This is a genomic window from Agrobacterium sp. NPDC089420 (genome assembly GCF_044900305.1).
Classification (GTDB): Bacteria; Pseudomonadota; Alphaproteobacteria; order Rhizobiales; family Rhizobiaceae; genus Agrobacterium.
This window is the reverse complement of sequence record NZ_JBJDMY010000018.1, coordinates 1-90,548: the sequence shown is the minus strand read 5'-3', so window position 1 is coordinate 90,548 and position 90,548 is coordinate 1. Positions and strand designations below refer to the sequence as shown.

General features: G+C 60.7%; 87 protein-coding genes and 1 riboswitch. Of the genes, 32 read left to right on the top strand and 55 right to left on the bottom strand.

The genetic code is table 11. From position 1 onward, the window contains the following. Positions 1 to 206 precede the first annotated feature (206 nt). Both ACI2KA_RS22870 and ACI2KA_RS22865 read right to left on the bottom strand, forming a co-directional pair. Entirely contained in the window at positions 207 to 947 is a 741-nt protein-coding gene (locus tag ACI2KA_RS22870; protein ID WP_404504751.1) for an SDR family oxidoreductase, read from the bottom strand. Next, entirely contained in the window at positions 940 to 1,689 is a 750-nt protein-coding gene (locus tag ACI2KA_RS22865; protein ID WP_404504750.1) for an SDR family NAD(P)-dependent oxidoreductase, read from the bottom strand. The genes ACI2KA_RS22870 and ACI2KA_RS22865 overlap by 8 nt, the downstream gene beginning before the upstream one ends. Positions 1,690 to 1,786: 97 nt before the next feature. Here ACI2KA_RS22865 and ACI2KA_RS22860 point away from each other — a divergent pair, with 97 nt between their 5' ends. Both ACI2KA_RS22860 and ACI2KA_RS22855 read left to right on the top strand, forming a co-directional pair. After that, entirely contained in the window at positions 1,787 to 4,843 is a 3,057-nt protein-coding gene (locus tag ACI2KA_RS22860) for an FAD-binding and (Fe-S)-binding domain-containing protein (protein WP_404504749.1), read from the top strand. Positions 4,844 to 4,891: 48 nt separating this feature from the next. After that, positions 4,892 to 5,623, top strand: a complete 732-nt coding sequence (locus ACI2KA_RS22855; protein ID WP_404504748.1) for a FadR/GntR family transcriptional regulator — start codon at positions 4,892 to 4,894, stop codon at positions 5,621 to 5,623. A 181-nt stretch (positions 5,624 to 5,804) separates the two neighbouring features. Here ACI2KA_RS22855 and ACI2KA_RS22850 read toward each other — a convergent pair whose 3' ends face one another. From ACI2KA_RS22850 to ACI2KA_RS22825, 6 genes are read right to left on the bottom strand one after another with little or no spacing between them, the layout of a single operon-like run. Next, positions 5,805 to 7,490, bottom strand: coding sequence for a thiamine pyrophosphate-binding protein (locus ACI2KA_RS22850; RefSeq protein ID WP_404504747.1), 1,686 nt, complete (start codon positions 7,488 to 7,490; stop codon positions 5,805 to 5,807). Between the two features lie 15 nt (positions 7,491 to 7,505). Further along, on the bottom strand, positions 7,506 to 8,699 hold the full coding sequence (locus ACI2KA_RS22845; protein WP_404504745.1) for an NAD(P)/FAD-dependent oxidoreductase: 1,194 nt from the start codon (positions 8,697 to 8,699) through the stop codon (positions 7,506 to 7,508). A 7-nt stretch (positions 8,700 to 8,706) separates the two neighbouring features. Next, the gene (locus ACI2KA_RS22840) at positions 8,707 to 9,519 is read right to left on the bottom strand and encodes an NAD-dependent epimerase/dehydratase family protein (protein WP_404504744.1); all 813 of its coding nucleotides are present in this window, start codon (positions 9,517 to 9,519) and stop codon (positions 8,707 to 8,709) included. 13 nt (positions 9,520 to 9,532) lie between these two features. Further along, positions 9,533 to 10,741, bottom strand: a complete 1,209-nt coding sequence (locus ACI2KA_RS22835) for a pyridoxal phosphate-dependent aminotransferase (protein WP_404504743.1) — start codon at positions 10,739 to 10,741, stop codon at positions 9,533 to 9,535. Then, a complete protein-coding gene (locus tag ACI2KA_RS22830; RefSeq protein ID WP_404504742.1) occupies positions 10,738 to 12,393 on the bottom strand; it encodes a hydantoinase B/oxoprolinase family protein in 1,656 nt (551 codons plus the stop codon). Before ACI2KA_RS22830 ends, ACI2KA_RS22835 begins: the two co-directional genes overlap by 4 nt. 11 nt (positions 12,394 to 12,404) lie before the next feature. Then, positions 12,405 to 14,501, bottom strand: coding sequence for a hydantoinase/oxoprolinase family protein (locus ACI2KA_RS22825; protein ID WP_404504741.1), 2,097 nt, complete (start codon positions 14,499 to 14,501; stop codon positions 12,405 to 12,407). Between the two features lie 303 nt (positions 14,502 to 14,804). Here ACI2KA_RS22825 and ACI2KA_RS22820 point away from each other — a divergent pair, with 303 nt between their 5' ends. From ACI2KA_RS22820 to ACI2KA_RS22775, 10 genes are all read left to right on the top strand, one after another. Next, positions 14,805 to 15,926 carry a branched-chain amino acid ABC transporter substrate-binding protein gene (locus ACI2KA_RS22820; RefSeq protein ID WP_404504740.1) on the top strand — a complete coding sequence of 374 codons (1,122 nt, stop codon included), beginning with the start codon at positions 14,805 to 14,807 and terminating at the stop codon, positions 15,924 to 15,926. A gap of 70 nt (positions 15,927 to 15,996) precedes the next feature. Then, entirely contained in the window at positions 15,997 to 16,914 is a 918-nt protein-coding gene (locus ACI2KA_RS22815; protein WP_404504739.1) for a branched-chain amino acid ABC transporter permease LivH, read from the top strand. Between the two features lie 10 nt (positions 16,915 to 16,924). Further along, entirely contained in the window at positions 16,925 to 18,241 is a 1,317-nt protein-coding gene (gene livM / locus ACI2KA_RS22810) for a high-affinity branched-chain amino acid ABC transporter permease LivM (protein ID WP_404504738.1), read from the top strand. Beyond that, positions 18,238 to 19,056 carry an ABC transporter ATP-binding protein gene (locus ACI2KA_RS22805; protein WP_404504737.1) on the top strand — a complete coding sequence of 273 codons (819 nt, stop codon included), beginning with the start codon at positions 18,238 to 18,240 and terminating at the stop codon, positions 19,054 to 19,056. The genes livM and ACI2KA_RS22805 overlap by 4 nt, the downstream gene beginning before the upstream one ends. Then, positions 19,053 to 19,787: an ABC transporter ATP-binding protein gene (locus tag ACI2KA_RS22800; protein WP_404504736.1), complete on the top strand. Its 735-nt coding sequence runs from the start codon at positions 19,053 to 19,055 to the stop codon at positions 19,785 to 19,787. The genes ACI2KA_RS22805 and ACI2KA_RS22800 overlap by 4 nt, the downstream gene beginning before the upstream one ends. Positions 19,788 to 19,798: 11 nt before the next feature. Further along, positions 19,799 to 21,229, top strand: coding sequence for an aldehyde dehydrogenase family protein (locus ACI2KA_RS22795; protein WP_404504735.1), 1,431 nt, complete (start codon positions 19,799 to 19,801; stop codon positions 21,227 to 21,229). Positions 21,230 to 21,241: 12 nt separating this feature from the next. After that, positions 21,242 to 21,988 (top strand): electron transfer flavoprotein subunit beta/FixA family protein, encoded by a 747-nt coding sequence (locus ACI2KA_RS22790; RefSeq protein WP_080853806.1) that lies wholly within the window; start codon positions 21,242 to 21,244, stop codon positions 21,986 to 21,988. Between the two features lie 25 nt (positions 21,989 to 22,013). Continuing rightward, positions 22,014 to 22,955 carry an electron transfer flavoprotein subunit alpha/FixB family protein gene (locus tag ACI2KA_RS22785; protein WP_404504734.1) on the top strand — a complete coding sequence of 314 codons (942 nt, stop codon included), beginning with the start codon at positions 22,014 to 22,016 and terminating at the stop codon, positions 22,953 to 22,955. A gap of 334 nt (positions 22,956 to 23,289) precedes the next feature. Beyond that, complete coding sequence (locus ACI2KA_RS22780; protein ID WP_404504733.1) at positions 23,290 to 24,060, top strand: DUF1062 domain-containing protein; 771 nt, start codon at positions 23,290 to 23,292, stop codon at positions 24,058 to 24,060. Positions 24,061 to 24,181: 121 nt separating this feature from the next. Further along, positions 24,182 to 24,706, top strand: coding sequence for an AAA family ATPase (locus tag ACI2KA_RS22775; protein WP_404504732.1), 525 nt, complete (start codon positions 24,182 to 24,184; stop codon positions 24,704 to 24,706). A gap of 22 nt (positions 24,707 to 24,728) precedes the next feature. Here the strand turns inward: ACI2KA_RS22775 and ACI2KA_RS22770 are convergent, their stop codons facing one another. The 12 genes from ACI2KA_RS22770 to ACI2KA_RS22715 form a co-directional block, all read right to left on the bottom strand. Beyond that, a complete protein-coding gene (locus ACI2KA_RS22770; protein WP_404504731.1) occupies positions 24,729 to 25,361 on the bottom strand; it encodes a LysE family translocator in 633 nt (210 codons plus the stop codon). 136 nt (positions 25,362 to 25,497) lie between these two features. Next, complete coding sequence (locus tag ACI2KA_RS22765) at positions 25,498 to 26,196, bottom strand: HpcH/HpaI aldolase/citrate lyase family protein (protein ID WP_404504730.1); 699 nt, start codon at positions 26,194 to 26,196, stop codon at positions 25,498 to 25,500. Between the two features lie 11 nt (positions 26,197 to 26,207). Continuing rightward, the gene (locus ACI2KA_RS22760; RefSeq protein WP_404504729.1) at positions 26,208 to 27,014 is read right to left on the bottom strand and encodes an SDR family NAD(P)-dependent oxidoreductase; all 807 of its coding nucleotides are present in this window, start codon (positions 27,012 to 27,014) and stop codon (positions 26,208 to 26,210) included. 12 nt (positions 27,015 to 27,026) lie between these two features. Then, positions 27,027 to 28,703: a hydantoinase B/oxoprolinase family protein gene (locus ACI2KA_RS22755; protein WP_404504728.1), complete on the bottom strand. Its 1,677-nt coding sequence runs from the start codon at positions 28,701 to 28,703 to the stop codon at positions 27,027 to 27,029. A gap of 11 nt (positions 28,704 to 28,714) precedes the next feature. Then, positions 28,715 to 30,778: a hydantoinase/oxoprolinase family protein gene (locus tag ACI2KA_RS22750; RefSeq protein ID WP_404504727.1), complete on the bottom strand. Its 2,064-nt coding sequence runs from the start codon at positions 30,776 to 30,778 to the stop codon at positions 28,715 to 28,717. A gap of 146 nt (positions 30,779 to 30,924) precedes the next feature. Next, positions 30,925 to 31,863 (bottom strand): nitrogen assimilation transcriptional regulator NAC, encoded by a 939-nt coding sequence (gene nac, locus ACI2KA_RS22745; RefSeq protein ID WP_404504726.1) that lies wholly within the window; start codon positions 31,861 to 31,863, stop codon positions 30,925 to 30,927. A gap of 321 nt (positions 31,864 to 32,184) precedes the next feature. Continuing rightward, positions 32,185 to 33,393, bottom strand: coding sequence for an aspartate transaminase (locus ACI2KA_RS22740; RefSeq protein ID WP_404504725.1), 1,209 nt, complete (start codon positions 33,391 to 33,393; stop codon positions 32,185 to 32,187). 37 nt (positions 33,394 to 33,430) lie between these two features. Beyond that, positions 33,431 to 34,174 (bottom strand): ABC transporter ATP-binding protein, encoded by a 744-nt coding sequence (locus ACI2KA_RS22735; RefSeq protein ID WP_400155408.1) that lies wholly within the window; start codon positions 34,172 to 34,174, stop codon positions 33,431 to 33,433. After that, on the bottom strand, positions 34,164 to 34,937 hold the full coding sequence (locus ACI2KA_RS22730) for an ABC transporter ATP-binding protein (RefSeq protein ID WP_404504724.1): 774 nt from the start codon (positions 34,935 to 34,937) through the stop codon (positions 34,164 to 34,166). The genes ACI2KA_RS22735 and ACI2KA_RS22730 overlap by 11 nt, the downstream gene beginning before the upstream one ends. Then, on the bottom strand, positions 34,934 to 35,920 hold the full coding sequence (locus tag ACI2KA_RS22725) for a branched-chain amino acid ABC transporter permease (RefSeq protein ID WP_404504723.1): 987 nt from the start codon (positions 35,918 to 35,920) through the stop codon (positions 34,934 to 34,936). The genes ACI2KA_RS22730 and ACI2KA_RS22725 overlap by 4 nt, the downstream gene beginning before the upstream one ends. 144 nt (positions 35,921 to 36,064) lie before the next feature. Next, a complete protein-coding gene (locus tag ACI2KA_RS22720) occupies positions 36,065 to 36,937 on the bottom strand; it encodes a branched-chain amino acid ABC transporter permease (protein WP_404504722.1) in 873 nt (290 codons plus the stop codon). A 21-nt stretch (positions 36,938 to 36,958) separates the two neighbouring features. Next, positions 36,959 to 38,149, bottom strand: coding sequence for an ABC transporter substrate-binding protein (locus ACI2KA_RS22715; RefSeq protein WP_404504721.1), 1,191 nt, complete (start codon positions 38,147 to 38,149; stop codon positions 36,959 to 36,961). A gap of 299 nt (positions 38,150 to 38,448) precedes the next feature. Between ACI2KA_RS22715 and ACI2KA_RS22710 the strand changes: the two genes are divergently transcribed. Next, a complete protein-coding gene (locus ACI2KA_RS22710; RefSeq protein ID WP_404504720.1) occupies positions 38,449 to 38,589 on the top strand; it encodes a DUF1127 domain-containing protein in 141 nt (46 codons plus the stop codon). 124 nt (positions 38,590 to 38,713) lie between these two features. Here ACI2KA_RS22710 and ACI2KA_RS22705 read toward each other — a convergent pair whose 3' ends face one another. Next, on the bottom strand, positions 38,714 to 39,364 hold the full coding sequence (locus ACI2KA_RS22705; RefSeq protein ID WP_404504719.1) for a glutathione S-transferase family protein: 651 nt from the start codon (positions 39,362 to 39,364) through the stop codon (positions 38,714 to 38,716). 302 nt (positions 39,365 to 39,666) lie between these two features. Here ACI2KA_RS22705 and ACI2KA_RS22700 point away from each other — a divergent pair, with 302 nt between their 5' ends. Continuing rightward, positions 39,667 to 40,323, top strand: a complete 657-nt coding sequence (locus ACI2KA_RS22700; protein WP_404504718.1) for a peroxiredoxin — start codon at positions 39,667 to 39,669, stop codon at positions 40,321 to 40,323. 63 nt (positions 40,324 to 40,386) lie between these two features. Here ACI2KA_RS22700 and ACI2KA_RS22695 read toward each other — a convergent pair whose 3' ends face one another. Next, the gene (locus tag ACI2KA_RS22695) at positions 40,387 to 41,190 is read right to left on the bottom strand and encodes a hypothetical protein (RefSeq protein ID WP_404504717.1); all 804 of its coding nucleotides are present in this window, start codon (positions 41,188 to 41,190) and stop codon (positions 40,387 to 40,389) included. 31 nt (positions 41,191 to 41,221) lie between these two features. Further along, the gene (locus tag ACI2KA_RS22690; protein WP_404504716.1) at positions 41,222 to 41,674 is read right to left on the bottom strand and encodes a DUF5680 domain-containing protein; all 453 of its coding nucleotides are present in this window, start codon (positions 41,672 to 41,674) and stop codon (positions 41,222 to 41,224) included. A gap of 166 nt (positions 41,675 to 41,840) precedes the next feature. On the opposite strand from ACI2KA_RS22690, the gene ACI2KA_RS22685 reads away from it, so the two are divergent. The 3 genes from ACI2KA_RS22685 to fghA are packed head-to-tail and all read left to right on the top strand — an operon-like array spanning position 41,841 to position 43,899. Next, positions 41,841 to 42,296 (top strand): YaiI/YqxD family protein, encoded by a 456-nt coding sequence (locus ACI2KA_RS22685; RefSeq protein ID WP_404504715.1) that lies wholly within the window; start codon positions 41,841 to 41,843, stop codon positions 42,294 to 42,296. Between the two features lie 25 nt (positions 42,297 to 42,321). Beyond that, positions 42,322 to 43,035, top strand: a complete 714-nt coding sequence (locus ACI2KA_RS22680; protein ID WP_404504714.1) for a DUF1345 domain-containing protein — start codon at positions 42,322 to 42,324, stop codon at positions 43,033 to 43,035. A gap of 30 nt (positions 43,036 to 43,065) precedes the next feature. Further along, positions 43,066 to 43,899: an S-formylglutathione hydrolase gene (fghA, locus tag ACI2KA_RS22675; protein ID WP_404504713.1), complete on the top strand. Its 834-nt coding sequence runs from the start codon at positions 43,066 to 43,068 to the stop codon at positions 43,897 to 43,899. A gap of 59 nt (positions 43,900 to 43,958) precedes the next feature. Here fghA and ACI2KA_RS22670 read toward each other — a convergent pair whose 3' ends face one another. From ACI2KA_RS22670 to crcB, 6 genes are all read right to left on the bottom strand, one after another. Continuing rightward, complete coding sequence (locus tag ACI2KA_RS22670; protein ID WP_404504712.1) at positions 43,959 to 44,348, bottom strand: RidA family protein; 390 nt, start codon at positions 44,346 to 44,348, stop codon at positions 43,959 to 43,961. A 226-nt stretch (positions 44,349 to 44,574) separates the two neighbouring features. Further along, a complete protein-coding gene (locus ACI2KA_RS22665; protein ID WP_404504711.1) occupies positions 44,575 to 45,063 on the bottom strand; it encodes a hypothetical protein in 489 nt (162 codons plus the stop codon). A 60-nt stretch (positions 45,064 to 45,123) separates the two neighbouring features. Further along, entirely contained in the window at positions 45,124 to 45,918 is a 795-nt protein-coding gene (locus ACI2KA_RS22660; RefSeq protein ID WP_404504710.1) for an ATP12 family chaperone protein, read from the bottom strand. 30 nt (positions 45,919 to 45,948) lie between these two features. After that, a complete protein-coding gene (locus tag ACI2KA_RS22655; RefSeq protein WP_404504709.1) occupies positions 45,949 to 46,617 on the bottom strand; it encodes an HAD family hydrolase in 669 nt (222 codons plus the stop codon). Positions 46,618 to 46,622: 5 nt separating this feature from the next. After that, the gene (locus tag ACI2KA_RS22650; protein ID WP_404504708.1) at positions 46,623 to 47,612 is read right to left on the bottom strand and encodes an RluA family pseudouridine synthase; all 990 of its coding nucleotides are present in this window, start codon (positions 47,610 to 47,612) and stop codon (positions 46,623 to 46,625) included. Between the two features lie 66 nt (positions 47,613 to 47,678). Further along, positions 47,679 to 48,056 (bottom strand): fluoride efflux transporter CrcB, encoded by a 378-nt coding sequence (gene crcB, locus ACI2KA_RS22645; RefSeq protein ID WP_404504707.1) that lies wholly within the window; start codon positions 48,054 to 48,056, stop codon positions 47,679 to 47,681. A 203-nt stretch (positions 48,057 to 48,259) separates the two neighbouring features. On the opposite strand from crcB, the gene ACI2KA_RS22640 reads away from it, so the two are divergent. Both ACI2KA_RS22640 and ACI2KA_RS22635 read left to right on the top strand, forming a co-directional pair. Beyond that, the gene (locus tag ACI2KA_RS22640; protein WP_404504706.1) at positions 48,260 to 48,550 is read left to right on the top strand and encodes a hypothetical protein; all 291 of its coding nucleotides are present in this window, start codon (positions 48,260 to 48,262) and stop codon (positions 48,548 to 48,550) included. Between the two features lie 119 nt (positions 48,551 to 48,669). Beyond that, the gene (locus ACI2KA_RS22635) at positions 48,670 to 49,098 is read left to right on the top strand and encodes a plastocyanin/azurin family copper-binding protein (protein WP_404504705.1); all 429 of its coding nucleotides are present in this window, start codon (positions 48,670 to 48,672) and stop codon (positions 49,096 to 49,098) included. 61 nt (positions 49,099 to 49,159) lie between these two features. Here the strand turns inward: ACI2KA_RS22635 and ACI2KA_RS22630 are convergent, their stop codons facing one another. Both ACI2KA_RS22630 and ACI2KA_RS22625 read right to left on the bottom strand, forming a co-directional pair. Further along, positions 49,160 to 50,140, bottom strand: a complete 981-nt coding sequence (locus ACI2KA_RS22630; protein ID WP_404504704.1) for a copper chaperone PCu(A)C — start codon at positions 50,138 to 50,140, stop codon at positions 49,160 to 49,162. Between the two features lie 87 nt (positions 50,141 to 50,227). Beyond that, on the bottom strand, positions 50,228 to 50,617 hold the full coding sequence (locus ACI2KA_RS22625) for a hypothetical protein (RefSeq protein ID WP_404504703.1): 390 nt from the start codon (positions 50,615 to 50,617) through the stop codon (positions 50,228 to 50,230). Positions 50,618 to 50,783: 166 nt separating this feature from the next. Here ACI2KA_RS22625 and ACI2KA_RS22620 point away from each other — a divergent pair, with 166 nt between their 5' ends. From ACI2KA_RS22620 to ACI2KA_RS22600, 5 genes are all read left to right on the top strand, one after another. Then, positions 50,784 to 50,969 carry a DUF3008 family protein gene (locus tag ACI2KA_RS22620; protein WP_404504702.1) on the top strand — a complete coding sequence of 62 codons (186 nt, stop codon included), beginning with the start codon at positions 50,784 to 50,786 and terminating at the stop codon, positions 50,967 to 50,969. Positions 50,970 to 51,230: 261 nt separating this feature from the next. Beyond that, positions 51,231 to 51,318: riboswitch (glycine riboswitch) on the top strand. 154 nt (positions 51,319 to 51,472) lie between these two features. Next, positions 51,473 to 52,612: a glycine cleavage system aminomethyltransferase GcvT gene (gene gcvT, locus ACI2KA_RS22615; RefSeq protein ID WP_404504701.1), complete on the top strand. Its 1,140-nt coding sequence runs from the start codon at positions 51,473 to 51,475 to the stop codon at positions 52,610 to 52,612. 28 nt (positions 52,613 to 52,640) lie between these two features. Then, positions 52,641 to 53,003 carry a glycine cleavage system protein GcvH gene (gene gcvH, locus ACI2KA_RS22610; RefSeq protein WP_142855703.1) on the top strand — a complete coding sequence of 121 codons (363 nt, stop codon included), beginning with the start codon at positions 52,641 to 52,643 and terminating at the stop codon, positions 53,001 to 53,003. Further along, positions 53,003 to 55,867 carry an aminomethyl-transferring glycine dehydrogenase gene (gene gcvP, locus ACI2KA_RS22605; protein WP_404504700.1) on the top strand — a complete coding sequence of 955 codons (2,865 nt, stop codon included), beginning with the start codon at positions 53,003 to 53,005 and terminating at the stop codon, positions 55,865 to 55,867. The genes gcvH and gcvP overlap by 1 nt, the downstream gene beginning before the upstream one ends. A gap of 153 nt (positions 55,868 to 56,020) precedes the next feature. Beyond that, positions 56,021 to 56,824: an endonuclease/exonuclease/phosphatase family protein gene (locus ACI2KA_RS22600; protein ID WP_404504699.1), complete on the top strand. Its 804-nt coding sequence runs from the start codon at positions 56,021 to 56,023 to the stop codon at positions 56,822 to 56,824. Positions 56,825 to 56,866: 42 nt separating this feature from the next. Here the strand turns inward: ACI2KA_RS22600 and ACI2KA_RS22595 are convergent, their stop codons facing one another. Beyond that, positions 56,867 to 57,370, bottom strand: coding sequence for a hypothetical protein (locus ACI2KA_RS22595; protein WP_404504698.1), 504 nt, complete (start codon positions 57,368 to 57,370; stop codon positions 56,867 to 56,869). A gap of 194 nt (positions 57,371 to 57,564) precedes the next feature. Here ACI2KA_RS22595 and ACI2KA_RS22590 point away from each other — a divergent pair, with 194 nt between their 5' ends. Then, entirely contained in the window at positions 57,565 to 58,845 is a 1,281-nt protein-coding gene (locus ACI2KA_RS22590; protein ID WP_404504697.1) for an MFS transporter, read from the top strand. A gap of 71 nt (positions 58,846 to 58,916) precedes the next feature. Here ACI2KA_RS22590 and ACI2KA_RS22585 read toward each other — a convergent pair whose 3' ends face one another. The 5 genes from ACI2KA_RS22585 to cysG form a co-directional block, all read right to left on the bottom strand. Beyond that, positions 58,917 to 59,729 (bottom strand): ferredoxin--NADP reductase, encoded by an 813-nt coding sequence (locus ACI2KA_RS22585; protein WP_404504696.1) that lies wholly within the window; start codon positions 59,727 to 59,729, stop codon positions 58,917 to 58,919. Positions 59,730 to 59,877: 148 nt separating this feature from the next. Then, positions 59,878 to 60,384, bottom strand: a complete 507-nt coding sequence (locus ACI2KA_RS22580) for a DUF934 domain-containing protein (RefSeq protein WP_404504695.1) — start codon at positions 60,382 to 60,384, stop codon at positions 59,878 to 59,880. Between the two features lie 10 nt (positions 60,385 to 60,394). Next, the gene (locus tag ACI2KA_RS22575) at positions 60,395 to 62,065 is read right to left on the bottom strand and encodes a nitrite/sulfite reductase (RefSeq protein WP_404504694.1); all 1,671 of its coding nucleotides are present in this window, start codon (positions 62,063 to 62,065) and stop codon (positions 60,395 to 60,397) included. An 8-nt stretch (positions 62,066 to 62,073) separates the two neighbouring features. Further along, entirely contained in the window at positions 62,074 to 62,388 is a 315-nt protein-coding gene (locus ACI2KA_RS22570; protein WP_404504693.1) for a DUF2849 domain-containing protein, read from the bottom strand. Next, the gene (gene cysG, locus ACI2KA_RS22565) at positions 62,381 to 63,844 is read right to left on the bottom strand and encodes a siroheme synthase CysG (protein ID WP_404504692.1); all 1,464 of its coding nucleotides are present in this window, start codon (positions 63,842 to 63,844) and stop codon (positions 62,381 to 62,383) included. Before cysG ends, ACI2KA_RS22570 begins: the two co-directional genes overlap by 8 nt. A 261-nt stretch (positions 63,845 to 64,105) precedes the next feature. Here cysG and ACI2KA_RS22560 point away from each other — a divergent pair, with 261 nt between their 5' ends. Continuing rightward, complete coding sequence (locus ACI2KA_RS22560) at positions 64,106 to 64,693, top strand: deaminase (RefSeq protein WP_404504691.1); 588 nt, start codon at positions 64,106 to 64,108, stop codon at positions 64,691 to 64,693. A 75-nt stretch (positions 64,694 to 64,768) separates the two neighbouring features. Beyond that, entirely contained in the window at positions 64,769 to 65,608 is an 840-nt protein-coding gene (gene mazG, locus ACI2KA_RS22555; RefSeq protein ID WP_404504690.1) for a nucleoside triphosphate pyrophosphohydrolase, read from the top strand. A 230-nt stretch (positions 65,609 to 65,838) separates the two neighbouring features. Here the strand turns inward: mazG and hflX are convergent, their stop codons facing one another. From hflX to dusB, 8 genes are all read right to left on the bottom strand, one after another. Next, positions 65,839 to 67,263, bottom strand: a complete 1,425-nt coding sequence (hflX, locus tag ACI2KA_RS22550) for a GTPase HflX (protein ID WP_404504689.1) — start codon at positions 67,261 to 67,263, stop codon at positions 65,839 to 65,841. 108 nt (positions 67,264 to 67,371) lie between these two features. Beyond that, on the bottom strand, positions 67,372 to 67,614 hold the full coding sequence (gene hfq / locus ACI2KA_RS22545; RefSeq protein ID WP_003496145.1) for an RNA chaperone Hfq: 243 nt from the start codon (positions 67,612 to 67,614) through the stop codon (positions 67,372 to 67,374). A gap of 184 nt (positions 67,615 to 67,798) precedes the next feature. After that, a complete protein-coding gene (gene trkA / locus ACI2KA_RS22540; RefSeq protein ID WP_404504752.1) occupies positions 67,799 to 69,196 on the bottom strand; it encodes a Trk system potassium transporter TrkA in 1,398 nt (465 codons plus the stop codon). A gap of 28 nt (positions 69,197 to 69,224) precedes the next feature. Then, positions 69,225 to 70,589, bottom strand: coding sequence for a sigma-54 dependent transcriptional regulator (locus tag ACI2KA_RS22535; protein WP_065115545.1), 1,365 nt, complete (start codon positions 70,587 to 70,589; stop codon positions 69,225 to 69,227). Continuing rightward, the gene (locus ACI2KA_RS22530) at positions 70,579 to 72,840 is read right to left on the bottom strand and encodes an ATP-binding protein (RefSeq protein ID WP_404504688.1); all 2,262 of its coding nucleotides are present in this window, start codon (positions 72,838 to 72,840) and stop codon (positions 70,579 to 70,581) included. Before ACI2KA_RS22530 ends, ACI2KA_RS22535 begins: the two co-directional genes overlap by 11 nt. A gap of 150 nt (positions 72,841 to 72,990) precedes the next feature. Continuing rightward, a complete protein-coding gene (gene ntrC, locus ACI2KA_RS22525; protein ID WP_404504687.1) occupies positions 72,991 to 74,442 on the bottom strand; it encodes a nitrogen regulation protein NR(I) in 1,452 nt (483 codons plus the stop codon). Next, entirely contained in the window at positions 74,439 to 75,587 is a 1,149-nt protein-coding gene (locus ACI2KA_RS22520) for a nitrogen regulation protein NR(II) (RefSeq protein WP_404504686.1), read from the bottom strand. The genes ntrC and ACI2KA_RS22520 overlap by 4 nt, the downstream gene beginning before the upstream one ends. Further along, positions 75,584 to 76,600 (bottom strand): tRNA dihydrouridine synthase DusB, encoded by a 1,017-nt coding sequence (dusB, locus tag ACI2KA_RS22515; RefSeq protein ID WP_404504685.1) that lies wholly within the window; start codon positions 76,598 to 76,600, stop codon positions 75,584 to 75,586. Before dusB ends, ACI2KA_RS22520 begins: the two co-directional genes overlap by 4 nt. Before the next feature lie 275 nt (positions 76,601 to 76,875). Here dusB and ACI2KA_RS22510 point away from each other — a divergent pair, with 275 nt between their 5' ends. Both ACI2KA_RS22510 and ACI2KA_RS22505 read left to right on the top strand, forming a co-directional pair. After that, the gene (locus ACI2KA_RS22510) at positions 76,876 to 78,063 is read left to right on the top strand and encodes a bifunctional 2-C-methyl-D-erythritol 4-phosphate cytidylyltransferase/2-C-methyl-D-erythritol 2,4-cyclodiphosphate synthase (RefSeq protein ID WP_404504683.1); all 1,188 of its coding nucleotides are present in this window, start codon (positions 76,876 to 76,878) and stop codon (positions 78,061 to 78,063) included. Then, the gene (locus ACI2KA_RS22505) at positions 78,060 to 78,569 is read left to right on the top strand and encodes a CinA family protein (RefSeq protein ID WP_404504682.1); all 510 of its coding nucleotides are present in this window, start codon (positions 78,060 to 78,062) and stop codon (positions 78,567 to 78,569) included. Before ACI2KA_RS22510 ends, ACI2KA_RS22505 begins: the two co-directional genes overlap by 4 nt. Here ACI2KA_RS22505 and ACI2KA_RS22500 read toward each other — a convergent pair. After that, positions 78,551 to 79,006 (bottom strand): type II toxin-antitoxin system RatA family toxin, encoded by a 456-nt coding sequence (locus ACI2KA_RS22500; RefSeq protein ID WP_404504681.1) that lies wholly within the window; start codon positions 79,004 to 79,006, stop codon positions 78,551 to 78,553. The genes ACI2KA_RS22505 and ACI2KA_RS22500 overlap by 19 nt on opposite strands. A gap of 9 nt (positions 79,007 to 79,015) precedes the next feature. Next, a complete protein-coding gene (locus ACI2KA_RS22495; protein WP_404504679.1) occupies positions 79,016 to 79,585 on the bottom strand; it encodes an AAA family ATPase in 570 nt (189 codons plus the stop codon). 241 nt (positions 79,586 to 79,826) lie between these two features. On the opposite strand from ACI2KA_RS22495, the gene ACI2KA_RS22490 reads away from it, so the two are divergent. From ACI2KA_RS22490 to ACI2KA_RS22480, 3 genes are all read left to right on the top strand, one after another. Continuing rightward, the gene (locus ACI2KA_RS22490; protein ID WP_003496171.1) at positions 79,827 to 80,003 is read left to right on the top strand and encodes a hypothetical protein; all 177 of its coding nucleotides are present in this window, start codon (positions 79,827 to 79,829) and stop codon (positions 80,001 to 80,003) included. A gap of 126 nt (positions 80,004 to 80,129) precedes the next feature. Beyond that, on the top strand, positions 80,130 to 80,864 hold the full coding sequence (locus ACI2KA_RS22485) for an AraC family transcriptional regulator (RefSeq protein ID WP_404504678.1): 735 nt from the start codon (positions 80,130 to 80,132) through the stop codon (positions 80,862 to 80,864). Positions 80,865 to 81,226: 362 nt separating this feature from the next. Next, on the top strand, positions 81,227 to 82,159 hold the full coding sequence (locus tag ACI2KA_RS22480; protein ID WP_404504677.1) for a DMT family transporter: 933 nt from the start codon (positions 81,227 to 81,229) through the stop codon (positions 82,157 to 82,159). Positions 82,160 to 82,337: 178 nt separating this feature from the next. On the opposite strand, the gene lipA is transcribed toward ACI2KA_RS22480, so the two are convergent. The 8 genes from lipA to ACI2KA_RS22440 all read right to left on the bottom strand — a co-directional run bounded on the left by lipA (position 82,338) and on the right by ACI2KA_RS22440 (position 90,248). Next, positions 82,338 to 83,309, bottom strand: coding sequence for a lipoyl synthase (gene lipA, locus ACI2KA_RS22475; RefSeq protein WP_003521361.1), 972 nt, complete (start codon positions 83,307 to 83,309; stop codon positions 82,338 to 82,340). Between the two features lie 102 nt (positions 83,310 to 83,411). Beyond that, a complete protein-coding gene (locus ACI2KA_RS22470; RefSeq protein ID WP_020012453.1) occupies positions 83,412 to 83,660 on the bottom strand; it encodes a GlsB/YeaQ/YmgE family stress response membrane protein in 249 nt (82 codons plus the stop codon). A gap of 98 nt (positions 83,661 to 83,758) precedes the next feature. Further along, positions 83,759 to 85,204 carry a dihydrolipoyl dehydrogenase gene (gene lpdA / locus ACI2KA_RS22465; protein WP_404504676.1) on the bottom strand — a complete coding sequence of 482 codons (1,446 nt, stop codon included), beginning with the start codon at positions 85,202 to 85,204 and terminating at the stop codon, positions 83,759 to 83,761. Positions 85,205 to 85,264: 60 nt separating this feature from the next. Then, positions 85,265 to 85,909, bottom strand: coding sequence for an SGNH/GDSL hydrolase family protein (locus ACI2KA_RS22460; RefSeq protein ID WP_404504675.1), 645 nt, complete (start codon positions 85,907 to 85,909; stop codon positions 85,265 to 85,267). A 12-nt stretch (positions 85,910 to 85,921) separates the two neighbouring features. Continuing rightward, positions 85,922 to 87,280 (bottom strand): pyruvate dehydrogenase complex dihydrolipoamide acetyltransferase, encoded by a 1,359-nt coding sequence (locus ACI2KA_RS22455; protein ID WP_404504674.1) that lies wholly within the window; start codon positions 87,278 to 87,280, stop codon positions 85,922 to 85,924. Positions 87,281 to 87,294: 14 nt separating this feature from the next. Further along, the gene (locus ACI2KA_RS22450; protein ID WP_404504673.1) at positions 87,295 to 88,716 is read right to left on the bottom strand and encodes a pyruvate dehydrogenase complex E1 component subunit beta; all 1,422 of its coding nucleotides are present in this window, start codon (positions 88,714 to 88,716) and stop codon (positions 87,295 to 87,297) included. Positions 88,717 to 88,733: 17 nt separating this feature from the next. Beyond that, the gene (gene pdhA / locus ACI2KA_RS22445; RefSeq protein ID WP_404504672.1) at positions 88,734 to 89,777 is read right to left on the bottom strand and encodes a pyruvate dehydrogenase (acetyl-transferring) E1 component subunit alpha; all 1,044 of its coding nucleotides are present in this window, start codon (positions 89,775 to 89,777) and stop codon (positions 88,734 to 88,736) included. Positions 89,778 to 89,930: 153 nt separating this feature from the next. Further along, positions 89,931 to 90,248 (bottom strand): septum formation initiator family protein, encoded by a 318-nt coding sequence (locus ACI2KA_RS22440; RefSeq protein WP_404504671.1) that lies wholly within the window; start codon positions 90,246 to 90,248, stop codon positions 89,931 to 89,933. Positions 90,249 to 90,548: the final 300 nt, after the last annotated feature.

The following is a 90,548-nucleotide window of genomic DNA, read 5'->3' as shown; positions in this document are numbered from 1 at the left end:
CGCGGTGTCAGTGTCGCATGTCTAAATGGCCGGGACACCCAAATTGGACATTTCTACTTTGCACATCGGCGGACGTTTCAACTCCCCCGCCACATTGTCTGCCCATCATCGCCGGATGAACGCGACGTCCAGGCCTCTCGTCAACGGCCTCATAACAGGCCGCCGGCTTTTCACCCATATGCATTGTTCTGCAGCCTTGCGGTTGGCTAGTCTTCGAACTTGACCATCGTCCCGCCGCCGGTGGCCTGGTCGGTGGGGAAAACTTCTATTCGGGAGACGTCGACGAAAACGGGAAGCTCGACCGCATTCACGATGATGGACGCGATATTGTCCGGCTGGATCGGGCGATAGCCGTCGTAAAGCAGCGTTTGCGCCGCCTTCCCCGCGAGCGCGTTGCGGTATAGATCGGTCTGTACGCGCCCGGGAACGATCTCCGTCACTCTGATGGATGTTCCAAGAAGATCGCACCGAAGATTATCGCAGAACAGGCTGAGACCCGCTTTCGATGGGCCGTAGGCTGCCATGTTCGGATAAGGCGCCTGCCCGCCGCTCGACCCGATGAAGAGAAGATGTCCACGCCTGCGTGCGACCATGCCCGGAAGCAGCGTGCGCGTCAGATGCATCGGCGCCTTCAGGTTGATGTCGATCATCGCGTCGATCTCGGCCGGATCGATCTCGTGAAAGAGCGCGCGTGTCGAAAGGATTCCCGCATTATTGACCAGTATGTCCACCTCGACGCCGTCAAGCGCCGCTGATATCCGGTCCGTGTCGCGGACGTCCGCCCGGATGGCGATCACCCCCTCGGTCGCTGCCAGTTCGCCGAGCTGTTCCTCGTTGCGGCCAACAGCGTAAACGGTCAGCCCGCGTTGACGCAAAGCGAGTACCGTGGACCGGCCTATTCCGCTGGTGGCGCCGGTGACGACGGCGTTTCGATAGGTGTCAAACATAGATATAGCCGCCGCTGATCACGACGTTTTCGCCGGTGGCATAGGTGTTGCGGGCCGATGCCATCATGACGATCCATTCCGCCATTTCGACGGGCTCCGCCGCCCTGCCGAGCGCGCTTGCCCTGGCAAGCTCGGGAAGGAAGCCGAGTTCCTTGGCGCGGTCGGTGGCAAATCCCGCGGGAGCGACGGAGTTTACCAGGATCTGTTCCTTCGCCACCTCGGCCGCGAATGACTTCGTCAGGCTGACGACCGCCGCCTTGGTCGCGGCATAATGGGCGTTCTGAGGATGCGCCTTGAAGGCATCCACCGACGTGACGTTGACGATGCGTCCCGTCACCTCCGGTGCGTTTACATATTGCCGCATGTGCAGGACAGCCGCCACCATCATGTGGTACGTCCCCTTCACGTTGATCGCATTTTCAAGATCCCACTCCTCGTCGGTGATTTCGAGGATGGGTCGGCGGGGATAGATGGCGGCGCTGTTGACGAGGGAATGCACCCTGCCCAGCCGGCTGACGATCTCATTGAAACCGCCATGCGCCGTGTCCGACTTCGAGATATCGGCAACCGCGGTCGCGACCTCGATCCCGAGGGAGCGCAGCGTTTCGGAAGCGGAAGCGAGCAGTTCGGCATTCCTGTCGATGAGGCCGATCTTCGCCACACCGTGGGCAGCCATCAGCTTTGCCGTTGTCAGTCCGAGGCCCGATGCCCCACCCACGATTACCGCCGTCTGATCCTTCAATTCCGCCTCCTGTTTTGATTTGCACCCGCCAATTTGTATGTTATCACTTATATGCCAAGTTAAACAAAGCTCAAGATATTTTTTGCGACGAAGTCAGATGATCCCCAAGTTGCGCGCTGCCGAGACGGCCCCACTTCCCGCCCCCGATTTCAGGGAGCGCCTTCTCGCAGCCGGTTTTACGGGCGACATTTCAACGAGCGCGGCGACGCGGACCGTCTTTTCGACCGACAATTCGATATATCAGGTGCTCCCTCAGGCAATCGTCTTCCCCAGGGGCGTCGCCGATATCAAGATCCTCATGACGGTTCTTTCGGAAGCGCCGTTTCGCAACCTCAGTCTCGCCCCCCGCGGCGGCGGCACGGGAACCAACGGACAGTCGCTGACGTCGGGACTGGTCGTCGACTGCTCGCGCCATATGACCAGGATTTTGAAAATCGATCCGGAGCGCCGTACCGCCCTCGTTGAGGCCGGCGTCGTCAAGGACCAGCTCAATAGGGCGCTTCGGCCCTATGGGCTCTTTTTCGCCCCTGAACTGTCGACCTCCAACCGGGCGACGATCGGCGGAATGGTTTCCACCGACGCCTGCGGGCAAGGCTCCTGCCTTTACGGCAAGACGAGCAATCATGTCATCGGAACGAAAATCGTCCTGACCGACGGTACGGAATGGTGGTGCCGCCCACTAGCGGAACAGGCGCTCGCGCTGATAAAGTCACGGGATGACCGTATCGGCGAGATCCACCGGGTGATCGACAGGATCACCACCAACGACAGCGAAAGGATTTCGCAGGTCTTCCCTCGCCTCAATCGTTACATGACCGGCTATGATCTTGCGCATGTGCGTCGTGACGACGGCCGTTTCGACCTCAACGCCGTCCTTTGCGGCTCGGAAGGCACGCTGGCCACGATCGCCGAGATCGAGCTGAACCTGCTGCCGATCCCGAAATATTCGGCGCTCGTCAACATCCGTTATGACGACTTCAATACCGCGCTGGAGGATGCCCGTTCGCTGACCGCACTCAACGTCGCCTCGGTCGAGACCATCGACGAGAAGGTGCTGGGCCTTGCGAAGGGCGACATCGTCTGGAACGGCATCTCGCAGTTCTTCCCGGACGATGGCGGCCGCGCCGCAAACGGCATCAACATCGCCGAGGTGCTGGCCGATGATGCGGACGAGCTCGAGCGGAAAATCGCCGATGTGACGGCAGCCCTGAGCCGGCCGGACACGGCCCGGAGCAAGGGTTATTCGATCGCTCGCGACCATGCCGATATTGAAGCGATCTGGACGATGCGCAAGCGTGCGGTCGGCCTGCTCGGCAATGTCGAAGGGCCAGTCCGTCCCGTCGCCTTCGTCGAGGACACCGCGGTGCCGCCCGATAATCTTGCCGCCTATATTCGCGAGTTTCGCGCACTTCTGGATGAGGCCGGCGTCTCTTATGGCATGTTCGGTCATGTCGATGCCGGGGTCCTGCATGTCCGGCCGGCGCTCGACCTGACGCGGGACGATCACGTTCCGCTGATAAGGGAGATCTCGGACGCTGTCGTCGCCCTCACCCGCAAGCATGGTGGCGTCCTGTGGGGAGAACATGGAAAGGGCGTGCGGTCAGAATATGTTCCGGAATTCTTCGGCGACCTCTATCCCCGGCTGCAGGAGATCAAGCGGGCCTTCGACCCCGAGAACCGCCTCAACCCTGGAAAGATCGCGACTGCCGACGCCAGCCCGCTTCTCAGGATCGATGAGGTGCCGCTGCGGGGCGCGACGGATCGCGTGATCGGCAACGATATCCGGGCGGCATTCGACAATGCGGCCTATTGCAACGGGAACGGCGCCTGTTTCGACTTCGACGCAGCCAGCCCGATGTGTCCGTCCTACAAGGCAACGGGCAACCGCAGCTATTCGCCGAAGGGGCGCGCCATGCTCATGCGCGAGTGGCTGCGGCTTCTCGTCGAAAGCGGCGTCGAACCGCGACACGAGGCGGTTTCTCTGTCCCGGGAGAACAGGGCGGTAAGCCTGTTACGCAGGGCGGTCAACACGCTCAATCCCTTAAACCGCAACGACTTTTCCCACGAAGTCCGCGAGGCGATGGATACCTGTCTTGCCTGCAAGGCCTGTGCGGGACAATGTCCGGTCAAGGTCAGCGTGCCCGCTTTCCGTGCGAAGTTTCTGAACCTCTATTATGGCAGATATCTCCGGCCGCTAAAGGATCCGCTGGTGGCGGGCATAGAGGCGATATTGCCTTTGATGGCGAGGTTCCGTTCCGTCTATAATCTCCTTGCCGGCAGCTCTCCTGGCCGGGCTGCCATGCGTGTCCTGGGGCTGACCGCGCTGCCCAGGCTGGCCGGAAGGCCCCTCGCCCGGCTTGCGAAGGATCTCCAGGTTCCGGTCGCCGATCCGGATATCATCGCATCGATGCCGCCTGACGATCGCGCCCGTGTGGTCGTTTTCGTGGCGGATGCGTTCACGGCCTATTTCGACCCGCAGGTCGGGGTTGCCGCCATCGCGCTCGCCCGGCACCTCGGGCTTGACCCGTTCCTCGCGCCACCCCTGACCAATGGCAAAGCCCTCCATGTCCATGGTTATATGCAGCGTTTCGAGCGCGTTGCAGGCCGGACGGCGGCTTTTCTGAGACAAATAGCCGCCACGGGCGTTCCGCTTGTCGGCCTGGATCCTTCGATGGCGCTTGCCTTCCGAAGCGAATACGGCGTTGCGGGAGCGGCCGATAACAGGGTTCCGGTCCTGCTTCCGCAGGAGTGGCTTGCCGGAGCCGCTGCATTCCTGCAACCTTTCGAACCGGAAACGAACGGCCGGCGCTTCAGGCTCCTTCCCCACTGCACCGAGCGCACCAACGCACCTGCCGCGACGTCACAATGGTCCGCGGTCTTCAAGGCTTTCGGCATCGCCCTTGAAGTCGGCGGCGCGGGATGCTGCGGCATGGCGGGAACATTCGGTCACGAGGCTCGAAACAGAATGTTATCGGAAAAGATTTATGGGTTGAGCTGGTCGGAAGAAATTGCCCGCAATACGGATGAGGTCGTCCTCATGGCGACCGGCTATTCTTGCCGGTCGCAGGTGAAGGAAATAGATCGCAGAAGGATACCGCACCCGCTGGAGACGCTGTCGGAGCTGCTGCAAACAAGACGTCGCCAAGTGGAATGATATGTGATATGTGCTAGATTACCAATGAAACAAAATAGAGGCGCTGACTTGTCAATCATCACGCAACGCGGAAATCTGGCGGAAATCGTTGTTGCCAAGCTCAGCGAGCGCATCGATTCAGGACTATACCCTCCGGGTGAAAAAATTCCATCCAGTGCGCAGCTTTGTGAAGAATTCGGCGTATCGCGCACGGTTATCCGCGAAGCGCTCACATCACTTAAAGTGGGCGGCCGCGTCACCGCCCGGCAGGGCGCCGGCGTATACGTGTCCGACAAGGATGCGAAGACGTTGAGCTTCGAGATCAGCCGCATCGAGGATATCCGGTCGGCGATGCAGATTCTCGAACTGCGCCTGGGCGTCGAGATGCAAGCGGCAGGACTGGCCGCCACACGCCGCACGCCGGAGGCGCTTGCCGAGATCGCCCGCGCCTACGACCATCTCGATTCCCTTGAAACGGATGATGCCGAAGTTGAAGCGCGTGCGGATTACGAATTCCATGTGGCGATCGCGCGGGCGACCCGCAACCCGCATTTTCCGAGTTTCCTCGAAGCGGTGATGGACAGTATCAATTTCGAACTCGTCCTCAAGCACCGTCAGTCTTCGCACGCATATCGCAACTATCTCAAGAAGATCAATAAAGAGCATGCCGCAATCCTCTCGGCCATCACCCAGGGCGATGCCAAGGCGGCAAAGAGCGCCATCGCTGCGCATCTCGAGGAAAGCCTGAACCGATACCGGGCGTTGCTGGACGAACCTGCAAGCAGCGAGGCAGCGGACTGATCCGCATTCTCCGCAAGGCGGTTCGGGGATTGCCGCCTGCTGCGCCTTGAGATTACGGCCCCATTTCCGCCGGGTCTGATGCAAACAGGCAAACCCTTCGAACTCTCGTCCAAAGGGCTGCGGGCAAGACAAGCCCCTTTGCGGTCGCGCTCGTCGCTGCCCCCGAAAAGCGGTCGGTTCACTACAGACCCTTTGCGATCGCCTGTTCACGGATTTGCGAAAGCGTCTGTTTTACGGTCAGTGCTTCCGGATCGATGCGGACCTCGATCAGCGCCGGCTTGCCCGACGCTTCGCAGCGTTCGAAGGCGGCGGCGAAGGCTTCGGTCTTTTCCACGGTCTCGCCATGCAGCCCGTAGGACCGCGCCAGCGATGCAAAATCCGGGTTTGTCAGGCGCGTGCCTGATACGCGACCGGGATAGTGCCGCTCTTGGTGCATTCGGATCGTGCCATACATGCCGTTGTTGATGACGAGGAAGATCACGCGGGCGTCGTATTGCATCGCGGTGGCAAGTTCCTGGCCGTTCATCAGGAAACATCCGTCGCCGGCGAATGCGACGACGGTCCGCTGGGGTGCCGTAATCTTTGCGGCAACCGCCGCCGGCACGCCATATCCCATCGAACCGTTTGTCGGCCCGAGCTGGGAGCGGAACGTCCTGTACTGGTAGAAACGATGCGCCCAGGCGGTGTAGTTGCCTGCCCCCATCGTCAAGACCGCGTCGGCCTTCAGGTGCCCGCGCAGCCATTCCATCACATCGCCCATCTGGACGTCGCCCGGCGTTTGCGGATGCTTGAGATTTTCGAGGTAGTCGGCATTGGCGGCTCGCGTCCAGTCCTGCCAGGCGGGCGCTGCGGATGGCTTCAGCCTGGCTGCCTGTGACAGGAAGCCGACCGGCGTGGCGTTGATTGCAAGCGTGGCGTGATAGACGCGGCCAAGTTCCTCAGCGCCGGAATGGACATGCACCAGCGTCTGCTTTGGCACGGGAATGTCGATCAGGGTGTACGCCCCGGTCGTCATTTCACCGAGACGCGCGCCGATCGAGATGAGCAGATCGCAATCCCTCAGGCGCTGCACCAGCTTCGGACCGGCGGAAAGGCCAAGTTCTCCGGCGTAATTCCCATGGGTATTGTCGAACATGTCCTGGCAGCGGAACGAGGCGGCAACTGGAAGGTCGAATGCCTCCGCGAAGGACCGCATGTCATCCACCGCCTGCTGGCTCCAGCCGCCGCCGCCGACAACGACAAGCGGTCGCTTGGCCGTGGAGAGGAGTGACTGAAGCTCGTTAAGCTGCGGTTCGCCGGGATAGATCTCGATGCGCTTGTATGCGGGCGCGTCGGCGACTTCGACGATGTCGGTGAGCATGTCTTCAGGCAGCGCGATCACCACCGGACCTGGACGGCCGTTCACGGCGCGGTGAAAAGCCTGGCTGATCAATTCCGGAATGCGCGCCGCGTCCTCGATCTCGACAATCCATTTTGCCATCTGGCCATACATGCGGCGGTAGTCGATCTCCTGAAACGCTTCACGTTCCATCTGGTCGCGGGCTACCTGGCCGATAAACAGAAGCATCGGCGTGGAATCCTGGAAGGCGGTGTGAACGCCGACGGAGGCGTTCGTGGCGCCGGGGCCGCGGGTCACGAAGCAGATGCCTGGCTTGCCGGTAAGCTTGCCATAGGCCTCGGCCATATAGGCCGCGCCGCCCTCCTGGCGGCAGATGACGAACTCAATGTCCTTCTCGACATCGTGGAAGGCATCCAGTGCGGCCAGATAGCTCTCGCCGGGAACGCCGAAGACACGGTCGACGCCATGGATCCGCAGCGCGTCGACCAGAACCTGGCCGCCGCTGCGCTTGGTGATTGGAGTGCTCATGATGGTCCCTGTTGTTTAGATCACGGCGTCTTCAAGGAAAGGCTGGTTCGCGACCACGCGCTCATAACCGAACGGCGACAGGTCAAGCGTCCTGAAGCCGCCATAGGTGATAAGTTCGCTCAGGCCGCGCCCCATCGCCGGGGACTGCTGCAGCCCGTGCCCGGAAAAGCCGTTGGCGAAGAGGAAATTCTTCACCTCGGTATGCGGTCCAAGCACGACGTTGTGGTCGAGCGTACAGTAGTCATAATGCCCTGCCCAGGAATTGACGACCTTGATCGCTTCGAATGCCGGCACACGATGTGCGAGGATCGGCCAGATCTCGTCGTCGAACTCGTCATGCATGACGTCGAAGTCGTTCGGGTCGACCTCCGGATCATGCTTGGGATAGGTCCCCATCAGGTAGAACTTGCCTTCCGGACGGAAGAAAACACCCGACGGATCGATCGTCAGACCGACCTTTCCTTCCAGCGGGGTGCGGCAATCGACGACAAATAGTGAACGGCGCCGCGGCTCGACCGGGACATCAAGTCCGGCCATCCGCGCCGTCTTCTTGCCATTAGTGCCCGACGTATTGACCAGCGTGCCGCAGGAAACCGTCTGGCCGCCCCTGGTGGTCACGGAAAGAATGCGGTCACCTTCCCGGTTGATCTCCACGACTTCGTCCTCGATATATTCGACGCCGAGCGAGCGGGCCTTCTTGCGGAAGCCCTGAAGCAGGCCGACGCTATCGAACCAGCCCTCGCCGCGCTCGCCGGTGCTGCCGAGAACGAGACCCTCAAGGTTCAGCCACGGGAAGCGCCTGCCCAGCCCTTCGGGATCGAGAAGTGAGACTTCCGCGCCGCAGGAGACCTGGGTATCGTGGTTGCGCCGGAGAACCTGTTCTCCGCGCGCGTCATCGGCGAGGAACAGATATCCCGCTTCGTGAAAGCCGATTTCTGGCGTATCATCATCGACCTGGATGTTTTTCTTAAAGTTTCGGATGAATTCAGTTCCGAACTGCGAAACCTTGACGTTAATCGCATTCGAGAACTGGTGCCGGATCGAGCTTGACGACAGGGCTGTCGCCGAACGCTGATATGTCCAGTCCTTTTCGATGACGAGAATCGATCCATCGAAATCCGGATTGGTGGCGAGGAAGTAGGCGGTCGCGCTGCCGACGACGGCGCCGCCAACGATCACCACGTCGTAATGTGTCTTGGTGTCCTGCATCATGCGCTCACTTGTTCTCGTCTTCGAAATGGCCGGCGGCGCAGAAGCTGCCGCCCTGGAAGCGTATGGCCGGGTCGTTCGGGTCCCCTTGCGGGGTTTTCGCAAAGATATTTTCGCGATAGTCGTCGGCGCTGTCCTCGGGTTTGTAGCCGAGCACGGCCGCCGCGCGGTTGTCCCAGAAACGCTGGGAGTTGTCGGACATGCCATAGGCGACCATGAAACCGACGCGCGGCGCAGACAACGCTTTTTCAACGAGCTGGCGGCAGTCGCGATAGGACAGCCACGTGATCAGGTGGCGGCGGTCCGTCGGCTCGGGAAAGCAGGAGCCGATACGGATCGACACGGTTTCGATACCGAATTTGTCCCAGTAATAACGGGCGAGGTTTTCCACGAACGTCTTTGATACGCCGTACAGGCTGTCGGGTCGGGTCGGCACGTTGCCGTCGATCGTTTCCGTCCGGTCATAATAACCGATGGCATGAACCGAACTAGCATAGACGATACGCTTTACCCCGTGACGCCGTGCGGCCTCATAGATGTTGTAGCCGCCGGAAATGTTGGAATCGAGAACGGTCTTCCAGGCCGCCTCTATGGCCTGGCCGCCCATGTGGACGATTGCATCGCAGCCTTCGACCGCCTTCGATACGGCGTCGAAATCGGCGAGATCGAGGGGGAAGTCCTCTTCATGGGCGGCGAGGTCGATTATCGGCTTACGGTCGGAGAGACGCACCGTCTTGCCGAGCGCGGTGCCGGATTTGCGCAACTGCGTGCCGACGCCGCCAGCCGCGCCCGTCAACAGGACCTTGTTGTAATCGGACATTTCGAATCCTTTTCTAGCGGAGTTTGCCGAGGGCTTCAGCGACACGATCAATCGCGAGCGCAAGATTGTCGCGCGACGTTGCAAAGGACAGCCGGATGTATGGTTCCACGCCAAACGCCGCGCCTGGAACCGTCGCGACCTTCCCCTCATTGAGAAGATAGGCGGCAAGGTCAGTATCGTTCGATATCCGCGTTCCGTCGGGGGCGGTGCGGCCGATATAGGGCTCGCATTTCGGGAAAAGATAAAAGGCGCCCTCCGGTGCCCTCACTTCAAGACCCGGAATGGCGGCAAATCCCTTCGCCACGAGTTCACCCCTCGCCTTGAATTCGGCGACGGCGGTGCGCACGAAATCCTGCGGCCCGTTGAGGGCGACGGCCGCCGCATATTGGGTTATCGAGGACGGGCATGTCGTGCTCTGCGATTGCAGCTTGTTCAAAACCTTCGTCAGGTTTTTTGGACCAACCGCGTAGCCCAGACGCCAGCCGGTCATCGCATAGGCCTTGGATACGCCGTTGATGAGCAGGGTTCGATCCCGGAGATCGGGGCAGGCCACAGCGAAGGACGTGAATGGCACGTCGCCGCAAATGATGTGTTCGTAGATCTCGTCGGACATGATCGCGACCTGCGGATGGCGGGCAAGAACCTCGCCGAGCGCCCGCAGTTCATGCGCCGTGTAGATTGCGCCGGTGGGGTTCGAGGGAGAGTTGAACAGGAACCAGCGGCTTTTCGGCGTAATCGCCGCCTCAAGCTGCTCGGGCGTGATCTTGAAGTCCTGCTCGACGCCGCAGGGCACGATCCGCGCGATGCCGCCGTGAAGGATGACGATGTCGGTATAGGATACCCAATAGGGCGCCGGAACGATGACTTCGTCGCCGGGCTCCAGCGTTCCGAGGAAAGCGTTGAACAGGATTTGCTTGGCGCCGTTGCCGATGGACACCTCGTCAAGAGCGTAATCCAGACCGTTTTCACGCTTGAACTTGGCGACAATCGCCTCACGCAGTTCAAGCAGGCCGTCCGGCTGGGTGTAGCGGGTGACACCCCGGCGCATGGCTTCGTCGGCCGCGGCAACGACGTGATCCGGCGTATCGAAATCGGGTTCGCCGAGAGACAGATCGACGACAGGCACGCCGTTCGCCCTCATGGCCTTGGCCGCCGTGGCAACGGCCATGGAGGGTGACGACTTGATACCCGCCACCCGTTTGCTTTCAAAATGGATCGTCATGCCTCTCCTCCCGCCTTGCCGTACAAGGCTGCCTGTTCTTCGGTAATGTAGCCGTGCCGCACGTCATGGGAGACCGCCTCGGCAGACCGCCCGGCCGGATCGCCGTAACCGCCGCCGCCCGGCAGCGAGAGAACGAGACGGCGGCCTTCCGGCACAAATTGAAGCCCCTTGCCCTTCAGCGTGGTGCCGTCATCAAGCGCGACGCCGCCGGGGGCGCCTTCAAGTCCACCGTCCCGGCCGCGGGCGGGATGGTCAATGCGGTCGAACATGGCGGAGAAGCGGAAGCTGAAACCTTCGGCAGCCTCGATCTCGATCATCTGGCCGAGACCGCCGCGCTGCGCGCCCGCGCCGCCGGATCCGTCGCGCAATTCCTTGCGCCAGACGATGACTGGACCGACATTTTCCGTCGCCTCGATCGGCATGGTGTGCACGCCGCTCGGGAAGGCGGTGGCGTTGAGACCGTCAAGGGCCGTGCGCGCGCCGGAGCCGCCGGAGTTGAACATGAGGATTTCCGCTCCCTTCGCGTCATTGCCCGGCAGGGGTCGGACGCTCATATGGAGATTCCAGAGTGCGCTGGCGCCTTCGGCCGGCACCTGGCCGGGAAGCGCCTGATGCAGTGCGCCAAGAACCAGATCGGGAACGAAATGGCCGAGAACGTGGCGGACGGCTACCGGCGCCGGACGCTTGGCGTTGAGGATGCAGCCCTCCGGCGCTACGACGTCGAAGGGGGCGAGCGACGCGGCATTGTTCGGAATATCCGGGGCCACCACGCACTTGATGCCGTAACACGCATAGGCCTTGGCATAGACCAGCGGCACGTTGATGCCGAACCTGCTCATGCCGGAGGTGCCATCGAAATCGACCACGACGCCGTCCCCGCCGATGCTGAGCCTTGCGGCCAGATGGACGGGCTCGTCATAACCGTCGAGATCGAGGCTGTAGCTCCAGGAGCCATGCGGCAGGTTACGCAGTCGTTCAAGCGTGGCTTCGCGGCTGTGTTTCAGGATGAACCCGCCAATCATGGAGAGGTCGTCCAGATTGAATTCCGTCAGCATGTCGACGAGGCGGCGGTGCCCCGTCTCGTTGCAGGCCGCAAGCGCGTGGAAGTCACCGACGACCTTGTCGCTCTCGCGGACATTGTTCTTCACGATGTTGATCAGCGTCCGGTCGAGCTGACCGCGGTCGAAGAACTTCATGATCGGTATGAAGAGGCCTTCTTCATAGACTTCGCGCGCGTCCGGGCCGAAACCACGGCCACCGACATCCACCACATGGGCGGTGGAGGCGAAATAACCGACGAGCTTGCCGTGGTGGAAGGAAGGCGTGACGACCGTGATGTCGTGAAGGTGGCCGGTGCCCTTCCAGGGGTCGTTGGTGATGTAGACATCGCCTTCGAAAATATTCTCCGGCCCGATGTCGCGGATAAAATGCGCAACCGACTCGGCCATCGCATTGACGTGTCCCGGCGTGCCTGTGACGGCCTGCGCAAGCATGCGGCCCTCAAGGTCGAAGACACCTGCGGACAGATCGCCGGCCTCGCGCACGGAGGTGGAAAAGGCGGTGCGGATCAGCGTCTGGGCCTGCTCCTCGACCACCGAAATCAGGCGGTTCCACATGACCTGCATGTGGATATCGATCATGGACTGGTTCATCGCGGAACTCCTTACTGCCGGGTTACGAGGAGGCAGCCGTCGTTCTGGACGATGGCCTTGAACGAGGATGTCAGCACCGAAGAGGTCTCGCGCTCGACGATGACGGCCGGACCGGCAACGACATCGCCGGGCTTGAGGGTCTCGCGTTCATGAATGCCTGCGTCGAGATACGCGCCCTGCGAGGCCTCGAAAAGGCGCCGCCGCTCGCGTGGCGCAACCGTGTCGCCTTCCGCGGTGGAGGCGACGCGCTCGACCGGCGGAAGCGGCGAAGACGCCTTCACCGACCAGCTCACAACCTCGATGTCGAGGCCTTCGATGGCCCTGCCAAAGAAGCGCTCATATTCGGTCTGGAAGATGGACGAGATTGTCGCCGCACTCGATGCGTCGAACCTCTCGCTCTCAAGGGGAACCGGAATGTCCCATCCCTGCCCCGCGTAACGCATGAACAGCGTGCGTTCGATGATCGGCACGCCGGCATCGAGACCGCCTTCGACGAAGCCGATCGCTTCAGCCTTCATGGAATCGAGAAGACGGTTCGCTTCCGCATGATTGAAATGGGAAAGATTGAAGACGGAACTGCGCACGGCCTCGTAACCGAAAGGCGCCCTGAGAAAGCCGATGGCGGAACCGACGCCCGCACCCGGCGGAACGAGGAAGGTGGAAATCCCCATTTTTTCGCAGAGACGCGCTGCGTGCAGCGGCCCTGCTCCACCGAAAGTGATCATCGTGAAATCGGCGATGTTCTTGCCGTTCTCGACGGTGTGGACGCGGCCGGCATTGGCCATGTTCTCGTCGACCATCTCACAGGTGCCGTATGCGGCTGCCTCCGGATCGAGGCCGATCACCGAACCGATGTCGTCCTGCATCGCGGCACGGCTTGCTTCCACGGAGAGCGGGATCGCGCCGCCGGCGAAATTGTCCGGATCGAGCTTGCCGAGAATAAGATCGGCGTCCGTGACGGTCGGGTTCCTGCCCCCACGGCCATAACAGGCAGGGCCGGGCTCAGATGCCGCCGAATGCGGTCCGACACGGATCTGGCGCATGCCATCGACGGAGGCGATGGAGCCGCCGCCTGCGCCGATTTCCACCATTTCGACGACGGGGATCGAGATCGGCATGCCCGACCCCTTGCGGAACCGGTAGGTGCGCGCGACCTCGAATGTCTTGGCCGTCTTGGGAACCTGGTTCTCAATCAGGCAGATCTTGGCGGTGGTGCCGCCCATGTCGAAGGAAAGAACCGTATCCAATCCGTGACGGCGGGCAATGTCCGCTGCAAAGATCGCGCCGCCGGCCGGGCCGGATTCGACGAGACGCACGGGGAATTCCGAGGCGCTTTCAACCGAGACAATACCGCCGCCCGAATGGATCATGAAAACCGGGCATCCAACGCCGATTTCCTTAAGCGAGACGACAAGACGGTCGAGATAGGACTTGATCGCCGGCTTCACATAGGCGTTGGCGCAGACAGTGTTGAACCGCTCGAACTCGCGCATCTGCGGCGAGACTTCGGATGAGATCGAGACGGACACATTCGGCAGGCGCTTGAGGATGGCATCACGGACGGCGGCTTCGTGCGCGCCGTTTACATAGGCATGGATGAACCCGATCGCGACGCTTTCGTAGCCGCCCGCAGCAATCTGTTCGACAACGGCATCAACCGAAGCCCGGTCCAGGTCAAGCAGCACCCTGCCCGCGGCATCGATGCGCTCCCGCACGACCAGGCGGTCGGCACGGGCGATCAATGCGGGCGGCAGAGAAATATTCAGGTCGTACTGCTCGAAGCGGTTTTCCGTGCGCATCTCCAGGACGTCGCGAAACCCCTCCGTCGTCACGAATGCGGTCTTGGCGCCGCGCCGCTCGATCAGGGCATTGGTGGCGAGCGTTGTGCCGTGAATCAGAATGTCAATTTCGGAAAGCGAGATACCCGCCATTTCGGCGACGGCGCCGACGCCCTTGAGGATGGCTCTTTCCGGCGCCGTATAGTCCGTCAGAACCTTCGTCGAATGAAGAGCGCCGTCCAGATCGAGCGCAATATCCGTAAAAGTGCCGCCGATGTCGACGCCGACCCGGCAGTTGCGTGGCGTGTTGCTCACCTTGTTGTTCCCCATTTCCAGTTCTGGTGCTGAGTGCACCTCAGAGTTCGGTGCGATCGCGTCGCGGATCCAGTTTCAACCTTCTCCATGCCCGACGTCAACATTTTGCCTTGACGATCTTCGTATATGTCACTTATCATATAACTGTCAACTGGGACGAGGGCCGAAATCGGTATTGCAAACCCTCGTATTTTTTTTGAGAACGGGAAGAATATCCTATTAAAAACAGGAGCTTCGCCGAACCAATAACGCATGAGCGGGGACCAACCCACGCCACAGACGCTTGAAGTCAAAGCATTTCCAACAGAGGGAAAACGAATGAAATCCATCGCAAAATTCTTTGCCGCGACCGCTTTCGTATCCGTTTTGACGGTGACGAATGCCTACTCCGCCGATTCCATCAAGATCGGCGTTGCGGGACCTTATACGGGTGCGAACGCCACATTCGGCGAACAGGTCTGGTCCGGCGTGTCCGCCTATATCGACGATGTGAACGCCGCGGGCGGTATCGCCGGCAGGAAAGTCGAGCTGGTAAAGGGTGACGATGCCTGCGAGCCGAAGCAGGCGGTCGCGGTCGCCAACCGGTTCGTCGACCAAGACAAGGTCCAGGCGGTCGTCGGCCACTTCTGCTCATCGAGCACAATCCCGGCCTCCGAAATCTATTCGGATAACGGCATCCTTACCGTGACGCCGTCCTCCACCAACCCGATCGTCACCGATCGCGGTTTCACCACCATATTCCGCACCTGCGGCCGTGACGACCAGCAGGCCGTGGTTGCCGGCAGTTTCATCCTCGACACCCTGAAACTGGACAAGATCGCCCTCATTCACGACAAGGATACCTATGGCCAGGGTCTTGTCGACGCATTCAAGAAAACCATCGAGGAGCGCGGCGTCAAGCCGGTTCTCTACGAGGGCCTGACCCGCGGTGAGCGCGACTTCAATGCGCTGGTGACGAAAATCAAGAGTTCCGGCGCGACGGCCGTCTATTTCGGCGGGCTCATTCCCGAAGCCGGTCCCCTCATCCGCCAGATTCACGAACAGGGCCTCAACGTGGCCTTTGTCAGCGGCGACGCCCTCGCCCAGGCGGAAATCGTCACCGCTTCCGGTGGCCCGCAGAATCTGAAGGGCGTCTATTATTCTTCCGCAGCGGATCCGAAACAGGATCCGGCCGCGGCCGATGCATTGGCGGATTTGAAGGCGAAAAACATCGCCCCAGATAACTATACGCTCTTCGGATATGCGAGTGCGCAGACCATCGTGGCGGCGCTTCAGGGCACCAAGGCAGGTTCGATAGAAGACCAGATCGCCTGGCTCCAGGCCAATGCCGTCAAGACGGCGGTGGGCAACCTCGCCTGGAATGACAAGGGCGACGTCAAGGACTTCAAGTTCGTCTTCTACTCCTTTGACGACAAGGGCGCACCGGTCCGTACGAACTGACCGCACCTGTCGCGACCGGTCTTGCTGGGCCGGTCGCATCATGCCCAACGACAAAAAGAGGGAACCTGCCATGGATTTCTACATCCTGGTCCAACAGCTATTCAACGGCATTACGCTCGGAACGATCTACGGTCTCATCGCCGTCGGCTACACCATGGTTTACGGCGTCATCCGCATGATCAACTTCGCCCATGGCGACGTTTATATGGTGTCCGCCTATATCGCCGCGATCACGCTTGCCGTCCTGGCATTCTTCGGCGTTCAGTCCGTGCCTTTCGCTCTGGTTTCCGTACTGGTGATCACCTGCGCGATCACCGCCGTCTACGGCTGGACAATCGAACGCGTCGCCTACCGACCTTTACGCGGATCGACCAAGCTCGCCCCGCTGATCTCCGCGATCGGCATCTCCCTGATGCTGCAAAGCTATGTGCAGATCGCCCAGGGCGCACGCGACCAGGGCGTTCCGATCCTGATTCAGGGCGCCTTCCGCTTCGGCGACGGGGTCCATTTCGCGCAGATCACCTACATGCAGACCGTCATCCTGCTGGCCTCCCTCATCGCGATGGGAATACTGACCTATATCATCAACTACACCCGCATCGGTCGCGAGTGCCGTGCCACGCAGCAGAACCTGCGCATTTCCGCAGTTCTTGGCGTGAATACCGACAGGATCATCTCCACAGTCTTCGTGATTGGCGCGGCCACCGCAGCCGTCGGCGGAACGCTGGTGACCTTCAATTACGGCTCGTTCAATTTCTTCATCGGTTTCGTCATGGGGATCAAAGCCTTTACCGCCGCCGTGCTCGGCGGGATCGGCTCGCTTCCGGGCGCTGTCCTCGGCGGCATTCTTCTGGGCCTGACGGAAGCCCTGTTCGCCGGATATGTCAGCACCGACTACAAGGACGTCTTTGCCTTCGCCCTGCTCATCCTGCTGCTTTTCTTCCGCCCCTACGGTCTGCTGGGTCGGCCGGAAATTCAGAAAGTGTGAGGGTCATATCATGGAAACGAAGCACCTCCCCGGCCTGCTGAAGCAGGCGCTCCTTACCTTTACCGTTTCTCTCATCCTGTTCGGACCGATCTCCGGCCTCGTGCTCGACGGCTTTTCGTTCCGCAACGAACTGATGCGTGCCGTGACGCTTGCCGCGGTCGTCACCGCCGGCCGGGTTCTGATCTCCCTCTTCCAGATGTCACCTGCCGGTGCGCGCCTGACGAAGATGGTCGCGAGCAACGGAACGGGCGTCACCGTCATGACGGGAAAGGAAAAATCTCCGCTCCTGCTTCTCGCATTCTTGTTCGTCGCCGGCCTCTGCCTCCCGCTTTTTGCCGACAAGTATTTTCTCGGCATTGCGATACTCGCGCTGATCTACTGCCTTCTCGGCCTGGGTCTCAACATCGTCGTCGGGCTTGCCGGCCTTCTCGATCTCGGCTTTGTCGCCTTTTACGCGGTCGGCGCCTATCTTCTGGCTCTCGGATCGCAATATCTTGGCCTCGGATTCTGGGGCGCGCTCTTGATTGCACCCTTCCTGGCAGCCTTGTTCGGCATGGTTCTCGCCTTCCCCGTTCTCAAGATGCATGGCGACTATCTGGCGATCGTCACGCTCGGTTTCGGGGAGATCATTCGTCTCGTTTTGAACAACTGGCTCGATTTCACCGGGGGTCCCAACGGGTCACCCGTTCCAGCCCCTACCTTCCTCGGCCTGGAATTCGGCCGCACCGCCAAGCAGGGCGGCACGCCGTTCCACGAATATTTCGGCATTCCCTATAGTTCCGACTACAAATTCTGGTTCATCTACCTCGTGCTGTTCCTCGTTGTCTGCCTGGCAATCTACGTCGTGCAGCGCCTGCGCGTCATCCCGCTCGGCCGGATGTGGGAGGCGTTGCGCGAGGACGAGATCGCGTGTCGTTCGCTCGGCGTGAACCATGTCTTCACCAAGCTGACCGCCTTCATGCTCGGTGCGTCGACGGGCGGCATCGCCGGTGTATTTTTTGCCGTTCACCAGGGTTTCGTGAATCCGACCTCCTTCACCTTTTTCGAATCCGCACTCATCCTGGCGATCGTCGTATTGGGCGGTCTCGGATCGACCGTCGGGGTCATTCTGGCGGCGCTCGTGCTGACGATCCTGCCTGAAATGTTGCGCGAATTCGCCGAATACCGCGTCTTCGTCTTTGGCGTCATGATGGTGGTCATGATGATCTGGAAACCGCGCGGCCTTGTGCGCGTCAAACGCCCCGCCTTCTTCCCCAGTCGCCCGGAGAAAGCCGACGGTAAGGCACACCCCTTCATTGCCCAATCCGGAGTGGAGGCCAGCCGATGAAGACGTCGATACTCGAGGTTCAGGACGTCACCATGCGCTTCGGCGGGATCGTCGCAAACCGGAAGGTCAGCTTCTCGGTGGAAAAAGGCTCTATCACGGCCTTGATCGGCCCCAACGGCGCGGGAAAAACCACGATGTTCAACTGCATCACGGGTTTTTACCGGGCGAGCGAAGGGCGGATTCTCCTCAACGACGGCGAGAGTTTTCAGGACATTGGCGAACTCGTGACCAAGCCAATGATCGGAGGCTCCCACCTCGTCACCCGTGCCGGCATTGCCCGGACGTTTCAGAATATCCGCCTTTTCAAAGAGATGTCCGTGATCGAGAACCTGCTGATCGCACAACATCGTTCCACCCGGAATGGCATATTGAGCGGTGTTCTCGGCACTCCGTCCTTCCGCAAGGCGGAGCGTGATGCGGTTGACCGCGCTTATTACTGGCTCGGCGAGATGGCCTTGACCGAAGACGCGAACCGTCTCGCGGGCGAACTCCCGTATGGTCGCCAGCGTCGCCTGGAGATCGCGCGCGCCATGTGCACCAGCCCCCGACTGATCTGCCTCGACGAACCTGCGGCGGGCCTCAATCCCTCCGAAACGCGCGAGCTTGCAGAGATGATCCAGAAGCTTTGCGCCGAGCACGGCCAGACCGTACTCGTCATCGAACACGACATGGGGCTCGTGATGCAGATATCCAATCACATCGTGGTCCTCGATCATGGCGAGGTCATTTCGGACGGAACACCCGAACACGTGGCCAATGACCCGGCGGTGGTCGCGGCCTATCTCGGCGTCAGCGAAGATGAGGTGAAAGCATGAGCCAGCCCGAAACCGGCGCCCCGCCGCTTCTGGAATTTGCCGGGGTGCACGCGCATTACGGCGCGGTGGAAGCGCTCCGATCCGTCAACGTCACGGTCTGCAAAGGCGAGATCGTCAGTCTCATCGGCGCGAACGGCGCCGGCAAGACCACCCTGCTCTCTTCGATCTTCGGAGCGCCCAGAGCCTCATCGGGACGAATCCTCCATCGCGGGGAAGACATCTCGCGGACGCCGACCAACCAGATTTCCCGTCGTGGTATCGCGCTGGTTCCCGAAGGCCGTCAGATCTATCAGGACATGACGGTTGAGGAGAACATGATGATGGGTACGACCCCCATCGGCATGCATTTTTTCGAGGCCGACCGGACTCAGATGTTCGATCTTTTTCCGAGGCTGAAGGAGCGTCGCAACCAGACGGCGGGAACCATGTCGGGCGGCGAACAGCAGATGCTCGCCATTGCCCGTGCGATGATGGCGCGTCCCGAACTCATCCTGTTCGACGAACCCTCGCTGGGACTGGCTCCGCTTGTCGTCAAGAGGGTCTTCGAGGTGCTGAGCGAAATCGCGACCCTGGGCAAGACCATTTTCCTCGTCGAACAAAACGCCAATCACGCGTTGAAGCTGTCGCAGCGCGCCTATGTGATGGTCAATGGACGCATCCACCTTTCGGGCGACAGCGCCGATCTCCTCGACAATGAAGAGGTCCGCAAGGCCTATCTCGGACTTCACTGAAGGAAGCATCGATGCTGCACAGAAATCTCATTGCCGGGGAATGGGTCGGCGGCGACGGCGCCACGAACGTCAATCCGTCCAACACCAACGATATCGTCGGTGAATATGCCCGCGCAAGCTGCGACCAGGCACGCGCCGCGATAGCCGCTGCCAAGGCCGCTTTCCCGGCATGGTCGTTATCGCCGATCCTCGAGCGACATGCCCTTCTCAAGAAGGCCGCGGACGAAATCATCGCCCGCAAGGAAGAACTCGGCCGTCTCCTTGCCCGGGAAGAGGGCAAGACATTGCCGGAAGCGATCGGCGAAGTGACGCGCGCCGGGCAGATTTTCGACTTCTTTGCGGGCGAAGTGCTCCGCCTGTCCGGTGAGGTTCTGCCGTCGGTGCGTCCAGGCGTCGGGGTTGAGATCACGCGCGATCCGATTGGCGTCGTCGGCGTGATCACGCCATGGAATTTCCCGATCGCCATTCCCGCCTGGAAGATCGCGCCGGCCCTCGCCTATGGAAACACCGTCGTCCTCAAGCCAGCCGATCTTGTTCCGGGATGTGCGTGGGCACTCGTGGACATCCTGCATCGCGCCGGCGCCCCGGCCGGGGTGGTCAATCTTGTCATGGGCCGGGGAAGCGTCGTCGGCCAGACCATGCTCGACAGCCCGGAACTGGATGCAATCACCTTCACCGGATCGACCGGAACCGGCAGGCGTGTGGCGCTGGCATCCATCGACCATAATCGCAAATACCAGCTCGAAATGGGCGGCAAGAACCCGTTTGTCATCCTCGATGACGCCGATCTTTCCGTCGCGGTCGAAGCGGCTGCGAATTCCTCGTTCTTTTCGACCGGACAGCGCTGCACCGCGTCGTCCCGGCTGATCGTGACGGATGGGATACACGACCGTTTTGTTGCGGCCCTGACCGAACGTCTCCGGAGCCTCGTCGTCGATGACGCCCTGAAGCCCGGCACCCATATCGGCCCGGTGGTTGATGCGGGCCAATTGAGACAGGACGAGGACTATATCGACATCGGGAAGAAGGAAGGCGCGCACCTCGCCTTTGGCGGCGACCGTCTCGAGCGCGACAATCCGGGTTTCTTCCTGCAGCCTGCCCTGTTCACGCAAGCCAGCAACCGGATGCGTATCGCCCGCGAGGAGATATTCGGGCCGGTCGCTGCCGTCATTCGCGTCAAGGACTATGATGAGGCGCTGGCCACGGCGAATGATACGAGCTTCGGCTTGTCGTCAGGCATAGCCACCACCAGCCTCAAACACGCTACCCATTTCAAGCGACATTCGGAGGCCGGAATGGTCATGGTCAATCTGCCCACCGCCGGGGTCGACTTCCACGTTCCCTTCGGTGGACGCAAGGGATCATCCTACGGCCCGCGCGAACAGGGCCGCTATGCCGCCGAATTTTATACCACCGTCAAAACTGCCTACACATCTGCCTGAGGAAAGCCGCCGATGAAGATCCTTGTCCCCGTCAAGCGCGTTGTCGATTACAATGTGAAGATCCGTGTGAAATCGGATGGTTCTGGTGTCGAGCTTGCCAATGTGAAGATGTCGATGAACCCGTTCGACGAAATCTCGGTGGAAGAGGCGCTGCGCCTGAAGGAAGCGGGCAAGGCCGACGAGGTTGTGGTCGTGTCGATCGGCCCGGCCAAGGCGGAAGAAACACTGCGCACCGCGCTCGCCATGGGTGCGGACCGCGCCATCCTGATCGAGACCGACGAAACCGTCGAGCCGCTCGCCGTCGCCAAGCTCCTGAAGGGCGTGGCGGAGGCCGAACAACCCGGCCTCGTCATCGTCGGCAAACAGGCGATCGATGACGATTCGAACCAGACCGGCCAGATGCTGGCAGCATTGCTCGGCTGGGGCCAGGGCACCTTTGCCTCCAAGGTCGAGCCTTCCGATGGCAAGGTTGCAGTGACGCGTGAAGTCGATGGCGGCCTGCAGACGGTGGAGCTGAAGCTTCCCGCCGTCGTCACCACCGATCTTCGCCTGAACGAGCCGCGTTACGCCTCGCTGCCGAACATCATGAAGGCCAAGAAGAAGCCGCTCGACAAGAAGTCGCCGGCCGATTTCGGCGTCGACGTGTCGCCGCGCCTGAAGGTGCTGAAGACCGAGGAGCCGGCGGGCCGCAAGGCCGGCATCAAGGTCGGCTCGGTTGCCGAGCTGGTCGAAAAGCTCAAGGCCGACGGCGTCCTCTAAGATTTCGGAAAAGGGAGATATTCTCATGGCCATTCTTCTTCTGGCAGAACACGACAACGCAACCCTTTCCGACCTGACGGCAAAGACGCTGACGGCGGCAACCCAGATTGCCAGGGGGACGGGAAGCGACGTGCATGTGCTGGTCGCCGGCTCCGGCGCAAAGGGTGCGGCTGACGCAGCCGCGAAACTCTCCGGCGTCTCCAAGGTGCTGCTTGCCGACGACGCCTCCTATGCCAATGCGCTGGCAGAGCCGCTGGCGGCGCTGATCGTCTCGCTTAGCCCCTCCTATGATGTCATCATTGCGCCGGCCACCGCATCCGCCAAGAACGTCACGCCGCGCGTTGCGGCGCTTCTGGATGTGGCGCAGGTTTCGGAAATCATCGAGGTCGTGTCGCCTGACACCTTCAAGCGGCCGATCTATGCCGGCAACGCCATCCAGACGGTGCAGGCGAGCGATGCGAAGAAAGTGATCACCGTGCGCCCGACCGCCTTTGCGGCAGCAAGCGAGGGCGGTTCGGCAGCGGTCGAAACCATCGGTGCTGCCGAAAACCCCGGCCTGTCCAGCTTCGTTTCCGATGCGCTGGCCTCGTCCGACCGTCCGGAGCTGACGTCTGCGAAGATCATCATCTCGGGTGGCCGCGCGCTTGGCTCTTCGGAGAAGTTCAAGGAAGTCATCCTGCCGGTTGCCGACAAGCTGGGTGCCGCCGTCGGTGCAAGCCGCGCGGCCGTCGATGCCGGTTATGCGCCGAACGACTGGCAGGTGGGCCAGACCGGCAAGGTGGTTGCGCCGCAGCTTTACATCGCGGCGGGCATCTCGGGCGCCATCCAGCATCTGGCCGGCATGAAGGACTCGAAGGTCATCGTCGCCATCAACAAGGATGAAGAAGCGCCGATCTTCCAGGTCGCCGATTACGGTCTCGTCGCAGACCTGTTCGAGGCTTTGCCGGGCATCGAAAAAGCGCTCTGATACATGTTCGAACGAATGGCGGGCCGGAGAGGCGCAGCCGGCCGTCTGTGGCCAATGTCTCGGTTCATCGGCAATCGCGGCACCATTCTGATGGCGTTGCATAAAAACCGCAACGCCATCGGTTTCTGTCGCGAACTCTATCGGGGGCCTCCTTTTCGGGGCGATTATTTGTTACTGCTGCCGTCGAAGAGCATTGGCGCATTGAGGTAGACTTTGCCTAAGTAAATACCGGTCTCAATCCAGTTTCACCCGCATTGCCGGACAGCATCATGCTGCCGGTCTGTGATCATGTTCACCGGGTGGTGGCAAGAGACCGGTTTGGCATCGTTAAAATGTGCCCTGTGCAGCGCCGCTGTCCCAGCTCTTCAGTCACCCAGAACATCGCCACACCGTTCCCGCTCGGGTTTTCTCCTGCACCATCTTGGTGGACTTCCAAATGGAAGACCAAGACGATATGTGCGACACATTCCGGGTCCGTTGGACCATTATTGCCCGAACTGCCCCAAAGCCCTGGATTGCCTGCAGCGGCTGCGGCGGGCTGAGAGCCTTTCAATGCAGCGGTAAAATCCGCCTGAACGCCAATGGCCGCAGGCTTGACGCCTGGCTTATCTACAAATGCATCATCTGCGACAAGACCTGGAACCGGCCGATCTTCGAGCGGCAGGCCGTGCGCGATATAAGCCCCGCCGCCCTAGCGGCGTTGCAGTCGAATGATCCGCAATGGATAAGGGCGCAGATGTTCAATATGGAGGCCCTCAGGCGCAAATCGCAACATGTCGAGGAGTTTCCCGCGATAGACATCGAAAAGGCGATCATGGGCGATCCTCCCGACAAACCGAGGCCCGACTGGAGAAAAGCCGAAATCGAACTGGTCGTTCCGCTGACGACCAGCATACGCCTCGACCGCCTGCTGGCGTCGGAACTGGGACTTTCCCGTTCGCGGTTGCACGCGTTGCACGACGGCGGCATGGTGCGGACGGAATTCGGCGGCTCAAACATCCTGCGACGGCGTGTCATAACCGGCAGCCGGATCGAGATCGATGTCTGTGCCGGATTTGATCCCGAACGGCTATGGCAGCCCGCAATGACGGCCCGCACGCCCTGACGCCATCGCGAGGGCCTCAAGCCTGAGGCCCTCGCCCGCCGCGTTGAAAATCTGTCACGATCCTGCGTCATAAACCGACGCGTCATGAGTCTCTCAAACGCCCCGGGTTTATCGGAGAAAAATGGGCATTCGCAACTATCTGATCGAAGGTGTTTCCTGCGCCGGCAAAACATCGGTCGCGACAGAACTTCAGCGGCGCGGTTACCACGTCATTCACGGCGACCGGGAACTCGCCTATCAGGGCGATCCGCAGACGGGTGAACCGTTGAAGGCGTCCGCACAGCTGCAGGAGGGCGGCCATGATGTGGTCTTCAGACATTCCCACCACATCTGGAATGTCGACAGGGTGAAATCCCTCTTGGCCGACCACGGTCAACACCTCTCCTTCTTCTGCGGCGGTTCGCGGAATTTCGATCGTTTTATCGATCTCTTCGATGGCGTCTTCGTTCTCGATATCGATCAGGAAACACTGACGAAACGCCTTGCCGACCGGCCTTGCGACGAATTTGGCGCCAGGCCCGACGAACGCGCGCTGATTTTGCGGTTGCACGCAACGAAAGAGGACGTGCCTGCCGATGCGACGATCATCGACGCGACGGCGCCGCTTGCCCGCGTCGTCGACGATATTCTTTGCCAATGCCGATGATGCGGCGGAGCGCCGGGAAATCCTAACGACGCGCTTCCGTCGCCATGCGGATGGCGAGCCCGGCCAGCACCGTGCCCATCAGCCAGCGCTGCACCGCCAGCCATGTCGGACGGCTGGCAAGGAAAAGCGCGATGGAACCGGCGGCGATGGCGATCACCGAATTGACGCTGACGCTGATGGCGATCTGGGTACAGCCGAGGATCAGCGATTGGGTCAGGACGCTGCCGTGATCCGGGCTGATGAATTGCGGCAGCAGGGACAGATACATGACGGCGATCTTGGGATTGAGCAGATTGGTCAGAAACCCCATCATGAACAGCTTGCGCGGGCCATCCTTGGGCAGGTTCCGCACCTGAAACGGCGATCTTCCGCCCGGCCGCACGGCCTGCCACGCCAGATAGAGCAGATAAAGCGCCCCGGCGAGCCGCAAGGCATCATAGGCATAAGGAACGGCCATGACGATCGCGGTGATCCCGAACGCGGCGCACATCATGTAAAAAACGAAACCGAGGGCGACACCGCCGAGGGAGACAAGCCCTGCCGCCGGCCCCTGGCAGATGGATCGCGAAATCAGATAGACCATGTTCGGTCCGGGCGTGAGCACCATGCCGAGCGCGATCAAGGCAAAAGCAAACAGGCTTGCTGTCTCCGGCATCTTGTAAGTCCCCTCTTACTGCCCATTTCGCGGGAATGGAATCTCCCGCGAATGTCCGTGACGTTAGGGGTATCCGGCCGGCAATTGCAACCACCCTGTGCAGCGAAATATCGATCCGATGGATTTCGGTTCCGGTTCAGGCCAGCGCTTTCTTCACCGCAGCAAGGCCGCGGCGCAAAAACGGCTCGGAATGCACGTAAAAGAACTGCACCCCGAGGGCGCGCCAGTGCGGAATTTCGTCCAGCGTCCCGAGCGTTCCCGCGACCTTTCCGGCTGCCCGGATCTTTTTGACGGCGACGGCGACCTTGTCGATCACCACATCCGGACGCGGCTCGCCGAAGGGCGGCGCTGGAGGATATCCCATATCCTGCGAAAGATCGCCGGGACCGATGAAAAAGACGTCGATCCCTTCCACCGTCAGCATGTCTTCGAGCGCATCGACCGCGTCGACGGTCTCGATCATGGCGATCACCAGCCGCTTGTCATGGTCGGACGGCAAGGCGTAACGCACGGCGTCGACGATCGCGCGGGCCTCGTCGGCGGTGCCGACCATTGGCACCATGATGCCGTCCGCGCCGGCGTTGAGATAACGGATGATGATCGGCCGTTCATGCGAATGCGGGCGCACGATGGCGGCGCCGCCGACCGAGCGCACCACCTGCCCGGTTGCACGCACGTCCTCGAAGCTCCACGTGCCGTGTTCGCAATCGACGAAGACCGCATCGGCGCCAAGTTCCACCAGCCGGGCGGAAAGGCCGGACGACGTGTGGTGCGGCGTGAACATGCTGATGGCGTCACCCGCCGCAAGACGGGCGCGCAGCTTTGCTCCATTCATGGGAATCCTCCTCAGTTGGTCTTCGGCCTGTCCGGCGTGTCGTCCGGCGCGCCCACCCAGCGGGCAACCTCGATATCCTTCGAGGTGTCGCGCATATGGGTCGGGCAGATGTGCAGTTCGGGAATGACCGCAGTTTTGCCCACACTGGCGCAAAGCAGGATCGCGCGGGCAACGTCATGCGGGTCCATCATCACGGCGCGCTCTTCCTTCAAAGGCGGACGCGCGCGGTTGTTCATGATCGGTGTATCCGTCTCGCCCGGCAGGATGGTGGTCGCGCGGATGCCCTGGTTGCGATAGGTATTGTGCAGGAAGGTCATGAAATTCTTCACGCCCGCCTTGGCCGCACCATAGGCCACGCCGCCGAGCAGGTTGGGATTGAGTGCAGCGAGCGAGGAGACGGTGATGATCGTGCCTTCGCCCTTTGCGATCATGTCCGGCAGCACGGCCTGGGTCAGGTTGAACACCGCCGTCAGATTGACGTTGAGCGTGGCGTTCCACTCCTCTTCGCCGATGAAGCGGGCGTTCAGCACCTTGCTGGCGGAACCGGCATTGTTGACGAGAATATCGATGGGGCCGACGGCTTCGCTGATCGATTTGACCGTGTCGACGATCGCTTCGCGCGAGGCAATGTCGAGCGTGCGGGCAATTGCCTTGCCCTTCTTCTTCTCGATCAGGTCCGCAACTTCGCGCAGCGGATCGAGGCGGCGACCGGTCAGAACCACCGTCGCCCCTTCCTTCGCAAGCAGGATCGCGGTTTCCCGACCGATACCCGAGCCGGCGCCGGTCACCAGTGCAATCTTTCCGTTCAGCAGTCCCATTCTCATCGTCTCCTATTCGGCTGCGGCCGCAATGGCGCCAGAATAGCCGAAGATTTCCTTCGCGGCCTTCGCGGTTACCAGACCTTCGGAAATATCCTGCTCGATCAGTTCGCGCGCGCGTTCGCTTGCCCTGCCCCAGCCGCCGCCGCCGGGTGTCTGGACCTCCAGACTTTCGCCGGTATGGAGAACCACCTTGCCCTTTGGAAAATGCGGCTCGCCCTGCTTCATGACCTTGCCGGCCGATCCGCTCTGGCCTTCCACGACGCCGAAGCAGGGGTGGCGCACGCGTTCCGACGCCAGATAGATGTTCATCGGATTTTTGCCGAGATTACGCAGGATGACGCGCTGGCCAAGGCCGCCGCGATATCTGCCGGCTCCGCCGGAATCGGCGATCAACTCCTTGCATTCGGTCAGCACCGGCACGGCGACCTCGAACATTTCGACGGCCGTGACCTTGCAGTTGGAGGGAAAGCTCAGCGTATCCAGCCCGTCGAACTCGGCACGCGCGCCCTGCCCGCCATGGAAATTCTGCACGGAGGCGTATTGGCTTCCGTCATTGCGCTGGCCAACGCAGTTGGCGGCCCAGATCGGCGCGCCGCCGCTGTCTCCCAGCACCTTTTCCGGCACGATGCCTTCCAGCGCCTTGAAGATCAGCGAGGGAATGACGTGGCCGATCAGGTTGCGCGAATTGCCGGCCGTCCATTCCTGCGGATTGAGGATGCAGCCGAGCGGCGCCTCATCGGTTATGGGAACGATGCAGCCCTCATTGTTCGGCGTTTCGGAATCGAGCAGGCATTTCAATGCGTAGACCGAATGCGCATAGCGATAATTCGTACGGCAGTTGATGGAGTGCAGGACCTGATCCGAGGTTCCGGCGTAGTCCACGTGGATGGAATCGTCGCGGACGATGACGGAGGCTTTCAGCTTGACGTCGACATCGTAACCATCGAGCAGGACCTCGGCGGAATAGGTGCCGTTCGGCCATTCGCGGATCGCCTTGCGCGTCTGCGCCTCCGAGCGGGTGTGGATGGCGTCGGCCAGCCCATCGACATCGTCCAGCCCGTATTCATCGAGGAATTTGACGAGTTCGCGGCCCATGACATTGTTGGCGGCGATCATCGATTCCAGGTCGCCGCGGACTTCGGTCGGAAGACGGACGGAGGCTGCGATAATATCGAAGACATCCTCGTTCGGAATGCCGGCCTTCAGCAGCTTGACGATGGGGAACCGGATGCCTTCCGCAAAAATGTCGCTGGCTTCCGAATGCAGCGGCGCGCCGCCAATATCGGGAAGGTGGGCGATCGATCCCGCATAGGCGACGACCTTGCCGTTCTTGAAGATCGGCGTGATCATCGTCACGTCCGGCAGGTGGCCGGTTCCGATCTCGGGATCGTTGGTGGCAAGAACATCGCCTTCCTCCAGCGCTTCCGCCGGAAATTTCGGCAGGAAATATTTCTGTGCTGCCGCCGGCAGCGAGGTGATGAAGACCGGGATCGACCAGGTGCATTGCGCCAGCGCCCTGCCCTTGCTGTCGAGAAGTACCGTAACGTAATCGTGGTTCTCGCGCACGATCGGCGAAAACGCCGTTTTGCCGAGCACGTTATCGGCCTGATCGGCGATGAAGATCAGGCGGTTCCACATGACCTGAAGGTTGATCGGATCGTTGAAATCGGTTGCGGGTTTCGACATCGGACTGCCTCTTAGAGAATGTTGATCACGAGATTGCCGTGGGCATCGACGTGGAAGGTGCCGCTTGGCCCGACGACGGCGGTCGATTCACGTTGTTCGACGATGGCAGGTCCCTTGACCGCGTGGCCGACCGGCAGCTTGTAGTGATCGTAGACCGAGGTTTCGACATAGCCGCCCGCCTCCAGGAAATAGACCTTACGGCTGCCTTTTCTCGCTTCGGCGACGACGGTTTCATGCGGCCGGGTCACCTGATCCTTCTCGCCGCTGGCGCGCAGGCGCCATGTGATGACCTCCAGCGGCGCGGCGACGGTGCGGCCGAACAATTCGCGGTAGAGCCTGAAGAAGCTGCTGCGCAGTTCTTCAAGGAAGACGTCCTTCGGCAGGTTGCGGTCGGGAAGCAACACGGTGATCTCGTGGCCCTGCCCCACATGGCGCATGTCGACGGTATAACGATTGGTGATCGTTTCCTTCGGCACGCCGGCAGCCGAGACGACTTCCGCGCCCTGGGCGGAAAGATCGTCGAGCAGGCGGTTCATCGCATCGATATCCCAGGCGTCGAGCGCCATCGGATGGCTTGCGGAAAGATCGACGGCGACCGGTGCGATCAACAGGCCGATGGCGGAGCTGACGCCGGCGCCGGTCGGGCAGATGATGCGGGAAATGCCGAGCTTGCGGGCGATGCCATAGGCGTGGACCGGCCCCGCGCCGCCGAAAGCGACCATGGGCAGGGAGCGCGGATCGACGCCAAGGTCGGTCGCGTGCATGGCGGCGGCCTTGCTCATGGATTCGTTGACGAGATCGTGGATGCCCCAGGCGCAACGCTCGACGGAGACATCGAGAGAAGCGGCCAGTCTCGACATCGCCCCATGCGCTGCGTCCCTGGACACCTTGAACGAGCCGCCGACGAAGGATTCCGTGCCCATATAGCCAAGCAGAATGTCGGCGTCTGTCACCGTCGGCTCGGTTCCACCGCGCTGATAGGCGGCCGGTCCCGGCATGGCGCCGGCCGAATGCGGGCCGACATCGAGGAGACCGAGCGGGTTTTTCGCCGCGATGGAACCGCCGCCCGCACCGATCTCGATCATCTGGATCGACTGGATTTTCAGCGGGAAACCGGATCCCTTGCGGAAGCGCTGATAATGCGCGACTTCGAGATCGGTGCCGACATTCGGCTCGCCATCGGGAATGAGGCAGAGCTTCGCCGTGGTGCCGCCCATATCGAAGGAAAGCACGCTCGCCTCGCCCGCCGTGCGGCCGAATTCGGCGGCGGCGACGGCACCCGCAGCGGGGCCGGATTCGATCAGCCGGACGGGAAGCTCGGCGGCGCGACGGCTCGGCACCAGGCCGCCTGAAGAGGTCATCCAGAGGACCTGCCGGTCGATACCCTTTTCCGCGAATTCCCGTTGCAGATGGGCGACGTGGCCGGACATCTGGGGACGGGTATAGGCATTGACCACCGTAGTCGAGGCGCGGTCGAATTCGCGCATTTCCGGGCAGACCTCGGAGGACAGCGACACGAAGATGTCCGGATCCTCTTCACGCAGAAGTGCGGCGACGCGCTGCTCGTGCTGCGGATATTTGTAAGCGTGCAGCAGGCAGACCGCCACCGAGCGGATGCCCTTCTGTTTCAGCCGCCCCGCAATCTCGCGGACGGTCTCCTCCTTTAGTTCCGTCATCACCTCGCCATCGGCGGCGATACGTTCTTCGGCTCCAAAACTGTTGGCGCGGGTGACGAGCGGGTCGGGATATTTGATGTTCAGGTCGTAGAGATCGTAGCGCCCCTCATTGCGGATGCGCAGCATGTCCTGAAAGCCGTCGGTGGTGACGAAACCGGTTTCGACGCCCTTGCGCTCCAGCACGGCATTGGTGACGACCGTGGTTGCGCCAAGCACCTGCAGGTTTTCGATGGCGATCGCATCCGCGTGCTTTTCCAGCAGTTCGGACACGCCCTGGACAACGGCCTCGGCCGGATTTTTCGGCGTGCTCAGGACTTTATGGAGGTGCAGTTCGCCGCTGTCGTCCAGCAGCGCGAAATCGGTAAAGGTACCGCCAGTATCGAAAGCCAGTTTTGCCATTGTTTCCCTCGAGCGACCATGCAGCCTCTGTGGCTGCCTTGTGGACCCACAGGTCGGGCCCGTTCACTGATGGAAAATTGAAGCCTTCAGGCGGCCTTTACCAACACAACCTCGGTCTGCCGCCATAGGGTTTGCTTATAGCAAATTCAGACGTTGCGAATGCCGGGATGATGGCCGCTTTTCAGCTTGGTGACGATTTCCAGAAGCACGGAACGGGCCACAAGCGCGGGTTCGGAAAGCGGCATGTGATCGGAAACGCACAGCGAAACCGTGGCGTCGATGACGGGTGTGGTGAGCGGGTGCAGCTGCGCGCCGCTGAAGCTCGGGGTTTCCAGAACGACCGAGGCCGGAAGGATTGTCGAGCCGAGACCGCCCAATACGGCGGCCCCGAGAGCCGGCACGGATTCCAGCTCTGAAATGACGTCCGGTCGCGCCCTTGCCCGGGCGAGTCCTTCATCTATGAGCCGACGAAGGAAGTGCGCCTTGCTTGGCAGCAACATGGCGTGGCCGTCCAGCGCCGAGAGCGGAAGCGGCTGGCCGGGCGGGGCCGGCAGCTGCATGTCGGCGGGCGAGACGAGGAACATCTCCTCCCGGAACAGCGGTTCCAGCGTCACGCCCTTGATGGGATCGGAGGTGTAGATGAGCGCCATGTCCATCTTGCCGGTCATGATCAGCTCGCTGAGAATATGGCCGAAGCTGTCGTTGATATGCACGGTGATGGCGGGATACCGCGCCCGCATCTCCTTGATGAGCGGCAGGGACAGGGCACTCGAGGAGGAATAGGTGGCAAGCCCGATGGAGACGCGGCCGGAGACCGAGCGCGCCGAGCGATCGATGTCGGTCTGGGCCTGCTCGATCTGCTTCAGCATGATCTGCGCATGGCGATAGAGGATCAGCCCCGCTTCCGTCGGCGCAATGCCGACATTGCTGCGTAACAGGAGCTGGTGCTTGAAATGCTGTTCCAGCGAGGCGATCTGCTGCGACAGCGCCGGCTGCGCGACACGCAGAATGCCGGCGGCCCGCGAGACGCTGCCGGTATCGACGATCTTGACGAAGCTCTTGAGTTTTTTGAAATCGACGCTCATTGGTTCCCACTTTTTGGGGAAATCCTAGCGCATCGGGACGGAAACAGGAATGGATTTCTGTAAGGAGGATGCGTAATTTCAATGGGATAGGTGTTTTTCGGTAAATGTGCACGTGCACGACACAGCTGTGCGCGTACATCCCCACCTCCGTCATTCCGGCCTTGAGCCGGAATCCAGCCGACGCGCGTCTGCGCGTCGGGATGAGTCTTTTCAGCCCAAGGACTTGGGCTGGCTGGATTCCGGCTCAAGGCCGGAATGACGGGAGGTGAAAAGCATCACTAACCGTTGTAAAGTCGAGCCTGTTTAGGGGCCCGATTTGCCCTACCTTAGCGCCGCCACCGCACGCTCGATACGGTTGCAGGCATCCTCCAGAACTTCCATCGAGGTAGCGAAGGAAATGCGGAAATAGGGCGAAAGCCCATAGGCCGCCCCCTGAAGAGCGGCGACACCGACGCTGTCGAGCAGATAAAGGACGAAGTCGAGATCGTTTTCGATGACCTTGCCTTCCGTCGTCCTTTTGCCGATTACGCCGGCGCAGCTGGGATAAAGGTAAAAAGCCCCATCCGGAACCATGCAGGACAGGCCGGGGATCGCGTTCAGACGCACACAGGCGTAGTCTCGCCGCTTCTTATAAACAGCGACACTTTCCGCCACGAATGTCTGGTCGCCGGCAAGCGCATGGGCGGCGGCGGCCTGGCTGACGGAGGATGGGCAGGAGGACATTTGCGACTGCAATTTGTTGATGGCCGAGACGAGTGCTGCCGGCCCTGCCCCATAACCGATCCGCCATCCCGTCATGGCATAGGACTTGGAAACGCCGTTGGTCAGGAGCACCCGCTCCTTCAGTTCCGGAACGACCGCAACGAGGGTCTTCATCGGTTCATCCCTGAACCAGACCTGATCGTAGATATCGTCGGACAGGACCATGACATGCGGATGCCGCAGCAGAACCTCGCCCAGCGCCTTCAACTCCGCCTCGCTATAGGCAGCGCCCGTCGGATTTGAAGGCGCGTTGAGGATCAGCCACAGCGTCCTGGGGGTGATCGCCGCTTCAAGCGCCTCGGCTGTCAGCTTGAAGCCCGTCTCCTCCGGGCAGGCGACGATGACGGGTGTGCCGTCATTGGCGATGACCATGTCGGGATAGGACACCCAATATGGGGCGGGAATGATGACTTCCGCGCCATTCTCCACGCTTGCCATCAGTGCCAGAAACAGGATCTGCTTGGCGCCGCCGCCGACGCAAATCTCGTTATCGCCATAGGTGATGCCGAGGCGCTTGTGAAAGTCGGCAATGATCGCCTTGCGAAGCGCCGGTGTGCCGTTGACCGACGTGTATTTGGTCTCTCCACGGTCGATGGCGGCATGGGCCGCGGCCTTGACGGCGTCCGGCGTATCGAAATCCGGCTCGCCCACAGTCAGATCGGCGATGTCACGACCGGCAGCCTTCAACTCGCGGGCGCGGGCCGCAGCCGCCGTGCTCGGCGAAACCTTGATTTTCGACACGCGTGATGCTGGCACAAAGGCGCTCATGGTCTTTCCTCGTCTCAATCTTGATGCTGTAAGCTTGTCAGTGCGCGGCTTCGAGTTCGCCGCGCATCTTTCCGGTCAAAAACAGTTCGCCGAGTTCGTCATGGGTGATTTCCGCCGGCGTGCCGTCCCAGATCACCTTGCCGAGACGGAGGATGACGGCGCGCTGCGCGACTTCCATGGCCTTTTTGGTGTTCTGCTCAACGAGCAGGATGGTCATGCCATTCGCATGCAGGCGCAGGAGTTCGTCGAACACGATGCCGATCGCGGCCGGCGATAGTCCGACGGATGGCTCGTCCACCAGCAGCACCTTCGGCCGTTGAAGCACCGCCATCGCCACTTCGAGCAATTGCTGCTCGCCGCCGGACATGTTGCCGGCGAGCGTCGAACGTCGCGTTTTCAGGATCGGGAAGAGATCGTAGACATAGTCCCGATCCGCCTTCACCTTGGCGTCCCGGATGGTATAAGCGGCCATCTGCAGGTTTTCATCGACCGTCATGACCGGGAAGTTGCAGCGGCCCTGCGGCACGAAGGATATTCCCTCGCCCAGAATGGCGCGCGACGACAATCCGGCAATGTTCCTGCCGCGCCAGTCGATGCCGCCCTCCTTGATGGTCGTCATGCCGTAAAGCGTCTTGAGCAGCGTGGATTTGCCCGCGCCGTTCGGCCCCATGAGGGCCACGAATTGCCCGGCAGGCACGTCGAGATCGACGCCGTTCAGGATATCGAGATTGCCGTATCCCGCGCGCAGGCCCTTGATGGAAAGATTGCTGTCAGCCGCCAAGATAGGCCTCCCTCACACGCTGGTCCTGGATGATGTCATGTGGCAGTCCCTCGACCAGTTTCGTTCCCTGATCGAGCACGACGACACGCTGGCAGATGCTGGTGACGACATCGATATTGTGTTCGATGACGAGGAAACTCACGCCGAGCGATTGATTGGCATATTGGATCGTCTCCACCACGCGCTCGATGATCTTCGGATTGATGCCCGCCATCGGCTCGTCGAGCAGGATGAGCTTCGGTTCCGGCATCAGCATGGAGGCGAACTGGATGAGTTTCTGCTGGCCGCCGGACAGATTGCCGGCCGGCTGATGGCGAACGTCCCAGAGCCCCGCCATCCTGATCAGCTCGCGCGCCCGCTCCCTCAATCCGGCCACCCGGCGGCGCGACATGCCGCCGAGGCCGAAGGTCGACAGGAGAGATGGAAAGGTGAACATCTGGCCGGCGATAACGAGGTTCTCCTCCACATCCAGCGCCTTGAAGGTCACCGTCTTCTGGAACGAGCGCAACATGCGGCCTTCGCGGGCGATGCGGTTGAGCGACCAGCCGGTGATGTCCTGTCCGTCGAGGATCACCTTGCCCGCATCCGGCCGGGCAAGCCCGGTACTGCAATCGAAGAAGGTGGACTTGCCGGAACCGTTCGGGCCGATCAGCCCCGCGATCTCGCCGCGATCGATGTGCATGCTGACATCGTTGACCGCCTTCACCGCGCCGTAGGACTTGCTGAGGTTCTTTATCTCGAGGATGGGAAGATGAGCCGTCATTTCGAACCTCCGATCGCGTTCCAGACGCGATTGATCAGGGGCGCAAAGCCCTGTCTGAACCAGAAGACGAGAACGAGAAGGCAGAAACCATAGGCGATCATCCGCACTTCCGGCGCGACACGCAACGCTTCCGTCAACCCGACGAACAGCAGGCTGCCAAACACGGTTCCCGAAATCATGCCCGCGCCGCCGCCGAGAACGATGATCAGCATCGTCGTCGAATAATACATCTGGAAAGTCAGCGGGCTGACGACCGTCAGATAATGGGCGTAAAGGCAGCCCCCCACGCCGGCAAAAACGGCGCTCAACATGAAGACGATCAGCTTGTACCGCCATGTCGGAACGCCGAGCGATTCCGCCAGCGTCTCATTCTCGCGGATCGCCACCATGTTGCGGCCGGCCGGCGAGCGGACGATTGCCCATGCGGCCAGCGTACCGAGCGTACAGATGGCGAGCGCCAGATAATAGAAACTGGTGGTTCCGCTGATGACGAAGGAAAACGGGCCGAGCTCGAAATAGGGTTTGGGAATGCCGGACAGGCCCATGTCGCCACGGGTCAGCGAAATCCAGTTCTTGGCTATTGCCTGGCCGATGATGACGAAACCGAGCGTACACATGACGAAGGAGGTGGAGCGAAGGCGCAAAGCCGGAATGCCGAGCGGCAGGGCGAGCGCGCCGGAGACGAGACCGGCGGCAATGAGGTTCACATAAAACGGCGTTTCATAGTGCACCGCCAGCAGGCCAGCGGTATAGGCGCCGATGCCGAAAAAGGCCGCCTGGGCCAGCGAGAGCAGGCCGGTGTAACCGACGAGCAGGTTGAGCCCATGCGCCGGCAGCATGAAGATGAGCGCGATGATGAGCGAATGGGTGACGTAACGCGTGCCGATGAAGGGCGCGGCCATTGCGACGACAATCAGGACGGCGGCAAGCGGAATGCGCAGATCGCGGCGGCGTGCCTGGGGAACGGTGTCTGTGAAAGACATGTCGGGTCCTCAAAATTCGAGAAAATTCGGCGGGCGCGGCTTCCAGAGCGTTTTGGTTTCTCTTTCGAATCGCCATAGCGCTCTAACTCTTTGTTTTCCGCATTTCCGGACGGAAAACCGGGGTCCACTTTTCCTGGAAATGCTCTAAAAGCGCGCCTGCGTCGAAAACAGGCCGTGCGGACGCCACATCAGCATCAGGATCAGCGTCGCGAAGCCGACCGTGTCGCGGAATTGCAGCCCGACATAGGTGGCGACGAGGCTTTCGGCGATGCCGAGGATCATGGCCGCGAAGAAGGTGCCGCGCACGTTTCCAAGGCCGCCCATGATGATGATCGGCAGGGTCTTGAAGGTGATGAGCTCCCCCATGCCGCCATAAACGCTGACATTGACCGGGGCTGTCAAAACACCGGAAAGAGCCGCGAGTGCCGCACCGAGAATGAAGGTGCGCAGCACCACCTGCGACACGTCGATGCCGACGACGCCGCAGCATTCGACATTCTGCGAGACCGCCCGCATGGCCATGCCGAGACGGCTATAGGTCACCATCAGTTCCAGGCCGACGAAGACGACGAGGCAGACGACGAGAATGAGCACGCGCTGCTGTGCCAGGGTGAAGCCGAGGATGGAGACGGGCTCGATGTAACCGCCGGCAAAGAACTTGTAGCCGCCACCGAAGACAAAGATCACCGTATTCTGCAGGATCAATGCGATGCCAAGGGTGGCGAGAACGCCGGACTCCGCCGGCGCCCCCACCATTCTGCGCATCACCAGCTGGCCGACCACATAAGCCACGACGATGGTGGCAAGTACACCGACGACGATCGAGGCCTCATAGGACAGGCCAAGATAATCGATGGCGAACCAGGCCCCGAAGGTTCCGAGCATGTAATATTCGCCATGAGCGAAGTTGATGGCTCTCAGCACCCCGAAAATCATGGTCATGCCGACGGCGACGATCGCGTAGACGGAACCGGTGACGATGCCGTTGACGACCTGCTCGAGAATTGTCGAGAACATGGCTGTACCCCTCCCGGTCCATCAGTTCGCAGGGTACTGGATTTCCGCCGTGTAGGCGCCCTTGATGCTGGGCTTGCCGTTCTCGATCTGGAGAAGGATCATGGGAAGCCGGGCCTGATTGTGATCGTCGAAGGTCACTTCACCGACCGGGCTGTTGTATTTGATCTTGGACAATGCCTCGCGGACGGCGTTGCGGTCGGCGCTGCCGGCTTCCTTGATCGCCTGGGCGAGCAGGTTGACGGTATCCCAATGCACATAGGCGTGATTGTTCGGCGCTTCCTTGTATGCGGCGGTGAATTTCTCGACGAAGGCCTTGCTGGCCGGACTATCGAATTGCGGCAGCCAGGCGGCGGCCTCGACTGCGCCTTCCATGGCCTTCGGTGCGGATTTGATGGTCTTTTCAGTATTGAATTCGCCGTTGCCGATCAGCACGACCTTGCCGGCAAGTCCGAGTTCCAGCATCTGGCGGGCGACGATCGGCGTGGTGTCGGCGAGACCATACATGATGATCGCCTGCGCGCCGTTGTCGCGGATCTTGGCGAGCACACTGCGGAAATCGACCTCGCCTTCCTTGTAATAATCCTCGCTCAGAATTTCGCCCTTGAAGTCTGGCAGGTATTTCTTGGTGAAGGTGATGGCGGAGCGGCCGTAGTCGCTATCGACCGAAAGGACGGCGAATTTGGTGAAACCGCGCTGTTCGGCGGCGTATTTGGCCACGACGAGCGCACGGTTCTCATCGGTCGGATAATTGCGGAACGTCCATTTGAAGCCGCCGACGCCCGCCTGGTAGGTGATCTTGGGGTTGGAGGAGGCCGCATTCAAAAGCAGAACCTCCGCATCCTCGGCGACGGGCTGCATGGCGAGCGTCACGGAGCTGGAGACGTCGCCGATGACGAAATCGACCGCGTCCTGATCGATCAGGCGGCGGGTAGCGGAGACGCCTTCCACCGGCGTGCCCTGGCTGTCGGCGTTGAAGAGTTCGATCTGCTTGCCGTTGATGCCGCCGGCCGCGTTGATGTCCTTTACCGCCAGTTCCGCGCCATGCATGGAAAAAGCGCCGTAGCGTGCATTCGGACCGCTCATCGGCGCCACGAGACCAAGCCTTATCGTATCGGCCGCATAAGCGGAGGCGGAGAGCGCCGAAGACAGGCTGAGGATCGGAGCAACCGCTGCGGAAACCAGTAGAAGTCTGCGAGTAATGCCGTTTTTCATGTTCCCACTCCTTTTCGGATTTGTCTGTTCCGGCTTCAAGGCCGGGCGAGCTTTCGCCGCTTTTGCGGTTCTTGTCGATTAACCTCTGGCTAATCTTTCAGGCAGAGTAGGTTCATCGCCGAAGATTTTGCCAACACAAGTCCTTTCTGCCGCTATAGCGTTTCCTTATGCCGGCGTTCCGATATGCCGTCCTGCATGCAGCACTTCCATTTCTGCATGTCTTTTATGCAGGCAAATGCCTGTATTTTTAGCGCATGGAAGCGCATATTTTGCGCATTCTCATCGCAGGAACCATGACAATGAAACTTCACGAAACAGTCCGCAATTACATCCGTAACCGCCGCGCCATGGCCGAGCTGCGTGCCCTCGATGACAGAAGCCTGTCCGATATCGGCGTTACCCGCTCGCATATTCGTTCCGCCGTGGAAGGCCGCCTCTGAAGGGCCGGGCAAGCCCTCGTCGTAGACAGCGTTGTGCATTCATCGATTGTCCGTCCAGGACGGGAAATATCCAGACGATCATGCCGGACGGCCGGGCGCAGCCTTCCCGCCCGAGAAAGCCGGTTCAGTCTTTTGACGTCGCCTTGAAAACCGCCAGCTGATCGGCGAAGGCGCGTTTATAGGCGGGCCGCGCCTCACCCCGCGCCACATAGGCCGCAAGATTTCGATATTCATCGAGGATGCCCGAACTTTTTATTCTTTGCAGGACCGATATCATCAGCAGGTCGCCAGCACTGAATGCGCCGTCGAGCCAATCGGCCGCACCGAGCCGGCGCGATAGTTCACCCAGCCGCTTGCGAATGCGCTCATCGACGATTTCGAGACGCTCGCCGTGCCAGCTCCTGTCCCTCTCAAGAAAACCTGTGACAAAATGCTCGACGATGGGCGGTTCCATGGTGCTGAGTGCGGCAAACATCCAGTTTATCGCCCGCGCCCGGCCGTTCTGATCCGGCGGCAGCAGGCCGGCATGGCGCTCGGCAATATGAAAGACGATCGCACCGGATTCGAACAGGGCGAGGTCACGCTCCTCATAGGTCGGGATCTGCCCGAACGGCTGAAGCGCAAGATGCGCAGGCTCCCGCATCGCGCCGAAGGAGAGAAGGCGAACGTCATAGGGTTGTCCAACCTCTTCCAGCGCCCAGCGGACACGCATGTCACGCGCAAGCCCCTTGCCGCCATCGGGCGAGCGTTCAAAGGCGGTGATCGTGATTGTCATAACTGCTCTCCATGGCGTCTTTCCGGAGGTGGGCCGCGCCGTGATCGGATATCGGCCGCGATCGATGACCGTGTCAGGATACCGGCTTGCCGAGGCGAAAACAATCATCGCCCGGTTCCCTGAGGCGTCATTGCCATGAAGCTTTTAAGACCTATATCGATCAGGAGCCCGCAGGCGGACGACGCCGAAGGAGCACGATAAAAGACTGGTCATTTTACCCGGACACTCTAAGCTCCGACGCCGGAGACAGATTGCCGAAAACCATCAGAATTTCAGTTCAAATCATTAGGGAGAACCACAAGATGAGCCTGCGCATCAACGACATAGCACCCGATTTCACCGCCGAGACCACCCACGGGCCGATTAGTTTTCACGACTGGATCGGAAATGGCTGGGCGGTGCTGTTTTCGCATCCGAAAAATTTCACGCCGGTCTGCACGACGGAACTCGGCGCGATGGGCGGCCTGCAGCCGGAATTCGAAAAACGCGGCGTCAAGATCATCGGCATTTCGGTCGACCCGGTCGAAAGCCACGAGAAATGGAAGAACGATATCCGTACAGCCACCGGCTTTGATGTCGACTATCCGCTGATCGGCGACAAGGACCTGAAGGTGGCGAAGCTCTACGACATGCTGCCCGCCGGCGCGGGCGACAGTTCCGAAGGCCGCACCCCGGCCGACAATGCCACCGTGCGTTCGGTCTTCGTCATCGGTCCCGACAAGAAGATCAAGCTGGTCCTCACCTACCCGATGACCACCGGCCGCAACTTCGAGGAAATTCTCCGCGCCATCGATTCCATTCAGCTCACGTCCAAACACCAGGTGGCGACGCCCGCCAACTGGAAGCAGGGAGAGGATGTCATCATCACTGCGGCCGTTTCCAACGAAGATGCGATTGCCCGTTTCGGCTCCTACGACACGGTTCTTCCCTATCTGCGCAAAACCAGGCAGCCTGGCTGAGCCGATAAGCGAAAACGGGAGCGGTGAACGTGCATTGCTCCCGAAAGCCTCGGAACGAGGCCGTTATTCCGCACCGTGCCGCATCACGCGCAGCATGGACCGGCCGTGCAGTTCGGCAGGCTCCAGCCGCGCGAGAAGGTCGAAAGACGTGATGGCTTCACCGGCGGCAAACCGCCGTCGCCCGCTGACCACGAGATGCGCCAGGCCGAATATGGTGAGAAGCGCTTGCGTGGCGTCGCCAGCCTTCGGTTCAAAGGACAAATCCATCTGGCCGAAGCGGTCCAGACCCGTCGTCCAGGCCGTGATTGCCTCGCCTTCCTCCGTTACAAAGGCTCCGAAGGCAAGCATCGCAGCCATTTGCTGCGGTTGATCGAGATGACTGTTGGCATAGTTCAGATAGTCGTCGAGATTGGCGCGGCCGACGATCATGTCCAGGTAATGCAGTACGACCGCCCGCATCGGGGCGACCTGATGGATGCCGAGCAGGGTCGAGGCGATCTGGTTGTGAGCGATTTCAGGATTATCCTCATCCGCGATGATGAAAAACCCGAACTCGCACTGGTGTGTGGCCTGACGCAAATCGTCATATGCCGCTTTTGCATCGACGCAAAAGAGCGTTGACCAGTCGACCCTGGCCTGCGCGACAGCCGGATAATGTGCCGGCGCGACCAGCGCCGTTACCGGTTCCGGCGTACCGACAAAAACTCTGGTCGCACCGCGAAGACCGTCAAAGATACCGTTGTCGTTCACCGATGCGCATTCATAGCCCTCAGCGCCCCAGGCTTGCGTCAGGCTCGCCGCCGAAATTGCGGGTTCGCTGTCGAAATAGAGTGTCGCCTTGAAATATTGAACGTCGCCATTTGCCATTGCGGCTCCTGTTCATGGCAGTTTCGTCGCTTTAGGGCTTTATCATCCCGCCGTGATAGTCAAGCCGGTACGTCTCGACGTCGCCCCGGTAAATCCTCTCGACACCGGTGAAAGACCGAGGGTCACCCGTATTCGTATCGACATAGACCAGGTCTCCGACGTGATGGGTGAAACCGCCAAGAAACCGACCCTGCCGATAAAGTGTGGAAAGCGACGCCTGAATGACCTTGCCGGCAATTGTGCCGTCGATCATGTCCGGCCTCAGGATACGACCATAATAATTCATGGCCCAGAGGGCGACGCCTTCGCGCCACACGACCTCCTGGCCGATGAAATCGGTCCCGCCGAAATAGCTGTCGATATAGTCCCAGTCACCTTGCTGGTAGGTGAGATCGTTCGATCCCTTCCGGGTCGAGGTCTTTGACGTGTTGCCGCCGCCGACATAGGTCGCGGATTTCGCCTGCACGATGAATTCTTCCAGCATCGGACGCCTCCCCAAAAAAGAACATAACACGAACATACAACAATGGTGGGACGACCACAAGCCCGCCTCGACCCCGGCCATCGAGCGGGCATTTCGGCGAAAGCAGGCTTGGTAATTGCCGCGTTTGCCCTTAAAAGCATCACAGGAATTATCCCGAAGAGTGCTCATGCCGCAAAACCCGCAAATCTATGTCGACGCCGACGCCTGCCCCGTGAAGCCGGAAATACTCAAAGTGGCGGAGCGGCATGGGCTGGAAGTGACCTTCGTCGCCAATTCCGGCCTGCGCCCCTCGCGTGATCCGATGATAAAAAACGTCATCGTGTCGGCCGGTTTCGATGCGGCAGACGACTGGATTGCCGACCGCGCCGGCGAAAACGATATTGTCATCACGGCGGATGTGCCGCTGGCCGGGCGCTGCGTCGCCAAGGGTGCTCTGGTAACGGGTCCAACCGGGCGCGTCTTTGACCAGTCGAATATCGGCATGGCGACGGCGATGCGCGATCTCGGCGCGCATCTGCGCGAAACCGGTGAAAGCAAGGGATATAACGCCGCTTTTTCACCGCGTGACCGCTCCGCCTTTCTGGAGACGCTTGACCGCTTCTGCCGCCGTGTCAAAAAGTGACGCTGCAAACAGAAAGGCGTCGCCCATGACCCCGGCAAATCCGAAGAACCCAGCCAGTCCCAAGAAGCCGGTGAATGCCAAAAACCAGGCTGATCCCAAGGGCGATGCCTATCGTCGCCATCGGCCTTTCGTCATTGCCTTTCTCGTCGGCGCTTTCAGCCTCGGGCTGGCGCTGGCATTTGCGCCAGCCCTTGCCATCGAGATTGCCGCCGTCTTGTTTTTCCTCACCTATCTGACGCTGGTCGCCTTTCGCCTGCCGGGACTGACGGCGCAGCATCTGAAGGCCCATGCCGATAGCGACGACCTGCCCGCAATCGCCATCATCGCCGTCACGCTGCTCGCGGTCGGCGTTGCCGTCGTATCGCTGTTTCAGGCGCTCAATCATACGGGCGAAACGGTCTGGACCCTGCTCATCGCCTTCGCATCGGTTATTTTCGGCTGGCTGACGATCCACACCATGACGGCCTTGCACTATGCGCATCTATACTGGCGTCCGGCCACGGTGGACGGCAAGCGCCAGCATCGCGGCGGCATGGATTTTCCGGCGACGAAAGAACCCTGCGGTTACGATTTCCTCTATTTTTCCGTGGTGATCGGCATGACGGCGCAGACATCGGATGTGGGCGTGACCACCACCGCCATGCGCAAGGTGACGTTGCTCCACTCCATCGTTTCTTTCTTCTTCAACACGGTTCTGGTGGCGGCTGCGGTCAATGCCGCGGTCTCGCTTGCGGGCTGAATTGCAAAACTGTCTCAAAGGAATGGCTTCATGAACATCATTTCGCAAAATACGGCTTTTGGCGGCATGCAGGGGGTGTTTTCGCACTTTTCCGAAACGCTCAAATGCGAAATGACCTTTGCGGTCTATGTTCCGCCGAAGGCGATCCACGAGCCCTGCCCGGTCCTGTGGTATCTTTCCGGCCTGACCTGCACCCACGCCAATGTGATGGAAAAGGGCGAATATCGCCGCATGGCCTCCGAACTCGGGCTTATCATCGTCTGCCCGGATACCAGCCCGCGCGGGAATGACGTGCCGGACGAGCTGACCAACTGGCAGATGGGCAAGGGCGCCGGCTTTTATCTCGACGCCACGCAGGAACCGTGGTCGGAGCATTACCACATGTACAGCTACGTGACGGAAGAGCTGCCCGCCCTCATCGGCCAGCATTTCCGCGCGGACATGAGCCGCCAGGGTATTTTCGGCCATTCGATGGGCGGCCATGGCGCGATGACCATTGCACTCAAGCACCCCGGGCGCTTCAGGAGCTGCTCCGCCTTTGCGCCGATCGTTGCCCCCTCCTCCGCCGACTGGTCCGAACCGGCGCTGGAAAAATATCTCGGCGACGACCGGGCCGCATGGCGCCAATATGATGCCTGCTCGCTGGTCGAGGATGGCGCACGTTTTCCCGAATTCCTGATCGACCAGGGCAAGGCCGACAGTTTCCTGGAAAAAGGCCTGCGCCCATGGCTGTTCGAGGAGGCGATCAAGGGCACGGATATCGGCCTGACGCTGCGCATGCACGATCGCTACGACCACTCCTATTATTTCATTTCCACCTTCATGGACGGCCATCTGAAGTGGCATGCCGAGCGTCTGCTATAAGGATGGAAAAGCAAGACGGCGACGCCCTGTAGCGCCGCCGTTTCAGACCTGACCCGACCTTACGGGATGCGGGCAATAACCTTGATCTCGAAATCAAAGCCGGCGAGCCAGTTGACGCCGAGGGCAGTCCAGTTCGGGTAAGGCGATTTGCTGAAGATCTCCTGCTTGACGGTCATGATCGTTCCGAACTGGTTTTCCGGGTCCGTATGGAACGTCGTCACATCCACGATATCGTCGAAGGTGCAACCCGCTGCCGCAAGCGTGGCCTTGAGATTTTCAAAGGCCAGCCGGACCTGACGTTCGAAGTCCGGTTCAGGGGTTCCATCGGCACGGCTGCCCACCTGGCCGGAGACGAAAAGAAGGTCACCGGATCGAATAGCGGCGGAATAGCCATGCTCTTCGTATAATGCGTGCCTGTCGGCGGGAAAAATAGCTTCACGTTTGGTCATTTGCATCTCTCTTTTTGGCGGAGCGGCACTCGAACGGCGAAGCATTGCTTTCAACGCTTCGAACGCTTCTCACATACGTTACGTATGCGAGATAGTAACGTACGTGGCGTATGTCAATTAAGATACGTAGCGTATGTGAGTTTCGAGGGGCTGAGAGGCTTTTTTCGGAGCGCGGGTACAAAGCGAGGCGTGGACGATTGGCTTTCGTGTGCTCGCCTCGTGTCATTCATGGAAACAGGGCGGTTGCCAGGGTCGAGGGACCGGGGCGGCTCAGCCTGAATTCGCGGATCACCCGTTCGGCAACGCCATAGGCGAGTTCCTGCTCGATCGACTGATTATCGAAGCTGACGACGGTAGCGGTAAATTTCGCCTCGGCGATCACCTCACCCGTCGCCACCGCTGCGGCGCGGACGATTACCTTGGCCGAGGCCCGCTCCCCGAACAGGAACGGCGCGCGTGTGACGGATGCCAGACGGATGGTCAACACCACGCGTGGCCTTGTCTCGCCACGCGCCGTGGTCCGGATTGCGCTCTGGACCTGCGCATGGATGGACTGCATCAGCGCCGGCGCGACATCAGGGCGTGCGGCGACAAATGCGCCGCGCACATCATAAAGCAGCCGGTCGGTATTTGTCGCTTCCGGTTCCAGCCTGAAAGACATGAGCGTGAAACACGCCAGCACGACAATGCCAAGGCGTTTCAACGTGGTGTTCATGATCAGCGGCTCCCCTAACGTGAGGTAACCGCATGTTCGGCGATCAGGGTTAGAAAAGCGTTAAGAGGCGCTCTTCAACGACTCCAGAACATGGAGCGCGGCACGCATGTCGATGAGCCTGACGGCGCGGCGTTCCAGCGCCTCCTCGTCCTCACCCCATTGCTCCGCGGTCCAGTCTTCGTCGAGATGGGCGAGCGCCCATGCCTCCTCCAGCGTCAGTTCTTCTTCCGCCAGCGCCAGAGCAAGAATGGCGGAACCGGTCAGCGACGTCATGGTGTGCAATGCCGCAAGCGCGATCGGCGTATCGTATTTCTTCAGCGTCACCGCGAAGGCTGCAATTGCCTCGCGCGGCTGGTCGCGATGCATGACGCCTTCGACGAGAATGAAACGGGCGCCGAGCACATTGGCCGCCCAATCCAGAACCGGATCCCAATGATCCGTCTGCCGTGCAACCAGCGCTTCCGGATCGCCCGCGCGATAACACAGGAGATCGGAGGAGGAAAAACGGAGGATATCCTCGAAAACCGCCTGGGTGTCAGCGGCGACGCCGTCGATGGCGGTGTTCACGTGCCGCGATACCGGCATCACCACCGGGTTCACTACGTCCTTCTGCGCATCCCATTCATCGCGAAGCAGCTTGGCAAGCGCCTGCGTCGGCACGATCAGCGGCTTCTTGGCGGGTGTGCGCAGCGGCTTGCCGTCGAGATGGATGGCGAAGCCACCCTCCTCTGCCTCGGCGACGGTCACATCCTTGTAGAACCGCTTCGGCAAAGGCTTCTGCATCTGGATTTGCGCGCGCAGGATCGGATCGGGATGGCTCAGGCCCTCCGAAAGGTCGTTCAGGAGATCACGCATGGCACGTCCTCATCAGTCGGGTCGAAAAAGTCATTCGAGATTATCGGCCGGCACATAGGCCGGAATGTCGCGCGGGTGGCTGACGACAGCATCGGCGCCCGCATTCCAGAGGTCGTCGACCGAGGCATAACCCCAGGCGACACCGATGGCTTTTGCGCCTGCGGCCTTGGCCATCTGCATGTCGTAGACCGCATCGCCGATCACGACAGTATCGGCCGGAACCATGCCGGTTTCATGGCAACATTCCATCACCATGGCCGGGTGCGGCTTGGAGGGGCAATCATCCGCCGTGCGCGACACGATGAAGTGATCGGCAAAGCCGTGGCTTTGAAGAATTTGGGTGAGCCCACGCCGGCCTTTGCCGGTGACGGCGCCAATCAGTACGTCGTCCCGTTTCGACAGGGTGTCGATCAGCGGCGCGATACCGTCGAAAAGCGGCTCGATCATGCCCGGTCGGGCGCGGATCGGGTGATAGATTTCCTTGTAACGCTGCGCCATTGCCAGCGCCTCGTCATCCACATGCGCGCGGCCCAGCATGCGGGCAATGGCGATATCCAGCGTCAGGCCGATGATGGCCTTGGTTTCGGAGATGTCAGGACGCGGCTTTCCAAAATCGGCGAATGTATCGGCCATGACGGCATGGATCAGGCCGGCACTATCCACCAGCGTGCCGTCACAATCGAAAAGAACGAGCTTCATCGCTTTCAGTCTTCCCTATCGCCATCGGCCACGTCGAGGCCGAGCAGGTTCCAGGTCTGCACCATATGCGGCGGCAAGGGTGCGCTGACCCGAAGCCGGCCGCCGGAAGGATGCGGTATGTCGATATGGCGCGCATGCAGGTGCAGGCGCTTCTGGATGCCGCCCGGGAAATCCCAGTTCGGATCGTCGATGTAATATTTCGGATCGCCGATGATCGGGTGGCCCATATGCAGCGCGTGAACGCGAAGTTGGTGGGTGCGGCCGGTATAGGGTTCCATTTCCAGCCAGGCGAGGTTCTGCGCGGCGGTATCGACGACGCGGTAATAGGAAATGGCGTGATCGGCCCCTTCCTCGCCGTGCTTGGCGATACGCATGCGGTCGCCATCCATGGTCTGTTCCTTGACCAGCCAGGTGGAAATCTTGTCCTGATGCTTGCGCGGCACGCCCTTGACCAGCGCCCAATAGGTTTTTTTGGTATCGCGTTCGCGGAAGGCGGCGGTCAGCTTCTGCGCCGCGCCGCGGGTGCGGGCAACCACCAGCACGCCCGACGTATCGCGGTCGAGGCGGTGTACCAGACGCGGCTTCTCGCCCTTCTGGTTGGTCCAGGCTTCCAGCAGGCCATCGATGTGGCGGTTGACACCCGAACCACCCTGCACGGCAATGCCGGCCGGCTTGTTGAAGACGAAGACCTTGTCGTCCTCATGCAGCAGCATGCGCGCCAGAAGCTCGCCATCTTCGGAATGTTTGAGGTCCTTCGAACCGATCGGACCGGTCTTGGTCTTCATATCGGAATCGACCGGCGGCACACGCACCATCTGTCCCGGCTGCACCCGCGCATCCGTCTTCACCCGGCCGCCATCCACGCGCACCTGGCCGGAGCGCAGCAGCTTCTGCAGCTGCCCGAAACCAAGCCCGGGATAATGGATCTTGAACCAGCGGTCGAGACGCATACCGGCCTCGTCGGCCTCGACCTTGATATGCTCGATACCTGCCATGAAATTTCCAGTCTTTCTGTCCTGATCGCGCGCCCTGTCCACCGGCGCGCCGCTTGGAGGAAGCCTTTAGAACAAACTGCGGCCCAAGGCCAGCCCGGCGAAAACCGCGGCGATGGAAACCACAAGGCTTGCAAGCACGTAAACGGCCGAAAGCCCGAGCGCGCCACGCTCGAACAGCGAGACCGCATCGAGAGAGAAGGACGAAAAAGTGGTGAAGCCGCCGAGTACGCCGGTGACGAGAAACAGGCGCATCTCCATCGAGGCGTTCAACCGCCGCGCCACAAGCTCGACCAGCAGGCCGATCAGGAAAGATCCGACCACGTTGACCGCCAGGGTCCCCCAGGGGAAATTCAGCCCCGCCAGTCGCACGCTCCATACGCTCACCAGATAACGGAAAACGGAACCGATTGCGCCGCCTGTGGCGACAAGAGCGATGTTGAGCATGAGATCATATCTCCGGAGAAAGTGGCCGGACCGGGCAGTCCGACGTATTTCTAGACCATGCCAATGGCCGGCGAAACCCCTTTGCCCGGTGCTTTCGACCGGTAAAATACGATTAAATTGCACGTCCGCGATTTAGCCTTCCAACAAGACGGCGATGTTAGTCTCCGGTTTTTAAAGGGTCGGCAAAGATGGCCGGAGGTTGGATGACACAGGTTCTTTCCATTTCTGCGAATACGGCAGCCTATGCGCTGGAGGCCGTGAAACCGGCGCAACGCGTGCCGCGCAAGAGCGAGGTGGAAGAGGCGATTCACGAATTGGCGCGCAAGGCCGAACAAGGCGACGATTTCCAGCTCAGAGCCCTGCTGACGGCGATCAGGCCGCCGGCGCTCACGCTCTATTTTCTGACAGCGGCGAGCCAGCGTCACGAACAACAGGCAACGCTGGACCAGGCGCGGCAGGCCTATGAAGAAAATGAGAACAATAAAACAATTTAAAATCATATACTTGTAGTATTTTCTGCATATATTGCTTTATTTATGTCAATTTGATTTCACTCGTTCAGGTTGCTGTCAGTTGGAAATCCTAGTCCTCCAGTGTCCATTGGAGGAACGTCATGACACCATTGACCCGCTATGCAACCGTGCTGACAGCCGTGCTGCTGATATCCGCGCCTGCTTTTGCCGCCACCACCATAAAAGTGACGGAAGGCGGTGAAGGCGGAGGGCCTATGACGCTTGCCCTCGACCGGACGACGGTCAAGGCGGGGGACGCGGTATTTCAGGTTCATAATGACGCCATGAGCGAACAGCACGAGATGATCCTCGTGAAGCTGGCGTCGGCCGACGAAAAAATCCCGCTCAACACGGCCAAGCATCGCGTCGATGAAAAACAGTTGAAGAGCCTTGGTGAAGTGGCCGATCTCAAGCCCGGCGGCGACGGGCGGCTGAAGGCCAAGCTGACACCTGGCGCCTATCTGCTCTTCTGCAACATCAAGGGTCACTACGAAGCAGGCATGCAGGCCAGGCTGACCGTTACAAAATAAAAATGGCCGAAAAAACTGAGGCTGCCGGATGGGTATTGCGTTCCGGCAGCCCTTTTTATTATCAGTTATGCTGATGCCCGTTCTTGTCGCCGCCGCCCCTGGCGGCATCTGCGGACAGCACGATCTCCACCTTGCCCGCCTTTTCGAAGATGAGCGTCACCGGCACCTTGTCGCCTTCGGCAAAGGGCTTCTTCACGTCAAAGAACATCATGTGCAGGCCGCCGGGCTTCAGCTCCACCGTCTTTCCGGCGGGAATGACGATCCCGTCATCCAACTTGCGCATTTTCATGACATCGTTGACCATCGCCATTTCGTGAAGTTCGGCGCGGCCGGCGGCGGGGGATTCGATGCCGATCAGCCTGTCGTCGCTATCGCCGGCATTTCTGATCGTCACGTAACCGCCGCCCACGGGCTGGCCCGGCAACATGGCCTTGGTCGCACCATCCGAGACTTCGAGGCTGCCGGCCTTCACGACATCCATATCCATGGCGGCGTGATCATGGCCGGCACCATGCGACGCCTTCGCGGCGACACGGATGGTGGGGGCAGGACTTTTCAGCGAATGCGGATCGACACCTGCTGCGGCAACCTCGTCCCAGGACACCTTGCCCTTGTCGCCGCAAAGCTGCGTCACCTTGAAGGGCAGATCCTGCCCGGCCTCGATGCCGGAGATTTTGCCCTGCACGGCGAAAGTATCGTAAAACTCATCCGGCAGATTGCCGCCTTTCCAGCGGATTTCGACCGGCCCGCTTTTGATCTCGTTGCCGTGGTTCTTGTAAGCCTTCTGGTAGTCGCCCTTGATGATTTCCAGTTGCCAGCCGGCCTTGGGTTGCGGCTTGGCGGAAATGAAGCCTTCCGGCAGCTTGATCTGCACCTCCGTCGTGGCAAGCCCGCCGTCGCAGCCATGCGGCACCTGAAGGGCCGCAACGATGGTGCTGTCCTGCTCGGCCGAGCCGTCGACGAATGTGGCGTGAGCAAAAGCCGGTGCGGTCGAAACCGATGCGGCGAACAGAGTGCAGGTGATGATCTTGGTGGTTTTCATTTGCTTGTCCTTGCGATTGCGCCCCCTCAGGGTTCCGCAGCCGCTCCGTGCCGCCAGCCGGCGGCGATGATCCCGTAAAACGAAAAATCAGGCGGACAGGGACGGCGGGCCGCGCGCGGCCGGTTTGCGGATCGTCAGAACCGAGCGGAAGCCCCATTCAGCCGACAGACGATTGTCGAGCCAGGCAAATTCCGTCTTCAGCCAGCCCGCAGTATCGGGCATGGGCAGAAGAATGGACGAGGCCAGCAGACAGGCCTCGCAGAACAGGATAGCGTCGCCGGAATGGGGCAGATCGTTCCTCGAATGGGAAACGTTGAGGCCATCGCCGTGGCCAAGGCAGATTTCCGCAAAGGTGCCGTCCGGCAGCCGGTAACTCTCGTCCAGAGCAACGGCAGGGGCGGCTGCAAGCGCCGGCCTGTGGGCAAAACCGAGCGACAACATCAGGGCCGCGCAGAAAATGCGAAGCATTTTCTCCATCCCAGTCAGCCGTCGTTTTCGATATATGTCCATGACCTGATGCGATATCGCGCTTTCCTGCCGATTTCAAAGGGGAATTTTGCCGCAGGCTGAAGAGCCGTAAGGGAACAATCGCTACAGGGCAGGCATTTTCCCGCTGGAACCATGTTTTCAAGGGAGATCCGATATGCCCGCCAAATCGAAAGCCCAGCAGAAAGCGGCAGGCGCCGCCTTGGCCGCCAAACGTGGTGAAGTGAAGAAATCCAGTTTAAAAGGCGCTTCAAAAAGCATGGAGAAGTCCATGACGGAAAAGGAACTTGAGGATTTCGCCTCAACGAAACACAAGGGCCTGCCGGAGAAAAAATCCGACTGACAGCAACTCTTATCTCATCCTGATTGCCGTGCTGGTCCAGAAGCACAGCCAGACAAGGTTATTCGGCTGAAAAGACTCGTCCCTCCGAATAAGAGCCGCCTGAATCGCGTGTCGGCGACAAGCAGAGGGATGAGGGTGGAGCGGCGGTATAAACCGTTACATCGCGCGGCGTGAAAGACGATGGCGCAGATGGAGCAAGAATCTGTTCAGTTGCGTCATTTGGTCCTTGCCAACAGCGGGGCTTCGCAGATAATGAGGCTCGCATCATCGTTGGGAGAAACCGCTTCACTGCGGTGCCGAAGGAGCAACCGCCCCGGAAACTCTCAGGCAAAAGGACCAGCGGTGACGACGGAACTCTGGAGAGAAGCCACCTTTCATGAGGACGGCTCGCCGAAGGGATAACAATCTCAGGCGACAAGGACAGAGGGGGCTCTTGAACCCGGCGCGTTTTTCGCGTCATGACCTGAGCCCGCGCGACCCGTCGCGCAACCCTGGAGGCGTCCTTGGACGATACCGCCGAGCTTCAAATCACGCCGCTGCATTCCCTGCATCTTTCGCTTGCCGCCCGCATGGTGCCGTTTGCTGGTTACGACATGCCGGTGCAATATCCGGCCGGCGTGCTGAAGGAACATCTTCAGACCCGCACCTCCGCCGGCCTGTTCGACGTGTCCCATATGGGTCAGGTGATCCTGAAGGCGAAGTCCGGCAACAATGAAGATGCAGCACTTGCGCTCGAAACGCTGGTGCCGGTGGATATTCTCGGCCTCAAGGAAGGCCGCCAGCGCTACGGTTTTTTCACCGATGAAAATGGCGGTATCCTCGATGACCTGATGATCACCAACCGTGGCGATCACCTGTTCGTCGTTGTCAACGCCGCCTGCAAGGATGCCGATGTCGCCCATATGAAAGCGCATCTTTCCGACACCTGCGAGATCACCCTTCTCGATGACCGCGCCCTGATCGCGCTGCAGGGACCGCGCGCCGAAGAAGTGCTGGCCGAACTGTGGACGGGCGTTTCGGAGATGAAATTCATGGACGTGCAGGAAGTGCCGCTGCACGATGTGGCGTGCATCGTCTCGCGCTCCGGTTATTCCGGTGAAGACGGCTTTGAAATCTCCGTACCCGCCGACAAGGCAGAGGAAATCGCCAAGGCCCTGCTCGAACATCCCGATTGCGAAGCCATCGGGCTTGGCGCGCGCGACAGCCTGCGTCTTGAGGCCGGCCTTTGTCTTTATGGCAACGATATCGACACCACGACCTCTCCCATCGAAGCCTCGCTCGAATGGGCGATCCAGAAGGCGCGGCGCGCCGGTGGTGATCGCGAAGGCGGCTTTCCGGGGGCGGAGCGCATTCTCGGCGAACTCAAGGACGGCACCTCGCGCCGCCGCGTCGGCCTGAAGCCCGAGGGCAAGGCGCCGGTGCGCGGCCATTCGAAGCTTTTCGCGGATGCCGACGGCAAGACGGAAATCGGTGAAGTGACGTCGGGCGGTTTCGGCCCCTCGGTCGAAGGTCCGGTCGCCATGGGTTACGTTCCTGTTTCCCATGCCGCTCCCGGCACGGCGATCTTCGCGGAAGTACGCGGCAAATATCTGCCTGTCACCGTCGCCGCCCTGCCCTTCATCAAGCCCACCTACAAACGCTAATTTTCATCCCATCTCCGGAGAGAATACGATGCTGAAATTTACCGCAGAACACGAATGGCTGAAGTTCGAAGGCGATGTCGCCACCGTTGGCATCACCAGCCACGCCGCCGAACAGCTCGGCGATCTCGTCTTCGTCGAATTGCCGGAAGTGGGCGCAACCTTCGCCAAGGATGGCGAGGCTGCGACAGTGGAATCCGTCAAGGCGGCGTCCGACGTCTATTGTCCGCTGGATGGCGAAGTGGTCGAAATCAACCAGGCCATCGTCGATGATCCCTCGCTGGTCAATTCGGATCCGCAGGGCGCTGGCTGGTTCTTCAAGCTGAAGCTTTCCAACGTGGCGGATGCCGATACGCTGCTCGACGAAGCAGCCTACAAGGAGCTGATCGCGTAATGACGACGCCCACGGAATTCCATTTCACCGACTACCAGCCCTATGATTTCGCCAACCGGCGTCACATCGGGCCGTCGCCGTCGGAAATGGCGGAGATGCTGAAGGTCGTCGGCTATAAGAGCCTCGACGCCCTGATCGACGCCACCGTCCCTTCCTCGATCCGCCAGAAGGTGCCGCTCACCTGGGGTGCCGCGCTGACCGAACGGGAAGCGCTCGACCGTCTTCGCGAGACGGCCAACAAGAACCAGGTCCTGACCTCGCTGATCGGCCAGGGCTATTACGGCACCATCACGCCGCCGGTCATCCAGCGCAACATTCTGGAAAACCCGGCCTGGTACACGGCCTATACGCCCTATCAGCCGGAAATTTCCCAAGGCCGTCTTGAGGCGCTGCTGAATTACCAGACCATGGTCTGCGATCTGACCGGTCTCGATGTCGCCAATGCATCGCTGCTCGATGAAGCGACCGCCGCTGCCGAAGCCATGGCCATGTGCCAGCGCGTCGCCAAGTCCAAGGCGACCGCCTTCTTCGTTGATGCCAATTGCCATCCGCAGACCATCGCACTGATCGAGACCCGTGCGGCTCCGCTCGGCTGGAAGGTGATTGTCGGCAATCCCTTTACCGATCTCGATCCGGTCGACGTGTTTGGGGCAATCTTCCAGTATCCCGGCACACACGGCCATGTCAGCGATTTCTCCGGCCTGATTTCGCGCCTGCACCAGACCGGCGCGATCGCCGCCGTCGCGGCCGATCTTCTGGCGCTGACGCTGTTGAAGTCTCCGGGTGAAATGGGTGCTGACATCGCCATCGGCACCTCGCAGCGTTTTGGCGTTCCCGTCGGTTACGGCGGTCCGCATGCGGCTTACATGGCCGTCAAGGGCGCACACAAGCGTTCCATGCCCGGCCGTCTGGTCGGCGTCTCGGTCGATGCCCGCGGCAACCGCGCCTATCGCCTGTCGCTGCAGACCCGCGAGCAGCATATCCGCCGCGAAAAGGCGACGTCGAACATTTGCACGGCGCAGGTGCTGCTCGCCGTCATGGCTTCAATGTATGGCGTCTTCCACGGCCCGCAGGGCATCAAGGCGATTGCCCAGCAGACCCACCAGAAGGCCGTGCTGATGGCCAAGGGCCTGGAAAAGCTCGGCTACACCATCGAGCCCGAAACCTTCTTCGACACGATCACCGTCGAAGTCGGCCATATGCAGGGCGTCATCCTGCGCTCGGCCGTTGCGGAAGGTGTGAACCTGCGCAAGGTCGGCGCGACCAAGATCGGCATGAGCCTTGACGAGCGCACGCGCCCGGCAACGCTCGAAGCCGTCTGGCGCGCGTTCGGCGGCAATTTCTCGATTTCGGATTTCGAGCCGGAATATCGCCTGCCGAAGGAATTGCTGCGCACCAGCCAGTACATGACGCATCCGATCTTCCACATGAACCGTGCCGAAAGCGAGATGACCCGTTACATCCGTCGTCTTTCGGACCGCGATCTGGCGCTCGACCGCTCGATGATCCCGCTCGGTTCCTGCACCATGAAGCTGAACGCCACGGCGGAAATGCTGCCGATCACCTGGCCGGAATTTTCCGACATCCATCCCTTCGTACCTGCCAATCAGGCACTCGGTTACAAGGAGATGATCGACGATCTTTCGCAAAAGCTGTGCTCGGTCACCGGTTACGACGCCTTCTCCATGCAGCCGAATTCCGGCGCTCAAGGGGAATATGCCGGCCTACTGACGATCCGCAACTACCACCTTGCCAATGGCGATACGCATCGCGACATTTGCCTCATTCCGACATCCGCGCATGGCACCAACCCGGCCTCGGCGCAGATGGCCGGCATGAAGGTCGTGCCGGTGAAAGCGCGCGACAACGGCGACGTCGATATCGATGATTTCCGTGCAAAAGCAGAGCAGTATGCGGAAAACCTCTCGTGCTGCATGATCACCTATCCGTCCACCCACGGCGTGTTCGAGGAGACGGTTCGCGAGATCTGCGAGATCACCCACAAGCATGGCGGTCAGGTCTATCTCGACGGCGCAAACATGAACGCCATGGTCGGCCTTGCCCGTCCCGGCGATATCGGCTCCGACGTGTCCCACCTCAACCTGCACAAGACCTTCTGCATTCCGCATGGCGGCGGCGGCCCGGGCATGGGTCCGATCGGCGTCAAGGCGCATCTGGCGCCTCACCTGCCCGGCCATCCGGCGACGGACGGTCGTGAAGGTGCGGTGTCTGCCGCTCCGTTCGGCTCGCCGTCGATCCTGCCGATCTCCTGGAGCTATTGCCTGATGATGGGCGGCGAAGGGCTGACGCAGGCGACCAAGGTGGCGATCCTCAATGCCAACTATATCGCCGAGCGACTGAAGGGCGCTTATGACGTGCTCTACAAGTCCGAGACGGGCCGCGTGGCGCATGAATGCATCATCGATACCCGCCCGCTCGCTGACAGCTGCGGCGTGACGGTGGACGATGTGGCGAAACGCCTTGTCGATTGCGGTTTCCATGCGCCGACCATGAGCTGGCCGGTGGCCGGCACGCTGATGATCGAGCCGACGGAATCCGAAACCAAGGCGGAAATCGACCGTTTCTGCGATGCGATGCTGGCAATCCGCGAGGAGGCCCGCGACATCGAGGAAGGCCGTGCGGACAAGGTCAACAACCCGCTGAAGAACGCGCCGCACACGGTGGAAGATCTGGTCGGCGAATGGGATCGTCCCTATAGCCGCGAAAAGGGCTGCTTCCCGCCCGGCGCCTTCCGCATCGACAAATACTGGTCGCCGGTCAACCGTATCGACAATGTCTATGGCGACCGCAACCTCATCTGCACCTGCCCTCCGATGGAGGACTATGCCGAGGCGGCCGAGTGAGGCATTCGGTTTGAAGGAACAGGCAAAGGCCCGGAGCAATCCGGGCCTTTGTTTTTGACGGCAACGCATGTTTTGAAAAACCGGCGGCGAGGATTGATTGCCATCGGCGCCATGCTAAACCGGGTCGGGTAATCCGCCAGCGATGGAGCGTGCATGCGTCTGATCTGCCTGAACGGCTGGGGTGGGAAGCTCAATGACGCGCTTCTGCCCTACCTCTCCTCATCCGACCCCGATATTCTGTGCCTGCAGGAAGTGGTGCACACGCCGGCCGCCAGCCAGGACTGGCTGAGCTATCGCGACCACGGCAACGACCTGCCGCAGCGGGCGAATTTCCTGCGGGATGTCTCTGACGCCCTGCCCGATCATGTGGCGATCTTCTGTCCGGCGGCGCAGGGCGACCTCTGGCACGGCGAGATTCGGTATCCGTCGCAATGGGGGCTGGCAACCTTCTTGCGCAAATCCATGGCCGTCGTCGCGCAGGCCCAGGGTTTTGTTCACGGGACCTTCTCAGCGGACGGATATGGCGATCACCCGAGATCGCGCACCGCCCACGCGGTTCGTATCTTCGATTTCAAGAGCGGGAGGCCCGCCGTCATCGCCCATATGCATGGCCTGCGGGACCTTGGCGGCAAACACGACAGTCCCGCGCGGCTGGCGCAGGCAAGACGGCTTGTCGAACTCGTCAGGGCCGTTGCGGAGGATGGCGACCGGATCATCGTCTGCGGTGATTTCAATGTCCTGCCGGAGAGTGAGACTTTCGCCGTGCTCAAGGAGCTTGATCTCGCCGAACTCGTCACAGGCGGCGGCTTTACCAGCACCCGGACGTCGCATTACACAAAGCAGAACCGCTATGCGGACTACATGCTGGTCAATCCCGCCGTGACTGTCGATCACTTCGATGTCGTCGCACAGCCGGAAGTTTCTGACCACTGCCCGCTGCTGCTCGATTTCAGCTGAAAGGCCGGTCTTTCGATCCGCATCGACCTTAGCAGAGGGCAGTCAGCGCACCAGCCTTATATCGCTGGTCACCACCGTCTTGCCGGTCCTGCCGTCCTTGTCGGTGGTACGCAGCCGCAGGCCATTATCGCCGATCTTTTCGATGGTCATGGCGCCGACGCGGTCGCCGTTGATATCGCGGTTCCAGCGTACCGTGAGATTGATCGCATTTCCGCGGCGGTTGCCGGCAAGCGCCGAGGGCCGGCCGGAAGGGCCGGTATACGTGCCGCTGTAACGTGCGCCGCTGGCGGCGAGATCGGCAGCAATGGCGCGTTTCACCACCACGAGACCACGGCAGGTGCCGGACATGCGCAGGGCAGTCTGCCGGGCATCGGAATTCAGCGTGCAATTGACGTTGATCGGCGGCATGCCGATGCGGGTGACCACCGTTCCCTTGCCGGTCCAGGTGCCTTGCAGCGACGCCAGGAAGGCACTTTCGTCGGCCGCAGCCGGGCTGGCGAGCAGCAAACAGGAGCAGGACAATAGGGCGACGAGCGTTGTTTTCATGGCGACCATCCGGGTTTTGATAAAACTCAACTTATTGGGAGCCGCAAATGTTCCTGCTGGTGCGACGATTTCCGCAATGAGCTGGAACGGCCGCGTCTTTATTTTCGCGCGTGCAACCAAATTCGCGGACGAATGTTCTTCGCAAACCTCGACCAGCTTCATTTCCCCGCCACCATATTTCCGGATCGCTCATCATGACGGCCATAGGTGTCACCGCCCCGCAGAATTCCTCTGGCCTTCCCTCCGGTCAGATGCCCCGGAGCGGTCTTTCAGACCGAACGCTGTTTGCGCTCGCCGCGTTGAATTTTTTTCTGGCCGATGCGCGCGACGGTCTCGGACCCTTTCTCGACGCGTTTCTGGCAACAAAGGGCTGGTCCTCGCTCTCGCTCGGCCTGATCGCCACGGTAGGTGGCCTCGTCGGCCTGATCGCCACGCCGTTATGTGGCGCATTGGTGGACAGCACCACATGGAAGAGGATGCTTATTGCAATTCCCGTCGTTTTAGTGACGACAGGCGCCCTGATAACCCTGATCCTTCCCGACGCATGGATCGTCTGGACCGGACAGATCATGACCGCGGTTGTCGGTGCGGTCATCGGACCTGCGCTTGCCGGCCTCACCCTCGGCCTCGTCGGCGAGCGCCTGTTTTCGCATCAAATATCCCGCAACGAATTCTGGAACCACGGCGGCAACTTCGCATCGCTGTTTGCAACCTATGTGGCGGTCTCGTTTTTCGACCTGCACGGCGTCATAGGCCTGATGCTGCTGACGGCCGCCGGCGCCCTGATCGCGACGGCAGCCATCGAGCCGGATCGGATCGATCACAAGGTTGCCCGCGGGCTTGGCGAGGACAAGGGTGAACCGGGACCTTCCGGCTTGAAGGTGCTGCTGCACGAGCGCGGGCTTATCTTCCTCGCCGTCATCCTGCTTGTCTTCCACTTCGGCAACGCACCGATGGGTCGCCTGATCGCGCAGGATTTTGCCATCGAATTGCAGACGCCCTTTCGCACCACCGCCATCATCACCGGTGTGGCGCAATTCGCGATGATCTTCGTCGCCGCGATGGCGCCCTGGATGATACGCCGTTTCGGGCTGTCGACCGTCTTTTTCGTCGCGCTTGCGGCCCTGCCGATACGCGGCCTGCTGGCCTCCGCCTTCAGCCAGTTCTGGATCATCTTTCCCGTGCAGTTCCTGGACGGCGTGGGCGCCGGCCTGCTGGGAATTGTCACACCCGTCGCGGTGGAGAGAATTCTAAAAGGCACCGGGCGTTTCAATGTCGGCCTTGCCAGCGTGATGATGGTTCAAGGCATCGGTGCATCGCTCAGCAACGTGGTTGCCGGATGGCTGGTGACCAAGGGCGGCTACGCGCTTTCGCATCTGGTCGGCGGCGGCGTCTCGGCGATCGCGATCGCGCTTTTCCTTTTTTACCGCAACGACATCGTGCCGGAGCGGAAGGACGAAGTCATTGCGCAATGACGCCATAAAGGCGCCAAATAAAAGGGAGGCCGCAGGGCCTCCCGAACATTGCCGTATTTTTCCGCCGCCGCTCAGCCGACGAAAGCGCGCTCGATCACGAACTCCGCGGGCTTGTTGTTGGCGCCCTCGGTCAGCCCGGCCTTTTCGAGCAATTCCTTGGTGTCCTTCAGCATGGCCGAGGAACCGCAAATCATGCCGCGATCAATGGCCGGATCGAGCGCCGGCACACCGAGATCGGCAAAGAGCTTGCCGTTTTCGATCAGCGTGGTGATCCGGCCCTTGAAGGGATAATCCTCACGGGTGACGGTGGCGTAATGCTTGAGCTTGTCGCCGACGATCTCATTCAGGAATTCGTGGCTCCTGATTTCCTCGACCAGATCGAAGCCGTATTTCAGTTCGGCCACGTCACGGCAGGTGTGGGTCAGGATGACCTCTTCGAACTTCTCATAGGTTTCGGGATCGCGGATCAGGCTCGCGAAAGGCGCGATGCCGGTGCCGGTCGAGAACATGTAAAGCCGTCTGCCGGGCGTCAGCGCATCCAGAACCAGCGTGCCGGTGGGCTTCTTGCGCATCAGAACCGTATCGCCGGGCTTGATCGCCTGGAGATGCGAGGTCAGCGGACCATCCGGAACCTTGATCGAGAAAAATTCCAATTCCTCGTCCCAGGCGGGGCTGGCTATGGAATAGGCGCGGTAGATCGGCTTGTCGCCGACCATCAGGCCGATCATGGCGAACTCGCCGGAGCGGAAGCGGAAACCGGCCGGACGCGTCATGCGGAAACGGAACAGGTGATCCGTATAATGCTCCACCGATAAAACCGTCTCGGCGTAAACACCGTCCGGTATCTTGATCGCGAAATCTTCCGTCTTGGCTGGCGCGTTCATTTCAGGTTCCGTCCATTCTCATTCGGTAAGCGACATTCTCCAACCGGGCAATTATACCATTTTTGCCGCGGTTTGAAGGCATGAGAATATCAATACTGCCATGTGCGCAGGAAATATGTATCTAAAACTCATATTTCCGCGCAACGGGTCACACGGCCGCACGGCGACGCCAGCTATAGGCTTCGCCGTCCGCCGCGGGTTTGGCTGTCGGCTGGTAATAGACCGGGATTTCCGGCAGGCGATTTTCGGACAGGCGGCGGATCGCCGTACCGTTCGTCACCGCAAAGCTGGTAAAGCCGGTGCGCAGCATCAGAGGCACCTGATCGATCAGAACATCGCCGACCGCCCTCACCTCGCCGGCAAAACCGAGGCGGCTGCGCAGCAATGAGGCGTGGCTGAAACCACGGCCATCGTTGAATGCCGGAAAGCTTACGGCGACAAGGTCGATGCGGTCGAGATAAGGTCCGAGTTTCGTGACATCGTCAGCCGGCGCGATCAGAACGCCAAGACCGATATCGTTGCTTTCGGCAGCGCGGACCAGAAAATCGGCGAGCGGCAGTAGAGGCTTCTGCTCGGCTGTCGCCTTCACCTCTTCCGTTTCGATCACCCAGGGATCGCTTTCCACGAAGCCGTCGCGGTTCCAGATTTTGGTCATGGCATTCTCCTCAGGCGGCTTCGGCGGCAGAACCGTAGAGCGCATCCTTGAAAGGCTGCGGCCCAACGCGGCGATAGGCTTCGAGGAAGTTCTCCTCCTTGGAAAGACGAAGCCCGAGATAGGTGTCGACGATGGTTTCCACCGCGTCCGTGACCTTCTCCGGCTCGAAACCGCGCCCGATGATTTCACCGATCGAGGTGTTTTCGTCACCAGACCCGCCCAGCGTGATCTGGTAGAGTTCCGCGCCCTTCTTTTCCACGCCCAGCAGGCCGATATGGCCGACATGGTGGTGACCGCAGGCATTGATGCAGCCGGAAATCTTGATCTTCAGCTCGCCGATTTCCGCCTGACGCTCGGGCGAGCCGAAGCGGGTGGAAATTTCCTGCGCCACAGGAATGGAGCGCGCATTGGCGAGCGCGCAATAGTCCAGCCCGGGACAGGCAATGATATCGGTGATCAACCCGGCATTGGCTGTGGCAAGGCCCGCACCCACCAGTGCGCGATAGACCGGCTCGAGATCGGCCAGCGCCACATGCGGCAGGATGATGTTCTGCTCATGGCTGATGCGGATTTCGTCGAAGGCGTATTCCTCGGCAATATCGGCGACGAGTTCCATCTGCTCGTCGGTCGCATCGCCCGGAATACCGCCGATCGGCTTCAGCGAGATCGTCACCATGCCGTAATCGGGATGCTTGTGCGGCGCGACGTTCTGCTCGACAAAACGGGCAAACCCCTCATCCGCCCGCTTCCAGCGCGCCAGGCTTTCCCAGCCCTCCGGCCGGTCCTTCAGCGCCGGCGGCGCGAAATAGGCGGTGATGGCAGCGATATCGGCATCCGGCAGCTTCAACTCGGTGTTTTTCAGCTCGGCGAATTCCACCTCGACCTGGCGGGCCAGCTCTTCCGCGCCTGTCTCATGCACGAGGATCTTGATACGCGCCTTGTATTTGTTGTCGCGGCGGCCGTGCAGGTTGTAAACGCGCATGATCGCCGTGGTGTAGGACAAGAGGTCCTCTTCCGGCAGGAAGTCGCGGATTTTCTTGGCGATCATCGGCGTGCGGCCCTGCCCGCCGCCGACATAAACGGCAAAACCGATCTCGCCCTTGTCGTTCCTTTTCAGATGCAGGCCGATATCGTGAACCTGAATGGCGGCACGGTCGCGCTCGGCGCCCGTGACAGCGATCTTGAACTTGCGCGGCAGGAAGGAGAATTCCGGGTGCACGGAAGACCATTGACGCAGGATTTCCGCATAGGGACGCGGATCGGCGACCTCGTCTGCGGCCGCACCGGCGAAATGATCGGCGGTCACGTTGCGAATGCAATTGCCGGAGGTCTGCAGCGCATGCATTTCCACGCTCGCCAGTTCGGACAGGATATCCGGCGTGTCGGAAAGGCGCGGCCAGTTGTACTGGATGTTCTGGCGCGTGGTGAAATGGCCATAACCCCGGTCAAATTTGCGGGCGATGTGGGCGAGCATCCGCATCTGCTTCGAATTCAGCGTACCGTAAGGAATGGCGACGCGCAGCATGTAGGCATGCAGCTGAAGATAGACGCCGTTCATCAGGCGCAACGGCTTGAACGCGTCCTCGGCCAGTTCGCCGGACAACCGGCGCTCGACCTGATCGCGAAACTGCGCCACGCGGCCTTCAACAAATGCGTGATCGAACTCGTCGTAACGGTACATATTCTTCCTCAGACTGCGATAAATGCTGCATCGGCCGGCTTGAAGCCGGTGGCATAGTGCACGGTGGGGCCGGCGGCGCGAATGCGCTCGCGAAGCCGCGTCGGCCACAGCTTGCCGTTCTCCTCCACCACATCGACGATGGCGACGTCCACCACCTTGTTGGCGGAGAAATCCCGCTTGCCGATTTCCTCGAACGAGGCGACGGCCTCCGCATGGCGGGCAACGATTGCGCCCTGCAGGTTCTCCGTCCATTCCCCGTTGGCGTCGAGCCAAACGGCGATACCATCGCTCAGGCGATTGGCGGTCAAAACCTTGTCAACCATTTACATACTCCCGTTTGAAATCCGCCGGCGGCATTGACAAAGCAAGCGCCTCGGACCTGTCGAAATTGGCGCCCGCCACCGCATCGCCGATGATGACCATGACCGGTCCGGTCAGCTCGTGGTGATGTTCGAGATCGGGCAGATCGTTCAATGTGCCATGCAGCAGACGACGGTCCGCGCGGCTGGCATTCTCGATGACGGCGACAGTGGTTTCCACGCCAAGCCCGGCATCGATCAACCGCTTGGCGACGGAAGCGGCAACGCTTCGGCCCATATAGACGGCAATCGTCGCACCGGAGACGGCCAGACGCGCCCAGTCGGGCAGAACGTCGCCGGTCAGATCGTGACCGGTGGTGAAAATCAGCGACGAAGCGACACCGCGCAGCGTCAGCGGCAATTCGAAATCAGCAGCGGCGGCAAAAGCGGAGGTGATGCCGGGCACGATCTCGTAGGCGATACCGGCTTCGCGCAGCGCCGCCATTTCCTCGCCCGCCCTGCCATAGACCAGGGGATCGCCGGATTTGAGGCGCACCACGCGTTTGCCGTCCTTGCCGAGACGCACCAGCAGGCGGTTGATCTCGTCCTGGGACTTGCTGTGGCAGCCCTTGCGTTTGCCGACGGATAGCCGTTCGGCATCACGGCGGCCCATATCGACAATCGCCTGCGGCACCAGCGCATCATAGACGATCACGTCGGCTTCCATCAGCACGCGCTGCGCCCGCAGCGTCAGCAGATCTTCCGCGCCCGGACCGGCGCCGACCAGCCAGATACGGCCTTCGCTGCGTTCCGGTGCCTGCAGCAGGCGGTCAACGGCCTTGCGGGCGGAAGGCGTATCGCCCATGGCGACCGCATCCGCGACCGCGCCGGAGAAGAACCGGCGCCAGAAATTGCGGCGCAACGCGCCCTTCGGCACATTTTCTTCGGCCGCGTCGCGATAATGCACGGCAAGACGCGCGAGCCTGCCGAGCGACGGCGACAGCATCTGGTCGATGCGGGCGCGGATCATCTGGGCGAGAACCGGCCCCGCCCCTTCCGTGCCGATGGCCACGGCAACCGGCGCGCGGGCAACGAGCGCGGGGGTAAAGAAATCGCAGAATTCCGGCTGGTCTACCGCATTGGCGGGGATTTTTCGGGCGCGGGCGACAGTGACGATCTCACGGTCCAGCGCTTCGTCGCCGGTGGCGGCAAAGACCAGCGTCGCGCCGTCGACCAGACTGCCGGTGAAAGCCAAGGCCCTGTGATCGATGCCGTTTTCCTGAAGATAGCGGGCAAAATCCGCTTCCGGCTGATCCGCATAAGCGACGATATGCGCATTGGTATTGGCCAGAAGCCTTACTTTCGCGAAGGCCTCGTCGCCATTTCCGAAAACAGCGACCTGCCGTCCCTCGACCCGGAAGAATGCGGGGAAGGTTGTGAGGCGGTCGCCAGCAGCGGAAAAATCATGTTCGTTGTGCATTCGACATATATCCCGCATTGCGGTGCAAGATTGAAGAAACAGAAATTCAAGCCTTTCCGACACCTGGATTTTTATTTCTCGAAGACCCCTGTTTTGGAGGAAAACAAACCGGCACTGGTTTTTCAGGGCTCGGCATGGCCTCACAATCCCTCCGAATCCCTTGACAAAGCGGGTGCCCGCGCCGAACAAGGAGCAACAATGTGTTGTCGATTTCTCCATGGCAAGACCGCTTTTCTGCAAGCGGCACGAAGGACCAGACCCTTGACCAGCCACAGCCTCGCTGCCCGCCTTCTCGAAGTCATCGAGCACGATATCCTGCCCTTGACCACGCGCGGTGTCAGCCTCGGCAACAAGGTTTTCGGTGCGGCGATCCTGCGCAAGTCCGACCTCTCGCTTGTTGTCGCGGAAACCAATAACGAGCTGGAAAATCCGCTGTGGCACGGGGAAGTGCACACGCTGAAACGGTTTTACGAACTCGGCGAGAAGCCGAACACGAAAGAGCTGATTTTCCTTTCCACCCATGAACCCTGCACCATGTGCATGTCCGCGATCACCTGGGCCGGGTTCGACAATTTCTACTCCTTCTTCAGCCATGAGGATTCGCGCGACGCTTTCGCAATCCCGCATGATCTCAAAATTCTGAAGGAGGTCTTCGGGCTGGAGTCGGGTGGCTATCGCCGCAACAATGCCTTCTGGAATTCGTATTTTGTCGCCGATCTGGTGGAGGGTGAGGACGATCCGGTGAAGACCGCGCTGAAGGCGCAGACGGCCCGTATCAAGGCCGCCTATGACGACCTTTCAACCAGCTATCAGTCGTCAAAAAGCGACAATGACATTCCCCTCAACTAGGGATTCCCGGTAAAGCTGCGTGGCGGTTTTGCGTCCGCACGATGTACGGAAACAAAGAATGAAGGTTTGAGACATATGGAAGCCTCGAAGGATATTTCCCGCCTGATCGAGATCATGGAGGCGCTGCGCCAGCCGGAAACCGGCTGCCCATGGGATGTCGTGCAGACCTTCGAGACCATCAAGCCCTATACAATCGAAGAAGCCTACGAGGTCGCCGACGCCATCGAGCGCAAGGACATGGACGATCTTTGCGAGGAGCTGGGCGACCTTCTGCTGCAGGTGGTTTTCCATGCCCGCATCGCCGAGGAAGGAGGCGACTTCACCTTCGGCGACGTGGTGCATGCTGTCACCTCGAAGATGATCCGCCGCCATCCGCACGTCTTTGCCGTCTCCGATGCGGATACGCCCGATAGCGTCAAGCTGCAATGGGACCGGATCAAGGCCGAGGAGAAGCGCGAGCGCGCGGAGCGCCGGGCGCGGCGGGGTATCACCGAGGATTTCAAGGCCGGGTTTCTGGGCGGCGTGCAGCGCAGCCAGCCGGCGCTGACAGAGGCCCTCAAGCTGCAGGAACAGGCCGCCCGTGTCGGTTTCGACTGGTCAGACCCGGCTCCGATCCTCGACAAGATCGAAGAGGAGATCGCGGAACTGCGCGAGGCGCTGGCGGAGGGAAAACCCGAGAAGGTCTCGGACGAACTCGGCGATCTCATCTTCGCCCTCGTCAATATCGGCCGACACGTCAAGACCGACCCCGAAAACGCCCTGCGCGGCACGAACACCAAATTCCGCAGGCGTTTCAATCACATCGAAACCTCGCTCAAGGAAAATGGCGAGACGCTGGAAGAAGCCGATCTCGAGAGGATGGAGGATTTGTGGCGGGCAGCGAAACGCATCGAACGTTCGCTTGATACGGTTTAATCCTGATCGCTGATATGCCGGGGAGGTCCGGAACGTCCCGTATGACCGGCAAGTGCGTATGATCGCACCGTTGCATCCCACCCGTCACTCCAGATTTGGTCCGGGGTCCGGTGCGATCACGTCATTGATCGCGCGCCCCTTTTGCGCAGGCACGCCGTGGCTGGATGCCGGAGCAAGTCCGGCATGACGAAAGAGATATTTTCGGAGTTTGTCACCCTTTGTCGGAGCGCTCAGCGCTCCCAGTCCTCCCGCTCGCGGACAGTCGTTTTTCCAAGCTTCCGCTCCAGTTCGGCCGCCTGCGCTTCGGACAGGCGCACGTCGAGCGCAACCGAGCCGTCTTCGTGATCTTCACGGCCGTCGACGATGGAGTTGCTGTAGACCCAGGAGATCAGCGGCAATTGCTCGACGGAGAGCACGACGGTCGTTTCCGTCAGAACGCCGGACAGACGCTTTGAAATCTCGTCCATCAGGGCGTCGACGCCCTCGCCCGTGATGGCCGAAACGGCGCGGATATCCGAGCGGCCTTCGGCGCGCTGCAGGATGGCGTCATGCGCTTCCGGCTCCAGGCGGTCGACCTTGTTCCAGACCTCGATGATGCGCTTTTCGGCTTCCTTCTCGTCAATGCCGAGATCGCCGAGAATACGCAGCACGTCTGCCGATTGCGCGGCATTGTCGGGATCGGACATGTCGCGCACATGCAGAACGAGATCGGCTTCGAGCACTTCTTCCAGCGTCGCGCGGAAAGCGGCGACGAGATGTGTCGGAAGGTCGGAAATGAAGCCGACCGTATCGGACAGGATGACGGTGCGGCCATGCGGCAGCTTCATGCGGCGCAATGTCGGGTCGAGCGTTGCGAACAGCATGTCCTCGGCCAGCACACCCGCACCGGTGATGCGGTTGAACAGCGTGGATTTTCCGGCGTTGGTATAACCGACGAGAGCCACGATCGGATGCGGCACCTTGCGCCGCTTGGCGCGGTGAAGCTGGCGGGTGCGCACCACCTGCTCCAGTTCGCGTTCCAGCTTGACGATGCGCTCCTGCAAAAGCCGGCGGTCGGCTTCGATCTGGGTTTCACCCGGACCGCCCATGAACCCCGCGCCGCCGCGCTGACGTTCAAGGTGGGTCCAGCTTCGGACGAGGCGCCCCTTCTGGTAATTCAGATGCGCGAGATCGACCTGCAGCGTGCCTTCCTTGGTGGAGGCGCGGCGGCCGAAGATTTCAAGGATCAGGCCTGTTCGGTCGATGACCTTGGCATTCCACTGTTTTTCGAGATTGCGCTGCTGCACCGGGGTGAGCGGATGATCGACGATGACGAGGCCGGAATCGGTTTCATCGAGAAGATGGCCGATTTCCTCGATCTTGCCGGTTCCAAACAGCGTCGCCGGGCGCGGCTGGTTGACGGAAACGATCAGACCCTGCGTCACTTCAAGATCGATGGCGAGCGCAAGACCCTTGGCTTCTTCGAGCTTGGCCTCGACCGAACGGCCGGGTGCGGCTGGAGCGGCCGCCGCATCGCGGGTTTCGCGCGGCTGCTTGAGGACGGGTACGAGAACCACCGCGCGCATGTCGTCGCGGCGCTTTTCCTGCTCCGGAATGATCGATTCGTTCGAAGTGTCGCGCGTCGAAATGGGCTCGGCCTTATCCTGAAAGAACATGACGGCCGACCGCATCCGCGCGGACGGCCATTGAATTTAACCTGACGGAACCGGAAATGTTCCGGTCCGGGTCAGCCTATATCGAATATACCGTCGGAGGGAACCTGATCAGGCCGCGCCTTCTTCGCTTTCGAACATCTGCATCGGCTGGCCGGGCATGATGGTGGAAATCGCATGCTTATAGACCAGCTGCGAATGACCGTCACGGCGCAGAAGCACGCAGAAATTGTCGAAGGAGGTGACAACGCCCGTCAGCTTGACGCCGTTGATCAGGAAAATCGTGAGCGAAATCTTCTGCTTACGAACGGTATTGAGGAAAAGATCCTGAAGGTTTTGAGAACGTTCCGCCATGGCGCCGCTTCTTTCTTTTTTGCCGGCAGGGATACCGGAAAATAATCAATCAATAATCAACCGGCCAAGCCTCATCCCCCGCTTGGCCAGCCTGCAACTCTGGTATCAAATCGTGTCCTGTTCCGCAACGGCGAAAACAGCCGAATGAGTACGAGTATTGACCTGCTTTTCCGATTCGAAACAGTCAGAAATATTGTATCGAAACCCGGAAAAGCTGTTCCACGTCGCGCACAGCATCCGCAGAGGCAAACAGCACGACACGATCCTTCGCCTTGATTTTGGTACTGCCATCCGGGCGGATCACCACGCCGTCGCGATAGATCGCGCCGATGCGCATGCCCTCGGGCATATCGATGTCGCGGAAGGACTGGCCGACCAGCGGCGAGGTTTCCAGCGCCTCCGCCTCGATCACCTCCGCCGAGCCGCGCTGCACGGCATAAACCGAGCGGATACGGCCCTTGCGCACATGCTGGAGCACGCGGGAGATGGTGACGGCACGCGGGTTGATATAGGCGTCGAGGCCGAGCGAGGCCGCAACATCGTGAAAGGACGAACTGTTCAGCAGCGCCAGGTTGGACTTGCAACCGAGCTGCTTGGCCATCACCGCAGCCAGAATATTGGTCTGGTCGTTATTGGTAAGCGTGACGATCAGGTCGGCGTCCTGAATATCGGCCTGCATCAGAATTTTCTGGTCGAGCGCCGAACCGTGCAGAACGATGGTGTTGCTGAGCTGTTCCGATGCGGCAATAGCCCTGTCGCGATCCGCCTCGACGATCTTCACCCGGGTCTTCGGCTGCATCTCCTCGATCTTCTGCGCGACGAAATGACCGATATTGCCGGCGCCGGCAATCACGATCCGCTGTGCCTCCTGCTCCTCATGGCCGAAGAGGCTCAAGGTACGGCGGGCGTGCTGGCGCTGGCAAATGACATAGGCAAGGTCGCCGACCCGCAGCTGTTCGGAAGAATGCGCCACCTTGAGCAGGCCGTTGCGGTAGACGCCGACAACCGTGGCGATAAGGTCCGGAAACAGGCTGGAAAGCTGCTGCAACGGCGTATTGATGACCGGGCAGTCCTCCATGCATTCGATCGCCAGCATGAAGATCATATCGTCGGCGAAACGCACGACGTCGGTGGCGCCCGGAAAGGCGATACGCCGCAGCACCATCTTTCCGACTTCCACTTCCGGCGAAATCGTCACGTCGATGGACATGTTCTCGCGGCTGAAGAGATCGGCATATTCCGGCTTCAGATAGCTCTGGTCGCGGATGCGGGCAATCTTGGTGGGAACGCTGAACAAGGCGTGCGCTACTTCGCAGGCGACGATATTGATTTCGTCATGCAGCGTCACGGCGATGATCATGTCGGCCTGGTCGGCGCCGGCCTTGGCCAGCATGTCGGGATGGGCGCCATGGCCGACGTAACCGCGCACGTCCAGCGTCTCGGTGATGGCGGTGATCAGCGGCGCGGCCGTATCGATCACCGAGACCTCGTTATCCTCGCGCGACAATTGTTCGGCGATACCGTAACCGACCTGCCCTGCGCCGCAAATGATGACTTTCATGCTGTCTCTCTGACGGAATATCGGTTGCGGCGACCTGGCCTTTTTCCCCTTATACGCCGAGAGATTTCAGTTTGCGATGCAGCGCCGATCTTTCCATGCCGACAAATTCCGCCGTGCGCGAAATATTGCCGCCGAAACGGTTGATCTGCGCCACCAGATAATCCCGTTCGAACATTTCACGCGCTTCACGCAGCGGCAACGTCATGATGTGCTGGTCGCCCTGCGCCGAAATCTTCGGCAGCATGTCGCCGATATCCGACGGCAGCATGTCGGCCGAGATCGGTGCTTCGCCGCCTTCGGGACGGGCAAGGATCATCAGCCGCTCGATATTGTTGCGTAGCTGGCGGATATTGCCCGGCCAGTCATGCGTCTGGAGAACGGCCATGGCGTCGTCGCCGATCTTGCGCGGGCGGATGCCGGCCTGTTCGGAAATCTGCCGCATGAACATGTCGACCAGGAAAGGAATATCCTCACGCCGTTCGGACAGCGCCGGCACCTTGACCGGTACGACGGCGAGACGGTGGTAGAGGTCTTCGCGGAACTGGCCTTCGGCAATCAGGCTCTCAAGGTGATGGGCGGTCGATGAAATGATACGCACATCCACCTTCACCCGCTTGCCGCCGCCGACGCGCTCGAACTGCTGGTCGACCAGCACGCGCAGGATTTTGTTCTGCGTCTCGCGCGGCATTTCGCCGACTTCGTCGAGGTAGAGCACGCCGCGATGGGCTTCTTCCAGCGCACCCACCTTGCGAGGCTGACCCGGCAAGCCTTCCGTTCCGAACAGCGCGATTTCCATGCGGTCCGGCGTGATCGTCGCGGCATTGAGCGCCACGAAAGGCCCGCTCGCACGCGAGGATTTCTTGTGCACCATTCGTGCCACGAGTTCCTTGCCGGAACCGGAGGGTCCGAGGATCATGATACGGCTGTTGGTCGGGGCCACCCTGTCGATGGTCTGGCGCAGCTGCGATACCGCAAGCGAGGCGCCGACGAGTTCAACCGCGTCACCGGTGCGCTTCTTGAGCTCCTGAACCTCCCGCTTCAGCTTGGAATTCTCCAGCGCCCGCTCGGCGATCAGGATCAGGCGGTCGGCCTTGAACGGCTTTTCGATGAAATCGAAGGCACCACGCTTGATGGCGTTGACGGCGGTTTCGATATTGCCGTGACCGGAAATCATGACCACTGGAATTTCGGGATGGCGACTCTTGATTTCGTCAAGCAGCGCCAGACCGTCGAGTTTCGAGCCCTGCATCCAGATGTCGAGAAAGATCAGCCGCGGCACGCGCTCGGAGATGGCGGCCAGCGCACTGTCGCTGTCGAACGCCATACGCGTTTCATGGCCCTCATCGGAAAGAATGCCCGCTACGATTTCGCGAATGTCCGCCTCGTCATCCACGACCAGAATATCAGACGCCATATGCTGCTTCCTTGTTATTTTCGCCGCCGACCGCCTCGAGATAGGGCAGCAGCACTCTGATCATGGCGCCGTGGCCGTGATCGAACTCCGGCGGGGCATCGTGGAGTTCCAGATACCCGCCATGCTCTTCGATGATCTTCTTGACGATCGCGAGGCCCAGGCCCGTGCCCTTGTCGCGCATCGTCATGTAGGGTTCGAGAATGCGGTGACGGTTCTCGACGGGAAGGCCACGGCCATTGTCGATGATGTCGGCCACGAAACGCGAATTGGCCTCGTCGAAAGAGGCGCGCACCAGGATTTTCCCCGGCCGCTTTTCGCCTTCCACCGCCTCGATCGCTTCCGTCGCATTCTTGATGAGATTGCCGAAGGCCTGTCCCAGCATGCGGGCATCGAACATGCCCATCAGCGGAACATCGCCAAGTTCGGTCGTGAATTTTGTATCGGCAGCGCTGATTTCGCGCAGGAAGGCCGCATCCTTCAAAACCGCGCGCAAATCCGACTTTTCCTTCGTCGGCTTGGGCATGCGCGCAAAGGCCGAGAATTCATCCACCATCCGGCCGATATCACCGACCTGCCGGACGATGGTGTCCGTACACTGATCGAAAACGGCGCGGTCGCTCTCGTCGATCTGCTTGCCGAAACGGCGCTTGATGCGCTCGGCGGAGAGCTGGATCGGCGTCAGCGGGTTCTTGATTTCATGCGCGATGCGGCGCGCCACATCCGACCATGCCGTAGAGCGCTGGGCAATGACGAGGTCGGTGATGTCATCGAGGGTGATGACGTAGCTGTCGCGGCTGTCGCGGGCATCCTCACGGGTCACCTGCACATTCAGCGTCCGTTCCTTGCCGCGCCGCATGATATTGATCTGCTTGCGGAAGTTGCCGCGCGCCCAGGTATTGGCCTCAGTCACGACCTCTTCGATTTCCGGGGCGATGTCCGACAGTTGCGCGCCGATGAGCTGCTCGGAATTCAGCGCCAGGAACTCTTCGCCGGACGGATTGACGATGGTGACCCTGCGATTTTCATCGACGCCGATGACGGCCGCCGTGACGCCGGAGAGCACGGCCTCGATGAAGCGGCGGCGATCGTCGATATCATCCTTGGCCTCGATGATCTGCTCCTGCTGGCTACGCAGTTCCGAGACCATCTTGTTGAAGGTGCGCGACAGCCGCCCGACGTCACCATCCACGGCCCGTACGGGCACCAGCACATGCATGTTGCCGGTGGCGACACTGTCGGCGGCACTGATGAGCAGGCGGATCGGCCGCACGATACGGTCGGCCACCGCAATCGCCGTCCAGATGGCGGCAAGAAGCACGATCAGCGCAAAGCCGAGATAAAGGATCGCAAAGGCGATCTGCAGCGGCGCGCGGCCCGCCTCCATCGCCTTGTATTCAGCACGGTTCTCCTCCATCAGCCGCATGGCGCCCATTACCTTGGGATCGACGGCGCGTACGGTGTAAAGGAAGGTGCCGCTGATGCCTTCGAGCTTGATGATGGCGCCGACGAGATTGGTAATACCGGGCGGGATCAGCGTCGGCTGACCGGCGGCGGCCTTTTCCAACGCATCATGCGGAATGGCCGGAAGCGGCTTTTCCGTCTTGATGTCGGCCTGTGCGACGGCGTCGCCATCCTCCTGCACCAGAAACGCGCCGAGCAGGCCGCGTCCCTTGGCCTGACGCGTCATAAGATCAACGAAGCCGGTACGGTCGAGATAAAAAAGTGCGCGATTGCGGTCAAGGTCGGTGGCCATAGACAGGGTCTGGCCCTGAAGATAGCCGGCGTTCTCCATCATATAGGCCTGGGCGATGTTGCTGGAGGAATCGACGATCGACTGGGTGCGCAGCGAAAACCAGCGGTCGAGGCCGACATTCAGCGTCAGACTGGCGAAGATCGCGACGAGAACGGCCGGCGTGATCGCCACGATGGAGAAGAGCACGACGATGCGCACATGCAGGCGTGCCGCCGCCCTGCCCTTCTTGCGCGCCTTCAGCAGGCGGTTGATTTCCCGGCCGATCAAAAAGATCAGGCCGATCACGAACATCGAATTGATCACGACGGAGGCGATGACGACATTCGATGTCGGTGCAATCGGCGTCACGCCCAGCAGTACGAAAAGGGTGAGGATGGCGCAAACGAGAGCGCCGCCGGCGAGCACAAGCCCCGGCAAAGCGAAAGACATCCTGCGATCGGCAACCACCATGCCCGCTGCCTCTTCGGCAACGGCGTTTTCGGCGGCGGGTTTCCGCATGCACTACTCCCAATCGCTGGCCAGCCAGCGCCACAATCATGAAGTCCGGAGAGGCTCGCCGTCAGATTGGCGAATCTCTTCCTTCCTAGTGTTTTCCAAGCAACACAATGTGGCGAAAATGCAACGACAAATGCGGGCTTGTCAACATTCTCACGTGGGGCGGGAACTGCGATAGACGGAAACGCCGAGTTCGCGGATCTTCTTGCGCAGCGTATTGCGGTTCAGGCCGAGAAGATCGGCGGCCTTGATCTGGTTGCCGCGTGTCGCCGTCAGGGCGGCGAGAATCAGCGGATATTCAAGCTCGCGCAGCACGCGATCATAAAGGCCGGGCGGCGGCAGGCCATCGCCGAAACTGGCGAAATAATCCCGCATGTTTTCCTCGACCGCCTGCGAAATCGTCAGCGAGCCGGTGCGCACCGCCATCTTGTCGAGCGGGCTGTCGGGAACATCCGACTGCAATTCCTGCTCGATGATCTCGCGGGTGATGACTTCCTGCGGGTAAAGCGCCATCAGGCGGCGGATCAGGTTTTCCAGCTCGCGCACGTTGCCGGGCCAGGCATAGGCCTTCATGACTTCCAGCGCCTCGGTCTCGAAACGCTTGCCTTCCAGACCTTCCTTCTCGCCCTGCTGGATGAAATGGCGCACCAGATCGGGAATATCCTCGGCCCGGTCCCGCAGCGGCGGCAGGCGCAGCGGCACGACGTTGAGGCGGTAATAAAGGTCTTCGCGGAACAGACCCTGATTGATCGACTGCTTCAGGTCCTTGTTGGTGGCGGCGACGATGCGGACATCGGTGCGGATCGGCGTGCGGCCGCCCACCGTCGTATATTCGCCCTGCTGCAACACACGCAGCAGGCGCGTCTGCGCATCCATCGGCATATCGCCGATTTCGTCGAGGAACAGCGTGCCGCCCTCGGCCTGTTCGAAACGGCCGGTCGAGCGGTTCTGCGCGCCGGTAAAGGCGCCCTTCTCATGGCCGAAGAGTTCGGATTCGATCAGGTCGCGCGGGATGGCCGCCATGTTGATGGCGACGAAGGGGCCGTTGCGGCGTTTGCCGTAATCATGCAGCGCGCGCGCCACCAGTTCCTTGCCGGTGCCGGATTCGCCCGTGATCATCAGCGTAAGATCGGTCTGCATCAGGCGGGCGAGAACGCGGTAGATTTCCTGCATCGCCGCCGAGCGGCCGACCAGCGGCATGCCGTCCTGCATGTCATCGTCCAGCTTGGCCGGTTTGCGTTTCGGCTCGGAGAGCGCGCGGCCGATGATGGCGATCAGTTCCGTCAGGTCGAAGGGCTTCGGCAGATAGTCGTAAGCGCCTTTTTCCGAGGCCTTGATGGCGGTCATGAAGGTGTTCTGCGCGCTCATGACCAGAACCGGCAGGTCCGGGCGGGCCTTCTTGATGCGCGGCAGAAGATCGAAGGCGTTTTCATCGGGCATCACGACATCGGTCACGACAAGATCGCCCTCACCCGCCGACACCCAACGCCAGAGCGTTGCGGCATTGGAGGTGATGCGCACGTCATAACCGGCGCGGCTCAGCGCCTGGTTCAGAACGGTGCGGATTGCGGCATCATCATCGGCGACGAGGATCGTAGCTGTCATCTGTCATTTCCTGTCGTGTTCGGCAAAGAGCTGTCGTCAAGCGCCACTTCCGGCGAGACGGGCATCAATACGCGGAAAGTCGTGCGGTGGTTCTGGCTGTCGCATTCGACGATGCCGCCATGGGCGCCGATCAGCTTGGCGACAAGCGCCAGGCCGAGGCCCGAACCATTCGTCTTCGTGGTGATGAAGGGGTCGAAAAGATGCGGCAGCAGATCGGCCGGCACGCCCGGGCCATTGTCATGCACGCAGAATTCGAGCGGCAGCGAGATACGCTCGCGGCTGCCGGCAACCGAAAGCCGCATGCCGGGGCGATAGGCGGTGGTGAGGATAATCTCGCCATCCGGCTGATTGCCGACGGCCTCGGCCGCATTCTTCACCAGATTGAGGAAAACCTGTACCAGCTGGTCGCGATTGGCATAGACCGGCGGCAGCGACGGGTCGTAATTTTCCGAAATCTTGATGTTGCGGGCAAAACCCGCCTTGGCGATGGCCTTCACATGATCGAGCACCGAGTGGATATTGACCGGCATGCGGTCCACCGGCCGCTCGTCGGAAAACACCTCCATGCGATCGACCAGCGAAACGATGCGGTCGGTCTCGTCGCAGATCAGCCGCGTCAGCGCCCGGTCCTCGTCGGCAACCGACGTCTCCAGCAGCTGGGCGGCGCCACGAATGCCGGACAGCGGGTTCTTGATTTCATGCGCCAGCATCGAGGCAAGGCCGGTGACGGAGCGGGCGGCAGCGCGATGCGTCAGTTGCCGGTCGATCTTGTCGGCCATCGACCGTTCCTGAAAGACGACGACCACCGATCCCGGCTCGCTGACGACCGGCGCGACATAAAGATCGACCAGCTTGTCCTGTCCTAGGCGCGGCGAACTCAGATCGACGCGGTATTCGTTGACAGGCGCGCGGCGTTCCCGCACCTGATCGATGAGCGCCAAAAGCGGGCTGCCGAAAGGAATGAAGGTGGAGACGCGGTAACGGGCGAGATGGGAGGCGCTCGCCCCGAAAAAGGCTTCGGCTTCCCAATTGGCGAATGCGATGAAACCTTCTGCATCCACCAGGATGACGGGATTCTGCACCGCATTCAGAACCGCCATGGCGAGCGGGTTCGCATCTGCCGGGCTGTGTTTGTCAGCGCTCATGCGGCCTTCCTTGCGGCGTCTTCGCCTGCATTTGCGCCAAGGGCGGAGCGCAGCAGATCCGCCACTTCCCCCGTATCGCGCGATGTCATGATTTGAGCCTTTTCCGGCGTGGCAACGTCAGGAGCGAAGCGGTCGAGATACCAGCCCAGATGTTTGCGGGCATGCCGGAGACCGGCTTCCCTTCCGTAAAATTCCAGCATCATCTCGTAATGTTCGATGGCGATGGCGGGAACATCGTCGCGGTGCGGCGCAGGATGCCCGGCAAGCACCGCCGGCAGCCAAGGCTGCCCCTGCGCGCCGCGACCGACCATGACGGCGTCCGCACCCGAGCGGCGCAGGATTTCGCGCGCATCATCGGCCGTTTCCACGTCGCCATTGGCGATCAACGGCACGGAGATCGCCTCGCGCACCGCGCGGATGGCGTTCCAGTCCGCCCGCCCCTCGTAAAACTGCATGCGGGTGCGACCATGAATGGTGATGAGCTGAACCCCTGCCGCTTCGGCGCGGCGGGCTATTTCCGGCGCATTGATGGTGTTTTCGTCCCAGCCGAGCCGCATCTTCAGCGTCACCGGCACATCGACAGCGCCGACCGTCGCCTCGATCAACGACAGGGCATGATCGGGATCACGCATCAAAGCCGAGCCGGAATAACCGCCCGTCACCTTCTTGGCCGGACAGCCCATATTGATATCGATGATGCCAGCGCCATTATCGACGGCAATCTTCGCCGCCTCGGCCATGAAATGCGCCTCGCGGCCGGCAAGCTGCACCATATGCGGCACCATGCCGGCGTTTTTCAGCCGCGCCCAGGATTCACCGCGATTGGCGACGAGTTCTCGGCTCGCCACCATTTCCGTGACGACCAGACCCGCGCCATACCGCCAGGCAAGCTGCCGGAACGGCAGATCCGTCACACCCGACATGGGCGCCAGCACCGCACGATTACGGATCGTGACTGAGCCGATGCTGAACGGTTCTGACAACTGCGGAAGGGGCAACTGATGATCTTTCATGCAGAAGGGTTATTTGCATTATTTTTAGACAGTGTTTGCGCAGTTGCCAAGCACTTTTAGAGGGTTGCATCTTTTATTTGCTGGGCGGCTGCCCGCCTGTTTTGCTGTCGGCGGCAATTTGTGCAGCTTCGGCCAAGCGATGACGACCGATCCTGCGCCGCCAAGGGTGAAACGGCGTCTTATCGGGCTGGCCATCCGGGTTTTGAAACGCTAGAGCAGGACTGTCAACCGTTGAGGGTTGCACGCAAAGCATATGACCAATGCAGGAAAGCACTATGAAATTCGGCATCGTCATCGTCGCCGCCGGGCGCGGCGAAAGGGCCGGCTCCCCCGAGGAGGGGCCGAAACAATATCGCCCGATTGGTGGCAGGGCCGTGATCGAGCGTACAGTGTCGACCTTTCTGGACTGGGACGGCAGCTGCCCCGTCGTGATCGTCAGCCATGCCGACGATGCGGCGCTACTGTCGCCGATCCTTCAGCGGCTTGATGCCGGCGCGCGGATCGCCACCGTGACGGGCGGCGCGACGCGCCAGCAATCGGTGCTGGCGGGGCTGGAAGCCCTTTCCCGTCACGATCTGACCCATGTGATGATCCATGACGCCGTGCGGCCTTTCGTCGCCGCAGACATGCTGGAGCGTATCGTGGCGCTGCACCGATCGGGGGCAGCCGGCGTTCTGCCTGCCCTGCCGGTCACCGATACGCTCAAACGCGGCTCGCATGACCGTGTCATGGAGACGGTGTCCAGACAGGGGCTTTATGCGGCGCAGACGCCGCAGAGCTTTGGTTACGGCGATATTCTCACCGCGCATCGCGCCGCCGCCGCTTCGGGAAAGACCGATTTCACCGATGACGCGTCGATCGCCGAATGGGCGGGACTGACGGTGACGCTGACCGAAGGTTCGGTCGACAATGTGAAACTCACTCTCAAGCGGGATATCGCCATGGCCGATGAAAAGCTCTCTCACGCCTTGCCCGACGTGCGCACCGGCAATGGTTACGACGTGCACCAGCTGGAGGCCGGCGACGGCGTGACGCTGTGCGGCATCTTCATCCCGCATGACCAGAAACTGAAAGGCCATTCGGATGCCGATGTGGCGCTGCATGCGCTGACCGATGCGCTGCTCGCCACCTGCGGCGCCGGCGATATCGGCGATCATTTCCCGCCTTCCGATCCGCAATGGAAGGGTGCGGCCTCGCGCATCTTCCTCGAACATGCCGCCAAGGTGGTGCGCGACAATGGCGGCACGATCATGAATGCCGATGTCTCGCTGATTGCCGAAGCGCCGCGTATCGGTCCGCACCGCCAGGCCATGCGCGAAGCGCTTTCTGACATGCTCGGCATCACGCTGGAACGCTGCTCGGTGAAGGCGACGACCAATGAGACGATCGGCTTTGTCGGCCGCCGGGAAGGCATCGCGGCCATCGCCACCGCCACCGTCGTCTACAGGGGCAGACCGCTATGAACCTTTTTCCCGCCGACATAGAGGAATTGGCGCGGCGGATCATTGCCGATTTCACCGCCCGCGGCCTCATGGTCTCGACCGCCGAAAGCTGCACGGGCGGGCTGATTGCCGGGGCGTTGACGGAGATTGCCGGCTCCTCCGCTGTCGTCGACCGCGGTTTCGTCACCTATACCAATGAAGCCAAGATGGACATGCTGGGCGTTGGCGCCGGCACGCTTGCCACATTCGGCGCGGTATCGCGCCAGACCGCCTTGCAGATGGCGCATGGCGCCCTGTTCCGCTCGCGCGCCGATTTTGCCGTGGCGGTGACCGGCATTGCCGGCCCGGGCGGCGGCTCCGCCGAAAAACCGGTTGGGCTGGTGCATCTCGCCGCCAAGGCGCGCGGCGGTAAAGTCCTGCATCATGAAATGCGTTATGGCGAAATCGGCCGCACGGAAATCCGGCTTGCGACCGTCCGAACCGCACTTGCGATGCTGATCGCCCTCAATCAGGCCGGATCCGCGTAAATTTTGTCGGCGCGGGTCTCGAAGGCTTCCGCGAACATGCGGAAAGCCCGGTCGAACATCGAGCCCATGACCGCGCCGAGCAGCCGGCTCTTGAATTCATAATCGATGAAGAAATGAATGGCCGCGCCGCCGTCGTCGGCCGGTTCGAAACGCCAGCGATTGTCGAGATATTTGAACGGTCCGTCGATATATTTCACATCGATGGCGCGCTCGGCCGGGTTCAGCAGCACCTGCGTGGTGAAGGTCTCGCGAATGGCCTTGTAGCCCACCGTCATATCCGCCACCAAAAGCACCTTGCCATCCCGTTCCTTGCGCGAGCGAACGGCAAGCGCCTCGCAAAGCGGCAGGAACTGCGGATATTTCTCCACATCGGCGACGAGGTCGTACATGCGATCGGGCGAGTGTTTGACGAGACGATGCGTTTCGAACTGGGGCATAAGCGGCAGTTAATCGCCGATACACAGAAGATCAAGAAGGCGGCGAAACTGTTTTCGGCTTTTCAGCTGGAATATCGGCGTGTCGTCACCGTAAAGCGCGAAATTCCGCTCGAAGATCGGGGTATGGCGCCGTTCGAAATTCCAGATATAGCGCAGGAAATCGACATCTATCCGTTCAGGGCATCCGTCCGCCATTTCCGGCCGCGCCTTGCCGTAACCCTTGATCGCGCGGCTTATGGCACCCCACAGGCAAAGCCAGCGCGGCATGCGCACCCACAGCACGATGTGAGACCGCGGCAGCCGCATGTCGAAGGAGGATGGATTGCTGCCATCCATCAGCCAGCGCTCTTCAGTTATGATGGCGGCTATTCTCTGCCGCTGCTCTTCACGCGGGCGTGCCCGCCAGCCGGGCAGCCAGAAAATTTCACGGTCCATGGAGATGTATCGAAGCCCGAAATTGCGGGCAAGCTTCTGCGAGAGCGTTGACTTGCCACCGCCGGAACAGCCCACGACCATGATACGCTGCGCCCCGGCAATGATCGCCGCTGCATCTTCGACCGTCTCAAGATAGTTCGGCATCACGTAACCTCGTCATCACCAGGGAGATTGCCTGCCGCAGATCCACGCAACGGTATCGTCATTGCGCATGGCAGTTACAGAAAATTGACTATTGCAACCCTGTCGCAGGGATTGCTATTTATTTGCGACTAATATTACACCCATTGGATGCAACCGCGCCGGGCGCTCCCGCTTTCCCCACGCGTCTTCATCCCTGGGTTCAGACCCGATACATAACCGCTTTGAGCCACTGAGTGAGCCGATGGACGATTTTTCCAACATCATCAACCTTCTCGAATCCGCCAAGCAACTCGCATCGATGAACGGCATGCCGGTGCTTGCCTATCTCATCGACGTCGCAAAATGCGAGGCGAGAGAGAACAAGCCGGTTCTGCGCAAGCGCAAACGCGGCGAATCGACCGCCAAGGAAGACTGTTAATTGCCGTTTCTATAGCCGAGCGATAAAGCCGGCTGGCCCAATCTTCAAGACGATGTCATAATTAAACGATGAAACTGGCCGCTTTTCGAGGCGGCCATTTCTTTGAACAATGGAAACGACAGCGTCATGACAGCCGCATCCGCCGATATCAGAACCTACAGGCAGGAGAGACCGAAGGAACGGCACGGCTTCGTGCAGATCGTTCTTCCCGTCTCCGGCTGCCTTCGGATCGAAGTCGCCGGGCGGCAGGATGAACTGTCAACCGGGCGCGGCGTCTTCATCCATCGCGATGCGCCGCATACACAGGAAGCGACGGCGATCAACCATTCGCTGGTGGTCGATATCGATGAAAGCGCCGTGCCGGAACAGACCCTCGCGAGATTCGCCCGCATGCCGTTTCTCGATATTGCGCCGGACACGCGGCAATTGATCACCTATATGCGCGGCCTCATCGGAACGGATGGGCGGCGCGACGATATTGCCGGACTTTGGGCGCCGCTTCTGGTCGACAGCCTTGCCGATGAAAGAACCGATATCCGCCAGCGCCTGCGCAAACTCAGTGCGGTCGTCAGGGCGGAGCCGTTCTTTCCCTGGACGATCGACATGCTGGCGGCCTGCGTGACGATCAGCGACAGCCGCCTGCACGCGTTGTTTCTCGAAGAATTCGGTTTCCCGCCTCACCGCTGGCTTGCGGGGCTGCGCATGGACAAGGTTTGCACTCTCCTCAGCGAAACCAGCCTGCCGATTGCGGAAATCGCGCTCAAGGCCGGTTTTTCCGACCAGACGGCGCTGACGCGTGCCATGCGCAATGCCGTGGGTGAAACGCCTGCCGCCTATCGCCGGAACCGCGGCATTCACTAGATGTGAGCTTTCAGGAGGTCGTCCGGTCACAGCGGATCGAGGTGCGTGTGGCTTTACCCCCCTCTGCCCTGCCGGGCATCTCCCCCTCAAGGGGGGAGATCGGCAGGAGGCGCTACCGCCACTTCATTCTCAAACGTCGAGATGGGCGAGACCTCGCCGCAGATCGATCTCCCCCCTTGAGGGGGAGATGCCCGGCAGGGCAGAGGGGGGTAAAGCCACACGCACCTCGATCCGCCGTGAACGGACAACCCTCTGAAAACCGACAATTGGAGCGGCGGACAAGTCCTCAGGAGTTTTTGTCAAGACAGCCGCAAGGGGCTGTGGCACATCGCGGGTAATTGCGAATGCGGATGTGACATGACATGAACAACAGGACAGGCCTCGGTGTTTTTTACGGCATGCTGGCGGGTGCGCTCTGGGGCGGCATCTTTCTCGCGCCCAAACTCGTGCCGGATTTTTCCGCCCTGCAGCTTTCGACGGCGCGTTATCTCACCTACGGGCTGATTTCGCTCATCATCATCGGACCGCGACTGAAACGGGTGTCTGCCCATTTCGGCGCGCGGGAATGGTTCGCGCTCGGCTGGCTCAGCATGATCGGCAATATCGCCTATTACGTCTTCATATCGACGGCGGTGAAGTTGAGCGGCGTTGCCTTCACCTCGATCATCATCGGTTTCCTGCCCGTCGCCGTCACCATCATCGGTAGCCGCGACCATGGGGCTGTCTCGTTGAAACGGCTATGGCCATCGCTGGCCTTCGGCGCCATCGGCATCTTCGGCATTTCCTGGCAGTCGCTGACGGAAAACGATACGGGACTGGATGTGTCCCGTATCATCGGCCTTGCCTGCGCGCTCGGGGCGCTGGCCTCCTGGACGGCCTTTGCGGTTGGCAATGCCCGCTGGCTTGCCCGCCTTCACGATGTCAGCGCCGATGACTGGAACATGATGACGGGCGTGGTGACCGGCGGCCTCGCGCTGGCGCTCGCCATTCCGGCCTTTGCCTTCGGCGGTGAAAGCCATAACTCGGGCGACTGGCTGCATTTCGCCGCCATCGCCGCAGGCCTCGGTTTCACCGCCTCGATTCTCGGCAATGCCTTCTGGAACCGCATGAGCCGCATGCTGCCGCTCACCATGGTCGGGCAGATGATCCTGTTCGAAACGCTGTTTGCGCTGCTTTACGGGTTTTTATGGGAACGGCGTGGGCCGACGCTGATCGAGATCGTGGCGATCTGCTCGGTGGTGCTGAGCGTGGTACTGTGCATGCGCGCGCATCGGCCCGGGAAGGTTGTGGTGTGAGCGAGGCAAGCTAAAACAGGCAGCCAAGTTTCCTGACGAGCCCGCACCACTCGACGTCATCCTCGGGCTTGACCCGAGGACCCACCTTGTCGGTGGCCAATGGATCCTCGCCTCAAGGGCGAGGATGACGAGGAAGAGAGATTGCGCCCCTTGTGGGCACCCGCCATAATACCGCTGCTTACTCGGCAGCCGCCAGCAGCTTCTTTTCGCGGGCCGCGCGCAGCCGCTCGAAATCATCGCCGGCATGGTGGGAGGACCGCGTCAGCGGGCTTGAGGAAACCATCAGGAAGCCCTTGGTATAGGCGACCGTCTCGTAGGACTTGAATTCCTCCGGCGTCACGAAAGCCTCGACCTTGTGGTGCTTGCGGGTCGGCTGCAGATACTGGCCGATGGTCAGGAAGTCCACGTCGGCGCTGCGCAGGTCGTCCATCAGCTGCAGCACTTCGTTACGCTCTTCACCGAGGCCGACCATGATGCCGGACTTGGTGAACATGGTGGGGTCGAGTTCCTTGACGCGCTGCAAGAGGCGCACGGAATGGAAGTAGCGCGCGCCGGGGCGAACCGTCAGATAATTGCCCGGAACGGTTTCCATATTGTGGTTGAAGACATCCGGCTTGGCGGCCACGACCCGCTCCAGCGCGCCGGGCTTCTTCAGGAAGTCGGGAGTGAGGATTTCGATGGTCGTCGTCGGAGACGCGGCGCGGATCGCCCAGATGACCTTCTCGAAATGTTCAGCACCGCCATCGGCGAGATCGTCACGGTCAACCGAGGTGATGACGACGTGCGACAGCCCCATCTGCTTGACGGCCTTGGCGACGTTTTCAGGTTCGGCCATATCCAGCGGATTGGGCTTTCCGGTCGCGACGTTGCAGAAGGCGCAGGCGCGGGTGCAGATCTCACCCATGATCATGAAGGTCGCGTGTTTCTTGTCCCAGCACTCGCCGATATTCGGACAGCCGGCTTCCTCGCACACCGTTACCAGCTTGTGGCTGCGCACCAGTTCGCGCGTCTCGTGGTAACCCTTGGAGGTCGGCGCCTTGACGCGAATCCATTCCGGCTTGCGCATGACCTCGGTGTCAGGCTTGTGCGCCTTTTCCGGATGGCGGATGCGCTTTTCGTCGGACGACGTCCTGTCGAGAATAGTGACCATTAAAAACCTGCTTCCATCGCCTTTAGCGATCTAAACATCTGTTGGCCGGATGCTTTAGAACAATTCCAGAAAAAGCGTAAGCCCCTTCCGGTCACGCAGCCGTCAGCGCCGCACCAGCTTTGCCAGAAACAGCAGCAGGCTGGCGCCGATGAACGACGTGACGAAATAACCGAGCCGGCTGTCCTGGACGAAAACATCGAAGGTTCTCAGCACCGCAACCGCGACCACCGAACCGACGATGCCGAGAACGATGTTCATGAAAATGCCGAAGCGCATGTCCATGAGCTTGCCCGCCAGCCAGCCGGCGAGACCGCCGATGATGATTGCTGCAATCCAGCCTACACTTTCCATTCCCAAGCTCCCTGAAAGAACCGCTCCCCTTGAGCGACCGGCATTGAGACATATGGGACACCCGGCACGGTTAGACAATGCCGGGCATCACGCGGCACTTATGCGTTCAGCACACGTCCGTAGGCGTCGAGCACGCTTTCCTTCATCGATTCCGAAATGGTCGGATGCGGGAAGATCGTGTGCATCAGGTCTTCTTCCGTCGTCTCCAGATTCATGGCGACAACGAAGCCCTGAATGAGTTCGGTCACTTCCGCACCGACCATATGAGCGCCGAGCAGCTCACCGGTCTTCTTGTCGAAGATGGTCTTGACCATGCCCTGGTCTTCGCCGAGCGCGACCGCCTTGCCGTTCGCCGCAAAGGAGAATCGGCCGACGCGGATGTCGCGGCCCTGTTCCTTCGCCTTGGCTTCGGTGAGACCGACCGAGGCGACCTGCGGGTTGCAATAGGTGCAGCCGGGAATCTTGAACTTGTCCATCGGATGCACATTCGGCAGGCCGGCGATCTTTTCGATGCAGATCACGGCCTCGTGTTCTGCCTTGTGGGCGAGCAGCGGCGGACCGGCGACATCGCCGATGGCGTAAATGCCAGGCACATTGGTCTTGCCGTAACCGTCGATGACGATGAAGCCGCGATCGGTCTTCACGCCGGCAGCCTCAAGGCCGATGCCTTCGATATTGGCAACGACGCCAACGGCCGAAATCATCCGGTCTGCGGTGATCTTCTCGGAAGAACCGTCCTTCTTTTCAAGGGTGGCGGTGATGGAATTCGCGCCCTTCTCGACCTTGGAAACCTTGGTTTCAAGGTGAATTTTCATGCCCTGCTTTTCAAGCTGCTTCTTGGCGAAGGTGGAGATTTCCACATCTTCGACCGGCATGACCTGGCTCATGATCTCGACAACGGTGACGTCGACGCCCATGGTGCGGTAGAAGCTGGCGAACTCGATGCCGATGGCGCCCGAGCCCATGACCAGCAGCGACTTCGGCAGCTCTTCCGGCTTCATCGCCTCGAAATAGGTCCAGATCAGCTTGCCATCCGGCTCGATGCCGGGCAGCGCGCGCGGACGGGCGCCGGTGGCAACGATGATGTGCTTGGCAGTGTAAGTGCCCTCGCCCAGCGTGTTCTTCGGAACCGGACCCTGCGGCTGAACCACCGGCTTGGCAGACTTGCCAACGACGATTTCACCTGGCTTGGTGATCTTGGCTTCACCCCAGATGATATCGACCTTGTTCTTCTTGAACAGGAAACCGACGCCGTTGTTCATGCGCGCAGCAATGCCGCGCGAGCGCGCCACGATTGCCTTCACGTCAGGCTTGATCGAGCCTTCCAGCGTCAGGCCGTAATCCTTGGCGTGGGTGGCGGTGTGCATGACATCGGCGGTGCGCAGCAGGGCTTTGGTCGGAATGCAGCCCCAGTTGGAGCAGATGCCGGCCAGGTGCTCGCGCTCCACGACGGCAACCTTCATGCCGAGCTGGGCTGCGCGGATCGCGGCAATATAACCGCCCGGTCCCGAACCGATGATGATGACGTCATAAGATTGAGCCATTGGAAATCCTGCCTTGTCTTGTTCGGATGACGGTAAACCGCCCCGAAACGAGAATGAGTGTCAAAGTCCGAGCATCATGCGGACGACGGGTTCCAGCCCGCGCCCGATGGCCCGCGTGTTTTCAGCATCGAGATGGACGCCGTCCACCGGCGTCGTGCGGGCGACGGACCCGGCATCGAAAAATCCGCAATCGAGGTCGTCGGCAAGGTCCCGGTAAACGGAAGCCAGCATCGCCGATTCATCGATCGCATCGCGAAAGAGCGCGCCCATGACGGGATTGGCCGTTTCGCTGAGCGGCGGCGGCGCGACGATCAGCACATCCGGCGCTTCCCAGTCGGCTACCTGCCAGACATGATTGCGAACGAGCTTTACCAGCCGCTCGATACCCTTCATGGCGACGATCGCCGATCCGTGGATCGACGGTTTCATGTCGTTGGTGCCGAGCATGATGATGACAAGATCAAGCGGCGCATGGCTATGCAGCAGCGTCGGCAAAAGCCGCGCGCCATTGCGGTCGCAATCGGCCGTCAGATCGTCATAGGCGGTGGTGCGGCCGCCAAGACCTTCTGGGATCACATGCACGTCAGGACCGAGCGCCTTCTGCAAGACGCTCGGCCAAAGATCGTCATGGCTGTGCCGGCCACCCGTTTCCGCATTCGAACCCCAGGTCAGGGAATCGCCAAAGCAGAGGACCGACTTCACCATCTCACGCTCCGATCAAACCAGCATGCCCATCGGGTTTTCGATATAGCGCTTGAAGGCGCCGATCAGTTCGGCTCCGAGTGCGCCGTCGACGCAGCGGTGGTCGGTCGACAGCGTGACCGTCATGACATTGGCGATCTTGATCTCGCCGTTCTTCACGACAGCGCGCTGCTCGCCCGCGCCGACCGCCAGGATGGTGGCATGCGGCGGGTTGATAACGGCGGAGAAGCTTTTCACGCCCATCATGCCCATGTTGGACACGGCGGTCGTGCCGCCCTGATATTCCTCGGGCTTCAGCTTGCGCTCTTTCGCGCGCTTGCCGTAGTCCTTCATCTCGTTGGAGATGGTGGAAAGCGATTTTTCTTCCGCCTTGCGGATGATCGGCGTGATCAGGCCGCCCGGAATGGAAACGGCAACGCCGACATCCGAATGCTTGTGCTTGACCATGGCGCTTTCCGTCCAGGAGACGTTGGCGTCCGGCACGTCACGCAGCGCCAGAGCAAGCGCCTTGATGACCATGTCGTTGACCGACAGCTTGTAGACCGGCTTGCCGTCCTTTTCAGGAGCAGCCGCGTTGAGCTGGGCGCGCAGCGCCAGAAGCGTGTCGAGTTCGCAATCCACGGAAACGTAGAAATGCGGAACCGTCTGCTTGGATTCGACCAGACGCTTGGCAATGACCTTGCGCATGCCGTCATGCGGCACGAGTTCGTAGGAACCCGGTTCGAACAGCTTGAGAACGGCTTCGTCCGACTGGCCCTTGGCGAGGGCCGGAGCCGGTGCACTTGGCGATGCTGCGGCGGCCGGAGCAGCCTTCGCACCGCCGGAAGCGACAGCCTTTTCCACGTCGGTCTTGACGATGCGGCCATGCGGGCCGGAACCGGAGACGGCCGAAAGGTCGAGACCGGCTTCCTTGGCAAGACGGCGGGCAAGCGGTGAAGCGAAGATGCGCTCGCCGGACTTTGCAACCGGGGCCGGCGTGGAAGACGCGGGCGCCTGATCGGCGGCCGGCTTTTCAGCCTTGGCAGGTGCTGTTTCTTCCTTCGGCGCTTCGGCCTTAGCGGCTTCCTGCTTGGGAGCCTCGGCTTTCGCAGGAGCGGCATCGCCGCCCTTTGCCGCTTCAGCCACGTCCTCGCCATCGGCGGCGAGAATTGCGATCAGGGCGTTGACCTTTACCCCTTCGCTACCAGCGGGAACCACGAGCTTGGCGACCGTACCCTCGTCGACGGCTTCCACTTCCATGGTCGCCTTGTCGGTCTCGATCTCGGCGATCACGTCACCGGGTGCGACCTTGTCGCCTTCCTTGACCAGCCACTTGGCCAGATTGCCCTCTTCCATGGTTGGAGAAAGGGCAGGCATGGTGATGTTGATAGGCATCGAAACGCCTCCCCTTACTTGTAGCAGACGGTTTTGACGGCCTGAACGACTTCATCGACGTTCGGCAGAGCCAGCTTTTCGAGGTTTGCCGCGTAAGGCATCGGAACATCCTTGCCGGCGATCGTCAGGATCGGCGCATCGAGATAATCGAAAGCGGCGCGCATGACCTGGTTGGCGATGAAGTCACCGACCGATGACTGCGGGAAACCTTCCTCGACCGTGACGAGACGACCGGTCTTCTTGACCGATTCGATGACGGTGGGCAGATCCATCGGGCGGATGGTGCGCAGGTCGATCAATTCGACATCGATGCCGAGCTTCTCGAGTTCCGCAACCGCCTTGACCGCATAGGTCATGCCGATGCCGAAGGAAACGATGGTCGCATCCTTGCCCTTGCGGTGAATGCGCGCCTTGCCGATCGGCAGCACGAAATCATCGAGCTTCGGCACTTCGAAGCTCTGACCGTAGAGAATTTCATTTTCCAGGAAAATGACCGGGTTCGGATCGCGGATAGCTGCTTTCAGCAGACCCTTGGCGTCGGCTGCGGTGTAAGGCATGACGACCTTGAGGCCCGGAATATGGCTGTACCATGCGGCGTAACATTGCGAATGCTGCGCGCCGACGCGGGCAGCGGCGCCCGAGGGACCACGGAACACCATCGGCGCGCCCATCTGGCCGCCCGACATGTAAAGCGTCTTTGCCGCCGAGTTGACGATCTGGTCGATCGCCTGCATGGCAAAGTTGAAGGTCATGAACTCGACGATGGGCTTGAGGCCCGTCATCGCAGCGCCGACGCCGATACCGGCAAAACCATGCTCGGTGATCGGGGTGTCGATGACGCGGCGCTCGCCGAATTCCTGCAGCAACCCTTGAGTGATCTTGTAGGCGCCCTGATATTCGGCGACTTCTTCACCCATGACGAAGACTTTTTCGTCGGCGCGCATCTCTTCGGCCATGGCGTCGCGCAGCGCTTCACGCACCGTCGTCATCACCATTTCCGTGCCTTCAGGAATATCCGGATCGGCAGCAACGTCGATCTTGGGTGCAGCCGGAACCTTGGCGGCTTCCTTGGCAGCGCTCGGCTCTTCTGCCGCTTCGCGGGTCTTGCCGCCGGCGGCGTCCGAACCGGAATTTGCAGCTTCAGCCTTCGGCTCTTCCTTCTTGGCAGAGGAAGAAATGTCGTCGGCGCTCTCGCCTTCCTGGATGAGAACGGCGATCGGCGTATTGACCTTGACGCCTTCGGTGCCGGCATCGATCAGCAGCTTGCCGATCACGCCTTCGTCCACGGCTTCCACTTCCATGGTCGCCTTGTCGGTCTCGATCTCGGCAATCACGTCGCCGGAAGTGACCTTGTCGCCTTCCTTTTTAAGCCACTTGGAAAGCGTGCCTTCCTCCATGGTCGGGGAAAGGGCGGGCATAAGAATTTCTACAGGCATGGGGTTCCCTTTCCCGATCAGAGCAGAATGTCGGTGTAGAGCTCGGAGACATCCGGCTCGGGGTCGTTCTGGGCGAAGTCGGCGCTGTCGGCAACGATATCACGGACATCCTTGTCGATGGCCTTCAATTCGTCTTCGGTGGCCCAGCCATGCTCCAGAAGGCGTGCCTTGACCTGCTCGATCGGGTCATGTTCGGAGCGCATCTTCTGCACTTCGTCTTTCGAACGGTATTTCGCCGGGTCGGACATGGAGTGACCGCGGTAACGATAGGTCAGCATTTCCAGAATGATCGGACCCTTGCCGGAACGGCAATGTTCCAGCGCCTGGTCGGCGGCAGCCTTGACGGCGCGTACATCCATGCCATCCACCTGGATGCCGGGAATGCCGAAGGACTGGCCGCGCAGCGAATAGTTCGACTGGGCGGTGGCGCGGGCGGTCGAGGTGCCCATGGCGTAACGGTTGTTCTCGACGATATAGATGATCGGCAACTTCCACAGAGCCGCCATGTTGAAGCTCTCGTAGACCTGGCCCTGGTTGGCGGCGCCGTCACCGAAATAGGTCACGGAGACATTGTCGTTGCCGCGATAGCGGTTGGCAAAGGCGAGACCGGTGCCGAGCGAGACCTGCGCACCGACGATGCCGTGGCCGCCATAGAAATGCTTCTCCTTGGAGAACATGTGCATGGAGCCGCCTTTGCCCTTCGACAGGCCGCCCTTGCGGCCGGTCAGCTCGGCCATGACGCCACGGGCGCTCATGCCAAGTGCGAGCATATGGCCGTGGTCGCGGTAAGCGGTAATAACCTGATCGCCTTCCTTCTGCGACATCTGCATGCCGACGACGACAGCTTCCTGGCCGATATAGAGGTGACAGAAACCACCGATGAAACCCATGCCATAGAGCTGGCCGGCCTTTTCTTCGAAACGGCGGATCAGAAGCATTTCACGATAGGCGTGAAGCTCTTCGTCCTTCGAGAAGTCCGGGCTGTTCTTGCCGGTGAATTCGGTTGCGGACTTTGCCGTGGTCTTGCGGCCGGATACGGTCGCTGGTTTTCGCGGCGCCATTCATCCCTCCCTGAGTTGCCGTTTGAATGGATAGAGTGGCGCGTACCATATGCAAGAAAATGCCATGCAGCAATGCTTTAAACGCATGGCACATATTCACGCTAAGGTGCTGTGAATAAATCAAAAATGTTAAATTAACCTAATTTCGGTTAATTAGAAATATGTGTTCATGATGACGATTTCGTCCGTGCGGGACATATTCAGCTGATAACGGGAAATCTCGTCGATCATGTCGCGCTCCAGCGAACCGTCGCTCAGCAATTCCACCTGCCGCTCCAGCGCCACACGGGCCTGCGTCAGCTTTGCAAGCTCGGCAGTGCGGACAAGACGCTGCCGCTCCAGCCGCTCCGTCGCCTGAAGGCCGAAGTCGCCATGGATGGAATGATAACCGAAATATGAAAGAAAAGCGATCGTGATGGCCGGAACGATCAAACGGCCGAATCGTCTCTTTTTATGATGTCTGGTCCACATGCCGGAGAGAAGCCTTAAAACGCATAACGTGAGTCTGAAGACTAAGCCGGATTGTTTAACTATCCGTTGACCTTAAATTGCAATCGGCGAATGGGCATGAAAAAGCCCGCTGGAGGGCGGGCTAAGAATGGCAGCGACGTCAAAATAACCCTCGTCATGCCGGACTTGATCCGGCATCCAGCCACAGCGCGCCTGCGCTGTGGGGAGAGTCTTTCGCGATCAAGGACTTGATCGCGCTGGCAACTGTATTGGTGGATATTATTCTCAGGATGTTTTGAATGTGGTTTTGTCCCTGAGAAT

Excerpts from the sequence above, each read along its gene's own strand:
- ACI2KA_RS22860 (WP_404504749.1), top strand. The coding sequence starts at position 1,787 with ATGATCCCCAAGTTGCGCGCTGCCGAGACGGCCCCACTTCCCGCCCCC.
- ntrC (WP_404504687.1), bottom strand. The coding sequence starts at position 74,442 with ATGACAGCTACGATCCTCGTCGCCGATGATGATGCCGCAATCCGCACC.
- fghA (WP_404504713.1), top strand. The coding sequence starts at position 43,066 with ATGAACATCATTTCGCAAAATACGGCTTTTGGCGGCATGCAGGGGGTG.
- pdhA (WP_404504672.1), bottom strand. The coding sequence starts at position 89,777 with ATGGCGCCGCGAAAACCAGCGACCGTATCCGGCCGCAAGACCACGGCA.
- ACI2KA_RS22805 (WP_404504737.1), top strand. The coding sequence starts at position 18,238 with ATGAAGACGTCGATACTCGAGGTTCAGGACGTCACCATGCGCTTCGGC.
- ACI2KA_RS22440 (WP_404504671.1), bottom strand. The coding sequence starts at position 90,248 with ATGTGGACCAGACATCATAAAAAGAGACGATTCGGCCGTTTGATCGTT.
- cysG (WP_404504692.1), bottom strand. The coding sequence starts at position 63,844 with ATGCACAACGAACATGATTTTTCCGCTGCTGGCGACCGCCTCACAACC.
- ACI2KA_RS22480 (WP_404504677.1), top strand. The coding sequence starts at position 81,227 with ATGAACAACAGGACAGGCCTCGGTGTTTTTTACGGCATGCTGGCGGGT.
- ACI2KA_RS22700 (WP_404504718.1), top strand. The coding sequence starts at position 39,667 with ATGAGCCTGCGCATCAACGACATAGCACCCGATTTCACCGCCGAGACC.
- livM (WP_404504738.1), top strand. The coding sequence starts at position 16,925 with ATGGAAACGAAGCACCTCCCCGGCCTGCTGAAGCAGGCGCTCCTTACC.
- ACI2KA_RS22730 (WP_404504724.1), bottom strand. The coding sequence starts at position 34,937 with ATGACGGCTCATCTTCCCATCCTCGAGATAAAGAACCTCAGCAAGTCC.
- ACI2KA_RS22660 (WP_404504710.1), bottom strand. The coding sequence starts at position 45,918 with ATGCGTGATCTCCTGAACGACCTTTCGGAGGGCCTGAGCCATCCCGAT.
- ACI2KA_RS22590 (WP_404504697.1), top strand. The coding sequence starts at position 57,565 with ATGACGGCCATAGGTGTCACCGCCCCGCAGAATTCCTCTGGCCTTCCC.
- ACI2KA_RS22790 (WP_080853806.1), top strand. The coding sequence starts at position 21,242 with ATGAAGATCCTTGTCCCCGTCAAGCGCGTTGTCGATTACAATGTGAAG.
- ACI2KA_RS22820 (WP_404504740.1), top strand. The coding sequence starts at position 14,805 with ATGAAATCCATCGCAAAATTCTTTGCCGCGACCGCTTTCGTATCCGTT.
- ACI2KA_RS22760 (WP_404504729.1), bottom strand. The coding sequence starts at position 27,014 with ATGGGACTGCTGAACGGAAAGATTGCACTGGTGACCGGCGCCGGCTCG.
- ACI2KA_RS22840 (WP_404504744.1), bottom strand. The coding sequence starts at position 9,519 with ATGTCCGATTACAACAAGGTCCTGTTGACGGGCGCGGCTGGCGGCGTC.
- ACI2KA_RS22755 (WP_404504728.1), bottom strand. The coding sequence starts at position 28,703 with ATGTCGAAACCCGCAACCGATTTCAACGATCCGATCAACCTTCAGGTC.
- ACI2KA_RS22830 (WP_404504742.1), bottom strand. The coding sequence starts at position 12,393 with ATGAACCAGTCCATGATCGATATCCACATGCAGGTCATGTGGAACCGC.
- ACI2KA_RS22715 (WP_404504721.1), bottom strand. The coding sequence starts at position 38,149 with ATGAAAAACGGCATTACTCGCAGACTTCTACTGGTTTCCGCAGCGGTT.
- mazG (WP_404504690.1), top strand. The coding sequence starts at position 64,769 with ATGGAAGCCTCGAAGGATATTTCCCGCCTGATCGAGATCATGGAGGCG.
- ACI2KA_RS22510 (WP_404504683.1), top strand. The coding sequence starts at position 76,876 with ATGAAATTCGGCATCGTCATCGTCGCCGCCGGGCGCGGCGAAAGGGCC.
- ACI2KA_RS22635 (WP_404504705.1), top strand. The coding sequence starts at position 48,670 with ATGACACCATTGACCCGCTATGCAACCGTGCTGACAGCCGTGCTGCTG.
- ACI2KA_RS22695 (WP_404504717.1), bottom strand. The coding sequence starts at position 41,190 with ATGGCAAATGGCGACGTTCAATATTTCAAGGCGACACTCTATTTCGAC.
- ACI2KA_RS22685 (WP_404504715.1), top strand. The coding sequence starts at position 41,841 with ATGCCGCAAAACCCGCAAATCTATGTCGACGCCGACGCCTGCCCCGTG.
- ACI2KA_RS22460 (WP_404504675.1), bottom strand. The coding sequence starts at position 85,909 with ATGGTGAAGTCGGTCCTCTGCTTTGGCGATTCCCTGACCTGGGGTTCG.
- ACI2KA_RS22600 (WP_404504699.1), top strand. The coding sequence starts at position 56,021 with ATGCGTCTGATCTGCCTGAACGGCTGGGGTGGGAAGCTCAATGACGCG.
- ACI2KA_RS22640 (WP_404504706.1), top strand. The coding sequence starts at position 48,260 with ATGACACAGGTTCTTTCCATTTCTGCGAATACGGCAGCCTATGCGCTG.
- ACI2KA_RS22850 (WP_404504747.1), bottom strand. The coding sequence starts at position 7,490 with ATGAGCACTCCAATCACCAAGCGCAGCGGCGGCCAGGTTCTGGTCGAC.
- ACI2KA_RS22725 (WP_404504723.1), bottom strand. The coding sequence starts at position 35,920 with ATGTCTTTCACAGACACCGTTCCCCAGGCACGCCGCCGCGATCTGCGC.
- ACI2KA_RS22750 (WP_404504727.1), bottom strand. The coding sequence starts at position 30,778 with ATGGCAAAACTGGCTTTCGATACTGGCGGTACCTTTACCGATTTCGCG.
- ACI2KA_RS22680 (WP_404504714.1), top strand. The coding sequence starts at position 42,322 with ATGACCCCGGCAAATCCGAAGAACCCAGCCAGTCCCAAGAAGCCGGTG.
- ACI2KA_RS22485 (WP_404504678.1), top strand. The coding sequence starts at position 80,130 with ATGACAGCCGCATCCGCCGATATCAGAACCTACAGGCAGGAGAGACCG.
- crcB (WP_404504707.1), bottom strand. The coding sequence starts at position 48,056 with ATGCTCAACATCGCTCTTGTCGCCACAGGCGGCGCAATCGGTTCCGTT.
- ACI2KA_RS22585 (WP_404504696.1), bottom strand. The coding sequence starts at position 59,729 with ATGAACGCGCCAGCCAAGACGGAAGATTTCGCGATCAAGATACCGGAC.
- hflX (WP_404504689.1), bottom strand. The coding sequence starts at position 67,263 with ATGTTCTTTCAGGATAAGGCCGAGCCCATTTCGACGCGCGACACTTCG.
- ACI2KA_RS22845 (WP_404504745.1), bottom strand. The coding sequence starts at position 8,699 with ATGCAGGACACCAAGACACATTACGACGTGGTGATCGTTGGCGGCGCC.
- ACI2KA_RS22795 (WP_404504735.1), top strand. The coding sequence starts at position 19,799 with ATGCTGCACAGAAATCTCATTGCCGGGGAATGGGTCGGCGGCGACGGC.
- ACI2KA_RS22785 (WP_404504734.1), top strand. The coding sequence starts at position 22,014 with ATGGCCATTCTTCTTCTGGCAGAACACGACAACGCAACCCTTTCCGAC.
- ACI2KA_RS22535 (WP_065115545.1), bottom strand. The coding sequence starts at position 70,589 with ATGGCGTCTGATATTCTGGTCGTGGATGACGAGGCGGACATTCGCGAA.
- ACI2KA_RS22765 (WP_404504730.1), bottom strand. The coding sequence starts at position 26,196 with ATGAATGGAGCAAAGCTGCGCGCCCGTCTTGCGGCGGGTGACGCCATC.
- ACI2KA_RS22720 (WP_404504722.1), bottom strand. The coding sequence starts at position 36,937 with ATGTTCTCGACAATTCTCGAGCAGGTCGTCAACGGCATCGTCACCGGT.
- ACI2KA_RS22665 (WP_404504711.1), bottom strand. The coding sequence starts at position 45,063 with ATGAACACCACGTTGAAACGCCTTGGCATTGTCGTGCTGGCGTGTTTC.
- ACI2KA_RS22825 (WP_404504741.1), bottom strand. The coding sequence starts at position 14,501 with ATGGGGAACAACAAGGTGAGCAACACGCCACGCAACTGCCGGGTCGGC.
- ACI2KA_RS22620 (WP_404504702.1), top strand. The coding sequence starts at position 50,784 with ATGCCCGCCAAATCGAAAGCCCAGCAGAAAGCGGCAGGCGCCGCCTTG.
- ACI2KA_RS22625 (WP_404504703.1), bottom strand. The coding sequence starts at position 50,617 with ATGGAGAAAATGCTTCGCATTTTCTGCGCGGCCCTGATGTTGTCGCTC.
- ACI2KA_RS22450 (WP_404504673.1), bottom strand. The coding sequence starts at position 88,716 with ATGCCTGTAGAAATTCTTATGCCCGCCCTTTCCCCGACCATGGAGGAA.
- ACI2KA_RS22655 (WP_404504709.1), bottom strand. The coding sequence starts at position 46,617 with ATGAAGCTCGTTCTTTTCGATTGTGACGGCACGCTGGTGGATAGTGCC.
- ACI2KA_RS22815 (WP_404504739.1), top strand. The coding sequence starts at position 15,997 with ATGGATTTCTACATCCTGGTCCAACAGCTATTCAACGGCATTACGCTC.
- gcvH (WP_142855703.1), top strand. The coding sequence starts at position 52,641 with ATGCTGAAATTTACCGCAGAACACGAATGGCTGAAGTTCGAAGGCGAT.
- ACI2KA_RS22650 (WP_404504708.1), bottom strand. The coding sequence starts at position 47,612 with ATGGCAGGTATCGAGCATATCAAGGTCGAGGCCGACGAGGCCGGTATG.
- dusB (WP_404504685.1), bottom strand. The coding sequence starts at position 76,600 with ATGAAAGATCATCAGTTGCCCCTTCCGCAGTTGTCAGAACCGTTCAGC.
- ACI2KA_RS22835 (WP_404504743.1), bottom strand. The coding sequence starts at position 10,741 with ATGACGATCCATTTTGAAAGCAAACGGGTGGCGGGTATCAAGTCGTCA.
- ACI2KA_RS22770 (WP_404504731.1), bottom strand. The coding sequence starts at position 25,361 with ATGCCGGAGACAGCAAGCCTGTTTGCTTTTGCCTTGATCGCGCTCGGC.
- ACI2KA_RS22800 (WP_404504736.1), top strand. The coding sequence starts at position 19,053 with ATGAGCCAGCCCGAAACCGGCGCCCCGCCGCTTCTGGAATTTGCCGGG.
- ACI2KA_RS22490 (WP_003496171.1), top strand. The coding sequence starts at position 79,827 with ATGGACGATTTTTCCAACATCATCAACCTTCTCGAATCCGCCAAGCAA.
- ACI2KA_RS22580 (WP_404504695.1), bottom strand. The coding sequence starts at position 60,384 with ATGACCAAAATCTGGAACCGCGACGGCTTCGTGGAAAGCGATCCCTGG.
- ACI2KA_RS22520 (WP_404504686.1), bottom strand. The coding sequence starts at position 75,587 with ATGAGCGCTGACAAACACAGCCCGGCAGATGCGAACCCGCTCGCCATG.
- ACI2KA_RS22630 (WP_404504704.1), bottom strand. The coding sequence starts at position 50,140 with ATGAAAACCACCAAGATCATCACCTGCACTCTGTTCGCCGCATCGGTT.
- ACI2KA_RS22575 (WP_404504694.1), bottom strand. The coding sequence starts at position 62,065 with ATGTACCGTTACGACGAGTTCGATCACGCATTTGTTGAAGGCCGCGTG.
- ACI2KA_RS22570 (WP_404504693.1), bottom strand. The coding sequence starts at position 62,388 with ATGGTTGACAAGGTTTTGACCGCCAATCGCCTGAGCGATGGTATCGCC.
- ACI2KA_RS22775 (WP_404504732.1), top strand. The coding sequence starts at position 24,182 with ATGGGCATTCGCAACTATCTGATCGAAGGTGTTTCCTGCGCCGGCAAA.
- ACI2KA_RS22710 (WP_404504720.1), top strand. The coding sequence starts at position 38,449 with ATGAAACTTCACGAAACAGTCCGCAATTACATCCGTAACCGCCGCGCC.
- ACI2KA_RS22500 (WP_404504681.1), bottom strand. The coding sequence starts at position 79,006 with ATGCCCCAGTTCGAAACGCATCGTCTCGTCAAACACTCGCCCGATCGC.
- ACI2KA_RS22705 (WP_404504719.1), bottom strand. The coding sequence starts at position 39,364 with ATGACAATCACGATCACCGCCTTTGAACGCTCGCCCGATGGCGGCAAG.
- ACI2KA_RS22740 (WP_404504725.1), bottom strand. The coding sequence starts at position 33,393 with ATGAGCGCCTTTGTGCCAGCATCACGCGTGTCGAAAATCAAGGTTTCG.
- ACI2KA_RS22455 (WP_404504674.1), bottom strand. The coding sequence starts at position 87,280 with ATGCCTATCAACATCACCATGCCTGCCCTTTCTCCAACCATGGAAGAG.
- gcvP (WP_404504700.1), top strand. The coding sequence starts at position 53,003 with ATGACGACGCCCACGGAATTCCATTTCACCGACTACCAGCCCTATGAT.
- nac (WP_404504726.1), bottom strand. The coding sequence starts at position 31,863 with ATGAGCGTCGATTTCAAAAAACTCAAGAGCTTCGTCAAGATCGTCGAT.
- ACI2KA_RS22670 (WP_404504712.1), bottom strand. The coding sequence starts at position 44,348 with ATGACCAAACGTGAAGCTATTTTTCCCGCCGACAGGCACGCATTATAC.
- ACI2KA_RS22495 (WP_404504679.1), bottom strand. The coding sequence starts at position 79,585 with ATGCCGAACTATCTTGAGACGGTCGAAGATGCAGCGGCGATCATTGCC.
- ACI2KA_RS22505 (WP_404504682.1), top strand. The coding sequence starts at position 78,060 with ATGAACCTTTTTCCCGCCGACATAGAGGAATTGGCGCGGCGGATCATT.
- ACI2KA_RS22690 (WP_404504716.1), bottom strand. The coding sequence starts at position 41,674 with ATGCTGGAAGAATTCATCGTGCAGGCGAAATCCGCGACCTATGTCGGC.
- lpdA (WP_404504676.1), bottom strand. The coding sequence starts at position 85,204 with ATGGCTCAATCTTATGACGTCATCATCATCGGTTCGGGACCGGGCGGT.
- lipA (WP_003521361.1), bottom strand. The coding sequence starts at position 83,309 with ATGGTCACTATTCTCGACAGGACGTCGTCCGACGAAAAGCGCATCCGC.
- ACI2KA_RS22595 (WP_404504698.1), bottom strand. The coding sequence starts at position 57,370 with ATGAAAACAACGCTCGTCGCCCTATTGTCCTGCTCCTGTTTGCTGCTC.
- hfq (WP_003496145.1), bottom strand. The coding sequence starts at position 67,614 with ATGGCGGAACGTTCTCAAAACCTTCAGGATCTTTTCCTCAATACCGTT.
- ACI2KA_RS22870 (WP_404504751.1), bottom strand. The coding sequence starts at position 947 with ATGTTTGACACCTATCGAAACGCCGTCGTCACCGGCGCCACCAGCGGA.
- ACI2KA_RS22470 (WP_020012453.1), bottom strand. The coding sequence starts at position 83,660 with ATGGAAAGTGTAGGCTGGATTGCAGCAATCATCATCGGCGGTCTCGCC.
- ACI2KA_RS22530 (WP_404504688.1), bottom strand. The coding sequence starts at position 72,840 with ATGCGGAAACCCGCCGCCGAAAACGCCGTTGCCGAAGAGGCAGCGGGC.